This is a genomic window from Magnetospirillum molischianum DSM 120, assembly GCF_000294655.1.
GTDB lineage: Bacteria > Pseudomonadota > Alphaproteobacteria > Rhodospirillales > Magnetospirillaceae > Phaeospirillum > Phaeospirillum molischianum.
Map to the genome: position 1 here is coordinate 1 of NZ_CAHP01000034.1, position 111,955 is coordinate 111,955.

Here is a 111,955-nt window from a genome sequence, read left to right on the forward strand (position 1 = left end):
GTTCCGGCCTTACGTTTCGCGGCTTTGCCTTTGCCCCGCTTCATGGCGTGTTCCCGGCCTCGGGCGGCTCGGTGGGAGCCGGAGCGGCGGGGGTCAGCTTGCCGCGCAGGCTGGCAGATGATTTCTCGATCGCGGTCAGGCCGGAAACGGTGGCGTCGCGCAGGCCGCTCTTGGCCTGATCCAGGCCATGGCGGGTCTTGCCGCTAAGAGACTCCAGGGCGTCCTTACCCTTGCCGCTATTTTTCAAGGCGCGGACGCCGACAATTCCAGTCACCAGTCCGGTGGCGAAGAGCAAAACAGGATGCATGTCCGTGGGATCCTTTCGGGCCAGGGTTAAGCGGGATGACGGTCGGTTCCGACCAATCGGTGCGTCAGAGCCAGGGCTTCGGCCGAGCGGGTTCCGTCGATCAGATCTGTCCAGGCGGCCGGAGCGATTTGCTTCGGGTCGTATTCGACCAGGCAGGACCGGGCCAGGAGGTTAAGGGAAACGGCGCGGATGCCGGGTGCGGTCGAGGCGGTGGCGACGAAGCGCTTCACATCGGCCAGGACGTCGTTCAGACTACCCTGGCCTTCGGCCGCCAGTTTGAGCCGAATGCGACCGGGGATGTGGTGGGCGATCCGCAGCCAGCCAGCATAGCGGGCCAAATCCCACGATTCGTCGATCCCGTCGGTGGCGAGGGGGGCAGTGGCAGGCATCAAGGGTTACCTTAGCATCTTCTGGCGGTTGTAGATGAGGTGGACCGCGAGAAGAGCCAGATTGACCCCTCCGGCGGCGGCGTGCAGCCGCTTGCTGAAGCCCAGACTGAGCAGCATCACGGCGGTGCTGGCCAGCAATCCGATCTTGGCGGTACGGTTAGCCTGACGGGTGGCGAGACTGTCCAGAAACTCGTCGCTTGCCCACCCGGCACGTTGGCGGGACGCGGGACGTGCCGATTTGGTGGCGATGTCAAAGCGTTCGATCAACTGGGCCTCGATCTTGGCAGGCGTAAGACGCGCCGGATCGTAACGGATCAGAAGGCTGCCGCCGCGCGGATTTCCTTCGACTGTATCCACGCCATCCCAACCTGCTAATTCAGACCGGATTGCCTCGTTCCGGGCCGGAGACCGCCACACCGCGTCGCGCAGTCTCAGTCGTCCAGGAAGGGCCGAGGCAATTGCCACCATGTCGTTACTTCCTTTTAACAGAGAGCGCGATAATGAATTGCAAACGCATTCGCAGTGAACGATAGCGGTGGCCATGAGGGTGGTCAACCCCATCTGTGACGCTTATTTGTAATATGTGACGAGAAGGACAAACAGCAAATAAGGTTAAAATGGGGGGCTGGGGGCGTCACTTCAACCACCGCGATGAATGGATGAAAACACCATCCGCCTGAAACGATCATCGACGATCCGGTCGCGCGCCTTCACAAATCGGGCCAGATGAGCTATGATAAAGCCTTGTATTTTTAGTGTGGCGTATCATGTCTCCCGTTCGGTCTCTTCTTGCTTTGACGTTTCTCGCGATGGCTTTGCCCGCCGCCGCGTTGGAGACCGGCAACCGTCTAGTCCCTGGTGGAGCCCCGAATGTTCGCGCTGCGGAATCGTTCCTCGGCGCGACGGGTGAAGCCCGTCTTCCCTTGCAGAGTTCCGGCGGCTATTCGGTTGGAATCGTCGCCGAGCCATCCCGCCCTGCTGGTGCGCTTCCCGTCTCTGGCGCGCGCGGATCGCTGGCGGTCGGCGGTTACGTTGCCTATAGCCTCAGCACCGAAGCCAGCTTGTCCTCGTCGCTTCGGAGCGATGGTGCGCTGGCGTCTGCCGACATCTCCGCCGCTTATCGGGGGGGACTGATCGGACCGGACGCCACGGCGGCGGTCAGCCTGGGCGCGCGCTGGAGAAATCAGCTGTCCGGCTTCAGTCCCAATCCGTCCCAGTCCTTGGGGTTGACCTCGTTGACCCCATCCGGGTCGCGGGAATCGGACCTGAATCTCAGCATCAGTCTGCGCCATCAGCTCACCTCGACCCTGAGCCTCGGTGGCGTCGCCGAAGCCTACAGCCCGACCGGCGGCGAGGCGGGAGCCTATCCCGGTGTGATGTTCGGGGCCGGGATGGGCTATCGCTTCTAATATCGGCCAGCCCTGCGAGGGGCACGGTTAATTCATTGGCTTGGTATAAGACCTGAGCTTCGTTTACGTGATTTGATCGATCTGCGGATAGGTCAGGCTGCCCGGAATGATCGTGACCGGCACCCGTAATCGTCCGACATAGCGCCCGGTCAATGCGGTAACCAGCGGCCCTGGTCCTCCCGGCCCCGGATCTGCGGCCAGCACCAGTTGTGAGATCGAGGGTTCATCGGCGATCAGCCGGATGACTTCGTCGCGTGGATCGCCCTCGCGGACATACAGGGCGGGGATATCCCCCGATAGTGCCTCAATCTCGGCGGCAAGCCGGGTCAGCAGAATCTCCGCTTCGGCGCGGGCTTCGTCACGCATCAGCGCGCCGATCGCGGCGAATTGCTAGAACTCTGTCGGTTCGATTACCCGCAACAGCGCTACCCGCCCCCCGGTCGAGCGGGCGCGGCGGCTGGCGTAGCGTAAGGCGGCGGGTTGTTCCGGCGTGTCGTCAACCACGACGAGGAAGACTCGGCAATTCGACATTCGATCCCCCCTTGAACGGTTAAGGTATTCGTGTTGATCCGAAGCCGTTTACTTAGGTCGGTATTGAGTGGGCGATCAAGTAAACCGGAGGTTTACGCCCGACGAGGGGCATAAAACCCTTTAGCCTTTGCGGAACAGCCACGCGGCCAACCACCCGGTACAGGCGGCTAGAACCACGGCGGCCAGACCGTACAGCCCTGATTGGCGATAGGCGAAATCGTGAATGGCGGCCCCCAGCCCCACCCGGTCAACTGCTAGCGGGGTTTCCTGGGTTCCGATCAACCGCCCTTGGTTGATAAGATGAATTTCGACTTTATAAATCCCGACCGGCACGGTCGCGGGAAAGTGGATTTCTGTGCGGAACAGTCGTCGTCCTGGACGGGCGATGGTGGCGATTCTGTCATCATATTGACCGCGTGCGCGCATCAGTCGCATCAGCGCGGCGCGATAGGCGACGGCGTCACTGCCGTCATCTTCGACCCGGATATCGAGGTTTCGTTGATCCAACCCGATTCCCAGCCGTTGCAACAAGGCGGACGACGCCACTTGTTCGAGCGGACGGGTTGAGGCAACCCGGAAAAAGGCGGGTGCCCCCTCAATCCGGGCCGAGCCGGAATTAATCCACAGACCGGCGACCGAATCCTTGCGCCGGATCGTTTGCGCCTCCGCCGGGCCGCTGACCACCACCACGACATCGGCGGATTCGGTACCGCCCCCCGGATCGGTGGCTCCGAACAGCAGCAGGTCGGTTCCTGAAAATCCAGTGGTGATCTCGACCAAGTGGCGCGAAAGATCGACGACCAGCGGTTCCTCGGCGGTGGCTCGGGCCGAGGATGGAAGCGGCGTCAGCGCTACCAGCCCGGCAAAGACCAGCAAGGCTAGGCGGGAGCATCTCATCGCGCTGCTCCGATTGTCGCGGCCAACGAGAACGGCTCGGTTGGCGGCACCAGCAGATCGATCAGCAGTTTGACCGCCACCGCCAACACCAGCAGCCCCAGCAATACGCGCAGATGCTCACCCTTGAGGCGGGCGCCGACTCGCACCCCGAACTGAGCACCGATTGCTCCGCCCAACACCAGAACCAGCGCCAGCACCACATCGACGGTGTGGTTGACGGTGGCGTGGAGAAACGTGGCGTTCGCCGTGACGAAGACAATCTGGAACAGCGAGGTTCCCATCACCACCGCCGTCGGCATTCCCAGCAGATAGATCATCGCGGGGACCAGGACGAAGCCGCCGCCGACCCCCATGATCGCCGAGATCACTCCGACCGCAATCCCGACCAGGGCGGGCAACAGGGCGCTGATATACAGGTGCGAGCGGCGGAAACGGACCTTCAGCGGCAGCCGGTCGATCCACCCCCGCGCATGGCGGCGGGCGATTGGTTCGGTCCCTCCTCCGGCGCGACGGCGCAGCAATTCCCGCACACTTTCCGTGACCATCAATCCGCCGATGCCTCCCAGCAGGACGACATAGCTGGCCGAAATCACCAGATCGATATGACCGAGACGGCGGAGCCAGTGGAAGAGCAGCACCCCCAGCCCCGACCCCACCAATCCGCCCAGGATCAGGATCAGTCCCATCCGCAGATCGACATTGCCGCGCCGCCACTGTGCCAAAGCTCCCGACACCGACGAGGCGACGATCTGGTTGGTTCCGGTACCGACCGCCACGGCGGGGGGGACCCCCAGGAAGATCAGCAGAGGAGTCAGCAGAAAGCCGCCTCCGGCCCCGAACAGGCCGGACAGAAACCCGATGCCGCCACCGACGGCCAGGATGACGAAGACGTTGACCGACATCTCGGCGATGGGAAGGTAGATCTGCACCCGCGCCCTCCTCCGCGTGCGGTTGGACGTCCCGCCTCTAGGGCTAGGGCTGCTGTGATTCGCGGCTTTTCAGACTGGCGAGGATGCTGGCCGCGATCTGTCGGGCCTGGAGCGTCGGATAGCCCTGAGCGATCAGATGGTTGGGCAACATCGAAGAATCCGGTCTCGCTCCCCACACCACCGAAGGTCTGGGCCGGGCCGCGATCGCCAGATATTCAACCATCCGAATCCAGCTTTCGGTCAGGTTGCGTTGCGCCAGAACCGTTTCGAAATCACGACCAATTTCTCTCATAACAATTGAGTTGGCGTAAAGACGACCCTTGTTGCGATAGAATACCTTGGTGATGGAAAAATCGAGTGTGATCGAAAGATCTTTTTCCATGTGGGAGTTGATCGCCTGGGCGGTGTCGTCCAGATCGCCGATCAGCGCCTCGACCACCAGGGCCAAAGCCTGAGGGCTGCGCTCGAAGCTGGCTGTCCCGGTTGCAAGCTTGGTGTTGTAAGCATCGATCGATCTTTGGGCGTTGCGATACTGCTTTTCCGCCGAAGCGGTCGGCATCCACGATTTGCGGGTGTCGAATTTCCACACCGTACCGGGGTATTTCAACAATCCGGCGGCGTGCTCAAGGTTGACGTCGCCGCCCGAAGAGGTCCAGCCCACGCCATTTTCCGCTGCCAAGGCCCCGGTGCTGTGAGCCAGGGCGGTGACCATCCCGATCTGGAACGCAGGCATCGCCCGCAGCCAGCCGCCGGGGATGAAGAACGGGTCGTTGGCCCGCCACTTGTTGACTTCAAGCTCGCGGGTGATCAGCGCGGCCGTCACCTCAAGTGCGTGGGATCGCCCCAGCGCTTGGTTTGGTGCCGTGAAATCGGGGTTGTCGTCGATCCGGCTGATGAAGACCATCGTCACCGGAAAGATGACGGTCAGGATCAGCGCGAGTACGCCCGCGGCGATAAGCGGCCAGCGTTGACGCGGTATACCGCGCACCTGGGTGCCGAGCGCGACGGCGCGGCGACCCAGGGTAGAGATCAGAGCGGACAGGACAGGTGGAATCGTCACGGTCGCAGGAATCCCACGATGTCATAGACGTCCTTCAGGATCGGCTCGGCGATGGCGTTGGCGCGTTCGGCACCCCGGTGCAGCACTGCGTCGATATGGGAGGGATCGGCCATCAGCCGCTTCATTTCCGAATTGATCGGCCCCAGGACCGAGACGGCCAGATCGGTCAGATCCTGCTTGAATTCCGAGAACGGCTTGCCAGCGAAGCGTTCCAGCACGGCGGCCTTCTCCAGGTCGGACAGAGCTGCGAAAATCCCGACCAGATTGTCGGCCTCGGGACGCTCGGTCAATCCCTCAATGGTCTCGGGCAGGGGGAGGGGATCGGTCTTGGCCTTGCGGATCTTCAACGCGATGGTGTCGGCATCGTCGGTCATGTTGATGCGCGAGTAATCGGATTCGTCCGATTTCGACATCTTCTTGGTGCCGTCGCGGAAGCTCATCACCCGCCGTGCCGCGCCGAAAATCAGCGGTTCGGGCAGGGGGAAGAAATCGACGCCGTAATCGCTGTTGAACTTCTGCGCGGTATCGCGGGCCAGTTCCAGGTGCTGCTTCTGATCCTCGCCAACCGGAACGTGGGTCGCCTTGTAGATCAGGATGTCGGCACTCATCAAATTCGGATAAGCGTACAGCCCAACCGAAGCGTTTTCTTTGTGCTTGCCAGCTTTGTCCTTGAATTGGGTCATCCGGTTCAGCCAACCGATGCGGGCGACGCAGTTGAACACCCAGGCCAGCTGGGCATGCGCGGGGACCATCGACTGGTTGAACAGAATTTGCTTCTCGGCATCGATCCCGGCGGCGATCATTCCGGCCGCGACTTCGCGGGTGTTGTGGAGCAGATCCTTGGGATCCTGCCACAGGGTGATCGCGTGCATGTCGACCATGCAGAAGATGCATTCGTAATCATGTTGGAGGTGGACCCAGTTGCGGATCGCGCCAAGATAATTGCCGAGATGAAGGTTTCCGGTCGGCTGAACGCCGGAAAAAATGCGCTGCATGGCCCCTGTCACTCCGGGTAGGATAACGAGGGTTTCACCTATACCCTGCCGTGTCGCGGCGTCAAGAACGCTGCCGTCGGATCATCCCCTTGATATCGGAGCGATTCGCTCCGCCGAACAGCAGTACCGCGATGGCATAGACCAGTCCGCCCGCTGCGATTGTCGTCGCCAACGCTCCCAGCGCCGCCAGCGGGCCGCCCTCGGACAGCGGAGCCAGCACTGTCCGCATCCCCCACAGCGTCGCCGCCATCGCCAGGACGGCGGCCAGGATGCGCGGCGCGCGGCGCTTTAGCCGTGCGTCGAGCATCAGGAAGCCGCGCCGCCACAGCACCCAGCCCAGCAGGACGACATTGGCCCAGGCGGCCAGAGCGGTGGCCAGGGCCATGCCGACATGCGCCAACGTCCCCACCAGGGATAGATTGAGCACGATGTTCAACGCCATGCACAGTCCGGCGATCTTGACCGGGGTGGCGGTGTCCTCGCGGGCAAAGAAACCGGGGGCGAGCACCTTGACCAGGACATAGGCGGGCAGTCCCAGGGCAAAGGCGACCAGAGCGGCGGCGGTGGCGGCGGTCTCGGCGGGGCCGAAACTGCCACGCTCGAACAACACCTGAACCACCGGCTGGGCAATCACCATCAGAGCCGCCGCTGCCGGCAGGGTCAGCAGAAGACCGAGTTCCATCGCCCGGTTCTGACTGTCCTGAGCCTGGGCGATGTCGCCATCGCGCAATTGCCGCGACAGCAGGGGCAACAGCGCGGTCCCGATCGCGATCCCGACCACGCCAAGGGGAAGCTGATTGATTCGGTCTGCGTAGTTCAGATAGCTGACAGCACCGTCAGCCACGGTCGAAGCGATCATCGTGTTGATGACCAGATTGATCTGATACACCCCGGCACCGACCGCGCCAGGAACGATGCGGCGGAAGAGCAGCCGGACCTCGGCTGTCATCCGGGGCCAGGCCGGGCGGAGTATCATTCCGATCCGTTTCAGGCTGACCACCAGCCATAGGAACTGGACGATTCCGGCGGCAAACGTGCCCCAGGCCATCGCATGCCCGGCGGTGGGGGTATAGGGCACCAGCGCCCACAGCCCGACCATCGATGTCAGGTTGAGCAGGACCGGAGTCCCCGCGGCGGCGGCAAAACGGCCCAGAGCGTTCAGGACTCCGGCCTGAAGCGACACCAGCGAGATGAACAGGAGATAGGGGAAGCAGATGCGCGAGAATGCGACTGCCATCTCCATTTTTTCCGGGGTGGCGTCGAAACCGGGGGCCAGCCCGCGCATTGCCCAGGGCATCGCCAGTTCCATCGCGACGACGAACAGGGTCAGCGCCAGGGCCAGCACAGCGAACGCCCGTTCGGCGAACAGCCGGGCTTCGGCATGTCCTTCCTTCGACAGCTTGCTGGCGAATAACGGCACGAAAGCGGCGTTGAAGGCTCCCTCGGCGAACAGCGAGCGGAACAGATTGGGAAAGCGGAAGGCGACGAAAAAGGCGTCGGCCACCGCTCCCGCTCCCAGAAAGTGGGCGATCATCATCTCGCGCATCAGGCCGGTGATGCGGGAGAGAAGGGTCAGGCCACCAACCGTGGCGACGGAGCGCAGGAGAGACATAGGGGTCTTTGTAAACGAGATGCGTGTCCGTCACCAGAACGCCCAGCGCAGCACCGTTACGGATTTTTTTAAAAAAATGCGACAGCAGCCTTGATTTAATTTTCCAACGCGGTTATTCAGTCGCCCTCGCCTCGAGCCGTCCCCATCGTCTAGAGGCCTAGGACACCGCCCTTTCACGGCGGTAACAGGGGTTCGAATCCCCTTGGGGACGCCATCTCTCTTCCCGCCGAATCACCGGCTGTGATAGCACAGCCGAGATGGCGATCGCAAGATTACGCTTGCCGAGGAGAGGCGTGGAAGACCAATGACATAAGCAAAAAGGCCGCCAATCCAGAGGATTAACGGCCTGTTGTCGTGCTTTGAAAGCGTGTGTCGCAACTCCTTTCTTAGCGCGAGGCAGGTTGTAGTGTCAACGGAAAACCATGTGTTTTCCGAACGGGTCGGCTCGTCCTTTTTTATACTGTCGTGATCCACGCCCTCCGCAGGAGGGGCGATGACCAGCGATTCCCCAATGCGGGCGGCCTTGGCGGCTGCTATGGCGCAAAAGCGTGCCGCATGCGCAGCCCGAGCGGCCGAACTGACCCCGGCCGAGGCCGAGGCGTTTGAGCAAACATGGCGGGCGCGGGCCGACCGCGCCGCACGGGCGAAAGTTGCCCGGAATGAAATGCGGTGGACCCGGCGGTCCCGCGACGACAATCCACCGCCACCGCCCTCCCGGCTGTGGGCGAAGGCGGTGTCGTGCGATGCCGCCCGCGACCGGCGGCTGACGATGGGGGCGCGCACCGCGCTGCTGATCATCCGGGCTCTGACCGCGAAGGGCTCCCGGATCAGCCGTAACGGCCTTGCTGTCGCGCTCGGAGTCTGCGTCCGCACCATCCAGCGCTATCTCGCCGAGTTGCGGAAGCACGGCTACATCCGGACCCGGCTGATCTGTAACCGGATCGGTTGGGTGATCGCCCAGGCGATCGAGATCACCGAACGGGTGCTCCCCCATCACTTCCGGCCTCGCTTCGCCGCCAGCCTTGCCGACGGTCTGGCCCGTTGCCTAGGGGCCTCTGAAAGCCGCAGAACTCCGGGGGCGACAGTTTTGTCCTCCAGTCAATCCAGAGTCTTTTCTGACCCAGACTGGATCCGCTCGGGGGTGACGTCATGAGCGCCCGGCTGTGGATCGTGCTTCTCGTCCTGATCGGGGTCGGGAGCGAGTTTGCTTGGGCCGAGAGTGCCTCTGTCGGTCGGGTGCTGTGGGTGATCGATGGCGACACAGTCCAGATCAGCCATGCCGGAGCCCCCGAGGGCGAGCCGGTGCGGGCACGGCACTTCGATACCCCTGAGAAAGGCGAGCGCGCTCACTGCGAAGCCGAGCGGATCAAGGCCGGTCAGGCGACCACGTTGGCCCGGTCGCTGCTGCCGCGCGGAAGCCGGGTGGGCTTGGCCGATTTCGGTCGGGACCGCTATGGCCGCTTGCTGGCGAGAGTGACCCTCGCCGACGGACGCGACCTTGCCGCCGTGATGATCGAGGCGGGACTGGCACAGCCCTACACGGGCGGCCGCAAACCAGACTGGTGCGCCGAAAGATGGGGCTTGCGCCCCACGCCAGGTCAATGGGCCAGCGCCGGGCTGTCGCCCGGCGGCGGCGGGAGCATCCCCCGAAAATCCGCTGCGCGGATCGCTGCCGCGCCCTCCGGGTTTCGGGAGGTACCCCCTGCTTCCGCCGCCCCATGACCAGGCTTCCCCCCTTTCCACGACGAGGAAAGGTGCGCGACCCCTTCTCCCAGATCAGGAGACTTCCCATGACCAAGGTCTTCGAAATGAGCGTTCTTGAGCAGATCGAACTGGCCGTTCAGAGCCACTACCGCTTTGACGACACGATCTATGAGGCCCTGGCGGTGATGATTTTCAACGGCAGGAGATACACCACTGTCACCAAAACCGATGGTCCGGCCCATACCCGCGTGGCGGTTGACCGGACGGCCGTGCTTGAGGCGCTGGACTATCTCGCCCGCGATGTCGAGCGGGCCAAAGCGGCTCTGACTGTTGGCCCTGTGGGCGAACGGCCTCAGGCCCCGGCGGTGCCGAGCAAGCCGTCTCGTGCCGCCGACCCACTGACCGAACGCGCGATGGTCTATGCCACGCGCCATCTTGCCGAAGAACTGCTGCATCGACTGTCCGACGTCGATTTCTTTCAGGATGAGGCGGGCCGGGACTATCGGGCGGAGCGGGTTACGGAGACCGTCCGTGATCTCCTCGATATCGCCGCCCGGATCGAGCGTTTCGTCGTCGCCGATTGCCTGCGCGTCGCCGCGATCGGTCATCGCCACGCCTCTTTCCTCGATCAGGCGCTCGCCCTTGTCGCGGAAGCCGAGACGGCGGAACGCAACGAAGCGGCTGTCACGAAAAGGCGGAAGAAGGGGCGGCCTGCCCGGCACAGCCCCGCCGAGGCCTTTCTGGGGAGGGCTGCGGAATGATCACGAGACAACCCGTATTCGATTGCCCCGCCGCCCCATGACCAGGCTCCCCCTCTTTCCACGACGAGGAAAGGCGCGCGACCTCTTCTCCCAGATCAGGAGACATCCTATGACGATTTCTTCCCATCTTGATTCTGTCCTGTCCGACCGCTGCCTTGACCTCTCCGGCTTCGTTCCGTCCGGTTCCGGCTTTCGTGGACTCCAGCGTTACCAGATTGCCGAACAGGGCTGGGATCTGAGCGATGGCGGCGACGAACTGAAATTGGTTCTCGGCGAGAAAGGTCGGTGGATTTGGATCATTCTGCGCCGGAGCGACCAGGACGCGAGTCGTATCGCCTGGGACTGGTGCAAAATGCTGGGCGAGGATCTCTACGCCTACCATTACGGCAGCGCCGCGACGATCGAGGAGGCCGCCACCGCCGCGCTGGCCTATGCCCCCAAGGCGATCGAGATCGCCGGAACGCCCTGGCTTCAACTCAGCGACACCAACTGGTTCGGGGTGATCGACGGAGAGAAAGCAACGATCCGGCTGAAACGCGATCCTGACGGACGCTTCCGCTATGTCTGGGAGCGCAACATCAAGGCCGCTGCTCCGATGCGGGCTGTTTTGAACGCCGGTCATATCGGCGACCATGCCCCCACTCTCGACCAGGCTGTCCAGGCGGTGCTGGAGGCACCCGGTATCCTGGCCCACGCCGCGCTCGCCGTCATTGCCGGAATTGGGGAAACGGCAGGGATCGATGAAGCCTTCGCCCGGGGCTGGCAGTTGGGCCGGGCCGATCTGAAAGCCGCCATGCTTGCGGTCGATGATGCTCTGGTGGGGAGGGCTGCGGAATGACGACGACAGCCCGCATTCGTCTCCCGCACCGCCGCCCGGTGGTGACCGAGAAGATCGACGCCTTCGGCAAGGCCCTGTTCATTTCGGCTGGACTCGATCCCGCCACCGGCCAGGTCAAGGAGGTGTTCTTCGCGGGCGGCAAGGAAGGCTCGGCGATGGATGCGATCATGGCCGATGTCGGCGTGGTGATCTCGGTCGCCCTGCAACATGGCGTGCCCGCCGAGGCCCTGGCCCGCTCGATCGCCCGAATCCCGCTGTCACCGCTGCGGCCCGAGGAGTTGGACGGCCGCCCGGTCGCCACCGTCCCGGCCTCTCCGGTCGGGGCGACGCTCGACTGGATTATGGAGATCGGAGCTACAGAAAAGGAGACAGTCCATGGTTGACCGTCCGATTATCTTTTCGTCGCCTATGGTCCGCGCCCTGCTGTCCAAGCGGAAAACCCAGACCCGCCGCCTTGCTTCCAGCCCGCTGGCGAAGTGCCGCCCAGGTGACCGGCTGTGGGTGCGCGAGACGTGGGCTCCGACCTGCCGCATTCAAGACGACCGACTGCGCCGCACGGTGATGGATGACGGAGATCAAGTGATTTATCCCGATATGGTTGCCGGTCACTTGATCCGTTGGCGCCCCTCGATCCACATGCCCCGCTGGGCATCTCGCCTGACCTTGGTGGTGTCAGATGTGCGGTTCCAGCGATTACAGGAGATTAGCGAGGATGATGCATGGGCCGAAGGCGTAATCGTTCCTGACGATATCGCCGACCATCCTGGGCTTGGCGATAAATTCACGATGGCTTACGTCCGCTTCTGGAATTCCCTCTACGGTAATGACGCCTGGGCAGTAAATCCGCCTGTCGTCGCCCTAACCTTCGCCGTTCATTACGCCAACATTGATGGAGGAGCGGTATGAGTGCCGCGTTTCCTGCGGTCGAGGCGTTGGCGGTGATGCGGACGCTCCGCCTCGATCTGCGCCAGCGCCGGATCACGGCCGGGATCAGTCAGGCCGAACTGGCCCGGCGGTTGGGGATCACCCGCGAGACCCTGGTCCGGCGCGAAACCACCGCTCTGCTCGATATCCGACTGGTCGATTTGCTGGTTTGGGTCGCGGCGCTGGGCGGAAACGCCGGTGTGACGTGGCACGTCACACCGGCCGAGGGCTCAACCAACGAAGCGGAGGGGACGAGAGATGAAGACGATCCGTATTCCCATGATTTTGGCGGCGGCATTTATCTTGGGAACCATGGAGGCCTGTACAACACCGCTCACTGTCGAGGTGGAACCGGGCCAACTTTCCCTGGCCGACACCGCCGAGCCCATCGCCCAGGACACCACCATTTTCACCGTCATCGAACATATCGACGACGACAGGTTGACCTTGCGCATGCTGCACTCGGTCATGAGCGCGCATGCGGACACCATTCTGTTCGTTGGCGACGAAATCCATGTCGCGCTGGAACCGCTTCTCCCCAAAAACAGCCGCCGGGGCGGCTGCGCCACTGCAATCCTCGGCCGCCAGGGTCAGGGGATGGGAAGGATCGTCCCCGGTACCAACAGCGGCAGGCATCCCGCCTGCCTTGCCCGGCTACAGGATTTCAGGGGAGCCGAAGGCCTCCCGGTCCACGACATTCATCTCAACCAGGTGGCACGGGTCATGTTGACCGGCGATCTCGTTTTTGACGGGCAAGGCGTGACAGCCCAAATAAGGCGCTGTGATGAATTTCAGGCGTGGAGTGCAGATTTTCTGAAAAAGACGTGGCAGCCGTACAAGCCTGTCGATGGACAAACCCGCAATACTTGCGATTTCGATGGCGATCCCCGGCCGATGGAACAGAGGGCTTGCCGGTCAGGCAACACGCAGGGGGCTCACTGGGGCTTCACTGATCCATCGGGACGGTGGGTCCAGGTCAGCGCCTGTGTCCCAGAGATGACGGCACAATAAGATGAGTTCCCGAAATGGGAATTATGTTTGTTCCCATATTGGGAATCTGATAGGGTCTTTCCATGCAAATCATCGCCCTCCGCACCCTTCGCCAATTCTGGGAGAAGCACCCGCAGGCCGAAACACCGATCCGATTATGGTATTCCTCGGTTGGCAAGGCATCGTGGAAGGGGCCCGCCGACATCAAAACACAGTTTGGTGCATCGGTGGATTTCGTAGGTGATAACCGAGTTATTTTTGACATTGGCGGTAATAAATACCGCCTGATCGTTCATGTGTCCTACACATTCAAGCGTCTTTTGGTGAAGTTCATCGGCACTCATGCTGAATATGACAAGATCGACGCGGAGACTTTATGATGGACATTCGTCCCCTGCGTAGCGAAGCGGACTACGAAAAAGCTCTGACCGAGATTGAGCGCTTCTTTGAAAATGAGCCAGAGCCCGGAACGCCGGAAGCCGATGAGTTCGATCTTCTGGCTCTGGTGATCTCTGACTATGAGGCCAAAAATTGGCCGATTGATCCTCCCGATCCGGTGGACGCCATTAAATATCGGATGGAGCAGAAAGGTTATAGCCAGCGAGACCTTGGCATACTCTTCGGATCGCAGTCGCGGGCATCTGAAATTTTATCCCGCAAGCGGTCACTAACCATGCAAATGGCCTGGAAGCTCAACCGGGAATGGGGAGTTCCCGCCGAAAGCCTGATCTTCCCAAGCGGCGGTACAAGGTGAAGGCGCGAGTCCTCCTGCACCGTCTGAATTGGCGGTGAATGGCGACATTGGGCCGAAGAACGAACCCGCTGCGCGGGATTGGTGCTCGTTCTTGATGGGCCTATCGAGCCTGAAGTGTAGCGCTTTGGTTGAGTTACGCCCGGCATTGGCCGAGCATTTTGGCTCCTTCCTTCGATGTGAGGAGCCGTCCGATGCCCACGCCTATTCCGTCCACCCCGATCAGCCCATTGCGTCAGCGCATGATCGAAGACATGAACATGCGCCGGTTTTCGCAAGACACCCAGCGCGACTACATCCGCGATGTTGGACGCTTTGCCACGTTTCTGGGGCGCTCGCCCGACACGGCCACGGCGGAGGATATCCGCCAGTTCCAGGTGGACCAGCAAGAGTCCGGCGTGCCGGTGCCGACGATGAACAGCATCGTTTCGGCGCTCCGGTTCTTGTTTACGCACACGCTCGACCGGCCGGATCTGGCGCGCAGACTGGTGCACATCCCCTTCCGGCAAGCGCTCCATCTTGAAGCTTTTTGATTCGACGTTTGTACGTATCAAGTCCGCAAGCGCTTCCAGACGTTTTTCGCCGGTCACAGCAACTTCGGCTACTTCCAATTCTGCCAGGCTTTCTTGCAAGAGCTTTGCGCCCGTGCCGTCGCCGGACAAATTACATCTTATCTCTTGTCCGTCCAGCGTGAGGTCAAGCAATGCGGGAGGCATACCGAGTTCGTTATAGATGGCAAAGCGAAGCCTTGGTTTGGAGGTAAGCTGGCTGACAGTGGGGGGAGGATTTTGAGGTTTTTCGGTTTGGTCTGTCATTTTGACCGGATGGTGCCTTCTGCTAAGCCTGCGATTGTAGATATCCTGACAGTTGACTTCTAGCGAAAAGGGCGTATCCGCCAAAAGCGGACCCTCGCGAAATACTCATTTTGGGCGTTCGCGCCTCGTTCCTCTCCGTCCGCTTCGGAGAAGATGCTCAGGTAGGCTGAACGGTCACCATGGAGGCGCGAAGCCGTCGTTCCTTGCGGGCCACGTTGGAGCAAAGACCACTCACGAATCGGGAGCGTGCATCCCGATCCCGGCCCTCGCGACCGACGCGGCGATATCGGCAATCGACCGGAACAGGATCAGCGGATCGTCCTTGGACGGCAGAAATCCACGCCGCTGCCAGAACAAAGCGGCCTCGGGATCGATGGCATTGACCATCAGGGCGCGACCACCAATCAATTGGGCTCCCTGAACACAGCGGATCAAGGCGTGGCGGAGAAGACCGGTTCCGATGCCATGGCCCGCCCAGTCGAGATCGGTCGCCAACTGCCCCAGCAGCAGACACGGAACCGGATTGGGCGGCTGCCCGGTTTTGATCGACCGAGGTAACATCGTCGGAACGACTGCCGTGGGGGCGAGGCCGTAATACCCGACCACCCGAGCGGCATCGTGAACGACCATCACCACGGTAAACCCTTTTTCCTGATTGGATAGGGCGCGGGTGCGTAGCCAGTGATCGAGCGCTGGCTTGCCGCAGGAGAACGTCGAAACGTCGTGGGTCTTATTCAGTGGCTCCGGCGCGGACAGCGGCATGGTGCGATCAGCCTTGCCCGCTGTCCGTTTCCCATGGTGATGGGCGCTGAAGGATCTCGACCATCGACGGCACCGGCGCGGCTGGCGCGGACAATGCCGCCATGAACGCGGCAAATCCGTCCTCGCTCATTCGCACCAGTCCGGTTTCCATCAGCGCATCTTCGGCCGCTCGCACGGCAGCGTCGCGGACGAAATCTGTCCGCGAGCGTCCCCGTAACCGGGCCGCCCGATCAATGATCGCCAGATCGGCATCGGGCAGGCGCATCGACAACGGATGGTCTTTGCGAGGAGCAGTGACGGCCATGGTCGAAATCTCCTTTGAACCAGACCGATACGATGCCCGGATGTATCGCATTTTGCAATACATCGTTGCGTCGAGGCCGGGTTGCCGCCGTCACGGTAACGCTATCTCGGGTGACGTGGAACGTAAGCCAGTCCGTCCATTACCATCCGCCAGAACTCCGACCACCCCTCTTCCCGCAAGGTGATGTCGCAGGTTTCGCCCCGCGAACTCCCCGGGATCGGGGTCAGCACGATTTCCGCAAGCAGGCACTGAAACATCAACCGTGTGCGCCTGACATCATTGCCGACCTCGATTACCTGGAGGGCGCGAACCAAGGTGCTCCGAATCGTCGCTTCATCCGGCAATTCGGCCGGAAGGTCGCACTGGATATCCTGGCGGACTGTTTTTAACTGGTTCTGCAGGACGAGGATGCGCTGGGTCGCACTCTCGGTATCGACGCCACGCTCGACGGCGTCCAGCAGGCGTTCAATCCGGGCCAGAAGATCGGCTTCCTTCTTGCGGAGCTTCTCTCCGTGTCGGGCCTCGCGAGCGAACGCTCTGACGAGTTGGGGGCGCAACGCCTGCCCGCCCCTCAGTCGTTCGTAGAGGGCTTCGAATACCGCCGTCATCAGCACCGGCTCCCGCGTTCCCCGCGAGTTGCGGCACTTCTTGGCATAGCGGTGGGTCGAGCAGAGATAACGCGAATTGTTGGCCAGCGACTTTGAACCGCCACACCAGCCGCATTTGACCCAGCCGGTCAGGGCGTGCTGGTTGTGGACGGTCAGGATTCGGGGTTCCTCCGGCTCCTGCTTTTTCTGACCAGGCGGCTTGCGGCGATCGATCTCGCGCACGGCGGCCCACATCTCATCGGAAACGATCCGCAAATGGGGGACGTCCACCTTGGTCCATTCGGATTCCGGATTCAGGATGAACCGCTTCCGGTTGGTGACCGGGTCGCGCACCACATGGGACCGATTGAAGATCAGCTTTCCCAGGTAGATTTCGTTGCGCAGGATGCCTTCCTGCTTTTTGGCCCCGCCCATCAGGGCGTTACGCTTCCACAGCCCGCCATTGGGAGCCGGAATGCCATCGCGGTTCAATCCCTCGACAATTTGCAAGACCGTCTGACCGCCGATGAATTCCTCATAGACCCGGCGGATCACCACTGCCGCCGCCGCGTCGATCTCGCGCACGCCATTGACGTTGCGCCCCTTCGCATCAACCACACCCCGCACGACCTTGTAGCCATAGGCACAGGACGAGGCGGCGAACCCCGCCGCGATCCGGGCCCGGTGTCCGCGTTTGACCTTGGACTTCATGTCGCGCAGGAACAGGGCGTTCATCGTCCCCTTCAGCCCGATATGCAGTTCGGTGATCCGGCCCTCATGAGCGGTCCAGATACCCACCCCATGATAGCTCAAAGTCTCATAGACGCTCGCGATGTCCTTTAGGGAGCGGGACAGGCGGTCGAGTCCCTCGGCGACGACGAGGTCGATCCGACCGGCCTTTGCCGCCGCCAGAAGCCGATTGAATCCCGGGCGCTCCATCGTTGCACCAGAGATCGCCGCATCGGAGAAAACCAAAGCCTGATCCGGGTCGCCTTGCAGTTGGTCCGCAACGAGCCGACAACACAGGTCGATCTGGTCATCAACTGAAGATGGGTTTTGAAGGTCACTCGAATAGCGAGCATAGATCGCAATTCGAAGAGGGATATCTGGCTTCATAAAAATGGTTATCGCAACGCCAATTCAGTCGTGCAATATGATTACCAGCAGACTATGACCTATTTTTGTCATTCCCCATCTTTCCCCATCTTTCCCCATCTTTCCCTAAGTTTTCCGTAGTTTCCCTTACTTGAGCCGAACATTCTCCTGTCGTGCTTGGGCAGGATAGGCGTGGTGGGCCCACCACGCGCGCCCCTTGGGGGCTCTGGGCTTATTCGCCCCCTTCGGGTGCTCAACGCGATGACGGCGGGCCTTGCGGCCCGATCGGGTTGGCCGTCGGCTGGAGCCTGGTCCAGTTATTTATGGCAACTCTATAGCTTTCGACGGGTTGGCTACCCGGAGCCAGCACCGAATGAAACGACGAAGAAGGGGTGAGCGTGCGCCAAGGTACCGGCTTTCGTTCGATTTAACGATATCCCTTGCCGTTTGCCTCCGTCAGTTCGTCTGCCGCCATCGACACCAGATCGGCGGCGAGGCTGTGACCGGCGGCACGGATGTCACGGGCGATGAAGCCGAGCGCCCAGGCCAGGGCCATGGTGGATGGATCCGCCGCGTCGTCCGCCTCGGCGTGGATTCGTCTGGTGTTGAGATTGATGATTTCAGCCATCGGGGATCCTCCGATGGTCAAGATTGCAGAGGCGGATGACAGTTCCGGTCATATGGTCCGGTCGTCGAGCAGACGGGTGAGGCTGGGGTCACGCTAGATCGCCGCGAGCCAAGCTCATTGCTCGCCGCCCAGGGGAGCCACCAGTCGGCGGATCGGCGTTGGAATCAGTGAGAAGTAGGCGGCGATCGCGGCACGGGAGGCGTACCAGTTGTCGTCAGGTGTCCCGACCGGTTCCACCCACACGCCGCGCTGGTCGAGGACGGGACGATCGAGGGTGATGGCGAGAGACGTCCACCGACAATCGACCAGCAACCGAACGCACTGTCCCAGCGGCCGTAGAGCCGGGATCCCTCGGGTGTCCTTTCGACCAGCATGGCGTGACCCAACCGCCAGACGGCGGGTCTGGTGAGACCGGGGGACAAGGGAGGGGGTGATTTTGTTCATGTTTCGATCCTGCCGACAGCAGGTGCCAGAAGCGGGCACGGTCCCTTCCGGGAACCCTCGATGGTGGTCTAGTATATCGTGTCAACCGGAAACGCCGCCACGATAGAGCGATGACGCGACCAAAAATTGATCTTCCGACTTCATCCGATAGCGGTTCGATGTCAGGATCGGTCACACCAGATCGGACTGAGGTTGGACGTAAGAATGGTGCGTTACGAGAAGGCCGACACACTGTTGCAGTTGGCGATGGATATGCAGGCGGCCCGGGGCGGGTTGTCGCTTGGCGATATCGAGGACCGGTATGGGGTCGGTCGCCGCACCGCGATGCGAATGCGCGACGCCGTACTGCGCAGCTTCCCCCAGGCCGAAGAGGTTGCCACCGACGAACGGATCAAGCGCTGGCGTCTCCCCGCCGGAACGCTCAACAGGTTGGTTGGCTTTACCGCCGAGGAACTGGCGTCGCTTGAAGCCGCCGTCCAATTGCTCGATCGCGATAACCGCGAAGACGAGGCGGACACTCTTGCCGCGCTGTCGGCCAAACTGAAGGCTCTGATGCGGCCCGAGGTTGCCCGCCGGGTCGAGCCCGATTTAGAGGTTTTGCTGGAGGCCGAGGGGCTGGCGATGCGCCCCGGCCCACGTCCACGCATTAAGGTGATGGTGCTCGAGGATCTGCGCGAGGCAATCAAGGGCAGCCGTAAGGTGCGGCTCCGCTATAGGAAAAGGGGGATGCACCAAGTCAAAGAGCGTCTGGTTCATCCCTACGGCTTCCTCTACGGCCATCGCAACTATCTGGTCGGCTTGCATGAGAACCCCAAGGCTAACAAGGTGGTTCTGTTCAGCCGGCTCAATATCGAGGCGGTCGAGGTGTTGTCTGACGGTTTTGTCCGTGATCCAGATTTCGACCTCTCCGCCTACGCCGCGCAATCGTTTGGCCTGTTCCAGGACGAACCATTCGCGCTGGTGTGGCGCTTTGCTCCCGAGGCGGCCGACGACGACGCCGATTTCGTCTTCCACCCCAGCCAGGAGATCGAGCTTCAGAATGACGGCTCGCTTCTGGTCCGCTTCACCGCTTGCAGCGACCTCGAGATGGCTTGGCACCTGTACGCCTGGGGCAACAAAGTCGAGGTGCTGGAACCGGCGCGGTTGGCCGCGATGGTCAACGGCAACCGCATGGCGTGGCCCGCGCTGCCCTGATGTGACCGCTTTGGTCACATGGCCGTGAGAGGGTTCTGGCATGATGGAGGGGGTGATGGATCGCAACGATAATTCGAGTCCGGATTATTTGTCTTGGAAGGGTAAAGCCCGGCCTGATGCAAAGGCGATGTTTCCTTGGCATCCTGCCGCCTATCACTGCCTCGATGTTGCCGCGGTTGGTGGCGCTATACTTGGGGCAACATCCGTCGCGCGCCGCCGTTGGGCGACCCTGTTGGGAGGGCCTGAGGACGAGTGCATTCCGCTGATTCTGCTCACTCTGGCTTTGCATGATTTAGGAAAGTTCACCGGTGCCTTCCAGGCCAAGCTGGCCAACGGTTCCGAGCTGCCGGGTGGGGTGGTCTTTGGCCGAGATCCTGGTCATGACGTTGCTGGGGGTATTCTCTACGACCAGGCACCTGCGATCGACAATTGGCGCGCAGCCCGGTTCGGCCCCCCCAGGCGGGTCCTGACCAAGTCCAGGCCGTCACTTGCGGACGAACGGTTTCGCCGCCTCCTTTGGGCCGCTTTTGGTCACCATGGCAGCCCAAGAAGCATGATCGGCGAGGAATTAGGGCGGTTGGCGACCCCGGTCGACCAAGCTGCGGCGGCCGGATTTCTGAACGACCTTGAGTCTCTGGACGGGTTTGCCGTCCTTGGCCCGTCCTCGCTCTCCTGGCTGGACGAATCGCGGATCGCCGCCGCCTCGTGGGCTTTGGCCGGGCTGACGGTATTGTGTGATTGGATCGGCTCGAACTCCCGTTGGTTCCCGTACCACGCCCCCACCCTGCCTCTCGACATCTACTGGAAGACCGTCACCCGTCCACAGGCTGACCACGCGATCCGTGAAGCCGGATTGATACCCGCTCGTCCCGCTGGACGGTTCTCCCTGGCCGAGGCACTGCCTGGTATAGCGGCCCCAACACCCTCTCCCATGCAGCATTGGGCGCAGACGATGGCTCTGCCCGAAGGCCCGGTCCTGGCGATCCTCGAGGATCTGACCGGAGCGGGAAAGACCGAGGCGGCACTTTTGCTTGCGGCTCGGATCATGCGCGAGAAAGGGGCGCAGGGGCTGTATCTGGCGTTGCCGACGATGGCAACGGCGAACGCGCTGTATGACCGGTTGGGACCGGTGGTCCGTGCTCTGTTCGTAGGGGAAGACCAGCCCTCATTGGTCCTGGCCCATTCCGCTCGTGATCTCCATCCCGGTTTTCGCGTGGTCGATCTGGCGGGGCCGACCCCGGCGGAGGGCGGCCGGGTCGGCGACCAGCGAGACGAATCGGCTGAGGTGACCTGTCCGGCGTGGATCGCCGACGACCGCCGCCGCACTTTTCTGGCCGATATCGGGGTGGGGACGATCGATCAGGCGCTGTTGGCGGTGCTGCAAACCAAGTTCCAGTCCTTGCGGCTGGACGGCCTGTCGCGGTCGGTTCTGGTGGTGGACGAGGTCCACGCCTACGACGCTTATATGACCGAGGCCATCGAGGCGTTGCTGCTGGCCCAGGCATCTCTCGGTGGGTCGGCGATCCTGCTGTCGGCGACGTTGCCCGAGGCGACGCGGCGGCGGTTCGAAGCGGCCTTCACCGGACGCCCCGCCGGAGGAGACGACGGTTCGGCTTATCCGCTGGCCACGTTGGCTTCGGCGACGGGAGCGGTTCACGCCCCGATCGCCGCCGGACGGGGAAGTCGGCGCCGATTGCCGGTGCGTTTTCTCGCCGATGCCGATGCTGCCCAGACCCTTTGCCGCGAGGCTGTCGCGCGGGGAGCGGCGGTCGCCTGGATTCGCAACAGTGTTGATGACGCCCTTGATGCGGTCGAGGCCCTGCATGATCTCGGCCCGACGTGCTCGCTTGATCTATTCCACGCCCGATTCTGCCTCGGGCATCGGTTGGCGATCGAGCAACGGGTGGTTCGGCGTTATGGCCGAACCGGCGAGCAGGACCGGCAGGGGATCGTCATCGCCACCCAGGTGATCGAGCAGTCGCTGGATCTCGATTTCGACGTTCTGATCAGCGATCTCGCTCCGATCGACCTGCTGATCCAGCGGGCCGGGCGGCTGGGCAGACATCAGCGTGGACCGCGTCCATTCGATCTGTGCCTGCATGTCGTCGGCCCGTCGGCGATCGACGATCCTGGGCCGGGCTGGTTTTCCGCACCGTTTCCCCGCGCCGCCTATGTCTATCGCGACCATGGGGCTCTCTGGCTGACCCGCCGTCTACTGGAGGAAAGGGGCGCGATCGATCTTCCCGCCGACGCCCGCTTTCTGATCGAGGCGGTCCACGGTCCGGCAGCCGAGGATCGGATCCCGAAAGCCTTGCGACCGATGCATGACCGGATCGTCGGTGAGGCGGGGGCTCATCGCGCCTATGCCCAGATGGCTCTGATCGACCTCAAGAACGGATATGCCCCCACCGGCCATGGCTGGGAAGACGATGCCCGGATTTCGACCCGGTTGGGCGAGGCGTCGATGGCGGTGCGGCTAGCGGTGTGGGATGGCCAGACCCTGGCCCCGATGGTGACGGATATCGATCAGCAACGGGCTTGGCGGTTGTCGGAGGTCTCGGTCCCGCTGCGCCGCCTCGATCTCGAGCGCGAACCGGGCTCTGACTTGGCGGCGGCTGAACGCGATTTGGCCGGACGGCTTCACTGGCCGGATTGGGCCCCGCCGATCGTCGCCTTCCGGCGTGACGGCGATGGTTTCAAGAGCTGTGACCGATCTGGACACATCAGGGTGGCACCCTGGACCTATGACTTCTCGACCGGCCTTCGCTATCCCCGATGAAGGAGAGACGCCGTTGATCCCGCCTGTTCCGTTCAACCTGATTGCGCATTCCTGGTTGCCATTCCGTCGGGCTTCGGGGGCGCGGTTCGTCGGTCGTCCCGCCGACATCGTCGCGGGCTATGGCGACGATCCGGTGGTGGCGCTGGACTTTCCCCGCCCCGACTTCACCCTGGCGCTGACCGAATGGCTGATCGGCCTGATCGCCGCCCGGATGGCGCCAGAAAGCACCGAATCATGGCTCGACCTGATGCAGACGCCCCCTTCGGTCGCTGAGTTGGAGGCGGCTTTGCGCCCGCTGGAGCCTGCGTTTTGGTTCGATGGCGACGGCCCCCGCTGCTATCAAGACTTCGACACCAAGATGAGCGGGACCGAATTTCCGGTGGCCGCCCTGCTGATCGACTCTCCGGGCGATTCAACGAAGGCCAAGAATGCCGACCTTTTCGTCAAGCGGGGCCGTACCCCAAATCTGGGACGGCGTGCGGCGGCGGCGGCCCTGATCACCCTCCAGACCTATGCCCCACCGGGAGGGGCAGGCCACCGTGTCGGGGTTCGCGGCGGCGGTCCGCTCTCCACTCTGGTCGAAATCGATCTGGCCGAGGTGCAGGGTCAGCCGGTGCCGGTGCTGTGGACCACCGTTTACGGCAATGTTCCGGCGGGAGGTGACTGGCGGATCGAGGCGGCCGAAGGTCGCGCTGATGTCTTTCCCTGGCTGGGGCCGACCCGGACCTCCAGTCCCGACCGCCCCACCAATCCTTCGGATGCTCATCCGTTGCAGGCGTTCTTCGGCATGCCGCGGCGGATAAGACTCGGTTTCACCGCCGCCGCCGAGGTGGAGTGCGCCCTGCTCGGTGACCGCGATCCGGTGATGGTCGCAACCTACCAAACCGCGCCATGGGGGGTGCAATACCAAGGATGGACCCATCCCTTGTCGCCGACATACCTGGGGAAAGGGGAGGAGCCGGTGTGGCTTGCCGTCCATCCCCAACCCGGCGGTTTGCCCTATCGCGATTGGCTGGGGCTCCTGGTTCAGGGCGGCGATGACGCCAAGCAGCGGCCTGCTCCGATGGTTAAGGCGTTCCGAAAGCGGGTGGGGGAGACCAACCACCCGGTGCGGGTGATAGCCGCAGGCTACGACATGGACAACATGAAGGCCCGCTGCTGGTATCAGAGCCGGATGCCGCTGCGGCCGTTCCTTGATCGCGATACCGCCGAAACGATGATGGTGCGGGCGGTGAAGCTGGTCGATGGAGCGAAGAAGGCCCTCGATAGCCTGCGCGTGGCCGTCAAGATCGGTCGGCACGGCCAGCGCGAAGCGAACAAAAACCATTCCGGCCACTGGTCTTACAAGGCCAAGGACAAGGACAAGGACAAGATCGATACGGCCACGCTGGATGAACGCTTCTGGCGCGAGACCGAGTCCACGTTCATCGACATTCTGGGGCGGATCGGCGCCGCCGACCTGGAGTTGGACGAAGCGCTCCGCCGCGACTGGCTGGCCCGGTTGCGCACCCAGGTTTTTCGCCAGTTCGACGACGAAATTCCGATCGAGGGGATCGGCGAGGATGGTGCCCGCCGTGCCGCCTATGCCCGCGCCACTCTGCATCGCGCCACGAATGGAGCGCTGAAGAAGGCCCTCGGTCTGGCCGATCCGCCGCCCAAGTCCGGCCAACGCCCCTCTACCCGAGAGAAGGAGACCCACGAATGAGTTTCCCCGAAACCGCCGTGCAATGGTGGCAGAGCCTGGAGCACAGCCCAGGCGACCGCGCCGCGTTGCGCCGCGCCGATGATCTGGTCGCGGCGGTACCGATCCGGGCGTGCCGCGACTTCCTGGTCCGCACCGGCGGTATCGCCGCCGACGACCGGTCAATCGAGGCCAGGGTGGCGGTGACTCTGGTGCTGGCCCATGTCCGCCGTGACGAAGGAAGCGGTTCCTTTGCCCGTCGTCTCGGCCTGCCTCCCAACGCCGAGACACCGGTGCTGACCGAAACCCGGTTTCGCCGCCTGCTCAAAATCGAGTCTCCGCTGGAGCTCGTCCTGCCGCTGCGCCGTGCCTTGCGGTTCACCGACCATGCTGCCCCGGTGGCCGACCTTTCCCTCTCGATCCTGTCATGGGGCGAGCGGACCCGTCGCCGCTGGCTGTTCGAGTATTTCAATGAATCCGCCGCCGCTCCGGCGTCCAATCCTGCTGCCTGAAAGGGGTTTACCGATGCCTCAGTTCCTGCAACTGCATTTCCTGACCGCGTTCCCTCCCGCCAACCTTAACCGCGACGATACCGGTCGGCCCAAGACCGCGATGGTCGGCGGCTCTGAACGGCTGCGCATCTCGTCGCAAGCCCTGAAACGGGCGTGGCGGACCTCGGATGTTTTCCATCAGATCGTTGGCCCGGCGATCGGGATTCGCAGCCAGCGGTTTGTCTGGCGCATGGTCGAGGCCCTGGTGAGCAAACACGGCTTTGCCCCCGAAGAGGCGACGTTGCGGGTCCGTCTTGCGCTCCAGAACAAGGCAGCTAAAGCCGGTGCCGACGACGATGCGCCGGAAAGTGACGAGGCGCCGGTCGAGGACGGCAAGAAAGCCAAGGTCAAAGCCAAGGGAAAGGACAAGGGGGGATTACCCGCCAAAGTCGCCTTCGGGTCGATCCAGACCAAGGAGGGACGCGACAATCTGACCAACGAACTGGTCCATCTCGGCCCGGACGAGATTGTGGCTCTGGACGACCTCGTCGAGCGGTTGGCCCGGGGGGAGACGATTGATCCGAGCCAACTCGCTCTGCTGGAGGAGCGTCCGCACGCTGCCGACATTGCGATGTTCGGCCGCATGCTGGCCGACGCGCCGAAGTTCAACGTCGAGGCGGCGGTGCAGGTGGCGCACGCGATCACCACCCACCGCGCCAGCGTCGAAGACGATTACTTCACCGCCGTCGAGGATCTGAAGGAACACGCCGACGACCGGGGTGCCGGTCACGTCAATGTCCAGGAATTCGGTGCCGGGCTATTTTATACCTATGTCTGCGTCGATCTCGGCCTTCTCCTCAAGAATTTGCAGGGTGACCGCGATCTGACGCGGCGGGCGGTCGAAGGATTGATCTGCGCCGCCGCCACCGTGCCACCCAAGGGCAAGCAGAACAGCTTCGCCAGCCGGGCCTATACCCATTATTTGCTGGCAGAGCGGGGAACCACCCAGCCGCGGGCGCTGAGCGCGGCCTTCCTCAAGCCGGTGTCTGCGAATGGGATCGACCCGTCGATCAAGGCGTTGGTCGATCTGCGCGACAAATTCGATCAGGCTTACGGTTCGTTGGCCGAGGCGCGGGCGGAGATGAATGTCGAGGCCGGGTCCGGCACGCTGGCCGACATCCTGACGCTGGCCGCCGCCGCGATCGAGGCGGAGGCCAACACCGCGCGGGAGGCTGTCGATGCATGACGTTCTGCTGTTCCGACTGGCCGGTCTGATGGCGGCGTGGGGCGAGATCGCGGTGGACGAGCGGCGCTCGACCTGGTCCCAGCCCTCAAAATCGGCGGTGCTGGGCTTGGTTGCCGGAGCGATGGGGATCGACCGGGCCGACGAGGCGGCCCACCTGACGCTTCATCGCACCCTGGGCTTCGCGGTTCGGGTCGATTCCGAAGGTCGTCCCTTGCGCGACTATCATACCGTGCAGAGCCCGAGGTCGGGCAGGACCAGCGCATGGGCGACGCGGGCCGAGGAAGTGTCCGGCCCCGCCTCTGCCCTCAACACCAAATTGACCGACCGTTATTATTTCGTCGGTCAGGTCGCCACCATCGGCTTGTGGCAGCGAGAGGAGGGCGGTCCGTCCCTGGCAGCCATCGCCCAGGCCCTACTCCATCCGCGCTTCGTCCCCTATCTCGGGCGGAAATCCTGCCCGACGGTAGCACCGTTCGCACCGGATATCGTTGTCGGCGACAGCCTGGAGGCGGCGTTCGCCGCCTATGCGCCGCCCCCCTTGCCCGAGGGGTTCGCCGTCCCCGCCGGTCGGACCCGTTTGTATGCCGATGCGGGGGCACCGCTCGCCGGGCTGCCGGACGAAGTGCGCGAGCGGCGTGACGATGCCCCCTCGCGGCGGCATTGGACTTTCGCGCCTCGAACAGAATGGATGATCGTGCAGGAGACACCGTCATGACCGTCGATCATTCCGACCTGTCGCCTCGCTGGTTCAGCCGGTTACGGCTGCGGCGCGATTCCCCGATCCAGGCAGCCCGAGCGGCAATGCTGGGAGCCAGCACCACGCGCGACCGGGGCCATGCCCTGGTTTGGTTGGCCTTTGCCGATGATCCCGATGCAAGGCGCGATTTCCTGTTCCGCGAGACTACGGACTGGGTCTATTGCGTCTCGGCTCGTCCGCCGGTCGATGACGGTGCCGTGTGGGAGATCGAGACCAAGGCCTATGATCCTGCGCCGCCGGTCGGAATGACGATTGGCTTTTCCCTGCGTGCCGCGCCAATGGTGTCGATCAAGACTGGACGACGTTTGTCAGCCAAGGTCAACATGGTCGCTCGTGCCCGCGAGGCGTTGCGGGCCGAGGACCCCGCCGCAGCGTTTGGACCCGACCGTGTTCGCGCCGCCGCGCTGCCCTGGTTGCTGGATCGGGCTGCCGGGATCGGGTTGGCGATCGACGAGGCGACGCTCCGGGTCGATGGATATCGGCACGACCGGCTTCCCCGGCAGGATGGGCCGCCGATTCGCTTTGCCAGTATCGATTATGAAGGAACCGCTCTGGTCTCCGACACCGATGCCGTGCGCCGCGCCCTTCTGCTTGGGGTCGGCCGGGGCAAGGCCTATGGCTGCGGCTTGCTGCTGATCCGGCCTTTGGGGCGCGAGGCGGAGTAATGGGGGAGACGATACCCGGTCTGGCCCCGCCCAGCCCGATCCCGATTAAGGATCGGGCTTCGATTCTGTTCATCGAGAGAGGCCAACTCGATGTGATCGACGGAGCCTTCGTGGTCGTCGATGCCACCGGGCTCCGCACGGTGATCCCTGTCGGTGGTCTGGTCTGCCTGATGCTGGAACCTGGGTCCCGGGTCAGCCATGCCGCCGCAACTCTGGCCGCCCGGGCCGGAACTCTTTTGATCTGGGTCGGCGAGGCCGGGGTTCGGGTCTATTCCGCTGGCCAGCCGGGTGGGGCACGTTCGGATCGGCTGCTTTTTCAAGCCCGCCTTGCCCTGGACGAAACCGCGCGCTTGCGGGTGGTCCGCAAAATGTACGCGCTTCGCTTCGCCGAGGATCCGCCCGAACGCCGCTCGATCGATCAGTTGCGAGGGATCGAGGGCATTCGTGTCAGAACACTGTACAAAGACTTGGCGCATAAGTTCGGCGTGTCCTGGGATGGACGCCTTTACGATCCCGAAGACTGGTCGGCCGGAGACGTCCCCAACCGTTGCCTCAGTGCGGCCACCGCCTGCCTGCACGGCCTATCTGAGGCGGCAATTTTAGCCGCTGGTTATGCTCCAGCGATCGGGTTCCTTCATTCCGGCAAGGCCCGCTCTTTCGCCTACGATATCGCCGACATCTTCAAATTCGACACTGTGGTGCCAATCGCCTTTCGCGTCGCCGGGGCGGTGCAGAACAATCGGCCGTTGGAGCGTGAACGGGTGGTTGATCCTGTGCGCACTGTTCGCCTGCTGTGTCGAGATTCGTTTCGGCGCACCAATCTGCTTGCCCGCCTGATTCCGATGATCGAGGAGGTCCTGGCCGCCGGTGGATTGGAGGTTCCACCCCCCGCGCCCGAGGCCCAGCCGATCGCTATCCCCGAGGAGCCGTCCGGCGATGCTGGTCATCGTGGTTGAGAACGTTCCGCCCCGCCTGCGCGGCCGCTTGGCTGTGTGGCTGTTGGAAGTCCGAGCCGGTGTTTATGTCGGCGATTACGGAGCCAAGGTGCGCGACATGATCTGGCGACAGGTCCAGGAGAATATCGGCTCCGGCAATGGCGTGATCGCCTGGACCGCGCCGACTGAAGCCGGGTTTGTCTTCGATACCTGCGGTACCAACCGACGCGATCCCGTCGATTATGATGGCTTCCCCCTGGTCGCGTTTAAGCCCCCTCTCACCGATAAGACGCGATAAGAACATACAGAAAACCTCGGTGTGCTGTTTGACATCGTGAATCTGTTGGCTAAACAATGGTCTCCAGCCAGACCGTTCCCCGCGCCTGCGGGGATGAACCGTGGTTTGGGGCGGTCGGCAATGGCGTTACAAACCGTTCCCCGCGCCTGCGGGGATGAACCGCACTGCTTGGAGCGTGCTTATGCTCTGCCGTGCCGTTCCCCGCGCCTGCGGGGATGAACCGTCCACGCCAGCGCGGGCCAGCGGGTCAAACGCCCGTTCCCCGCGCCTGCGGGGATGAACCGCGTCGCGATGCGTTGAGCATGGTCCGCGCTGTCCGTTCCCCGCGCCTGCGGGGATGAACCGGAGGGATCGTGATCATGAACCCGGAAGGCGGACCGTTCCCCGCGCCTGCGGGGATGAACCGTGCGGGGGCAACATCCATAGACCCATCGCCACCCGTTCCCCGCGCCTGCGGGGATGAACCGGCAGAAGGAGCTGGAACTTGATGCTAAAGGCTCCGTTCCCCGCGCCTGCGGGGATGAACCGCATCCAGGGTGCCATTCCACTTGCTGCCTGTCCCGTTCCCCGCGCCTGCGGGGATGAACCGGCTCAGTTGGACCTTTGGGAGAGCGCTGCTCGCCGTTCCCCGCGCCTGCGGGGATGAACCGTCGCTCGGGGTGTTGGTGCCGTTCAGGCGCGACCGTTCCCCGCGCCTGCGGGGATGAACCGCCTTTTTGACACGGGAGACGGCTATGGCACGTCCGTTCCCCGCGCCTGCGGGGATGAACCGGACACGCTCGACCGGCTCGACAGTCAGCGAGACCGTTCCCCGCGCCTGCGGGGATGAACCGGCCGGAGCTATCGCGCTGGAGCATGCCGACGCCCGTTCCCCGCGCCTGCGGGGATGAACCGTCACATCGCCAGCGCTTTCGATCCACACGCCCCCGTTCCCCGCGCCTGCGGGGATGAACCGCCGACGATGAACACGCCGCCGATGATCGAGGCCCGTTCCCCGCGCCTGCGGGGATGAACCGGCCCACCGCGCCGAATATGGGTCTACGTCGCTCCGTTCCCCGCGCCTGCGGGGATGAACCGACCACGACTTCATTCGCATTACCACCATCGACCCGTTCCCCGCGCCTGCGGGGATGAACCGGGTGATGACTCCTGTCGGGTGGAGGTGGCCGGCCGTTCCCCGCGCCTGCGGGGATGAACCGACTTGCCGAGTATGACGCAGCCGCGTCAAAAACCGTTCCCCGCGCCTACGGGGATGAACCGCGCGCTGACGCCATCGTCAAAGTGGCCGACCACCGTTCCCCGCGCCTGCGGGGATGAACCACGGGCATTAATTTCGTTCTCGCCACCGTCGGCCCGTTCCCCGCGCCTGCGGAGATAAACTGCGTTCAGTTAGCGGACATGGGCCTTCTCCATGCGGGGGGCTAACGGGATCGGCCGGGGCCGGGGGGGGGGTGGTTTCGCCTGATCGGGCGTGAGGGCGGTTTCGACGAAGGCCCCCATCGCGTGGGCGAGGTCGGGATCGATCGCGACGGTCTGGCGCTCAGAGAGCTGGCGGGCGACACGGTTGGCCAGGATCTGAAATCGGTCGCAGCGGACGACCCGGCCGCCGACGGCACGCGCAGCGGCTTCGGCCTCGGGGCTGGCGGTTGGGGTTAAGATCTCGATCGCGGCCTGGGGGTGGCGGTCCTTCAGCGCCGTCGCGGTGTGGGGCAAATCGGCGTCGCGGCCAACCAGTAAAGCGGGCTGATCGGTGCCGGTGCGGGCCAGACTGGCGGCAATAGCGTCGGTCGAAAGTAGGATCGGCCCCGCATGGGGTTCGGGGGCATCGAGCCGCCCGGCGGGATCGAGGACATGGCGCAGCCCGGGGCGGGTAGCATCGCCGATCGTGCAGCTTCGTCCGGACTCGTCGATGGCGTGGATCGCCCAGACATGGCCGTCGTCATCGCGCAGCGGAAACAACGCCCGCCCCTTGGTGTCACCCTTGAGTCCGAGGGTGGCAAGATCGTCTTTTCCTATTCCGGTGATCGCCGGGTGCCGCCAGGGCGCGGCGGCGAGCCAGCCTTCCAGCGCCGGTCGGATCGAGCGCGGCACCTCCCGGCGTGGGGCGGGATCGTCACCGATCAGCAGATGGAGGAATTCCCGGTGAGTGACGCTAATCGCCAGCGCCAGCGCGTCCTTATGGGCATCGGCCATCAGGTAATCGCGCCAACTGCGGATATTGAACAGATGGCGGCGGAGAAAGCCCGACTGCTTCTCCTGCCGCCAGGTCCGCCACAGCTTTGATGTGGCGGGGTGACAGGTCATCGGCTTGGCGAGATAGGGTTTCCGGGGAGTCCGCGGCTGTGGCTTCTGTTCTAACCCAGGCGGCTCATATGGCCCGAGTCGCTGTTCGAGGTTTTTCAGCGAGCAGGAGCGATCGAGCGCGCTGGCCTTGATCGCTCCTGCCCCGTCGATGCGGCGGATCACCAGCCCGGCCCCGCGTTTGCGGATCTCGGCATCATACTCGGCCAGGCCCTGGTGTAGCTCCGCCCACGAGCTGGCTGTGCCGATTATCGCCAGGATCTCGACTTTGTGCTCGATCAGATGGCGCTCGAACGATTGCTGCCAGGTCCGCGCCTCGTAATCGCGGGCCTTGGCCGAAACCGGGTTGGGCTCCGCCCCGATCCCTCGATCGACCTTGAGGCCATATTTCTGTTCCATTGCCCGCGCCACTTTGGACAGTGTGAAGAAATCGCGGTGTGGGGTGTGGCAACGGTGGGTCGTGGGGTGGATCTTGTTGTAGGCAACGTGGAGGTGGAAATTGTCGGTGTTGATGTGGGTGCCCGCGACCCGCTGATGCTCGGCAAAGCCCAGCGCCTCGGCAAACGCCCGCTCGATATCCTGAAGGTCGGCGAGCGACAGCTTTTCCTGTTCACCGGCATTGAACGACACCACCAGATGATAGGTGCGGTCGGTCAGCTTGCTGTTGAAGGCGCGGGTCGCCTCGATCTCGATCAAGGCGGTGTCGAGATCGGCCAGATCGGTCCCGGCATCGCAGCCGACGATCCAGAAGCGGTCGAGCTTTTCGCCCTTTTCCCGCGCCGCCGCGACGTAACGGCCAAGATGGCTGTAATCGTCGCGGGTCTCCGGTTTCTTGGCGATCTTCTTCGCGATCATTCCGGCTGCTTGGCGCGAGGGTGGTGCTGATAATGGATCGCGTGGACCGTGGCCTTCAGCGCCGCCTGAACCGTCGCGATCTCGACCAGCAGTCCCTCGATCCGGGCCAGATGGGCGGGCGACAGATCATCCGCACCGACGTCGAGCGCCAGCTTCAGCAGATTGCCGAGCCGGGCCTGATCGGCGTTGATCTTCAGCAGGTCACGGATCGCCTGGGCAGCGACGAAATCGGTCGGATCGGGCAAGCGGGTGCCCAGCGCCAGACGGCGCAGCAGTTCGGACACCGATAGCTTCAACTGGTCGGCCAGAGCATCGACCTGGGCCCGCTCATCGGCGGTGAAGGAGACTTTGACCCGGTTGCGTTCGGTACTCATCGTGTAGTCCTTTATTCTTTTCAGGAATTGCGGGGCTGCGCGCCCCGGACCCTCGCCAGGAGCCAGCGGCTCCTGGACCAGCATTGGTTGGACCGGGCGGCGTTTCGGTGGGGAGATCGGATGGCGCGGGCAAAGCCCGCGCGAAAATGCCCCCCCCGAATCACCATTTGCCCCAGACTCTGATTAACGCTGGTCCAGGGGGCGGGGCCCCCTGGCGGGTGTGGGCAGCGCCCACAGGGTTGATCAACCCACCGACCGTTTACGCGATGCTGCGGGACGGCTCCCTCAGACGGGCGAGAGCGCTATCGATCGCTTGACGCACCGCTCCGGGGCCGCGTGACTGGGCCAGATCGTTGAAGTCGGTGAGGCCTTTAAGCTTTTCCTCCGCCGTGAAGCGGGGCGAGACGACGAAGCCGCCGACCGCCTGGGCGGCTTCGGTGGCCTTCTCCAGCCCGACATTGCCATGCCGGTTGGCGTGGTCGTCATCGGCGGCAATGACGATGGTGCGGTCGGGATAGCGGGCGCGGACGGTTGCGGCGACCGGGGCAAGGTTACCGGAATCGAAGGCGGCGATCACCGGCTGCCCGGTCGCCTCGAAGATCGAGGCGGCGGTGGCATAGCCTTCGGCGATCAGCACCGGGCCGGGATTAGCGAACAGGGTGTCGAGCGTGCCGGTGCCGGTCGGCTCGATCACATGGAAGGTGCCTGCCTTGTGGCTCTGTTTGAGGAAGCGCTTGCCGTCGGCACCGACGACCTGAAGCGTCCACAATTTGCCCTCACCGTCGCGGGCGGGGATCATCAGCTTGCCCTCGCCATCGACGCGGACGCCGTGGCCCTGGACCCCCTTGGCTGCGAGATAAGGCGAGCGTTCGGGTGTGGCTGCGCCCGCCAAATTCTCCCACACCCCGTAGGCGACGCGGGCGGCCTTCTCCGCCGCCGCGAGGCGGAGGCTCTCGCGTTCGGCCCGGATCGCGGCCGCTTCGGCCTGGACCTGAGCGCGGGCCTCGTCGGTTAGGGCCTGTCCGGTTGCGACCCATTTGACGGTGCCGCCCGCTTTGTAATTGGTGATCTGGCCCGAGGGGCGACCGTCGAGGAAGCCGCGATAGGAACCGCTGATCTGGCCCTTGCGGTCGCCCTGGACCGGAACGCGGTGCCAGGTGCCGTCCATTACCGGGGCCGATTTCAGCATCAGTCCGTGCGATTTACAGGCTTCGGCGAATTCCTCGACCGGAGACAGGCTGGCGGCGGGAGCAGCCGGTTTGCCCGACCAGCGGGCGAAGGCAGCTAGGTCGATCCCGTCCGGGACGTACCATGATTTGGCCTTGCGGTCCCATTTGGCTCCGGCGGCTTTGGCCTGATCCTTCTCCGCATACGGAACAGCAAGATAAGTGCGCGTCTCTGCTTGTCGTTCGGTCACGGTATCGGGGCGCGAGTCCGGCGTCGAGGCCATGCCCTGCTCCTTTGCTGCGGCGTGGGCCTGAGCGGCGCGTTCGAGCTCGGGACGGCGCTCCGGCTCCATGACCCAGGTCTTGATCGTTTCGGCGTCCCGGGCGGCGCGGAAGATCTCGTTCTTGTCGTCCCGTAGCGCCTTCAGCCAGGATTCGACATAAGCGGCGTGGTTGGCAGGATCGTGAGAGATGCCGAGATCTCGGGCCAGCATGGTGCTGGCGATTTCGGCCCTCAGTTCCTCGCGGGCATAGAGTTCAGAGCCGAACGGGCCGAAATTGCGGACAAGCCGGGAGGGATGGCCGGTGGCGTGGCCGAGCTCGTGCAGCAAGGTGGCGTAATAGGCTTCCTGGCCGACGAACGCGCCCCTGGGCGGCAGATGGATTTCATCGCGGCCGGGGGTGTAGAAGGCGCGGTTGGCCTGATCGTGATGGACCGGGATTCCTGCGCCGTCGATCAGGCTTTCAGCCTGAGCCACCGGGTCGAACGACGGTGCCGGTGAGCCCCAGGGGGCCAGCCCGTCGATCTGGTCGGCGTTGAACACCTTGGCGAGGAAAACGCGGGGCCGGTCGAGCTTTGTCTCGACCATTTTGGGCTTGCCGTCCTCGCCCAGCACCGGCTTGCCATCGGTATCGATCAGCGCCTCGCGGGTGCTCCATTGCCAATATTCGACGGTAGTCGATCGCTCGCCCTTCCTCACCTGGGCCCCGATTTCGAGGGCTTGGCGATAGGTCATCCAGCGCGGATCGGCCCGACCCATCATCGACAGCCACAGATCGTTGATGCCGCGATAGGGCTTGTTGCTGACCGGGTTGAACGGGGCCGCGCCGATCTCTCCGGCCTTCCAGGGCTTTTGCCAGGGCGCGGTGCCGTCCTCGATGCGGCGGATGATTTCGCCCGCGATTTCGTCGCGATAGCTGATCTTCGGTTCGGCCATCATTCCGCCTCCTCGTCAAAACGGCTGTCGAGCGCGGCCTCAAGATCGAGGGCCTCGTCCTCGAACGCGGCCATCGCGTCGGCATCGTCGGGATCGACCGTCACCACCAGGCCGGTGGTGATCTGAACCGCGATCTGGTCGAGCGGGATTTGGGGATCAGGGGACATCGGGAGACTCCTTTCAGATGGACGAGGATCGGGCGGCGGCGCGGATGCGATCCGCGAAGCCAGAGGGATCGGTGACGGGCACCGAGGGATCGGAATCAGGTTCGCTGTTCCCGTCGTTGCGATCGGTACCGACCGGGGCGAGCTGCGAGCGTTCCAGCAGGGTGCGGTTGAGGAAATAGAGCGGCTGACGGCCGAGGATCGGCGGATAGCCCGCCGCAAACACCAGCATCTCGCCGGGGCGGACGATCCGGGCGGGATCGCGCCGCGATTTGACCGCCGCTTTGAGCCGCATGCATTCGTCGGGCGTCAGCAGCGGCCGGGCCACTTCGGCGACGCTGTCGGTGACGGTGCCCGACAGCGCCAGCGGTTGGCGCGAGCGGGTGCTGCGGGTCTGAACGATCGTGGTTTTGCCGCACAGATCGGACAGCACCTTGGCGGTGGCGACCTCGTTCGGCGCATAGGCGACCCGGATATGACAATTGCCGACGATCGAATTCTCGCGGCCATAGGCCCCTTGCAACTGAGTCAGATCCTGGATGATCAGGAAGGCCTTCAGCCCGTATCCGGCCATGAAGGCCAGGGCGCGTTCGAAAATCTCCAGCTTGCCGACGCTGGTGAACTCGTCGAGCATCAGCAGCAGGCGGTGGCGGTATTTGGGGGCGTCGCCGCTCTGCATCAGGCGGCGCAGCACCAGGTTCAGGATCACGCGGAGCAGCGGACGGAGCCGGTCGATGTCGGACGGCGGCACCACCAGATACAGGCTGGCCGGGCTCTCGCCGTTCATCAGATCGGAAAGGCGGAAATCCGACGCGGCGATGTTTTGCGCTACGATCGGATCGCGGTAGAGCGACAGATCGACCTTCGACGAGGACTGAACGCCGGAGCGTTCTTGCGCGGCGCGGTCCTGCATTTCCTGCCCGGCCGAGCGGATCAGCCGGGTGGTCGCCTCCGCTCCGGTCTCGAAGCGGATCATGTCGGCCAGCAGATGGTCGAGGCCACCTTCGCCCGAGGCGGTCAGGATAGTATCGACATCGGTCAGGGTGGCGACCCGGCCCTGGTCCGCACGCACCTTATATAAGGTGTAGAGGATCGCGGCGGTCAGCCAGGAGAAGCCGGACTTGGCCCAGAAATCGGCCAGCCCCTTGCCGTCGGGATCGATGATCATCGCCGCGATGTTCTGGGCATCGGCGATGGCGTGGTTGCTGTCGAGGCGGATTTCGGCCAGCGGGTTGAAGCGCAGCCCGCCGGACTCCGCCGTCGGATCGAACTTCAGGATGCGCTGGCCCTGCGCCGCGCGCCAGCCCGAGGTCAGCCGCCAGTTCTCGCCCTTGATGTCGAGCACCAGCACCGAGCCCGGCCAGGACAGCAGGGTCGGCAACACCAGCCCGACGCCCTTACCCGAGCGGGTCGGCGCAAATGCCAGCACATGCTCCGGCCCGTCATGGCGCAGCGTCCTGATTTTGCCCATCAGGCCGGGCCAGCCCCCGACGACAACGCCGGTCTTGCCCATCAGACCGGCTTTTCTGACATCGGCCTTGGTCGCCCAGCGGGCCGAGCCGTGCAAGGTGGTGTCGTCGTGGCCGCCATGGGTGGTCCGCCCGCCGATCCGCGACGCCAGCGCCTGAAGCAACACGATCAGAACGATCAGCGCCGCCGCGACGCCGAACAGGCTGGCCGTCAGAAACAGCGGAAGCTGGTGGTAGGCGCGCAGGTAATCCTGCACCCAGACCCACGACGCGGCTTCGAGCGGATAGAAGCCGAATCCCACTTGCCACACCAAGCCGGTGATGAACACGACCAGAAGGATCGCAACGGGGAGCAGAAGCAGCCTCATCGCCCGGCCCTCCGGAGAGGGTTATGGGCTCTGCCCATTCCAGCCAGGGGCACGGCCCCTGGACCCCGATCCAATTGATGCCGGTCCAGGGGGCGCGGCCCCCTGGTGGGTGTGGGCAACGCCCACATCTTGCCGGTCGCGCTCATGCTGCGGTCCTTTCGGAGAGGGTGCCGTCCTTCATCACCCAGCGCCCGGCGCGGGGTTCATAGATGTCGGTGATGCGGCGATAGCCGTCGCGGTCGCGCTTGATCTGGACGATCACATCGACCAGTTCGGCGAGGAATTCCGAGATGCGGGGCATCGACTGCCCGGCCCAGGCGATGTTCTGCTCGAACTTGCGGTTCAGCACCTGATGGGGGCTTTCGGCGTGGATCGAGCACATGAATCCGGTGATGCCGGAATTCAGTGCGCCGAGCGCCGCGAAGGCATTCTGGGTGCTGATCTCGCCGAAAATGACGTGATCGGGGGTGGCGCGCATCTGGTGGTCATAGAGCTGCCGCCAGTCGATCATCCCGGCCGATCCCCCGGCCTCGCGGGCGGCGAGCAACCCGACCCCGTCCCAGAAGCGGTCGATTGCGAGTTCGGGAGCGTCTTCGGCGACGACGACGCGGCGATGATCGGGCAGGAAGCCGAGCAGCTTGTTGAGCAGCGTCGTCTTGCCGGTGTTGGTGGCCCCCGAGACGATGATGTTGGCTTCGGCCAGCATCGCGGCCTCAAGATAGGCGACGACGGCGGGGCTGGCCCCGATCTGCTCCCAACTGGGGGTGAAGGGATGTTTGCAGCGGATCGCCAGCGACACCCCGGTCTGGACCGACGCGCCGAGCAGGGCCTCGAAGCGGTGGCGGGCTTCGGGGATGATGCAGGACAGTTTGGGCGCGGTCTCGGGATCGAAGCGCAGCTCGGCATGATTGGCGAGCGAGCGACAGATATCCTCGATCCGGGCCAGGGTAAGGTCTGGCGCGGGCAAGATTGACTTGCCCACGCCGCGCCGGTCGAGGATCACCTGGGCGGGCCGGGTGATCCTCATCTCGATGGTGGCCGGGTCGTCGTAGAACGAGGCCAGCGGCCGCAGGATGGTCGAAATCGCCGAGATCATGGCGATCAGAACGGGCACGGGGGAACGAAGAGAGTCTGCTTGCGCTCGGTGAGCGAGATCGCGGTGCCGCCAATCGAGTGAATATACGGCTCGGCAGCGGGGAACGGCTGCCTGCTGGTCACTTTCGCGGCCTCGCACCACCCAATCCAGGCATTGCCGGGAAACTTGCAGGTGGTAGAGATTTTCTCTCCTGTATCCGTATTGATCCGCTCGATCTTGTGGACGTTCTGCATCGCGGTGCAGAAGTTGAACACCGTCGTCGTCGGGCTATTGGCCCCGTCGTTCCCCCATGTCGTCTCCGAATTCTCTCTGGTAAGTCCATACCACCCCGTCGCCATCGGCCTTGTTTCGACGACGTGCTCGATGCAGACATTGACGGGTCCAACCGGCGTACCCGCGCCGATTGGCTTGGTGTATTCGGTATCGTCGGGTCGCTTCCAATGTTCGCTGCGGGCGGTCTGCCGCCAGGCATTGCAGCCTTCATAGGTCGAGCTGCCGGTAGGAAAATCGGTTGTACCCTGGGGGAGATAGGCCAATTGCGCCGCGCCGGGCAGCACCTGCGAGGCAACAATGGTGTAGGGTTTCCCGGCGTAATCGATCGTCACCGTCGAGAGCGGATAGGCCCAGAGCTGGTCGTCATGATTCTGGTAGCCGGTGATCGTCTGCTGCTGGCGATAGGTGGTCGCCGAGGTCTGGCAGGCGGTGACATACTCGCGGCTGCCGTTGGGGCGGGTGTAATAGAACCGCTCCTGGCCGTAGCTCTGCCCGGCCTCGATGTCGTGGGTCCATTTGGTCGGGTCGGTGCAGCCCTCGGTGGTCGAGATGATCGCCTGCGCCGCGCTGTCCGGGCTGCATTCGGTGATGTAGCGGACGCCCCCGTCGATGGTGATTTGCTTGCGCGATTGCAGGGTGACGGCGCGGCGGTCGAGATCGGTCACCGTGGGGCAGACGTAATTGCCCGAGGCATCGGCATAGACGGTTTCATGGGAGAAGGTGCGGCCGGTATCGGCGCAGGGCGCGGCCTGATAGGTGACGCCGTCCCGGATATAGGTCCACATCGACAGTTCGGCGCTCTTGTTCGCAGCAAAGTCATGGCGCAGCGGGCAGGCCTCGACGCTTTCGGTCATCGGCAAAGCGGCTGATTTGGTGGACGGCGCGCAGCCCCTGGCCTGGACCGAGGCGTTGTTGCGGTTGAGGTAGACCAGCGCCGCCTGCGGCACTGCCTTTGCCGTGGTGAAGTCGAGGAATACCGCGCACTGGCTCTCGTCCTCGCTGATTGCGTAAGGCGTTTCCTCGTCCTTGGCGCATTCACTGGCGGTGTGGGTCTCGCCCGCGTCGTCGGTATAGATCAGACTGTATTGCGGCCAGGCCTTGAGCGCGGTCAGATCGACGATATCGGTCGTGCAGGAGGCATAGGATTTCTTCAACGGGAAGCTGACCTCGGAATCGCGGCACTGGCTTTCGCCGGACAGCACGCCGTCGGTGAAGGTCTGTTCCTTTGACTGACGGATCGCCTTGCCCTGGGCGAGATCGACCCGGATGCGGCATCCCTCGGTGCTGGTGCGAGTCTCGGTGGTGGTTCGCTTGTCCGGGGTGCATTCGCTGATGTAGCGGGCAACGCCGTCGATGGTGATCCGCTGGCGCGATTGCAGGGTGACGGTGCGGCGGTTGGGATCGGTTATCGTCGGGCAGATGTAACTGCCGCTGCTGTCGGTATGGACGGTTTCATGGGGGAAGGTGCGGCCGGTATCGGCGCAGGGCGCGGCCTGATGGGTGATTCCGCCCAGGACATAAGTCCACATCGACCGTTCGGTGCTCTTGCCCGCGGCAAAGTCATGGCGCAGCGGGCAGGCATCGACGCTTTCTGTCATCTTTACGGCGGCCGACTTGGTGGACGGCGCGCAGCCCCTGGCCTGGACCGGGGCGTTGTTGCGGTTGAGGTAAACCAGTGCCGCCTGCGGCACCGCCCTTGCCGTGGTGAAGTCGAGGGACACCGCGCACTGGCTCTCGTCCTCGGTCAGGACGTAAGGCGATTCCGTGTCCTTGGTGCATTCGCTGACGGCGTGGGTCTCGCCCGCCTCGTCGGTATAGATCAGGCTGTATTGCGGCCAGGCTTTAAGCGCGTTCAGATCGACGATGTCGGTCGGGCACGAGGCATAGGATTTCTTCAACGGGAAGCTGACTTCGGAATCGCTGCACTGGCTTTCGCCCGACAGCACGCCGTCGGTGAAGGTCTGTTCCTTTGACTGACGGATTGCCTTGCCCTGGGCGAGATTGACCCGGACGTGGCAGCCCTCGGTGCTGGTGCGGATTTCGGTAGTGGTTTGCTTGTCCGAGGTGGGTGTCGAGGCAATCGTGGTCGGGGTGCGGTATTGCGAGGCAAGATCGTTGGAACGCGACCCGCTGCTGCCCTGACGAACCGTGCTCTCGCTCTGTGATTTCTTTGTCTCCTCCTCCTTCTTTTCATTCTTCTCCTTCTTCGCCAGTCGCTCCAAGGCCGCGACCAAGGCCGATTTCGAGCCCTTCACCTCCAGCGTCTTTTCCGGGAACAGCTCGTTGGCTCCCTTGGCGTCGAACTGTGCCGTCAGGCCCTCGGCCGAGATCGTTTCCTCGCGATCGCCCTTGGTGACGCTGGTCACCAGCACCTGGCCGACGGTCTGGGGACCGGCCTCGACCTTACGGGCGTAGCCCTTGGCGGTGACCCCGGACAGCAGCGCCGGGTTGATCCCCTCGACCGTGCCCAGCGAGAACGAGGCCGGAGTGGGCTGATTGACCGGCAGCGTCACCGCCGCCTTCGGCCAGACCGGCACCGCGACGGTGTCGCTGACGGCGGTAAGCGGAGCCGGAGCGGTCGCGGGCTGGGCCGGATTCTTCTGCGACGCGGCGGCCGGGGTTTTGGCCGCACCTGGATTCTTGGTTGGGACTGAGGCGGTCGAGGCTCTAGCCGTATCTGGATTCTGGGGCTGGACCGGAGCGGCTCCGGCCGGAAGCGGGATCAGAAGAGCGGCGCACAATGCCGCCGCGATGCTGTCGTTACGCATGGCGTCACTCCACGTTTGAAGCAAATTTTGTCCTTGCCATTGTGTTCGCTAATTGCGAACATCGGCTCACGGCAGTAGGACGGACAATGCGGATCACCTGGAAAAAGACGGCGCTGAAGACCTTGCTGAAGATCCAGCCCGCCAAAGCCGCCGACATCCGCGAGAAGCTCGCCGCGTTTGCCGCCGCTCCGGACCAGCCCAACAACAACCTCAAATCGTTGGAGGGGGTCGAAAACGGATACCGGCTGCGGGTTGGCGACTGGCGGGTGTCCTTCACCCTTGATGAAGATGCCGACGAGATCGATGTGTTCGAGGTTGCGCCCAGAGGAGGGGCATACCGATGGTGAACAGAGTGCAGACCCGTCGCATGACCGACCTCGAATACGAGGCCGAAATCGCTCGGTTGACTGCCGAGCGCGACGAACTGGCCTGCTCGGTCGAGCGGTTGGAAAGCGCGTTGGCCGAGGCTGCGCACGCCGCGACGGAGGACGAGGAAAGCTTCCCCGACGCGGTCGTTGAGCGGTTGGTGGCGGGGGAAAACCCGATCCGGGTGTTTCGTGAGCATCGCGGCCTGTCGATCCGCAAGCTGGCCGAGGCGGCGGGGCTGAGTGCGGGCTATCTGTCCGACATCGAGACCGGCAAGCGCACCGGCACCACCGCGACCATCAAGGCGCTGGCCGAGGTGTTGGCGGTCGATCTCGACATGCTGGTGTGACGGCTTATTCGACATTGGCGATATACCAGTCGGTGTCGGGTCGGATCTGGATGCGGGTGCCCTGAGCGACCTTGAGGATCGGGGTCAGGTTGATGGTCTGCTCCAGCGCCGAGGCGGTGATCTCGCCCAAGCGCTGCGACAATTCGGCACTGCCCTGGGACAACGCGCCGCCATCGGAATAGGTGGACGAGGAGCCCAACGCCGAGGACGACGACGAGGAAGACGGAGAGCCGATCCCGGCGGTCGAAGCTCGCACCGCCGCCGAGATACCGGCAAGCAGGAAGGCGGTGCCGTAGCGCTCGAAGAAGCGGTTATCGACCTCGCCCGAAACGCCAAGCGCGCCCTGGACGTCGGTGACGTTGGCCTTGGCTCCGAAGATTTCAGCACGGTGACCGCCGAGCAGAACGCGGGAGCAGCGCAACGGCGCGCGGGTCGAGCCGATCTTGTCGAGACTCTTGAAGGCGCAGACCAGACGCGATCCCTTGGGGATCAGGATGTTGCGGCCGTGATAGCCGAACACGTCGCGGGTGGTCTGGATCACCACCGGGCCGCCGGTCGCGCCATCCAACTGGGTGTTGATGCCAGTTTCGAAGATGCCGCTGATATAGCGGTCGGTGGTGACGATCCGGCTGTTATCGACCGGCTTGGTCGAGGTGATCGAGGCTTCCTTATAGGTCGGGTCCTTGGCGGCGATTCCGAGATCGAGCGGGGCCGGACGCAACGACGGCGTTGCATTGACCGACACCGGCAATGGTACCGGGTCGGTCCAGGCGGCGGCTCCCAGCGCCCGGCTGCGGTAGGCCGATTGCACCGACAGTTCGACCGGCCCCAGGGTTTTGGGCGTGGGTGCCGGTGCAGGCGGGGGAGCCTGGACCGGGGCCGGGATCGCCACCTCGCGGACCACTTCGCGCTCGATCACCACCGGGGGAAACGCCGGGGCTGGCGGCGGCGGAGCCGGTGGCGGCGCGGGCGGCTTATAGGCCCAGACGGCGGGATCGTCGGCGGGCAATGGATCAGACGCCGGAATCGCCGCAGGACAACTGCCCGACAGGGTCATTCCGGCGACCAGGGCCAGATCGCACAGCCAGGACATCAGGAGTTCCCGTTGTACTGGATGCAGAGGAATTTCTTGCCGTTCTTCAGCGTGATCAGCGGGTTGACGCTTTCTACGATGAAGGTGCTGCCCTGGACCCTGGAATTGACCAGTTCGTCGATGCCGTCGATGGTGACGTAGGCGGTGGACAGCTCCATCCCGTCCCACTTGTCGCCATAGCGGATGTAGGTGAAGACATCGTCGCGATAGACGATTTCCGGCTTCAGATCGTCGTCGCCCCACAGGCGGTAGTCTTTCCAACCCCGGAGCTTGGCCGGGTCGAAAGCAATGGTGCGGACGAAATCGCCGCCCTCCGGCTTGGGATGAACGAGGTCGTGAACCGCTTTACCCGCCGGGTCACCCGGCTTGGCCGGGACTGCCGAGGCCAGTGTGAGCGCGACCGGCCTGATCTCCTCGGGGGATTCGCGTCCGAGGATGCGGACGATCAGATCGGGGACATGGACCGAGTTGAAGCCCTCGGAGCGGAGATAGAACGGATAGACCGCGCCGGACTTCGTATAGATATTGAGGTTGGTATCAAGGCCATAGGCGGCCGGGCGCACCGCGACCATGTTGGCGGCGCGGACATGGACCTTGAAGCCGGTGGCATCGCCGAGATCGATCTGAGTGATCTCGGCATCCTCGGGCAGCACCAGGGTGGTGGACATGAATTCCCGAGTGCGGACCTTGTAGACACAATCCTCGCACACCCTCGTCGCATAGACTCCGTTGCGCGGTTCGGAGTTGTTCCAGGCGTTTTGAATCTGCCCCCCGGCTCCGACCCGATCCATCTCGGGGAAGTTGCCTTCGGCCTGTCCGACCGCCTGCTGGTAAGCCGAGTCCGGCAACGGCGCGGGCGGAATCGCCGCGACCTGGGGCTGCGGTTGCGGAGCCAACACCGGAGTCTGATAGGACGAAGCCGATGTCATCGGGAGAGAAGACGGCACCTTGCCGGGCGCGGGTGGTGTCGTCGGCACCGGGGGCTGGGCCAGCGACTTGACCGGGGTCTGAGCCAAAGCGGGCGCGGCCGACAGCAGCAGCGCCACCGCCAGAGCAGAGCGAGAGATCATGAATTTCCTCTTTCCTTGAGGGTGAGGTCGAGCACCCGCAGACCGAGGGGGTTCTCGTACTTCTCGTGGTCGCGCACGGTGTGGGGGCGCGAGGTCACCGCGACATAAGCGCGCAGCCGCCTTGTCTCGACCGACTTGCCGTCGCGGGCATCGGTCTGGACAAAATCGACGGCATAGCGGCCGATGCCGTCTCTCAGACTGATCCGGTCGGCGCTCTCGACCACGATCGAGCGGTTGAGTCCGGTCTCGACCGCGCGCTCGATCTCCTTGTGGCGGGCGGCAAATTGTTTCCACCACCCTCCGTCGGAATGAAGGTTGGCCTCGCGCATCCGGTCGCCCTGGGTAACGCGGTCGATCTCCAGCAACAGCCGGACATAACGGCGGACGAAGCTCTCCATCAGCAGATCGAAGCCGGGGGTGTCGCGGGTGATTGGCAGCACCCGGACCAGCGAAGCGGGATCGACCGGGACGGTGCGCTCGCCCGCCGGTTCGACCCGCACCAGCCCGAGCTGGACCTTTTGCACCGGCACCAGCGCCGAGATCGCCGCCGCTTCGACGATAACCACCGCGACCAGACCGGCATTGGTCATCGCGCTCAGTCTGAACATCCAGGCCAGACGGCGGTGCGCCGTTTCAAAGGCATAGGGATCAACGCCACGCAGCCGGTCATGATCGACCGGAGCCGGTCCCACCGGACGGCGACGAAACAGCGTCCTCATCCCCGACCCCAGACGAAGGACGGTCCCTCATAGGGTACCGGCAGGCAGGCGCAGGGCGATTTCAGCATCTCGTCGGTGCCGCTGCCGTCCTTCTGCAACTCGGTCGAGCCAGTGCAGGCCCCCAGCAGCAGCGCCAACCCAATCAGCAGACCCTTCATAATCGCTCTCCTGTCGTAACCATCGGACGGCAAGGCTCAGGCCTTGCTGTCCGGCTTGTTGATGTTCTGGAATTTCTCGACCAGGGAGGCGGCAGTGGCCGCGACGGGGGCCGACATCGCGGCCATGCCCTTGATTGGCAACAGGCCGAGCGGCCCCCACCCCAGCCTCCGGCGGCATCCTTGCCTGCCACCGCGCCTCGCTTGGCCAGAGACCCGGCGGCGGCGGCGCTGCCGCTGATCCCGGCGGTCATGATGCCGCTCGCGGTGTTGGTCAGCATCGTCCCGGCGATCGAATTGGCGATCGACGTGCCCTCGGTCAGCAAGGCGGTGCCCATCCAACCCAGGAACATCACCACCAGGAATTCCGGGTTGGTGATCGAGGCGAATTGGTTGATCCGGTCGCCGGTCAGGTCAGAGGGTTCAAGTATGGAATTGTTGACCCCGAACACGGTCAGGGACAAAGCGGCGGTGCTGGCGAACAGCACCAGGATCGAGGCCAGCAGGGTCTTGGCCCCCGACTGCGCCATGCCGCGTCCCCAGCCAAAAGCGAAGGCCATGAACAGGAACGGCGCGAACACCCCGACCATCGTGGCGCGGAAGATCGCGACGACGACCTGACTGGAATAGGCCACCACCAGCAGCAGGTAGGGCAGCACCAGGATCGCGGCGTAGAGATAGTTCAGGATGTTCATCGCCGACCCGGCGCTGGCGATCGCCGATGCCGCCTGGATCACGCGGGCCGCCGCCATTTCGCCTTGAGCGGCAAGGTCCAGCAGACCGCTCTGGCCAGAGTTCTGGCTGTCTGCTGCCAGCTTGAACACGACGGCGCTTGATTCTCCCATAATGGAGATAGCAGAGCTATAGACGTATGAAATAAGCCCCGCGCCTTGACTGCCTAAAATGAGGCCAGTTATACTTATGAATACAAAGTCTTCGAATATTTTATTAAACGTCGTCATCTGGAAGTGCAATTTCGTCCCAGACAGGACGATCCACAGCCCTGACAAGGAGGTAAACAGAATGAGCATCGGATCGTGCAGCACATCGCCGAGCCGCCCGACAAAGTCCTCGGTCAGGCCGACGTACTTTTCCAGAGGCGCACAGGTGAAGCAGGTATCAACGAGGTCTAGAATTTCTGAATTTTTATCCCCAGGCATTTTTTTGTACTTTCTGTTATTTGCGATGACAGCAAATGCAGGTGTATTAAACTGGGGATACAATCCCGTCGGACCCGAGCAATTCTTTGATTGGAAGTACGCCCAGAAGGTCTGGTTCGACCTGAACACGGCCGAGAGCTATGACGCGGAATGGGCGAAGTATCAGGGTGACTTCAAGCCGTGGCTGGCGCTCTACAAGGCGGATAAGCGCAAGGCGCTCGCCGAACTGAAGAGCTATCCAGAGGCCAAACGGCGCAATATCGAGCGTGGCTACGATATGCAGCTCGCCTACGATGATTGGCGAGATCTGCTCTATATGCGCTGGTACAAAGGTTACGCACACGAGGCATACCGGGCCACCCTCACCAAAAAGAAGGCGCAGACTTTCGACGATTCCTTGGCGATTTGGGTGACGTTCAAACCCTGTGTTCCGGTTCGCTTCCTGAACCAGTGTGGCCCGATCCCCGATTGGCGGGATGACGAAGACAAAGCCAAAGAACAGGCGATGATGCGTAAGGTCGTGGACGATCTCGCGGCGAGAGCCGCGAAGAAATAGCCTTTGCGCGGGCGCTGCCCGCACCCGCTGGGGTCGCCAGGCCCCGGATCCCGTGCCCTGCGTTGACATCCGGGGAGGTCCGGAGGCGCACGCCTCCGGGTGGGGCCGGGGCAACAGCCCCGCGTATCCTCTGTCGGAACCAACGCCCGACAGCCCCGCATACCTTCTGCTCACCGCACCGTTCATTCCTTGGCCTCCGTCACGTCCTTGACGCTGTCGGGAGCGATCCCGGCCTTGATCGCGGCGGCGGAGTGGAGCTTCAGCATCTGGGCGAGGATCTGGGTTTGCGCCGCGAGGGCTCGGGTTTGGGCGATCTCGGTCTGGGCCAGGACGTGGAGGCGGTCCTGGACGGTCGAGGCGTTGCCCAACGCGGATTGCAGGCTGTCGGCGGTGGCGTTCAGCTCTTCGGCCTGTTTCATCTGGACGTCGGCCTGGGCCAGGGCGCGGGTGCTGGTATCGGCCAGCAGCGCGGTGCGGCGGGTATCGATCCGGTTGCGGGCGGCGGCCTGCTCGGTGAAGGGTTTGTCCTTCATCTGCTTGTCGTCGAGGAACAGCGCGTCGAGATATTTGGTCGAGGTGTCGCAGATCGAGCCGAAATTGAGGTCGGTGAACTTGATTCCCCAGCCCGCGCCGTCGGGCATCAGGCAGCGGGCATCGCTTTTGATCTGGCCCTTGATCTTGTCGAGGTTGGGGATCGGCAGGGTGATGTGGGTGATCGAGCCGATTGCGTTCGACACCTCGTCCATCAGGCCGGAAATCTCGTTGAGAAAGCCGACCTGCTGCTTCAACTCGGACAGTTGGGCGAGCTGATTCTTGATCTGCTCCTGCATCGCCTTGATCTGTTCGATCGCCTTGCCGACCATCGAGCCGTCGAACACCGCCATCGCGCCCTGCGCCGCCGGAGCGGCCAGGACCAGGGCGGCGGAAACCAGCAGGGCCGCCTTTACAGATGCGCGCGCCATTGCTCTCCCCATCTGTCCTGGAGTGCCTTGAGCTCGCGCACCGCGTCGGGGCCGGAGCGATAGAACCGCAGCGCCCGGCCGAACGGGGCGAGGTCGATATCGAGCACGGTGGATTCCTCGAAGCCGGTGGCGGCATCGCGTTTGACCAGCAGCACCTTGCGACCCTCAGGCGCTCCGAAGATGAAGCTCTTTTGCTCGTCGTTGAGGTTGAACGGCTCGTAGGCCGAGCGGTTGCCTTGGGGGTTGGGATAGAAGAAGAAGGTCGCGGTGTTCTCGATCACCGCATCGGCGATGCCGGATTTGTGCAGCGCGCCGGGGTCCTGGAACGCCATGCCGACCGATCCGCCGAACTTGCGGTATTCGCGGTACATCACTGCGGCCAGATCGCGGAAGGCGGGGTTGCGCAGCAGGTTGGCGGCTTCGTCGATGAAGACGGTGAAGCCCTTGACCTTACCCTCGCGCGCCATCCGCTCGATTGCCGTGCTGATATGGGCGACGACGGGTGCACCCAGCGCCGGGTCTTCCAGCGCTTCGTTCATGTTGATGCCGGTGAGGAAGGCGCGGTCGAGGAAGCCGGACAGGCTGTCGCGCGGCGCGTTGAAGGTATTGGCGTACAGCCCGGCGCGGCCCTTGGCATCGACCACCCAGCGGGCGAAGCTCTTGCGCGCCTCGCTATGGGCGGGGAAGGTCAGCGGGAAGATCTGGTCGAAGCTCCGCGCTTCGACCGGCAATTGGAAAGCGGTTTCGGTGACATGGGCGAGGATCTCTTCGATCCCGGCGGTCTCGCTCATTTCGCCCAACATCAGCCGGATCAGCAGAGCGAGGCGCTGGCGGTTGATCGGGGTGTCGTCGCAATCGAGCGGGTTTAGCTCCAGGCAGTCGAATGGCTGATAGAGACCGCCCATCGCCTCGACCATGAAGCGGGCACCCTCTTTACTGTCGAAGATGGTCGAGCGGACGCCATCGAACTTCGCCAGTCCGCCGAGCAGATGCATCACCAAGGTCGATTTGCCCGAGTTCGAGGGCGCGAAGACGACGAAATGGCCCAGCGCCTTGGGTGCGACCGAGCATTGGAACTGAAAGCGATAGGCCTGTCCGCTGCCGGTCATGAAGGAGCGCACCGGACCCTTGCCGTATTGGGATTCGGCCAAGCCGGTCGGCGCGTTCTCGAACGGCCACAGGGCCGCGACGTTCTCGACGAATAGCTTCAGCGGCCGCAGCAGGTGGTCACGGTCAGGCAGCCGGTTGAACCACGCCACCGCCGCTCCCTTGGTCTCGACCGAGGCGACAACGCGGCGATCGGCCAGGATGCGGGCGACCTGAGCGGTGAGGTCGTTCAGCTCTGCCTCATCGGTGGCGCGCAGCACGATTGCCAGTTGGGTCACAACCAGGGCGGTGCGGCCCTGGGCCAGCAACTCGATCGCGGCGGCGCATTCTCCGGCGGCCTGGGCCGAACCGAAGGCGCTGTTGGCCCCGCGCTTCAACAGCAGCAGGGTTTTGTCGCGGCCAGTCGGCAAGGCGATCTGGGACAGCTCGATCTCGCCCGGCACCGCCATCAGTTCGTGGAGCAGATGGCCCGAGACCATGTCGGGCCATTCCCGCACCGCGATGATTCGGTGGAGCAGCGGAGTCGGCAGATGGGCCGAGATCGTGCCGTCAGGGGTGAAGACCAGATCGGCGGCGGGCAGATTGGCCGAGATGTTGACCGAAACCGCCCGCAGATCGGCGCGGTAATCACCGCAGATCAGACCGTTGAGGAACCCGGTCAGCGGGCAATCGGCCTCCGGGTCGGTCGGTCGGGACAGACGGCGAGGCCGATAGGCCGCAAGCAAAGCGTGCAGTTTGTCGTCGGCTTCCTCCATCTGGTGCGGAGCCGGGCTTTGCAGAGTCAGATACCAGGAGAACGCAAAGGCCGAGCGGTACAGCGCTTCTTCGGCCGCGCCGATCTCGCTCAACGCCTGCGACGGCCAGGTCGCGGGATAGATCGAGTCCTGGCGGCGCTTGACCCCATACAGGCGCACCGTGACGTCCCGCGCCGCGCAGGCCTGGAGAAAATCGGCGCGTCCCTGATGCAGTGCCGCCTGCTCGATTTCGGGCCTTGTGTCGTAGGCGATCCCGTCAAGGCGAAAGGCGCGCAGCACGCTGCCGGATTTGAGCCGGACGGTGAAGTGATCCGGCTCGATCCGGTCGAGCTCAAGCTCGTGGCCGAGCCAGTTGAACCCGACCGAGCCGAAAGCGATCCGCCGGGCCGCCGGAACCGCAAGGGCTCCGACGGCCACGGCGGCGCTTCCCACGCCGATCGCGAGCGGCCACAGGCTCATACCGACGTCCCCCAGGAACGCGCGGCGGGGGACGCCCCGGCCAGCAGCCATCGACGCGGGGAGACTCCCCAGAAGCCCGCAGAGGCCAGGGCGACCGAATCGACATGGCGGTCACGCCGGGCCAGTCGGTAGGCGAAAGCCAGCCCGACCGCCAGCACCACGGCAAACGCGATCATCGACAGAGCGACGCCGCCCAGCAGGATCGTCAGTCCATAGACCAAAGCCGCCGGGCTGATCGCCAGGACCATCAGCCGAGGCGGCAGGCCGAACACGGTAAACGGCCATTGGACGTGAGTGAACACCACCGAGCGGGCCTTCATCGCCTTAGCTCTGCTTCATCAGATCGATGAACCACAGGATCGCGGTGGGACCGACCGTCACCAGCAGCCCGGCGACGAAGAAGATCCAGATCCGCGACCAATCGAGCCGCTGGGTCATCGCCGCCCACAGGCCGTAACCGACCAGCGAGAGGCCGATCAGAGCCCCGCCGATGGTGACGAGACTGGTGATCAGCGACTTGACCCCTTCCTCTGCCGGCTTGATCCAGTCGGCATCGGCGGCAAAAGCGGGCGCGGCGGCGAGGAGCGCAACCGCGAACAGCGAACGGGCAATCAGTTTGGTCATGGCAAGGGTCCTATCGAACGATGGAAAACAGGATCGTCAGAGCCAGGGCGCACCCGGCCAGACTGAGGGCGGTCAGCACGACCAAGACGCGGCGATGGCTTCGCAAGGCGCGGCGCAGGTCGTCCATCGCCAAAGCCTGCCGCTCGACCAGGGCGAAGGCCTGATCGAGCGAGGCTTTGACCGTCTTGTCCTTGAGGCTGGTGAGCACGGTCTCGACCGCATCGGCGCAGGTCGAGCCGGTGGTGGTGAGGATCGCGGCGATAGCGGCATCGTGACGGCGCAACACCGTCTCGTAATCGCGAAGGAACCCCTGATGCAGCGTCACCAGCATCAACAGCGGATCGTCGCTGCCGATCGCGACACCGTGCTCGCGCACCAGCATCGCCCGCGCGTTGTCGAGACTCATCGCCGCAACCGGCGGCGGGGTGTCCCCCGCCTCCAGCACCTCGCCCGTCTCGGGATCGAAGATCGGGGCGTCGCTCATAGCCGGGCCCGATCCATCTGGGCATCGAGCTTGCGCCACATCATCTTGAGGCGCTGGCGCTCCATGATCGTGGTGTCGGGGCTGGCGTCGATCTCGGCGAAGGTGAGATGCCGCTTCAGCATCTGCTCCATGTCGCGGCCGAACGTCTCCGGCTTGACCGCCGGGATCGTCACCAGGGCATGGACCCGGCCCTGGTGGGTTTTGTAGGCGTTGCTCTCTTCGAAAGTTTTGCCGTTACGAACCGGGCGGCCGAAATACTCGTTGATCCACACCACCACCGGCACATCGGGGATGTTGCGGCACAGGCTGATGAAGCCCTCGGTGGTGTCGGGCAGCGCCTGACCACCAGTGATCACGGTGTGGAAGCGGACCCCGTGCCCGGCCTCGGCCAGCAGAGGGACCACCTCGTTTTGCAGCAGGTAGGAGCAAAGCGGTACGAAGGTGCTGGCCCCGTTATCGACCACCATTACCGGCGCGGACTCATCGCCGTCACCCTCCGCCATGATCCGCTCGACCAACTGGTCGAAGGCACGGGGGTTGATGTCGTCGCCGTCCATGATCGACAGCGCTTCGGCCTTGAACGCCTTGTAGCCGGAAAAGGTGGCGTTGACCGGGTCGGTATCGACGCAGATCGGGGCCAGCCCGTGGACCGAGTAATACTGAGCCAGCAGCGAGGCGATCAGCGACTTGCCGACACCTCCCTTGCCCTGAAGGATGAAATCAACTTGCATGGGTGCGCGCTCCCGTCACCAGTTCTCGTCCAGGTCTGGACGATTGTTGTGGTCGAACTTGGCGAAGTGCGGATCATCAGCTCGGGTGATGTCCGTCCCTGCCGGTTGAACCGGAGCGATCAGCGATGTAGATCGGGGAAGGATCGGTGCGCGACCAGAGCGGCCCGCAGGCTCAGGAGTCAGTAACCTTTTAACCTGAGCGTAGAACTTGCTGAGAGCTACGGAGACTTTTCCTTCGGCTTTCAGCTCAAGCCAGACTTGCCGGGTCGTCACACCGCTTTCAAGCCTCTCAACTATCAAAGGCTTAAGCGCTATGACTTCGCGTTTAGCTTGACCCCAGCGATTGGCTCGCACAATATCCCCGCATCGTGATCGTTTCGGTCACGACTCGGCGGGTGTCCTAGAAACCGCGTACTTTTGGGGACGCCAATCTTCCGAGTGCGTTGATTTCACTATCATTGCGAGCATTGCGAAACGCGACCTTTGCGTCGTTGTTCTTCGCCATAATTTGTCCGCTTTTTCAGCGCTTTCTATAAAACAGCGGAATTGGTAACGATTGAGTCCTATACTCATTCGTTAATGCTGAGACTGCCTCTAGATTCTGGGAAGGCCGGTCATGAAGGTGAAGTTCGTAGTTTGCGCCCTTGCCGCCGCGATGACGGTCGCTATGCCGGTTGATTCGGCTCAGGCTGGCGACAGACACGGCCGCGATCTTGCCCTGGGCCTGTTGCTGGGGGCCGCTGCTGTCGGTACCACGGCGGCGATCATGTCCGCTCCGTCTGGGCCCGTGTATGCCGCGCCACCGCCGGTTTATTATGCGCCACCTCCGCCGGTGTATTACGCCCCACCCCCGCCGGTCGGCTATTATGCCGCTCCACCGCCGGTGTATTACGCCCCACCTCCTCCGCCCGTCGTGTATTACGCGCCGCCACCGCCCCGCTATTATTACCGAGGATACTAGATTTCTCGATCCATCGCGGTCATGTCCAGCGGTCGCTAAGTCGTTGACGCGTTGATGGTATCGAGTTCCGCCCCCCTGCCGACGATTGCCACTATCGTCGGCAGTTTTGTGTGCGGCGGTTTTCATCGGATTCGGTTCAGGCGGCGGCGGATGGTTCCTTATCCTTCAGATCGGCCGCGACTTTCTTGCCGAGGCGGAATTGCTTCGAGAAGTAGTCTTTTACCCTGGTGGTATCGAGGTCGAAGATGCTTCCTCCGGCCTCGTAATGGCGCACGAACACCTTGTTGACGGCATACGTTGCCGCTCCGGCCAGAATCGGCAGTGCCACCGCTCCGGTGGTCTGGCCGACGATGGGGATGAACTTCAACAGGCTGATGACGGTTCCCCCGACCGCGACGGGAAACAATCCGCCCAGCAGCGAAGTTAGAATCGCCTTGCCGCGATCCTGTTCGAATGGGACGCCGTATTCCTTGGACAGCGATTTGATCAGGTCGAGATTGACCGCCAGAACCCCCACGATGTCGGCGATAGGGATCGGGACGAGACCAACGCCGAGCGAGGCGAGGATGTGATTGCGGGCGATGTGTTCAACCCGTTGCTTGCGAGCGCTATGTTCGTCTTCTCCCTCGTTCGCAACGTCTGACGGGGCTGAGGATTCGCTGACTTTTTCCGACATGGCGCAGCTCCTGGGAAGATGCCTCGCGAACGGTTCAGGCGAGGAACGACTTCATTTTATCGTCAAATCGTCGTCCCGTCATCGTGAGTGACGATATTGGCGTGGCCGTTTCCTCTATTCAGACTTCATTGTTAGACATTTAAGCCTAAAAATTGTTAATGTCGCCGCATCCGCTATCATAAAAATAGGGTCGCAAATACGCACCCAAAAGGTGCGGCGGGTTGCGAGAGGGGGCCGATGAGCGGGATGGCGAAGACGGGTATCTTCAGCTTTTTGCAAGGAGAAACCCATGCCCTGAACAAGCGTTTGATTATCCTGACCGCGACGTCTGGCATTGCCAATGCGCTTAATTTGGCTGTGATCAATGCGGGGGTAGAAACGCTGTCGCATGGCGGGCCGCCCTGGCAATATTTTGTGTGGTTTGGCCTGTCGCTCGCTTTATTTGTCTATTCCCTACGTTACGTTTTGTACGCTTCGACCCGGATCGCCGAATCCGCTATTTGCAGCGTGCGAATCCGGCTGGCCGACAAGATCCGCCGATGCGATCTGTTGGCGTTGGAGCAAATCGGCGAGGCCGACATTCATTCCCGGATCAGCCGCGACACCGCCGCGATTGCCCAGGCGGCGCGGCCTCTGTTCGCCGCCGCGCAATCGGCGGTGATGATCCTGTTCACGATGATCTATATCGCGACCGTTTCACCAGTGGCGGTTCTGCTGTGCCTTGCCCTGATCGGCGGCGGGGCCAGCATCTATCTGAAGGATCGCAAGGGCTACGAGGAGGGGCTGGAAAGCGCATCGCGGCAGGAGGACGAACTTTTCAATACGTTGAACGGGCTGCTGAGAGGGTTCAAGGAGATACGGCTGAACGTCCTGAAAAGCGACGACGTATTCACGGATTTCAGCGAGAACGCCCGGCGTGTTCGCGATGTCCGCACCGATGTCATGATCCTGTTCTCGGACAATTACGTCTTCGTCGAGATGTTTTTTGTTTTGTTGCTGGGAGCGATTGTCTTTGTGCTTCCGATCCTGTCGGACTCATTCGGGAGTTCGGTAACTAAGATCGTCTCGGCGGTCCTGTTCTTCTTCGGGCCGCTCGGCAACGTGGTGATGATGGTTCCGCTGTTGTCGCAGGTGAATGTGACGGTGGAAAATCTCCAGCGGCTAGAGGCGTCTCTGGACGACGTTCTGGCGAAGTCGAACGAGCGCATCCCCGTTCCTCCGGTCGATCTCAGTCCGTTCACCACGATCCGATTTGATGGGGTTGGCTTCACGTATGTCGATCCAGACGGCAAGGTCACCTTTACGGTTGGACCGATCGATGGCGAGGTTCGGCGCGGTGAGATCCTGTTCCTGGTCGGCGGCAACGGTAGCGGCAAGACGACCTTTCTCAAGCTGTTCACGGCCTTGTACCCGCCAACGCAAGGTGCGATCCGTGTCGATGGAATCGAAATCGGCCCAGCCAATATTCAATCATATCGCGCTTTGTTTTCGGCTATTTTCTCGGATTTTCATCTATTCGACAAACTGTATGGGCTGCACGCGGCGGCACCCGAACGGGTCAATGCGATGCTGCGGCTGATGGACATCTCGCACAAAACGGCGTTCGCCGATGGGCGGTTCACCAACACCCACCTGTCCACCGGCCAGCGTAAACGGCTGGCCCTGGTGGTGTCTTACCTGGAAGACAAGGAGATCTACATTTTTGACGAAGTGGCGGCCGATCAGGACCCGCACTTCCGTCATTATTTCTACGAGACCTTGCTGCCCGATTTGAAGAAATCAGGCAAGACGGTGGTGGTGGTGTCCCACGACGACCGTTACTTCCACATCGCCGACCGTGTTTTGAGGATGGATTACGGCAGACTGAGAGACGATCTCGCCGACATCGCCACGTTCCGGGAGCCTGGACCATGAAGACGCTTCTTCGCTGGCTCGCCGCCCGAATCCTGGACGTTGACCGTTATCTGCGGCGGAACGCGCCCTATGTGGTGCTGCTGCTTTTTCTATCCGCCTTCTTGTTCGTCGCGATGTTCGATCTGATCGTTATCACGATTCGGCCCGGCGAGTTGGGGGTGCTGTGGCGACGTCTGGGCGCGGGCACTGTCATCGATACCGTTTACCGGGAAGGATTGCATCTGATCCTGCCGGTGAACCGGATGTACGTCTACAACGCCCGGAAGCAGCAGTTCGAAGACACGATCGACACCTTGACCGTCGATGGGCTGAACGTCCGGGTTCAATATTCTGTCCGCTATTTTCTTTCCGCCGACACGCTTCCGCTGCTGCATCAACGGATCGGGCCGGATTACGTCGATGTCGTGGTGCGACCAGAAATCCGTTCGGTGGTTAGAACGGTGTTCGGCCAATTCAAGCCCGAGGAGATCTACACCTCGCAGCGGGCGATCCAGGAGCGGGTCAGCGAGCAATCGCGGCAGCGGTTGGAAGCCCGCTTCATCGCGCTGGATGACGTGCCGATCGAAAGCATCACTCTGCCGCCCCGGATCTCCGAGGCGATCGAGGCCAAGATGGCCTATCAGCAGGTCGAGGGCGAATACGTCTATCGTCTGGCGATTGCCCAGAAGGAGGCCGAGCGGCTGCGGATCGAGTCGAATGGTCTGAAGGTCTTCAATAACACTCTGGCTCAGAGTCTCGACCCGTCGCTGCTGCATTGGTATGGCATCCGTGCGACTCAGGAATTGGCCAAGTCGCCTAACAGCAAGACCATCGTCATCGGCGCGGGGAACAGTGGCCTGCCGATCATCCTCGGGAAGGATTGAGCTTGATGGCGGTGCGGTTCCGATGGGGGCTGGCAACGACGGCGGCTTTGGCTCTTGTCGCTATCCTGACTCTGGCTCCGCAATGGCGCTCGCTCGAAGGGATGGGGGCGCGGCGGGCGGTGGTGCTCGCTCGTCCGCCTGCGGAGATTTTGGTCGGGGTGAGCTGGCCGTTTTCGATCCGACGCGACGGTATGGCCGAGGGTCTGCGACTGGCTCAGGACGAGATCAATCAGGGCGGTCTGGCGGGTGGGATTCCGGTTCGTCTGGTTTTGCGCGACGATCAAGGCGTGTGGGCCGAGGCGCGGCGGATTGCTCTCGACTTTGCCGATACGCCGGCGATGTCCGCGGTGATCGGCTATGACGACATCCGCCTTGCCCTTCGGGCCGCGCCGATCTTCGAGAAAAGCCGCCTGCTCTATCTCCTCCCTGCCGTGGGTAATCCCGATCCGGGCGAAGCCAGCAGCCGCTATGCCATCCGCACCGCGCCCTCGCTCTCTTCGTTCGCGCGTGCCCTTGCTGTTGCCGCCGGGCGACCGGGGGAGTCTCTCCGCTTTGCCTTGATCTGGGACGAAGACGGTCCAGGGAAGGAACTGGCCACTCAGTTCCTGATCGCCCAAAGTGGAATGGGAGGAAACCGAGTCTTTCAGTGGCCCTATCTGACCGGCCGGGCTGATTTTCGTGCGTCGGCCTATCGCTTGCGAGAGATTGAGGCCGATTTAATCGTGATCGCCGGGCCATCGCCCGACCTTGTCGATTTCTTGCGCAAGGCTGACGGTGCCGGACTGATCGCGCCGATCCTGGTTATCGCCGAACCGTCGGACGCGCTTTGGGCGCAGATGGGGACGGCGGCATGGAGGCGGGCGATTTTTCCCCAAATCTATGACGTTGCCGCGATGACGAGCGAGAACCGGGCCTTTGTCGATAAATTCCGCGCCCGCTTCGGCAAAGACCCTGACGCAGCCGCCGCCCAGGGCTATGACACGCTTCGTCTTCTGGCTGAAGCGGTTCGCACGACCGGATCGGCCGAGCCGCTCGATCTCATCTTCGCGCTCCGCCAAAGTCCCGCATGGGCTGGAGCTGTCGGGGAGTATCGCTTCGACCGCCAGGGCGAAGTGCGGGACAGGATTGTAAGGCTTGTTCCCGGCGAGGTCAGCGTGACGAGTTCTCGTCTTGCGCCTGCTCCTGCATCTCCCTGAGAGCGATCAGTTCCTCAAGCAGCAGATGGCGGTCGTTCTCCTGGACGTCTGGAGAATCTTTAGTGTTGGGGATGTGCAGCAGCGCGCCGAGGGCGTGACGCGCCGCCAGCCGTAGCGTCGTGTTTCCCTGCTGCGCCATCCGGTCGATCGTCGCTATTTCCTGCTCGGGATGGCTTTGGAAGGTGGTTTGCAGATAGCTCGACATCAGCAAGCCGTCCCGGTGGAAATAACGGAACAGTTCTTCGTCGCGTGCCGCGATGTCGATCAGCAGCGTATCAATGAACCAGCCCAGCGAGAACTGAGAGACGTTTTGTCCGGCTTCGGTCTGGCGGATGAATTCCGAGACGCTGGTGATGTCGAACACGACCTCAAGCCCGTCCTCATCGGAGTCTTGATGGGAAAACGTGTTAATGCAGCCCGAAGCCGACAGGCACAGGAACGCGGCCAGGACGATCCCGATTGGAGTGGCGACCAGAGCACGCGCCAGCGAGGTGGCTGCGGGTCGTGCCGAAGCGAGTTTCATGAAAAGACCGGTCCACGGAGGAGAGATGTCTATTGTCAGCATACTCTCGAACAGCCGGTCGGAGAAAGCCGTCATCCCCGCGATTTAAAACAAATGGTTGGATCAGCGCGACGAATCATACCAACCGGCCAATGGGGCAAAGCGATATTAGGCCCAGGGCATCCCCTTTTGTCGGAACACCGTGGCGCGAAAGGTCTTGGCCGCCAGCAGGTCGGCCAGACTCCAGGATTTGGAACGGCCCAGGGCTGTCTCGGTCCACACGTCGAACGAATGGCGGGGGGTCAGCGGCCCGGCTCCATCGTTGGCAGCGGTCTTGACCGGGTTTCCGGCCCAGCGGACGAGGCGGGGCAGTTCGCGGCGGAACCAGAAGACGCGCAGATCGGCGTTCAGTCCCTGCCGCAATGGGACTCGAAGGGCGATCATCCCACTGGCGCGGGCCTGCATGGCGGCGGCGGGGGGGAACAGCGACGACAGGCAGGCGGTCGAAACGAAGCCGCGGGGATGGGCCGTCAGAAACCATCGGTCGATTTCGGTTATGTCGGCGGCGGTGGGGCTGTCACCGATCAGCTCGATTCTGTCGCCCACCATTATCGCCGCAGAGTCCGCCGCTACCAATCTCAGGAAATCGGGCGTTCTGGCTCGCAGCCGTTCAATCGTGTTTCCGGGGGCCGCCGGGCCAAGGGGGCCGAGCAGGGCAACGATGGCGCGGTCGATGCCATCGACAAAGCGCAAATGCTCGCCCGCGACAAAGGCGAGATAACCGATGGCGAAGTCGCGTGCGACCCGCACCACCTGATCGCGCACTGCTGGCGGCAGCGAGATCGGGGCGGGATGGTGGCAGGCGATCATGCCCCACAATTTTCCTTTGACGATGACCGGGGCGGAAAAAGACGACCGTATTTTCATGTTGCGGAGGTATTGGAGATGCAGCGGCGAAACACTGCGCAGCATTCCCGATCCCTGATCGAGCGGTGGCGCGGTAGGGTCGAGACCGATTACGTCGATGGGAGCCGTCTCGGTATCGGAGATGAACCGCTGGCGGGTCCGGGCGTAAAGCGCACGGGCATTGGCGGGAATATCGCTGGCGGGAAAGCGCAGCCCGAGATAGCTGTCGAGTGGCAGATCCAGCACTTCGGCGACCACCTCGCCGCTCCAATCGTCGTCGAAGCGATAAAGCAGAACCCGGCCGAAGCCGGTCAGATGGCTGACGATTTCGGCCAGACGGCGGAAATTGGTGTCGGGCTGGCCGGGGCCGGTGGGAGTGCGGATTAGGCGCAGCGTCTCATGCATCCACGGTGTGACGCAGGGCGGCGGCGGGCCGCTCGGTTCGAATTCGAACAGGCATCCCTCGCCTGTCCGCGACACGACCAGATCCCACTGTTTGCCCTCAATGGTTGCTGCATTGGTAAAGAGGATGGGAAGGCCACCCGGAACAGCGGCGGCTCGAATTTCGGACAAGGGGGACCAGATCAACGCGGCGGGAACTGGTTGTCCCAGGATCGATTCGGGCGGAACATCCAGCAGAGGGGCGGCATTCCGGCTGACATGGGTAACGATGTCGTCGGCGTCGCGCACCGCCAGCAGGATACCGCAAGGTTGAATTTGACCGGAGAGGTGCAAAAGCTCGCTTTCGCACGACCGTAGGGCTTGGTCCAGGTTCAGTTCATCACTGGCCATGTCACTCTCCTGGGATGCTACCGGGAGGAGTATGCCTCTTCGTTCTATTCCAATAGCATGAAGCTCTTACCGACAAGAACCGAAAAGGAGAGCCCGCCCGCTGCCGTCGCGGGTAATCGGCCATGAGGGGGCATATCGTTTGGCTCAACCCCTCCGTCTCCTCTGGAAATAGCTGGCAAACCCCGCTAGAAGTAGGCTCATGCACCGCTACGCCAATCCCGCCCGCTTCTTGCGTCTGGCCAAGGCTATCCTGCCGTATTCGTCGGGACTCGCCGTTCTGCTTCTCGGTTCCGGCCTATGGTTCGCCCTGGTCGGATCGCCCGCCGATTATCAGCAAGGCGACAGCATGAGGATCATGTACGTCCATGTGCCATCGGCCTGGATGGGCATGGTCTGTTATGTCGCGATGGCGGTGCTCAGTGCGATGGCGCTGATCTGGAAGCATCCACTGGCCGATCTGCTGGCCCGCGCCACCGCTCCGGTCGGCGCAGCCTTCACTCTGCTCTGTCTCATCACCGGCTCGCTGTGGGGCAAGCCGATGTGGGGGACGTGGTGGGTGTGGGATGCCCGGTTGACCAGCATGCTGATTCTGCTGTTCCTGTATCTGGGCTATATGGCCCTGATCGACGCCTTCGATGACCCCGAGCGCGGTTCGAAGGCCGGGGCGATCCTTGCTCTGGTCGGCGCGGTTAACATCCCCGTCATCAAATTCTCGGTCGATTGGTGGAACACCCTGCACCAGCCCGCCAGCGTGGTGAAGATGGGCGGTCCCGCGATCGATCCCAGCATGCTGCTGCCGTTGCTGCTGATGGCGTTCGGTTTCAAGGCCTATTGGGTGACCGTCCTGCTGCTGCGTGGCCGCGCCGAGATCGCGGCCCAGAAAATCCGCGTCCTGCGCCTTGCTCAGGTTCACGCTTCATCCCGAGGGGAGTGACCGACATATGGAGTCCTTGCACGCTCTCTTCGCCATGGGGGGCTATGCCGGTTATGTCTGGCCGGCCTATGGCATTTCGGTGGTGGTTCTGATTGGCGTTCTGGTGGTCTCGGTGCGTCAGGTGCGCTGCCGCGAAGCCGAGTTGGAGCGACTCCAGGGGCCGCGGCGGGAGCGTCGTGGCAGTCCAGCGGGAGCCGGATCATGACCCGCAAGCAGCGCCGCCTTTATTTTGTTTTGCTCGGTCTGGTGGCGCTGGGTGCCGCCTCTGCTTTGATTCTTACCGCGATTTCCGATTCCCTGGTTTATTTCTATACGCCGAGCGATCTGGTTGGAAAGCCGCAGCCCGAGGGGCGGCGGATGCGGATCGGCGGCTTGGTCCAGGATCACAGCGTCATTCGTGACGGCAAAAGCGTGACTTTCGTCGTTACCGATCTGACCCATGGCTTGCCGGTGACCTATGCCGGGATTCTGCCCGATCTGTTCCGCGAGGGGCAGGGCGTGGTAGTCGAGGGGAAGATGGGAACGGACGGAACATTCCTGGCCGCCGAGGTTCTCGCCAAACACGACGAGAAATACATGCCGAAGGACGTCGCCGATGCCCTGAAAAAGTCAGGGCAGTGGAAGGAACCGAAGGCGAACTGAGCGGCGGGTTTCCAAAGCCGCTCCCGATGCGACGTCTCCGACGAAAGGACTAACGCCCGATGATAGCCGAAACCGGCCATTTCGCCCTGGTGCTGGCTCTGGCCGTCGCCATCGTCCAGGCGTCGGTGCCGCTGGCCGGTGCCCGGCGCGGAAAGATGGCCTGGATGGCCGTGGCCGGACCGGCCACAATCCTGCAATTCCTGTTCATCGCCATTTCGTTCGCGGCGCTGACTCACGGCTATATCACCAGCGATTTCTCGCTGATGAATGTCGCCAGCAACAGCCACACCGAAAAGCCGCTGCTCTACAAAATCGCGGGGGTGTGGGGCAACCATGAAGGATCGCTGCTGCTCTGGGTCACCATCCTGGCTTTGTTCGGGATGGCGGTCACCATGTTCGGTCGCAATCTGCCGCCGGGGCTGAAAGCCCGCGCGCTGGCGGTCCAGGCGATGATCTCGATTGGTTTCCTGCTGTTCCTGCTGCTGACCTCGAATCCGTTCGTGCGGGTCGATCCGCCGCCGTTCGATGGCAACGGTCTCAATCCGATGTTGCAGGATCCTGGTTTGGCTCTGCACCCGCCGATGCTTTATCTCGGCTATGTCGGGTTCTCGATGGCCTTTTCTTTCGCCATCGCCGCCTTGCTTGAAGGTCGGGTCGATGCCGCCTGGGCCCGCTGGGTACGGCCGTGGACCCTGGCCGCCTGGGTGCTGCTGACCGGCGGTATCGTGCTGGGGTCGTGGTGGGCCTATTACACCTTGGGCTGGGGCGGCTGGTGGTATTGGGATCCAGTCGAGAATGCCTCGTTCATGCCCTGGCTGGTTGGAACGGCCCTGCTTCACTCGGCGATCGTGGTCGAGAAGCGCGACGCGCTGAAAAGCTGGACCATTCTGCTGGCGATCATCACCTTCGGCTTCTCGCTGCTGGGGACTTTTCTGGTCCGTTCCGGCGTGTTGACCTCGGTTCACGCCTTTGCCACCGATCCCGCCCGTGGCGTCTTCATCCTGCTGCTGCTGGTGGTGGCTGTCGGCGGTTCTTTGGCGCTGTACGCGGCTCGCGCTCCCTCGATGAAGCTGGGAGGACTGTTCTCTCCGCTCTCACGCGAGGGATCGCTGCTGTTCAACAACGTGCTGATGTCAACCGGCGCGGCGACAGTGCTTCTGGGAACCCTCTATCCGCTGATCTCCGATGCCTTCGATCTGGGCAAGATCTCGGTCGGTCCGCCCTTCTTCAATTCGGTGTTCCTGCCGCTGATGGTGCCGATGGTGCTGGTGATGGCGCTGGCTCCGATGATGTCGTGGAAGCGGGGCGATCTGGGCGGGGTTCTGGGGCGGCTGAAGATCGTCGCGGTGATCTCGGTGCTGGTCGCGGCGGCGACGTGGCAATTGCAAGGTGGCTCGGCCGGTCCGTGGTGGAGCGCCGCCGGGCTGGGGTTGGCCGCGTGGCTGGGGCTGGGGACGTTGGCTGATCTCGCCGATCGTATTCGCCTGTTCCAAGCCCCGGTTCAGGCACCGTTCCGCGCTTTTGCCCTGCCGCGTTCGACCTGGGGCATGATGGTCGCCCATTTCGGTTTGGCGGTGTTTATCGTCGGTCTGACCGCCTCGTCGGCCTGGACCACTGAAAAGGTTCAGACCCAAAAGATCGGGGAAACTATCTCCATCGCCGGTTATCAGGTCACCCTGAAAGGGATCGAGCAGGTTCCCGGCCCGAATTATATCGCCCGGCGCGGAACGTTCGAGATCGCCCGCAACGGCACGGTGATCGCCGAGATGTACCCGGAGAAGCGGGCCTATCGCAATCCGCCCCGTCCGATCACCACGGCGGCGATCCGCTCTGGCATCACCGGCGATCTGTACGTTGTCATCGGCGATCCCGACGGCAAGGAAGGCGGTGAGGCCGGCTATGTCACTCGGCTTTACTTCAATCCCTGCATTCCGTGGTTGTGGGCCGGTGGCCTGCTGCTGATGCTGGGGGGACTGATCAGCCTCGCCGACCGGCGTCACCGGATCGGGGCTCCGGCGCGGGCCAGCCGTTCGTCCGCCGCGTAACGAAAGGGGGCCGCCGATGCGTCGTATTCTGTACTTGCTGCCGGTTCTGATTTTTGTCGGCCTGACCGTGCTGTTCCTCAAGGGTCTGACGATGGACCCGCGCCAGATCCCCTCGGTTCTGATCGACCGCGCGGTGCCTGAAATGGTGCTGGCTCCGCTGCCCGGCCGGGGCGAGGATACCGGCCTGTCCACCGCCGACCTCAAAGGTCGGGTGTCGGTGGTCAACATCTATGGTTCGTGGTGCGTCGCCTGCGTCCAGGAGCATCCGACTCTGATGGCGCTGAAAAAGCAGGGCGATGTGCCGATCCACGGTATCGACTGGCGCGACGATCCCGAACAGGGGGCGGCGTGGCTGAAGAAGCACGGCGATCCCTACCAGCGGGTGGGTGCCGATCCCGCCCCCGGACGGACGGCGGTCGATTTCGGCGTCACAGGTGCCCCGGAAAGCTTCATCGTCGATCGGAACGGGATCATCCGTTACAAGCATACTGGCCCGATTACCCCCGAAAACTGGCGCAAGACCTTGCTGCCGATCATCCGGGAGTTGGAGAAATGAGGCTCCTTGCCCTGTGCGCTCTCCTTCTTGGGCTGAATGCGGCGACGCCAGCCTTGGCGGTCAATCCTGACGAGATGCTGAAAGACCCGGCCCAGGAGGCCCGCGCCCGCGAATTGGGGCGCGAATTGCGTTGCGTGGTCTGTCAGAACCAGTCGATCGACGATTCCGACGCCGATCTGGCCCGTGATCTGCGTCTGATCGTGCGCGAACGGATTGACAAGGGGGATACGGACAACGATGTTCGCCGCTTCCTGGTTGAACGCTATGGCGATTATGTCCTGCTGAAGCCGCCGTTTAAACAGACCACCCTGGCGCTATGGCTGGGACCGCCGGTTCTGTTGCTGGTGGGGGCCGGGATGGTGGCGCTGTTCTATCGCCGTCGTCGCCGGACCAGCGTTCCGCCTGCGGTCGAAGTGCCGCTCACGCCCGAGGAACAGCGCCGTCTCGACCGGCTGATGAAGGAGACCGGCCAATGATTTGGGTTCTGTTCGGCGGACTGACCGCTTTGGCGATGCTGGGGTTGCTGATGCCGCTGTTGCGCCCCGCCGTTGCCGCAGTATCGCGTTCGGCCTACGACATGGTGGTTTATCGCGATCAGCTCGACGAAATCAGCCGGGATATCGAACGCGGTTTGCTGTCGCCCGATCAGGCCGAGGCCGCCCGTACCGAGATCAAGCGGCGGATGCTGATCGCCGGAGAAACCGGAGCCGCCGCGACTCCGGCCGGGACCGAGCGTTCCGGCGGCTGGCCGTCCTGGTTAATTGCGCTGGGGTTGCCGCTGCTGGCCTTCGGTCTCTATGCGCTGCTGGGTTCGCCCAACCTGCCCGACCAGCCCTATGCCGAGCGCGCCGCCGAGATCTCCGAGATCCGCAGTCAGGTAGCGCTGATCGAATCGACGGTGAAACGGCTGGAAGAGAAGTTGAAGGCCGATCCCTCCGATGGCAAGAACTGGGCGATGCTGGCCCGGTCGCAGCGGGCGATCGGTCGGACCGAGGCCGCCAAGGATTCCTATCGCAAGGCGATTCCGCTGATGCCCAGTGCGATCGAGCCGCGGATCGAGCTGGCCGGGGTGCTGATCGAGGAAGGACAGGGGCCGGTGCCCGAGGCGGTCGATTTGCTGCGTCAGGTTCTGGCTCTTGAACCCGATCAGCCCGATGCCCTGTACTTTGTCGCTCAGGCCGAACTGGCCGCCGGGCGTTCACAACAGGCGTTGGCGATGCTGTCCCATCTGGTTACGTTGCTGCCGGCCGGATCGTCGGATCGGGTCGAGGTCGAAAAGCAGATCGAACGATTGAAGTAAGTTTGCATTGATCTCCGGTGGGGGAGGCGAATGCGTATGAATCATGGGGGGGGAGTTTTATGTTGCAAAGCCTCGTCGGCCTTGCTGGGCTTTTTCTTATTACGATTCTCTTATCGGAAAAGCGGCGGCAGGCACCGATCCGTTTGATGGCGGTGGGATTGGCCGCACAGTTCGGGCTTGCCCTGCTGCTGCTGAAGGTTCCTGCGGCGAAGGGGCTGTTTCTGGCCCTGGACGATGCGGTCGAGGCGCTGCAATCCGCGACCCTGGCCGGAACTGCGTTCGTATTCGGCTACATCGGTGGTGGTCCGGCGCCGTGGAGCGTCACCGACCCTAGCGCTGGTTTCGTGTTGGCCTTCCAGGCTCTGCCAATGGTGCTGGTCATGAGCGCGCTGTCGGCGCTGCTGTATCACTGGCGCATTCTGCCGCTGGTGGTGCGGACGGCCTCGCGGTTGCTGCAACGTGTCCTGGGGGTTGGCGGTGCCGTTGGGGTCTCGGCTTCCGCCACTGCGTTCCTGGGGATGATCGAAGCGCCGTTGCTGATCCGTCCTTATATCGCGTCTCTGTCGCGGGGCGAGTTATTCCTGGTGATGACAACCGGGATGTCAACGATCGCCGGGACGGTGATGGTGCTGTACGCCACTTTTCTGAAGGGGGTGATTCCCGATCCGATCGGTCATCTTCTCACCGCTTCGTTGATTTCGATTCCGGCGGCAATCATGGTCGGCAAGATCATGATCCCCGACGACACCCGTACCGGCGCGGCGCGGCTCAGTGACGCCCATTCGTATGGCGGGTCGATGGATGCGGTGGTGCAGGGAACCCTGGACGGGGTGCGGCTGCTGGTTGGCATCTGCTCGATGTTGGTGGTTCTGGTCGCGCTGGTCAGCCTCGCCAATGGTGTCTTGGCTCATTTGCCGCCGGTATGGGGTGAACCGCTCTCGCTTCAGCGGGCGATGGGATGGGTGATGGCTCCGGTGGTGTGGATGATGGGAATTCCCTCGTCCGAGGTCATTACCGCCGGGAGTCTGATGGGGACCAAGACGGTTCTGAACGAACTGCTGGCCTATCTTCAGTTGGCGCATCTGCCTGAAGGTGCCCTGTCCGAACGGTCGCGGCTGATCATGACTTACGGGCTGTGCGGCTTTGCCAATCTGGGATCACTCGGCATTCTGATCGCGGGTTTGACGGTGATGGCACCGAGTCGGCGGGCCGAGATCGTCAGCCTGGGGACGCGGTCGATCGTGTCTGGAACCCTTGCTAGTTGTATCACGGGGGCGGTGGTCGGTCTGCTTCTCTGACACAGTTTATATGCCAGACGTTTACAAGACCGGCTGAATCCTGCATCGTTCCCAAACCATGAGCCAAGGCACGGACTCGACTCAACTGCTTATCATCGAAGATAACCCCGGTGACCGGCGTTTGATCGAAATTGCCTTGGCTGATGCGATGCCGGATTGGTCGGTCAGCAGTTGTTCCTGTCTGGCCCAGGCATTGACCCTGGCACCGTTTAATCGTTTTGATTGTTTATTGTCGGATCTTGGCCTGCCTGACGCCCAGGGGATCGAATCGGTTCTTGCCCTTCGCGCTCATGCCCCCAGCAAGGCGCTGGTGGTGCTGACCGGGTTGGATGACGAGCGGGTCGCGCAGGAGGCGATTCGCGCCGGTGCCCAGGATTATATCGTTAAATCCGACGCCGGTTTGACCATGCTGCCCCGCGTGATCCGCCACGCAATCGAACGCCAGCAATCGCAAAGCGCACTTGAGGCGTCGCACCGGACCTCGCAGGCGTTGCTGGATGCCAGCCACGATGTGGCGATGCTGCTCGACAGCGAGGGGCGGATACTGACCCTGAACGCAGTGGCGGAGAGCTATCTTGGCCGTTCGCTCGACCAACTGATCGGGGTTTCTCTGTTCGATCTGTTGCCCGACAGTCTGGTGGCGCACCGCCTCGGTTATCTGGCCGAGGCGCTGCATAGCTGCGAGACGGTCGAATTCGAGGATACCGACGGTCTGCATTGGTTCGCCAATCGTCTGCGTGCCGTCGCCGGAGAGACGCCGGGGCAGCATCGTTGCGCCCTATTCTCCCACGACAGTACCGCCGAGCGTGCCGCCGCCGCCAAGCTGGCCGAGGCCAAGGACGAGGCCGATGTCGCCAACCGGGCCAAGACCGAATTCATGGGGCGAATGAGTCGCGACATCCGCACTCCCTTGAATGACGTGATCGGTTTTGCCGAGATGATCGCGACCGAGATGCTGGGGCCGTTGGATCAGCCCGGTTACCGCGATTACGCCGAGACGATTTATCGCTCTGGCAGCCAGATTCTAAAGCTGATCGACCGCATCACCGACGTGTCGATGCTGGAAACCGCGTTACTGAAAGATCAGGCGTCCTACCGCGATCTGGTGGAACTGTCGCCCGACCTGATTTGCGTCTGCGTCGATGGGATCATCCGCCGAATCAACGCCGCCGGTCTGGGGATGCTGCGCGCTCCGGCTCCCTCCTCGTGCGAGGGACGGCGCTTTGTCGAATTCGTCCATGTCGATTATCGGGCGATGTTCGAATCCGGGCTGGATGTGCTCTGCGAGGAAGGCCACCCGATGCCGGTCAAGGTGGTGACCTTCGCCGGGCGGGTTCGCGATGTCGAACTGTCGGCGGTGCCGTTGCGGCGCGAGGGTCATACAGCCGTCTTGTTGGTGGGCCGCGACACGACCGAAGTGACGGCGGCGATGCGGGCGGTGGCGGCGCGCGAACATCGTATCCGCGCCATCATGGACACGGTGATGGACGGCATCGTCACCATTGACGAAGAAGGCACCCTGCTTAACGCCAATCTGTCGGTCGAGCGTATCTTTGGCTATTCGCTGACCGAAGTGGTTGGGTCGCATGTCTCGTTGCTGCTGCCCGAACTGGATTCAAGCCGCCTGACGGTGGCCATCCACGATTATCTGTCGCGCAGCTTCGGCGCGGTGGTGGGAGCCGAGGCGGTGGGGCGGCGCAAGGACGGTACCGCGTTCCCGGTTCATATGTCGGTGTCGGAATTGCGGGTCGAAAACCGTCGTTTGTTCACCGGAACACTCCGCGATCTGTCCGAAAACAAACAGCTTGCCCAGAGGGTCGATTATCTAGCCAATCACGACCCGTTGACCGACCTGCCCAACCGCACCGGCTTGGCTGAACGTCTGGGCGTCGCGGTGGTCCGCGCTCGCGACAGTTCACGGATGGTGGCGGTGGTGACGGTCGATCTCGACGGCTTTACCACCATTAACGATTCGCTGGGGCACGAATCCGGGAATCTGGTGCTGCGCGAGACGGCGCGGCGGCTGGCTCAGAATACTGGCCCGGATGGCACTGCCGCCCGCTTGGCCGGGGACGAATTCGCGGTGGTCTTGCCGCAGTTGCGCGATGCGGCCGAAGTGTCGGCCGGGGTTGAACGGCTCCGCGAGGCTCTGAACCGGCCCTATATCATTCAAGGTACCGAATTGACGATTGGTGCCGATATCGGCGTCTCGGTCTATCCGCGCGACGGTGACGACGCGTTCGACCTGCTGCGTAACGCCGAGGTGGCGTTGCACTCGGTCAAGCGGCTGGATGATTCGCGGCTGGGTTTCTTCGACGCGGCGATGTCGTTCGCGGTGACCGAGCGGTTGACGCTTGAACGTTCGATCAAAGCGGCGTTGAAAGCCGAGCAGTTCGAGCTGTTCTTCCAGCCCCAGGTCCGGCTGATCGATTTCCGGTTGGTGGGGGCCGAGGCGCTGATCCGCTGGCGTCATCCCGAACTGGGCATCATCACCCCGGACAAGTTCATCCCGGTTGCCGAGGAAACCGGGCTGATCGTCCCGATGGGAACCTGGGTGCTGCAAAGCGCCTGCCGCCAGTTGCGTCATTGGGATGATCTTGGCCTGACCGGCTTGCGGATGGGAGTCAACATCTCGGGTCGTCAGTTCCGCGAGCAAGATCTGGCCGATCTTGTCGCCGAAGCGATCGCGGAGACCGGGGTTAACCCGGCCCAACTCGATCTTGAATTGACCGAAAGCATGCTGATGGCCGACGGCGAGGCGACGCTGAAGATTCTGCGCGCCCTGGCTCGGCTGGGGGTCACGTTATCGATCGACGATTTCGGTACGGGGTATTCGTCGCTGGCTTATCTGAAGCGTTTTCCTGTCAATACCGTCAAGATCGACCGGACTTTCGTCAGCGATCTGGATCAGGACAAGGACGGAAGGGCTATCGCCAACGCCATCATTTCCCTGGCCCATTCCCTGGGGATGAAGACGATCGCGGAAGGCGTCGAAACCGAGGCTCAGGCGGCGATGCTGGCCAGCCACGGTTGCAATGAAATCCAGGGCTATCTGATTGAACGGCCTCTTCCGGCCGCTGAATTCACCGCTTTCGTCGCCCGCTATGGCGCCAATGGCGGACGAGGGTTGGTCGGGTCGCGGCTGTCCCTGGTGCAAGAGGGAGGGTGACCATGCCCGGTACCATCGTCATCGTCGAAGATAATGCGATGAATATGAAGCTGTTGGAGCAGGCGCTTGGCATCGCAGGCTTTCGCACGGTCAAATCATTGGATGGCGATGGGCTGGTTGATCTCGCATCGGAATTCAACGCCAACCTGATTCTGATGGATATTCAATTGCCGAAGCATTCTGGCGTCGATTTGCTGAAGCAATTGCGCGCCGACGAACGCACGTCTCAGGTGCCGGTGGTCGCGGTGACGGCTTTTGCCGACCCGGATTCGATCGCGGGCTTCCTTGACGAGGGCTTCGATCAGGTCATCACCAAGCCGATCTCGATCCGCAAGCTGCTGGACGAGGTTGCTCGTTATTGCGGTGGCGAATCTGCGGTTTAGGGCCGGCTCCGACCGGGCAAACAGCCCGGTCGTGCCCGCAAGGATCAAGGATTAGATCCAGCGTTTGTCCGCGGTGAAATCGACCGTCAGCCAGTGACCAGGGACGGCTCCGCCAAGTTCGTCGGCGATTTCCTGACGGATCTCGTCGAGTTCGGCAAAACTGCGCGTCATCTCCCCCGAGGGAGCCACCAGACCGATTTCGATGAAATTAACCCGTCCCGCCTTCATGACATGGCTTTCGAACGCGGCAAAGCCATGACGCTCAGAGACGATGCGGGCGGCTTCGCGCGCGGTGCGGTCAAGCTCTGGCGGAGCGATTAACAGGATTTCGCGGGTGGCTCGCCAGACCGTTTGTAGCGGGAGGGGCAGCAGGCTGCCCGCCAGCAACATCAGGACGAACGGATCGACATAAGGGGCCAGATAAGCGTATTCAGCCTCGACCAGCAGGTTGCAGGTGATGAAGCTGATGCAAACGCCCAGGCTGATGACGCCGCCCAGCAACCAGGCGCGGGCGTCGATTCGCAACAATTCTGACTGGATATTGGTTGAACGGATGTGGATGAATGCCGCCATCGTCAGGCAGATCACGCCGCCGATGCCGGTGAAGATGGCTCCCGGTCCGAAATCGACGACCCGTCCACCCGACAAAATTCCATTCAGTCCTTCCAGCACGGCATAAACGCAGGCTGTGACGAGGACCAGCCCGTTGACCAGAGCCACCAGCGGTTCAAGGTGCCAGTAGCCGTATTGGAACAGACGGTCGTCTCCGCGCGCGATCAGGCGCGAGACACCCAGAGCGACCAGGGTCATGACCGAGTCGATCAGGGTGTAGAATGCATCGAAGATGACGGTTCTCGACTGAATCATGAGGCCGAACACAACGCCAGCGATGGCGGTGAGAACGGTGACAGCGATCGAGATGGCAAGAAGCTTCTGTTCCTGCTGCGTAGAGGTTTTGGACATGATGGATGCTTTTTTGCTTTGACGAATCTCGGCGTTGGATCGCTCCCGGATTATGGGAACGAAGCTTTTCCCCTTCGTCGGCATCGGCCACCGGCCCCAACAAAGGTTGAAGCATGATAGCAGATGGCGACAAAGGGTCAAAGATTCACAACCTAGGTTGCATCCATCAAGGAACCTAGGACGATCGTGTTGCCGCCGATCAGGCGGCGCGTGAGGCCGGAGACTCGGTCAGCAGGGCGTAAAGAGCATCGGCATTGTCGGTGCCGCGCAGCTTTTCGCAAACGGCACGGTCACGCAATAGGCGCGAGACGCGGGCCAAAGCCTTCAGGTGATCGGCACCCGCCGATTCCGGGGCCAGTAGCAGAAAAATCAGATCGACCGGTTGCTCGTCGATTGAATCGAACTGGATCGGGCGTTCCAACCGGGCGAACAAGCCATAGAGTCGTTCGAGGTTGGGCAGCTTGCCATGTGGAATAGCAATGCCGTTGCCGACACCAGTGGTGCCAAGCCGTTCCCGTTCCAGCAGGACGTCGAAGATCGCCCGTTCATGCAGTCCGGTGATCTCGGCCGCCCGCCGCGCCAAATCCTGTAGCGCCTGTTTTTTCGACGTGGCGCGAAGGTTTGAAATGACGGCGGACGGAGTGATCAGGTCGGTGATTTCCATGAATCCACCTATTCAGCGGGACTCGAATCCCAGCGGGCACCCCAGGCTAGGCCGGACGCGGGACTATCCCAACGATCAGCACACAGCCCCGCCCCCACGAGTTCCCTGGGGAGGGGCGGAAAATAGTTCCCCCTTGCGTCCGAGTCAAGCGGACTGCCACCCGGTCACATCCCCAGCGATTTTTCGCGCCGACGCTGGACCGAGGAGGCAATGTTCATTGCCTCCCGATACTTTGCCACCGTTCGACGGGCAATGTCGATGCTTTCCGCTTTCAGGATTTCGACGATCCGCTCGTCGGACAGCACGTCTTTGCCTTCGGCATCGATTAACCCCTTGATTCGGTGGCGCACCGCTTCGGCGGAATGGGCGTCGCCGCCATCGGCGGAATTGATCGACTGGGTGAAAAAGTATTTCATTTCGAAGATGCCGCGCGGTGTTGCGATATATTTGTTCGAAGTGACGCGGCTGACGGTGCTTTCGTGCATCGAGATCGCGGTGGCGATGTCGCGCAGCACCAGCGGGCGAAGGTGGCTGACCCCCAGGCGGAAAAAGGCGTCTTGCTGCCGCACGAGTTCGGTCGCGACCTTGAGGATGGTGGTGGCGCGCTGGTGCAGCGACTTGACCAGCCAGTTCGCCGACTGGAAGCGTTCGCTGATATAGGTCTTGTCGTCCTTGGTGCGGGCGCTGGCGGCGATCTTGGTGTAGTAGCGGGTGTTGACCAGCACGCGGGGCAGGGTGTCCGAGTTCAGTTCGACCAGCCAGCCGCCATCCTGGGCGCGGCGCATCAGGACGTCGGGGATCACCAGTGGCGCGACGATGTGGTCGAAGCGCAGCGCGGGCTTTGGGTCCAGCACCTTAATCTCGGCAATCATCTCGGCCAGATCCTCGGCATCGACGCCGCAGACTTTCATCAGGCCGGACAGGTCTCGTCGTGCCAGCAGGTCAAGATGATCGAGCATCGCCGCCATCGCCGGGTCGAGCCGGTTGCGCTCGGCCAGTTGCAGGGCCAGGCACTCCTTCAGGCTGCGGGCGAACACGCCAACCGGGTCTAATCCCTGAACACGGGTCAGCACGGCCTCGATCCGGGCCGGAGCGCAGCCCAGCCGTATCGCCAGATCGTCGAGGTCGCCAATCAAATACCCCGCCCCGTCCAGCATCTCGATCAGATGAAACGCGATCAGGCGGTCGCCCGGCAGGGTAATATCGACGTTGATCTGGGCGACAAGGTGGTCGCGCAGGCTGATCTCACCTGCCGATACCTGATCCAGACTGGATTCGCCATCTTCGAAATCGTGACGGCCGCCGCTGCCGTTGCCGCTCCATTGACCATAGCCCTCCATTCCGACCGAATCGGCGGCGCTATCGTTGTTGAAGACGTTATCGACATCGATATCCATTCCCTCGGTGGCGGTCGCGGCGGTCATGCCGTCGAGGATCGGCGGTTCAGGCGGGGCGGCATCCAGTACCGGCAGGTCATTGGCATCGGCGCGGGGTTCCGCCGCGACTGTTTCGATCGGCCGGTCGGCGTCCTCGCGCTCCAGCAGCGGGTTGCGTTCCAGTTCCTGGTCGATGAAAGAACTCAGCTCAAGGCTGGACAATTGCAGCAGCTTGATCGCCTGCTGCAATTGGGGGGTCATTACCAGCGACTGGCTTTGACGGAGATCGAGGCGGGGACCGAGAGCCATCGGGTCTGTCCCTTTTACAAGCTGAAATGCTCGCCCAGATAGACCCGCCGCACACCTTCGTGAGCGACGATCTCGGCGGGGTTGCCCTCCATCATCACCGAACCGTCGTGCAGGATGTAGGCACGGTCGATGATGTCCAGTGTCTCTCGTACATTGTGGTCGGTGATCAAGACTCCGATATCGCGGTCCTTCAGGTGAGAAACGAGGTCGCGGATGTCGGCCACGGCAATCGGATCGATACCGGCCAGCGGCTCGTCGAGCAGAATGAAGTGCGGCCGCCCCGCTAGGGCACGGGCGATTTCGACCCGGCGCCGCTCGCCGCCCGACAGCGCCATTGCCTGGGCGTGGCGCAGATGGGCGACCGAGAATTCCGACAGCAGGCTTTCCAGATCGTGCTCGCGCCGTTCGCGGTCGGCTTCGACCACTTCCAACACCGCCATGATGTTGCCCTCGACTGTCAGGCCACGGAAGATCGATGCTTCCTGCGGCAGATAGCCGATGCCAAGCCGGGCGCGGCGATACATCGGCAGGGCGGTGATGTCGTTGCCGTCCAGCAGGATCGACCCTTCGTCCGGGGCGATCAGGCCGGTGATACAGTAGAAACAGGTGGTCTTGCCCGCGCCGTTGGGGCCGAGCAGGCCGACCGCCTCGCCCCGCTGCACGCTGATCGAGACGCCGCGCAGGACCGAGCGGCGTTTGAATCGCTTGCCGATGTCACGTGCGACCAGACCACCCGGCCCAAGCCGATGAGCGGGGGGCGTGCTGGGCGACGAATCGACCGGACCCTCGATTTCAGGATCGGCCGGAACCTCGATTTCGGGATCGGAGTCGGGTACGGTCTGCATCAGTGGTTGCTAAAGTCCTCGTTGGAGGGAACCCGGCCGGAAAAGCCCGACCGGCCCTGTTCGTCCTGCTTCTTCGGAGTGAACACGCCCTGAACCCGCGGACTGGCGCCGTTTGTGCCGGGCGGAGCGGGGAACAGCTTACTGATCCCAGTCTTCAGATTGACATAGGCCCAGCCGCCTTCCAACTGGTTGCCGCCCTCGCGGGTGATCTTGACCGAGCCGGTGACGGTGGCGATCTCGGTGGTGGCGTCGTAATCGCCCCGGTCGCCCGTGACGGTTTCGGTGGCGGTGGTCAGGCGGACATGACCATAGGCGTCTGCGCGCTGGAGATCCAGGCTGTCGCTGCTGCCTTTGGCCGTCCCGCTCGCGCTTTTCTGCGCGGTACGGGTCGCCTTGTCCTGGAAATGCGCGGTGATGACATCGGCCCGCAATGTCCGATTGTCGCGGGTGGCGACGGCATCGCCACGCAGCACCGCCATCTTCTTCGCCTCCCAATATTCCAGGCTTTCGCTGGCCTGGAACTGATCGGTGGCGGTGACCAGCCGGGCGGGCGCGCCCTTCAGCACGAATACCGCCTTGTCGAGGTCATAGATCGCCTTGGTCCCGGTGGCGGTATCGTTGGGCGAACGGATCGTTACGGTGCCGTCGGCGTCCAACCGCCATATCTCGTCGCCCTTGCCGCCGGTCTGACGGTAATAGGCGGTCAGTTTGTCGGCATCGACCGACATGGTGCCGCGCGTTGCCTTCGCATTGCCGGTCGCGATGACGCGCAGATCCTCGGAATGCCATTCGATGCCGTTGTCGGCAAAGACCTGAAGCTGCTGGTCGCCGCCGCCCTGGGACATGCCGAAGCCCTGAGCGGCGGCAGGAGCGGCGGCCGACAGCAGGGTCACGGCCAGGATGGGGACGAAGCGGAGCGCGGGACTCATCGCGGGGCTCCCTGGGTCTGGGTCTTGCCTGATTTTTTCGCGGGGGAACCGACTCCGCGCAGCGACATCTGGCTTTTGCCGGTGAAGGTCAGGGTGCGCCCCTTGTTGGTAATGTCAAAGCCAGCCGCGTCGATCCGGCCTTGGGGGCCGTTGCCGGTGATCGGGTCGTTGCCGTGCGCGGTGGAATGGGCAAGATCGATCGTGGCCGAGTTGGTGTGCATCTCGGTACCGGAATCGTGGTAGAGGTTGACGTTGCCGGTCAGGAGAAGGGTATTGGTCGCCTTCTGATATAGACCGGAATCAGCTTCGATCACGACATTGGCACCGCTTGACGTGGTGAAGTCGGCCTTTGGATTGTCAAGGTGGATGGTCTCGCTGCGGCCGTTTTCCTGGGTGGCCAGGTCGGCGCTGACGGAATAAGGTCGATTGCCTTCGTTGATACCGAAATAACGCGGGTTGTGCATGGCCAGGGTTTCGACCTCTTTCGACGGCAGCCGGGCAAACCCGATCTGGAAGCCGTTTTGCTCCATGGTCAGCTTGGGCCACGCTACCAGCAGCGCCAGAAGCACCACGGTCAGCGACGGCAACACGATCTTCATGATCCCGACGAAGTGGGAATAACGGGCGAACGGGCCGGTACGCTGCGGGTGCAGTCGCCGGCGGAGACGTCGGGCGGCCTCGCCCGCGTCGATCACGCCAAACCCGCGCGCAGACAGTCGTGAACGTGCAGAACGCCCACCGGGTGCCCGGTTTCGTTAACGGCGAACAGGCTGGTGATGGTCTTGGCGTTCATGATCCCCAGGGCTTCGGCGGCCAACAGGGTCGGCGGCACCGTCTTCGGGGTGGCATTCATCACCTCGGCCGCGGACAGCGACAGCAGGTCGCCCCGCATGTGGCGGCGCAGATCGCCATCGGTGATGATCCCGATCAGCCGTCCATCCGGATCGACGATACCGGCGCAGCCCAGGCTCTTTTTCGTCATGACCAGCAGCACCTCGGTCATTGGGGCGGCGGGCGGCGCCAACGGCAAGTCAGCGCCGCCATGCATCAGGTCCGAGACCCGCAGCAGGCGGCGGCCCAACTGGCCACCGGGATGGAACAAGCGGAAATCGGCGGCGGTGAAGCCCTTGCGCTCCAGCAGGGTGACCGCCAGGGCGTCGCCCAGCGCCAGCATCATCGTTGTCGAGGTGGTTGGAGCCAAGCGGTTGGGGCAGGCTTCGGGGTGGTTGGGCAGCACCAGCGCTACGGTGGCGGCGGCGGCCAAAGTGCTGGCCGCACCCGAAGTGATGCCGATCAGGGGGATATCGAAGCGGCGGCAATAGGCGATGATGTCGCCCAGTTCCGGCGTTTCTCCTGAATTCGACAGCGCCACCACCGCATCGTCGCGTGTGACCATGCCGAGATCGCCATGGCTGGCTTCGGCGGGGTGGACGAAAAAGGACGGACAGCCGGTCGAGGCCAGGGTCGCCGAGATCTTGCGGGCGACATGGCCGCTTTTGCCCATGCCGGTGACGACCACGCGACCCGACACCCGTTCCAGCGCTTCGATCGCGGCGTCGAAGGGGTGGCCGAGGCTTTCGGCCAGAACGCCCAAAGCCTGGGCCTCGGTGGTCAGCACGCGGCGGGCAATGGTGATGGAGTCGGTGACGGCGGCGGTCATGTCAGGGTCCGATAGGCTGGGGCCGGGCCACGCCGGACGGGCGGCCCAAGGCCCCCCTACTATACGAATCCACCGGGGTACGGAAAGGCAAAACGCTATTCTGGTCCGTTTCCTGCATTCCCCGACGGGGACGGATGAAGCGCGGGATCGCCATGTCTCTTCCGTCCCGCACCATTTATCAATGCGCGAAAATGTCTTCCTCAGGCCAGCCGGAAAGATCAAGGTCGGCCCGGTCGGGCAGGAAGTCGAAACAGGCGCGCGCCAGTTCGGTCCGGCCTTCGCGCGCCAGCAATTCGTCAAGACGGGCCCACAACTGGTGCAGATAGAGCACGTCCGAGGCGGCATAGGCGATCTGCTCTTCCGACAGGGTGGCGGCACCCCAGTCCGAGCATTGCTGTTGCTTCGACATTTCGACCCCGGCCAACTCGCGGCACAGATCCTTGAGGCCGTGGCGGTCGGTGTTGGTGCGGGTCAGGCGCGATGCGATCTTGGTGCAATAGACCGGCTGGCAGCGGACGCCGAAATGCCGACGGATCATCGCCAGATCGAAACGGGCAAAGTGAAACAGCTTGGTGACGCCCGGATCGGCGAACAGCCGGGTCAGGTTGGGTGAATTCCAGCGCGGTTCGGGAAAGTGGACGATGTGGGCATTGCCGTCACCCGACGAAAGCTGCACTACGCACAATCGGTCGCGATGCAGGTTCAGGCCCATCGTCTCGGTATCGATGGCGACCACCGGGCCGAGATCGAGGTCGGCGGGAAGATCGTCACGGTAATAAAAAAAGGACACGGGCTGCTCCTGTGATAATCAGGGAGGAGCGGCACCGCGTCCATTTTTAGCCATCCAGCCTTAACCCGAAGGTCAAGGTGATGGTGCCCAGGAGAAGACTCGAACTTCCACGACCTTTCGGCCACTAGAACCTGAATCTAGCGCGTCTACCAATTCCGCCACCTGGGCAGGTAGCCTGCGAACGGCCGCGCCGTCCGAGGCCCAGAGAAATATTCGAGGGCGCTCTCTCTGTCAACGCTGTTTTTTACCTTTCGATAAAATCTTTTTTCCCGCCCTTGAATCTTACCGGTCGCGAACAAGCCGCAGACCAATGAACGGACATTTGACGTCGCTGTCGCTTCGCCTTGTGGTGACGCGGATCTGAGCCGGATAATTCCCCCACGATCCGCCGCGTAGAACCCGCGACAGGCATTCTCCGCCAGTGCGGGCGCTGGAATCGGCGGCGGCTCCCGCATGGCTGTCGTGCCAGCAATCCTCGACCCATTCGTACAGATTGCCGCTCATGTCGAAGAGGCCGAACCGATTGGCGGCCTTGGTCGCTACCGGCATCGTTGCCATTTTCGAGTTGGCGTTGAACCAGGCCACCGCGTCGGGCGTAGCGCCGCCACAATAGGGATCGGCGGGGTTGCCGGCGCGGCAGGCATATTCCCACTCGGCTTCGCTAGGCAGGCGGAAGGTGCCGTTGCCGTGTTTGTTCATCTTGGCGATCAAGGCGTGGGCGTCCTCCCATGTCACCTGATCGACCGGGTAATCGTTGCCTTTATGGAATTTCGACGGGTTGTCCTCCATCAGGCGGCCCCACTGCCCCTGAGTGATCTCGGTTCGTGACAGCCAGAATCCATCGATGCGGCGGGAATGGGCGGGTGTTTCACTTTCCGGGCAGCCGGAACCCGAGCATCCCATCTCGAACGAGCCGCCTGGAACCCATACGAACACAATGCCGGTGGCGGGATCGGTCCACAATGCGCCTGCCGCCGGTTCTGCCTGCGCCTGGGGAGCTGCCGTCAGCCATCCGGCCAGCAGCAGCGCGATCAAAACGGTTCGGATTGCCATGGAATCCTCCCAAATTGGCGAAGGGAGGATCTAACGGCTCTCGCTCCCTTCGCCGCCATGACAATTCTCCATCGCCGCCAGGGCGCGACGGCGGGCGACATCGTGATCGACGATCGGATGGGGATAGGACCGGCCCAGGCTTACCCCGGCTTGGCGTAATATTATGTCCGAGGCTCGCCCCGGCTGATGCAGCCAGCGGTCGGGCAATCCGGCCAACTCCGGGCACCACCGGCGGACATAGCGTCCGTCTGGATCGAATTTCTCGCCCTGAAGCGTCGGGTTGAAGATGCGGAAGAACGGCGCGGCGTCGGCTCCGCACCCGGCGACCCACTGCCAGCTTGCAACATTGCTGGCCAGATCGGCATCGACCAGGGTGTCGCGGAACCAGTCGGCTCCCAGCCGCCACGATAGCAGCAGATCCTTGACCAGAAACGAGGCGACGACCATCCGCACCCGGTTGTGCATCCAGCCGGTTGTCCATAATTCGCGCATTCCGGCATCGACCAGGGGAAAGCCGGTGCGTCCTCGTTGCCATGCCACCAGCAACTCGGGATCGTCGCGCCAGGGAAAGGCGGCGAACTCGCCGCGCAGCGGCTGCTCGGGCAGATCGGGCACGGTGAACAGCAGATGGGCGCAGAATTCGCGCCACCCCAGTTCGGCCAGAAAGCGGTCCAGCCCGTTTCCGCTTCCTGCGGCATCGCGGGCGGCGTGAAAGGCGCGACGGGGCGAAATCTCACCAAAAGCCAGATGAGGCGACAGGCGCGAGGTTCCCGCCTGTCCGGGCAGGTCGCGGGCGACGGCATAGGCTTTCAGCCGTTGATCGAGAAAGATCTGTAAGCGTGCTTCGGCTCCGGCCTCGCCCGGCTGCCAGTCCGCGTTCAGTCCTCCGGCCCAGTCCGGCGCGGTCGGCAGCAACCGCCACGATCCGAGATCGTCGCCGGGCGGGACCGACTCGCAGGGCCGCAAGGCGGCTGGCGGCGGCAGCGGCCGGTCTGGAGGCGGAGCGGCGAGGCAGCTTCGCCAGAACGGGGTGAAGACTCGGAATGGGGTGCCGGAGCGGGTGGCGATTTCCCACGGTTCGAATAGCAATCCGGCCTTGAACGAGCGGACCTCGATCCCATGCCGGGTCAGGGCGGCCTTGATCGTGGTGTCCTGCACTACACCGCGTGGCGTGTAACGGCGGTTCCACAGCACACGTGTCGCGCCGGTCGCGGCGACCAGCGCCTCCAGAACGGCCAGAGGCTCGCCTCGGCGCAGCAGCAACGGCACCCCCCGCGCGGCCAGATCGCGACCCAACGATAGCAATGAGTGGTGCAGCCACCACCGGGTCGCGCCGCCATCGGCTTCGCCTTCCGGTACGCCGGTCTCGTCGATGAACAACGGAATGAGGGGCTGTCCGCTTGCTGCCGCTTCGACCAGGGCTGGGTTGTCGGCCAGCCTAAGGTCGCGGCGGAACCAGACGATCGCCGGTCTTGTCATCGCATGTCTCCTTCGCCACAGTGTCGCGTCCCGTCCGGACCTCGAAGGAGGACTTTAATCATGCCCGTCGCTTCCAGATCAATTTTGCCGCTGACGGCCGTTTTCGCCGTTCTGGCCGTGCCGGCGCTGGCCTCTGACGTCGCCGACGTCGCCCGCGAGGCCAAGCTGCCGGTGGCGGTGGTCGAAACCACTTTCGCCAATATCGATGCTTTTTATGCCGCTCCCAACGGTCCGGCCAACCGGCTGACCAGTGGTCTGGCCAAGGATCTGTCGCTGAAGGCGATCCGCAACCGCGTCTCCAACCTGGAAGACAGCGTGCCGGGGAAGGTCTCGGAGGCATCCGCCGAAGAAAAGCATTCGACTCACCGCGTTGCCGTCCGTACCACGCGGCACGAAACCACCGAGTCCCAGGATTGCGTCGATAACCGGGTCACCGTCATCGTTTCCGAGGAATTGCCCGCGATCAAAGACGGCGCATTTACCTTCGATAGCGTTCATCCGAAGATCAGTACCCAGGTGTGGGACATCGGCTTCTGCCGCTCTCCGCTTGCTGGCGGCGGTTGGTCCGACTGGACGCCTGTGAAGTAGCGCTTTACCGCGCCACCAGTTCTGCGTCGAAGCCCCCGGCGGCGCGCACCGCTTGCAACACTGCGATCCGATCCAGTGCCGACATTCCGGCCTTGGTCAGGGCGTTGAGCAGGTCACCCACGGTGCCGCCCGCCGGCATCGCCACCATTCGGCCGGTTTCGTCGATTTCGACAGAACTGCGCGGGACAATTACCGTCTTGCCGCCAGACGAGAACGGTGCTGGCTGCGAGACTTGTGGGGTTTCCTGCACCCGGATGGTCATGTCGCCATGGCTGATCGCCACCGGAGCCAGCGGGATGTCGAGTCCGGCCACGATGGCTCCGGTGCGGCTGTCGATCACGACGCTCCGGCCCGAGCGGTCGGGGGTCAGCACCGCGTTTTCGGCGGTGGCGATCAGCCCCGCCGCGCCGTCGGGATAATCGGGCGGGACCGCGACCGACACCGCCGCATTGTCGAGCGGCCGGGCCAGTTTGCGTCCCAGCGAGGCGTTGATTGCCTCGGCCAGTCGCCGCGCGGTGGTGAAATCGGGACGGCGGAGCAGGAAGCGAACCTCGCCTTCGGCTCCCAGAGCCAGGGGAAGATCACGTTCGATTGTCGCGCCGCCGGAGATGGTGCCTGTGGTCGGACTGCCCCGCGTCACCGAGGCGGCGATTCCTCCCGCCCACGATCCGGCGGCCGCGACCGGGCCTTCGGCCACGGCATAGATGCGACGATCGCCTCCTTCCAGCGCGGTAGGGACCAGGGTTCCACCCGCCAGCGAGCGGGCATCGCCGGTCGCGGCGACAGTGACATCGACCCGGCTGCCGACGCGCAGACCCGGTGCCAGCCGCGCCGTGACCATCACCACCGCCGAATCGCGGCCGGAGGGAAATGCCGCTCCCGGACCGGGTGGGCGCGAATCGCCGGTGCCGCTTAATCCGACCACCATGCCAAAGCCGGTGAAGCCCGCCTCGGCCATGCCGCCGACGCTGGCGATGTCCTTGACCCGGACCTGTTGGGCGAGAGTGGGCGTGAAAGAGGTGGCAAGCAGCAGGGCTGCCAGCAGGCCCGTCGTCGGTCCAAATCGCATGGTGCTTCCCCTTAAAACTGTCGCCGATATCCTCATCATGCCTTGCCCCGACCGATTCGGGCTAGGATATCCGTATCAGGGTAACGTCGTAGGTCATAGGACCACGGAATTCTTCTCTCGCGATAGGCGAGTGAGTACGATAGTCGTGACCTTTAAAAATAGGTGGGGTGCCAATGCCCATTGGAAAAGCCGACTGTCTGCCGGAGCGTGTGCGGGCAATGATGTTGGCCTTGTGTCAAGGGGCCGATCACGATGTTCCCGCCTTGGCCGAAGATGGGTGTCAGTGTGCCAGCCGTCGCCTGTGCGACCTGTGGTTTGCCTGCGAGGGCATCCACCGTGCCTTTACCCCATCCTCTCGGGGTTGACGGCATCGTCGCCTTCGCCGACAGTGAGCGGATGTCCCTTCCCCTCGATACGATCCTGGAGGGCGATTGCATCGCCGGAATGAATCGGTTGCCTGCCGGTTCTGTCGATCTGGTTTTTGCCGATCCGCCCTATAATCTTCAACTTGGTGGCGATTTGATTCGCCCCAACGCGACCCGCGTCGATGGTGTGGACGAGGATTGGGATCGCTTCGCCAATTTTGCGGCTTACGATGCCTTCACCCGCGATTGGGTCGCGGCGGCGCGGCGGGTGTTGAAACCCGACGGCGCGCTGTGGGTGATCGGCTCGTACCACAATATCCATCGGGTCGGCACGATCCTTCAGGATCAGGGCTTTTGGCTGCTGAACGACATCGTTTGGCGCAAGACCAATCCGATGCCGAATTTCATGGGCACGCGCTTTACCAACGCGCACGAGACCCTGCTGTGGTGTGCCCGTTCGGCCGAGGCGCGGCCGACCTTCAATTACGCGACGATGAAGGCGCTGAACGACGATCTTCAGATGCGCAGCGACTGGATGCTGCCGCTGTGTGTCGGACAGGAACGGCTGAAGACCGATGGGCGCAAAACTCATCCGACCCAAAAGCCGGAATCCCTGCTCTACCGGATCATCCTTGCCACCACTCGGCCGGGAGACGTGGTGCTCGACCCGTTCTTCGGCACCGGCACGACCGGAGCGGCGGCGCTGAAGTTGGGGCGGCATTATATCGGTTGCGAGCGCGATCCCGATTACATCAAGGCCGCTCGCGCCCGGTTGGCCGAGGTTGGTCCCGCCCCCGATCCCGCGTTGCTGGTTACGCCGTCGCGCCGGACGGAACCCCGTATTCCGTTCGGGGCGCTGATCGAGGCCGGGATGTTAAAACCCGGTCAGACGTTGTTTGGTGGAGCGCGGCGGGCGCATGCCGCGATCATCGCCGCCGATGGCACGGTGTGCTGCGGGTCTGTGCGTGGCTCAATCCACAAGGTCGGCGCGCAGGTGCAAGAGGCCCTGGCCTGTAACGGCTGGACCTTTTGGCATTACGAGGACGAGACGGGGGCTTTGCTGCCGATCGATCGTCTACGCGAGCGGATCAGGGCCGAGATATAACTCGCCGCAACCCTTATTTTAAAATTCGGCGATAGGCGCGGGCCAGATCGTCCGCGTTCAAGGCTCCGTGAACCGGCAGCAGCAGAACCGTGTTGCGCAGGGTCATTGCGCCGTCGGCGTGGTTGGGATCGGCGACAACGCGGGGCGGTAGGTCAGGCCAGGATTCGACCGGCAGATGGGCTTGGCGCAAGGCAGCGAATCGCGCCGCCGCCACCTGGGGATTGTCTGCCCGTAGCGCCAATCGATAGGGCACGGCCTTCGATTTGGGGAACAGCAGCCGGACGTCTTTTAATCGGCTGACCACCTTCGACAACGCTTCGGCATTGTCGCGGCGGCGGCGCGTCTCCTCGGCGATATCGGCGGCGGCCAGCAAGCGGCGGGCCATGTCGGACGGGGCCACCGGCGAGGGCGGATCGGACAATGGCGGATCGGCCTCAAACCGCGACAATCCGCTTTGGGGAACGAACCGGCGCAACGAGTCCGGCACGGCGTCCTGGAACAGTCGGTGGTTCAGCCAGGCGCGGTCGTCTCCGGCCATCGGTGGACGGCCCAGCGCGCGGTCGAGATCCGCAGCCCATCCGCTTGCCGCGGAAGACAGGCTGAGTACCGCGCCCTCGGGCAGGGGGAACAGTTTATGCGGGCTGAACAGCACCGCGTCTCCCGCATCGGCGATTCCGGCGGCGGGAGCCAGGGCATGGGCACAATCCTCGACCAGAAAGCAGTCGTGGCGGGCGCACAAGGCGCGGGCGGGGTCCATCTCGACTGGCTCGCCAAACGTATGCACCACCACCAGGATATCGAAGGGGCCGGATCTTTCGGCGGCGTCCCAGTCGATCTGGCCGGTTCGCAGCGAGACCGGCAGGTAGGTTAATCCCGCGCCGGTCTGGCGCAGCGGCTCCAGGGCCTGACTGCAAATCCAGCCGGGCAGGGCGACTCGNGGCGACCGACCCAACCGCTCTGCAATCGCGCGGGCCAGCGCCGCCAGCCCGTGGGCGGAACGGTCGATCAGGCGGGCCTCGTCATCCGGCCGTCGCCACGGCTGGATCAGCGTGGAATCGCTCATGGCGGGGAGCCGGGCGCGTGCCAGCATTCCCTGATCCAGCAACGGCACCTGAGAGATCATCGGTGGATTCCTTCGTACCAACGGCAATCGGGGACCAGAGGCATCGTCTATAGTGCCTCAATGGTCAGGGTTCCGGTCCAGGGAAGCTGGGGGAACAGCGAAAGAACAAGTCCGGTTGCCGGTGCGGATTCGCCATAGGCTAGCCAGCGGCGACACGGACTCGGTAATAGCGGAGCATCGCCCGCCGAGAGATGGAAACGACGACCGCTGGCGGTGGTGAGGATCACCCCCCGTTCGGCTCGTTCGACCGCGCACGGCGTATATAGCCGCCGGATCACGGTGTGTCGGTCGCGGCCATCGATACGGTCGCGGATCTCGACCCGATCGCCCGAAAACACCCAGCGCCGTTCGGCCATCCCAACATGGCGCAAGCGACGAAAGCCGTGGTGGGCCAACGCCACGCCCGCTTCGTCCAGGGCCAGCACCGCCGGCCCGGCGATTTTGTCGCGGAAGGCCGGGGCATAGAAGGGGCGGTTGGGCGGATAGGGATCGGCCCCGTCGATTGTCACAGCGTTATGCGCCGGGGCGGTGGCGTCAGAACCGACTTCAGGGCCGCTGCCGAGATCGATCAGGAGCGCCTCGGAATCGTGATGCAGCTCGAACCCGCCGCAATCCTGATGGCCGTTGCCGGAAAGTGAACACCATCCCTCGGGTGTGGCATGCCATAGCCCGGACCAGAGGCCGAAGCGGGCGGACAGCCAGCCATCGGCGATCGGGCTGGGGCCGGGGAAAAGACTGTCGAGCAGGGCGCCGAGGCGGTCGCGTTCCGGCCGGGGCAGGGTCGCCATCCAGCCGGAATTACGGTCACCGCCGGGCCGCAGGCAGGCCAGATGCGATGGCGGCGCGTCGGGAGCAATCCGTCCGATCAACGGCAGACCACCCGGCAGATAGAGATGGGCCACCTGTCCAGCGGCGGCGCGCAGTCGTGTTTCCAGTGGTGCCGCCTCGGGCCGTCCGTGCGCCGTTGCCGCCAGCCAGACATCGGCCAGCGCACGGGTTAACAGCAGGTGGTAATGGCTGGACCCTTCGTTCAGCAATCCCGACGGACGAAAAATCCGTTCGGCTTCGGACAGGATCAGCCGGGCTCCGGCATCAGTCGCGGTGGGAAGCCCCAGTTCCAGCCCCAGCCGATACAGGCCGCGTCCGTTATTGAACAGGCGGCTGGTGGTGCGACGCTGGCCGAAATAATCGAGCCGCGTGGCGATTGCCGGGCCATGCGCCGCCAATACCTCCAGCGTATCGGCGGCGGGGCCGGGCATTCCGTGAACGCGGGCGAAGGTCAGCAGGGTTGCTGCCCGGTCGGCGGCGGCGTCCGCGCACCATGCCGGTGAGGAATCGGGGGTGCCAAAGCGGCGGCACCACGCCGTCCAGATCGTGCCAACCCAGCGCGGATCGTCGCCGGACTCCATCAGCGGCACCCAGCCGAAATGGTGCAGGCAGCGCCCGATCTCGGGATCGGCGAAGCTGCGGTCGAACAATGTCGCCGCGTCCTCTGGAGCCAACCCGATTTCGGTTCCGGGCAAGTGCAGCCGAATCGGACGGTCGGGTAGACCGGGGGGAAGCGGGGGAAACGATGATTGTGGTGGTTCGGGCGGCAGTCCGGCCCAGGATTCGCCCAGAATCGGCGGGCGGTGAGCGGCAAAGGCCGGTTCTCCCGGTGTCCGACGCAACAGACGCGCCCCCACCCATCGCCGCAGTATGGGATCGGCGCTAAAAGGGCGGGTCTTGCGAAGAAGCGCGGGAAGCATTGTCCTACTTTTTAGCCGAGACCGAAGCCGGAGACCAGTAGGGATCGGGAGACCTGCCGTTCGCCAGGAGGTTCCCCCCTTCGGGCCGGGGCCAAACGGCCCCGGATATCCGAGTCGGGAGGAACCTTTCATCCTGAACGAAAGAGAAAGATCGCTCGTCAGCCGAAGCGGACGTCAACGATCTCATAGGATTTCGACCCGCCGGGAGTGGTGACTTCGACGGCGTCGCCGACATGTTTGCCGATCAGGGCGCGGGCCAGTGGAGACTGGACCGACATTCTGCCGGATTTGATGTCAGCTTCGTGGGCGCCGACGATGGTGTAAGCCACTTCGTCGTCCGAATCCTCGTCGGCCAGGGTGACGGTGGCGCCGAAGCGCACCTGATCCCCGGTTAGAGTCGAGACGTCGATCACCTGAGCACGGGAAATCACGTCCTCTAGCTCGGCAACACGCCCTTCGATAAAGCTCTGGCGTTCACGCGCGGCATGATACTCGGCGTTTTCCGACAGGTCACCATGCTCGCGCGCTTCTGCGATGGCGCGAATCACCGCCGGACGCTCAATAGTCTTGAGCGTCCGCAGTTCATCCTCCAGCTGGGCCAGCCCGGCGGGAGTCATAGGGATTTTTTCCATTAACAAACCCCGGTCAGACGGGACCGTATGGCGGTGCCCCCTGGCTGCCGCATCCTAGCCGCTCCCTAGAACGAAGACCCAAAATACGACTGCAACGGCGCTACATCAAGTGTGCCGCACCGAAGCGCTTCGATCGCCTCGACTGCGGCGCGTGCGCCCGCCACGGTGGTATAGTGTGGAATATTGTGTGTCAGCGCGGTATGGCGGATCGAGAAGCTGTCCTTAACCGCCTGACTTCCCTCGGTGGTGTTGACCACCAGATGGATCTGTCCGTTCATCATCGCATCGACGCAATGCGGCCGCCCCTCCAGCACCTTGTTGAGGATGCCGATGTTGCGAATGCCGTGTTCACGCAGATAGCGGGCGGTGCCATCGGTTGCCATCACGGTGAAGCCCATGCCCAGCAACCGACGAGCGATATCGACCATGGATGGCTTGTCGCCTTCCTTGACCGACAGGAACACACCGCCTTCGATCGGCAGATTGGTTCCGGCCCCCAGCTGACTTTTGGCGAAAGCGCGGGCGAAATCCGAATCGATGCCCATCACTTCGCCGGTCGATTTCATTTCCGGCCCAAGCAGAATATCGACGCCGGGGAAGCGAGCGAAGGGGAACACCGCTTCCTTGACCGCGACATGCTTCATCACCGGGCGGGTGGTCAGGCCGAACGAGGCCAGGGTTTCACCCGCCATCACCCGCGCCGCGATCTTGGCGATCGGAACGCCAGTGGCCTTGGCGACGAAGGGCACGGTGCGGCTGGCGCGCGGATTGACTTCCAGGATGTAGACCGTACCGTCCTTGATCGCGTACTGGATGTTCATCAATCCGATGACACCCAGCGCCTTAGCCAGGGCGACGGTCTGACGCTCCAATTCCTCGATGGTGGCATGATCGATCGAGTAGGGCGGCAGCGAGCAGGCGGAATCGCCGGAATGGATGCCCGCTTCCTCGATGTGCTGCATGATCCCGGCGACATAGACCTGAGTGCCATCCGACAGCGCATCGACATCGATCTCGATCGCGTCCTTCAGGTACAGGTCGATCAGCACCGGATTGTCGCCCGAGACCACCACCGCCTCACGCATGTAGCGTTCCAGGGCTTCGTAGTCATAGACGATCTGCATCGCGCGACCGCCCAGAACGAAGCTGGGACGGATCACCACCGGATAACCGATGCGGTCGGCGATCGCTTTTGCTTCTTCAAGCGAGCGGGCGGTGCCGTTGGCGGGCTGCTTCAGGTTCAATTCCTGCAACAGATGCTGGAAGCGTTCGCGATCCTCGGCCAGATCGATCGAATCCGGGCTGGTGCCCAAGATCGGGATTCCGGCCTGTTCCAGGGCATGGGCCAACTTCAGCGGAGTCTGGCCGCCGAACTGAACGATGCACCCCAGAACCCGTCCGTTGCGCTGCTCGACCTTGACCAGATCGATAACGGTTTCGGCGGTCAGCGGTTCGAAATACAGCCGGTCCGAGGTGTCGTAATCGGTCGATACGGTTTCCGGGTTGCAATTGACCATGATGGTCTCTTTGCCAGCCTCTTCGAGAGCATAGGCGGCATGGACGCAGCAATAGTCGAATTCGATGCCCTGGCCGATCCGGTTCGGCCCGCCGCCCAGAATCACCACCTTGTCACGGTTGGTTGGCTCGGATTCGCATTCCGGCGGGTTGGTGCCGTCGCCCTCGTAGCAGGAATACATATAGGCGGTCGAAGAGGGGAACTCGGCGGCGCAGGTGTCGATCCGTTTGTAAACCGGCTTGACGTTAAAGACCTCGCGGCGGAACGCGGTCTCGGTCAATGTCTTGCCCGACAAGGCCGACAGGCGCTGATCGGAGAAGCCCATCTTTTTCAGACGCAGCAGGCCGGGGGCGTCGATCGGCAGACCGTTGGCCCGAACCTCTTCCTCGGCCTCGATGATACCCTTGATCTGGCCCAGGAACCATTTGTCGTAGAAACAAGCGGAATGAACTTCGTCGATGGTGAGGCCAAGCCGGAACGCCTGGGCGATCACCAGGATGCGGTCGTGGCGCGGCTGGGCCAGCGCCTTTTTCACCGCGTCCTTCATGTCGCCCGCGTTCGAGCCGGGAATCTCGATGTCGTCCAGGCCGGTCAGGCCGGTTTCCATCGAGCGCAACCCCTTCTGGAGGCTTTCCTGGAAGGTACGACCGATTGCCATTGCCTCGCCGACCGACTTCATCGAGGTGGTCAGGTTGGTGTCGGCACCGGGGAACTTCTCAAAGGTGAAGCGCGGGATCTTGGTGACGACGTAATCGATGGTCGGCTCGAACGACGCCGGGGTGACGCCGGTGATGTCGTTGGCCAACTCGTCCAGGGTGTAGCCGACCGCCAACTTGGCCGCGACCTTGGCGATGGGGAAGCCGGTGGCCTTCGACGCCAACGCCGACGAACGCGACACGCGCGGGTTCATCTCGATGACGGTCATGCGGCCGTCCTTGGGATTGACCGCGAACTGGACGTTCGATCCGCCGGTATCGACCCCGATCTCGCGCAGCACCGCGATCGAGGCATTGCGCATGATCTGGTATTCTTTGTCGGTCAGCGTCAGCGCCGGAGCGACGGTGATCGAATCGCCGGTATGCACGCCCATCGGATCGACATTCTCGATCGAGCAGATGATGATGCAATTGTCCTTGCGGTCGCGGACGACCTCCATCTCGTACTCTTTCCAGCCGAGGACGGATTCCTCGACCAGAACCTCGTGCACCGGGCTGGCGGCCAAGCCGCCCGCGACGATCTGTTCGTACTCGGCGACGTTATAGGCGATCCCGCCGCCGGTTCCGGCCAGGGTGAAGCTGGGACGGATGATGGCGGGCAGGCCGATGATGGGCATCGCTTCGCGCGCTTCGGCCAGGGTGCGGACCAGACGCGAACGCGGGCTGTCCAGCCCGATCTTGTCCATCGCATCGCGGAAGAGCAGCCGGTCTTCGGCCTTGGCGATCACGTCGCGCTTGGCCGCGATCATTTCGACGCCGTACTTTTCCAGAACCCCCATGTCGGCCAGCTTCATCGCGGTGTTCAGCGCGGTCTGGCCACCCATCGTCGGCAGCAGGGCGTCGGGGCGCTCTTTCTCGATGATCCGGGTGACGAAATCAGGAGTGATCGGCTCGACATAGGTCGCGTCGGCCAATCCGGGATCGGTCATGATCGTCGCCGGATTGGAATTGACCAGGATGACCCGGTATCCCTCTTCCTTTAACGCCTTGCACGCCTGAACTCCGGAATAATCGAACTCGCAGGCCTGGCCGATGACGATCGGTCCGGCGCCGATGATGAGAATGGACTTGATGTCTGTACGTTTGGGCATGGCTGCGGGTTCCCGGAAATTCTTAATTCAGACACAGACACTATTTCGACGCGGCGATCTTCTCAATGAAGCGATCGAACAGGTAATGAGCATCCTGCGGGCCGGGGCTGGCCTCGGGATGGTACTGGACCGAGAAGATCGGCTTGCCTTCGACCGCGATGCCTTCGACCGAGCCGTCGAACAGCGAGCGGTGGGTAACGACGGTTCCGGCCGGCAGCGACGCCTCATCGACGACGAAGCCATGATTTTGGCTGGTGATCTCGACCTTGCCGGTTGCCAGATCCTTGACCGGATGGTTGGCACCGCGATGGCCGGTATCCATTTTGAAGGTCTTGGCCCCCAGCGCCAGCGCCAGCATCTGATGGCCGAGGCAAATTCCGAACAGCGGCGTTCCGCTGTTCAACACGCCCTGGATCATCGGCACGGCATAGCGGCCGGTCGCGGTAGGGTCGCCGGGGCCGTTGGAGAGGAATACGCCATCGGGCTGGTGGCGCAGCACGTCCTCGGCGGTGGATTCGGCGGGAAGCACCGTCACCTTGCAGCCCGACGCGGCCAGACAGCGCAGGATGTTGCGCTTGGCACCGAAATCGACGGCGACGACATGGTATTTCGGTTCGGTCTGCTGGCCATAGCCGCTGCGCAGATCCCACTCGGTTTCGGTCCAGACATGCGATTGTGCACAGGTCACCTCGCGGGCCAGATCCATGCCCTTCAGGCCGGGCCATTCGGCGGCGATCTTCGCGAGAGCGGGCAGGTCGAACTTGCCGTCGGGGGCGTGGGCGACGACCCCGCTGGGGGCGCCCTTCGACCGGATGCGCCGGGTCAACGCCCGCGTGTCGATGCCGCACAGGCCGCTGATCCCGTGCGAGACCAGCCAGTCGTTCAGCGGCTTGGCCGAACGCCAGTTGGCGGGCTGGGTGATATCGGCGCGCAGGATCAGGCCACGGGCGGCGGGGGTCAGCGTCTCGAGATCCTCGGGATTGGTGCCGACATTGCCGATATGCGGAAAGGTGAAGGTGATGATCTGACCGGCGTAGGACGGATCGGTCAGCGTCTCCTGATAGCCGGTCATCGCGGTGTTGAACACCACTTCGCCGACCTGGCTACCGGCGGCGCCGATACCTTTGCCCCACAGTACTGTGCCATCGGCCAGTACCAGAACCCCGGTGGCGCCCGGCGGGCGCGTCGCATCGATACCCGGCCCCTCGCCGGTGGGGCTGAGTGCGGTGGCGTCAAGGTTCGGCATGTTGGTCCCTTCGTCTGGCGCGGCCGCAGACAAGCGCCGGATCATCTCGCAACGCGCGGGATGCCCGGGGAACAGTTGGGCAGGGTGCGCCCGGTCGGCGGCAGGTGGTTGCGGGGCTTATAAAGAGGGCCAGGGGGGAAGTCAAGTCTTCCCGTGCCCAGGCAAAATACACGGGATTTCAACTGTTTGGCCCAGGGGTGCGGGGCTTTCCTTCGGTGCGGTTTTGCGCTAGCTTGTTTCCTTTCCCGCGAATGAGGGGATTGGAACGGCTGATAGGGGAATACGATGCTGCGGCAGGAGTTGAGTGATGCGCTAAAGACGGCGATGCTAGGCAAGGATGCCCGCACGGTGTCGACGGTGCGGCTGATCCTGGCGGCGCTGAAGGATCGGGACATCGCGGCGCGGCCGAACGGGCTGGCCGACGGCATCCCCGACACGGAGATTCTCCAGATGCTCCAGTCGATGATCAAGCAGCGGCGTGAGAGCATTACCATCTATGAGCAAGGTGGACGGTTGGAGCTGGCGGAACGGGAAGCCGAGGAAATCGTCATTATCGAACGTTTTCTTCCCCGTCAGATGACTGCCGAAGAAGTAAGCGAGGCGATTCGTGCGGTGATCGCCGATATCGGCGCCACCGGCATCAAGGATATGGGGAGAGTCATGGCCGCGCTCAAGGAGCGTCACGCTGGTCTGATGGATTTTTCCCGTGCCAGCGCGGTCGTGAAGGTCGAACTGGGCGGCTGAACAGGCGGAATCCGCCGCGTCCTCCCAGATTTTCGGCGGCGGTAACAGCAGGATCTCGGCCCGATGGCCTTTCCTCCGTCTTTTCTCGAAGAATTGCGGACCCGCCTGTCCCTGGTCTCGGTGATCGGACGGCGGGTCAAGCTGACTCGCAAAGGCCGCGAGCATACTGGCCTGTGCCCCTTTCATAACGAGAAGAGTCCGTCCTTTACCGTCAACGAGGACAAGGGCTTCTTTCACTGTTTCGGCTGTGGGGCGCACGGCGACGTCATCGGTTTCGAGATGCGGGTTGCCAACCTCCCCTTTACCGAGGCGGTGGAACGGTTGGCGGCGGAAGCCGGGCTGGATGTTCCGCGTGCCAATCCCGAGGAACGCGCCCGCGAATCGCGCCGCGCCGGTCTGCACGAAGCGTTGGAAAGCGCTTGTGCTTGGTTCGAGGCGCAATTGCGCAAACCCGGTGGCCGCGAGGCGCTGGCCTATCTGCGTGGGCGCGGACTGACCGACGAGACGATTGCCCGCTTCCGTCTTGGCTGGGCACCCGATTCGCGCGAGGCGTTGCGGTCGTCGCTGATGTGCGCCGAGCTTCCCGAAAGCCTGCTGATCGAGGCCGGGCTATTACGGCGGCCGGAGGGCGGGGGGGCCGCTTTTGATTATTTTCGCGGCCGTGTGATCTTTCCGATCACGGACCGTCGCGGTCGAGTGATCGGCTTTGGTGCCCGCACTCTGGGCGACGGGCAGCCCAAATACCTCAACTCGCCCGAGACGCCGGTGTTCCACAAGGGACACGTCCTGTTCGGGTTGGCCCTGGCCCGCCAGTCAGCGCGCGATCTCGGCGCGGTGGTGGTGGTCGAGGGCTATATGGATGTGATCGCCCTTAGTCAGGCGGGGTTCACCCATGCCGTTGCCCCATTGGGAACGGCGGTTACCGAGGCGCAGATCGAGGAATTGTGGCGTCTTGCCCCGGAACCGACCCTGTGCCTGGACGGCGACAGCGCTGGTCAGCGGGCGATGGCGCGGGCGCTGGAGCGGGCTTTCCCGCTGTTGACGCCGGGGCATAGCCTGCGTTTCGCGATTCTGCCTGGCGGCGACGACCCGGATTCTCTGCTGCGTGACCGTGGCGTGGCGGCGATGGCTCTGGTGCTGGAGCAGGCTCGTCCGCTGGTCGAGGCGGTGTGGCGGCTGGAATCCGAAGGCCGCGCCATTGACACGCCGGAACGTCGCGCCGCGCTGGAGAAGGCATTGACGGAACGTGCAATGTCCATCGGCGATGAAACGGTACGGTGGCAGTATGTCAGGGCCTTTCGCGACCGATTGTGGCAGGCCTTTCGCCCGCCGCGCCCTGTCCCCGCGCCCTGGACCGGCAAAGGCGGTCGTGTCCAGCCGGGACGGCTGCGCGGGCAGGATGGACGGTTGGTTGGCGTCGGTGCGCCGGGGGGGATACGACCGCCCTATGAACGGCAGGAACGGGTGATGTTGGCCCTTGCCTTGGCGAATCCGGGGCTGGTCGAGCCAATTCATGAAGAGCTGGGGCGATGCTTGTTTTCAAATGAGTCGCTTGACAACCTTCGACGCGGGATTCTAAAGCACCTTGGGACCGGGCGCGGGCTTGACGCGGACGAGCTTGCCGCCCATCTACGGGCGGATGGATTATCCCCGGTTCTGGAGTCCTTGCTGGATGCGAGCGAACGGCGAATGCACTCGGTCCGTGGCTACGACAGGATCGAGGACGCACGGGCTCTCTGGAACGATGTATATCACCGCTATACCCGCAAGGATTTGCAGGCAGACGTGAGCGAGGCTAACGCGCGGCTGGCTGAAGAGGCATCGCCGGCTGCCTGGACCCGTTTCCAGGCGGTCAAGCGGCAAGAACGTTCGGCCTCGGCCCGCGACGACGAGGCGGCGGGGACCGAGGCCCCACCGTCCCGGACGGAATAATTAGAAGGTCAGGGGCTGTCGCCCCGGCCGGTTCGGCTCCGTCGGGGGATGGAGCCGGAGACTTCAGGAGTAATGGTTTTCATGGCGACCAAATCGACGAATACGGCGGAAGTCTCGGAGAACCAGGACGAGTCGATGGATGGGCCTTTGCTCGACACCCTGGGGGTCGCCGTCAAAAAGATGGTGGCGCGCGGCAAGGAACGCGGCTACGTCACCTACGACGAACTGAACGCAGCCATGCCGCCCGAGGAAGTGTCGTCGGAGCAGATCGAAGACACGATGGCGATGCTCTCTGAATTGGGCATCAATGTCGTCGAGAGCGAGGACGGCGAAGAAGCGCAGCCCGAAGGCGAAGAGGAAGCCACCGAGACCGAGGGCTATTCCGGTGCGGGCAATGTCGATGAAGAGGATCTGGGTCGTACCGACGATCCGGTTCGAATGTATCTGCGCGAGATGGGCTCGGTCGAACTGCTGAGTCGCGAAGGCGAAATCGCCATCGCCAAGCGGATCGAAGCCGGTCGCGACATGATGATCGGCGGCATCTGCGAAAGTCCCCTGACGCTGCGCGCCGTCGTCGAGTGGCACGATGCCCTGGTCGAGGGCAAGATGCTGCTGCGCGACATCATCGACCTTGACGCGACCTATGGCGCCGGTCCCGGCGGAGAATTGTCCGAAGAGGAACTGGAGCGCGGTCCGGTCGAGCCGATCGATCCCGACGCCCCCACCGTTCCCGGTGCGCCCGCCGCCGAAGGTGAGCCGCGCGATCCCGACCTGCCCGAGGTCGAGGGCGAAGTCGAGGCCGAGGACGGCGAAGAGAACTCGATCTCTCTCGCCGCGATGGAACTCCAGTTGCTGCCCCAGGTTCTGGAGACCTTCCAGGCCATTGCGGCTACCCACCAGAAAATGGAAAAGGTGCAGGAACAGCGCCTTGCCGCTCTGTCGAAGGGCGAGGCAGCCACGCCCGCCATCGAGAAGAAATACGACAAGCTGAAGACCGAGCTGATCAAGCTGATGCAGGGCATTCACCTCAACAATGCCCGCATTGAACATCTGGTCGAGCAATTGAACGGCATCAACCGCCGTCTGATGACCCAGGAAGGCCGCCTGCTGCGTCTGGCCGAATCGTGCCGGATTAAGCGTCCCGACTTCCTCGATGCCTATTACGGGTCCGAACTTTCCCCCAATTGGGTTGAGCATGTCGCGATGCGCGGCAAGCATTGGAAAGAATTCTCGGCCCGTTACGCGACCGAGATTGCCGATATCCGCACCACGATCTCGCGGATTTCCGGCGAATCCGGGCTGCCGATCAACGAATACCGCCGTATCGTTCAGACCGTGCAGAAGGGCGAGCGCGAGGCCAGCAAGGCCAAGAAGGAAATGATCGAGGCCAACCTGCGCCTCGTCATTTCGATCGCGAAAAAATATACCAATCGCGGTCTGCAATTCCTCGATTTGATCCAGGAAGGCAATATCGGTCTGATGAAAGCGGTCGATAAGTTCGAATATCGGCGCGGTTATAAATTCTCGACCTATGCAACTTGGTGGATCCGTCAGGCGATCACCCGCTCGATTGCCGATCAGGCCCGCACCATCCGCATTCCGGTCCACATGATCGAAACGATTAACAAGCTGGTCCGCACCTCGCGCCAGATGCTGCACGAGATCGGCCGTGAGCCGACCCCGGAAGAACTGGCCGAAAAACTCAGCATGCCGCTGGAGAAAGTCCGCAAGGTGCTGAAGATCGCCAAGGAGCCGATCTCGCTCGAAACCCCGATCGGTGACGAAGAGGATTCCCACCTCGGCGACTTCATCGAGGACAAAAACGCCGTTCTGCCGCTCGATGCCGCGATCCAGGCTAATCTGCGCGAGACCACGACCCGTGTTCTCGCCAGCCTGACGCCGCGCGAAGAGCGGGTGCTGCGGATGCGTTTTGGCATCGGCATGAACACCGATCACACCCTTGAGGAAGTCGGTCAGCAATTCAGCGTTACTCGTGAACGTATCCGTCAGATCGAGGCCAAGGCGTTACGCAAGCTGAAGCACCCGTCGCGGTCGCGCAAGCTGCGTAGTTTCCTCGATACCTAGGTTCTTACGGCAGCCTGAATAAGGCTCGGCGACAAAAGGCGAAGGAAAGTATTTTCCTTCGCCTTTTTTGTGCCCCGAACGTCATCGGGATAATTGTGTCATTCGCGCGACATCGGGCGGCATGCCCCAGCATCTTCTTCCCACTCTTCAGGACGTGGCCTAGTATGGGGATCAATGCCTGAAACGGGAGAGCGACGCACATGAAAGTCGGCATCGTCGGAGCGGGCGCGGTGGGCAGTACCGCCGCCTACGCCCTGGTTCTTCAGGGAACCGCCAGCGACATCGTTCTGGTCGATCTCAATGCTAAGTTGGCCGAAGCTCAGGCCCAGGATATCCAGCACGCGACTCCCTTTGCCTGGGCATCGCGGGTTCGCGCTGGCGGCTATGCCGATTTGGCAGGCTCCCAAGTTGTGGTCCTCGCCGCCGGGGCCGCGCAACGGCCCGGTGACACCCGCCTCGACTTGCTGGACCGTAACGCAGCCGTGTTCCGCCAGATCGTGCCCGCCGTGCTCGACAACGCTCCCGATGCCGTTCTGTTGGTCGCATCCAATCCGGTCGATGTCGTCACTGACATTGTTGCGCGCTTATCGCGCCTACCGCCAGGGCGGGTTTTTGGTTCGGGCACCATCCTCGACAGTGCCCGGTTCCGCGCTTTGCTGGCCGAGCATCTGGGGATCGCGCCGACTTCGGTCCACGCCTATGTCCTGGGCGAACACGGCGATTCCGAGGTGCTGTGGTGGTCCGGGGCGACGGCGGGCGGTATTCCGGTTGCCGAGGTTGCGGATCAACTGGGCCGTCCGCTCGATGAAGCCGCTCGTTCCACCATCGACGAATCAGTGCGTCGCGCCGCCTATCGCATCATCGATGGCAAGGGCGCGACTTGGTTCGGCATCGGTGCGGGTCTCAGCCGGATCGTCCGCGCCATCAACAAGGACGAACGGCTGTTGCTGTCAGTCTCGGCGCAGACTCCCGATATCGAAGGCATTCACGACGTTACCCTGTCGTTGCCGCGCATCGTTGGGGCTGGAGGGGTTCTTGAAACTCTCAAGCCCGATTTCTCGGACGAGGAACATGCGGCGTTGCGCCGCTCTGCCCTGTTGCTGCGCGAGGCAGCCGACAGCATCAAACTGTAATTCGGGATGGGCGAAGTTGGGGCGCCGCCCCAACTCCAGACTACTCGGCAACAGCCGGGTTAGGCCGCGCCGGTCAACAGCGGGTCGAGCTTGCCCTCGCTGTCCAGCTTGTAAAGATCGTCGCAGCCGCCAACGTGGCTGCCGTTGATGAAGATCTGCGGTACGCTGCGGCGGCCTCCGGCGCGTTCGACCATCGCGTTGCGCAAGGTGTCGTCGTTGCTGACGTCAATCTCGGTGAAGGCGACGCCTTTGCGCTTGAACAACTGCTTGGCGCGGACGCAATAGGGGCAGACTTTGGTGGTGTAGATGTCGATCTGAGTCATGATCCTCTTTCCCGATTGAGGGCCGCTAAGGGGTGATTGGTCGATATATGAGGGCGGCAGGCCGCTTTGACCAGGAACTCTATCGCACGACCCGGCCTAAGGTCAGCACATCGACCGAAGCGGCCCCGCCACGCAACAGCACGCGGGCGCATTCATTGACGGTCGCGCCGGTGGTCATGACATCATCGATCAGCACGATTCGGCGGCCTTCGGTACGGGGAAGGCTGCGGGGCGGCAAAAGGAAGGCTCCGGTGACGTTGCGGCGTCGGGCATCGGGGCCAAGGTGACCCTGCGACACGGTTCTGCGGCGGCGCACCAGGAGATCGGGCACGGTTTCGACCCCGACCAGCGGGGTCAGGGCCTGCGCCAGGACCGCCGCCTGATTATAGCGCCGCATCGCCAGCCGCCAGCGATGCAGCGGGACCGGCACCAACAGGTCGGCGTTATCGAGCAATTCGGCTCCGGCGCGAGCCAGCCAGCGAGCGAAGGCTGGAGCGCCTTCCAGACGGTCGCCATGCTTAAAGCGCAGGATCAGCGGCCGGGTTTCGTCGTCATAGCGCAGCACGGCGCGGGCGCGACCGAAGCGGGGCGGTGACTTCAGGCACTCGCCGCAGACCATCTGCCCACCGGGATCGATCTCGAACGGTCGTCCGCACACGGCACACAGCGGAGCCGACAGAAAGGCAACCCGCGACCAGCAGGCGGGGCACAGCGTGCCGGGATCGGCCACCAGGGTCTGGCACCGCAGGCAGACCGGCGGCAGGATCGCGTCAATGATAACGCGAAGTCCCTGCCGCAGCGGTCCAATCAGGCTCATCGCCGCCCGAACCGGGCCAGAGCTTCGGCGCGGTCGCGCACGCCGAGTTCAAGTAGCAACGGTGTCTCCAATCCGGCTTGCGCCATGGCGACGCGATCGGCCAGAACCTCGGCCGCCGGACCCTGGCGGAGAGTCCGTCCGTTCGAGAACAGCGCCACCTCGTCGGCGAAGGCATAGGCCAGATCGACGTCGTGAGTGGTCAGCACCAGGGTTGTTCCGGCTGCGGCCAATGCGCCCAGAACCCCTTGCAGCAACACCCCGCCGCGATGATCGAGTCCAGCCAGCGGTTCATCAAGCAGCAGCACCTCGGGTCGCATCGCGACGGCTCCGGCGATTGCCACCCGCTTCTTCTGCCCGAATGACAGTTGGTGGGTGGCGCGTTCGGCCAGATCGGCGATGCCGAGCGCGGCCAGGGCCTCGTCCACCCGTGTCGCGGCCTCTGCCTCGGACAGGCCGAGATTGAGCGGTCCAAACGACACGTCTTCGGCGACAGTGGCGGCGAACAATTGATCGTCGGGATCCTGCATCACGAGTCCGACCCGACGTCGCCATCCCGCCAGGGCGGCGCGGCCGTGGCCCAGTACCACGCCATCGACCAGCACTTCGCCCGCCTCCGGGCGCAGTGTACCGTTGAGATGTAGCAGCAAGGTACTCTTGCCCGCGCCGTTTGGCCCCAGCACCGCCAGCCGCCGCCCGCGACGGACGACCAGATCGAGACCGTCCAGCGCCCGTCCGCCGCCGGTCCAGGAATAGACCAGCCCGCGCGCTTCCAGACTCAACTCCACCATAGACTAACCCCCAGCACCGCCGCCTGGAGTCCCAGCGTGGCGGCGATAAAGCGCAATGAAACCGGCTGCCGGGGCGATAGCATCGGCAGCGAGCCGTCGAAGCCGCGTGCCGCCAACCCGCATTCCAATCGCTGAGCGCGATCCAATGCCCGAGGCAGCAGCAGTGCGACCAGCAGCCCCAGAGACCGGATCGAACGGCGAAAGCCATGCCAGCCCAGCCGTGCGTCCTGGGCGTGGCGGATCGCGGTGGCGGATTCGAGCAGCATGAAGAGGAACCGCCAGATCAGCAGGGCCATCTCGGCGATTTCGGGCGAAAGACCTAACCGTCGTGCCCCCCGGACCAGATCGGGGGCAGGAGTGGTGACGGCCAGCAGCAGCAGGCAGGACAGAGCCGCCGCCGCCCGGATCACCACGGCCGCGGCGGCAGCCCCGCCATCGCGGGCGAGGGCCAGTCCGTCCGGGCCGATCTCGATCGCCAGGGCGAAGGCTCCGGTCAGGGCGAACCCAAGCGGGGCCGCGACCAGCCTAAGCCAGTCGCGCCACGTCACGCGTGCCCCGGCCAGGGCGGCGGTCCAGGCGATGACAAGCACCGCCACCGCTCCCGGCCAGGGCGGCACGGCAAGAACCAGGACCAGCAGGCCCAGGGCCAGCACCGNTTTTTCCGTTGTCGATCGCCGCCGCCACCGGCTGGATTGCGCCAACCGGTCGATGGCGAGGCTCACCGCTCGCCGCGACCGTGACGACGCCCGATGGCATAGCCGACTAGCCCGGCTCCGATCGCGGCCTGCAATGCGAACAGCAGGCTTTCAACCTCTTTCCCCGGCGGTTCCCACACCGGTTCGGCCCAAGGGACATAGGATGGATTGGCAGCGGTGACGGCATTGCGGGCGGCATCGTCGGTGCCGCTGAATTCAGCGTTGGGAGTCAGCGCCAGCGGTGCGGCGACGATCAGTGCGGCCAGACCGAGCAGAACAAGATTGAGACGCGCGTTCATGCCTTCACCCCTTCGGCCTTGAAGAAACCGCGCCCGACCAGGGCGTTCATCACCACCACCGTGACCAGACCTTCGGCAATCGCCAGCGGCACCTGGGTCAGGGCGAAAATGCCGGCGAATTTGGCAAAGGCTCCCATGAATCCCGAAGCCGGATCGGGGAAGGCCAGGGCCAATTGGGCCGAGGTGACGATATAGGTCGCAAGGTCGCCCAGGATCGCGGCGAGGGCGATGCCGACCGCCGCTGGCAGTCCGAGGGCGGACGAGGCTCGCCACAAACCGTAGGCGACCCAGGGGCCGACCACCGCCATCGAAATGATGTTGGCGCCCAGGGTGGTGAGGCCGCCATGGGCCAGCAACAGTGCCTGGAACAGCAGCACGATCGAGCCGAGCAGCGCCATTACCGATGGGCCGAACAGAACCGCGCCAAGACCCGTTCCGGTGGGGTGCGAGCAGGAACCAGTGACGCTTGGCAGCTTCAAGGCCGACAGGACAAAGGCGAATCCGCCAGCGGCCGCCAGTTGCAGCCGCGCCTCGGGGCGCTCGGTGACGATCTTTTTCAGCTTCCACGCGCCCGCCGCCACGAAGGGAACAGCGGCGCAACTCCATGCCACGGCGTGTGTAGCGGGTAAAAAACCTTCCATAATATGCATATCGGGCAGACTCCGTTCGTCGAGAGATCGCGTGTCGTCGCGAAACGGACTCTGGTCAAACCTCCCGGCACACCCCGTCCGGCAGGCTCGCGACGACTCTCGTGATGGCAGGTCTCCTGACTTGCGGGTCAACGGATTCGACCCGGCCTTCCCAACCGGATGAGCGGTCAGTGGCTGTGGGGGTCGGACCCTCTCCGCCTACAGTTGCGGGGGCAGTCCCGGATTTGGCCCCGAATCGGAGCCTTGACCGTGTTCCCATTTTCACCCCGCCGGGATCTTGACCGGCAGGGAACCATCGCCGGTCACTATAATTTCGCCATGATCCCGATGCAAACCCTGACCATGCCTTCTTCCGGTGAATCGGGAGCGAGGCGCAAAACAAGTGAGAGACTCAAGCGCCAGCGACAGAGGCCATATAACGAAACCTGGGCAATCGGCTTATCTGATAGCCCGAGTGCTGCTATTCTGGTGGCCGGACGCCCGACGGAGGTACCCCTTTTGACCCATACCATCGCGATGGTTGATGACGACCGCAATATCCTGACCTCGGTCTCGATGGCCCTGGAAGCCGAGGGGTTCAAGGTGCGGACCTATACCGATGGAGCCGAGGCGTTGCGCGGCCTGACCGCCCAGCCGCCCGATCTGGCGCTTCTCGACATCAAGATGCCCCGGATGGATGGGATGGAATTGTTGCAGCGGTTGCGGCGGCAATCCTCGATCCCGGTGATCTTCCTGACGTCGAAGGACGATGAAATCGACGAGCTTCTCGGCTTGCGCATGGGGGCGGACGATTACATCAAGAAGCCGTTCTCACAGAAGCTGCTGATCGAGCGTATCCGTGCCCTGATCCGTCGTCTGGAGGCCAACGCGGCCGATCCCGACGAGCCGCCGGGCGAAGTGGTGACGCGGGGGCCGTTGGTGCTCGATCCCGCCCGCCATGTTTGCACCTGGAACGGTCGAAGCGTCGATCTGACCGTTACCGAGTTCCTGTTGTTGAAATCGCTGGCCATCCGTCCCGGCCACGTTAAAAGCCGCGACCAGTTGATCGACGCTGCCTATGGCGAATCGATCTATGTCGATGACCGCACCATCGATAGCCACATCAAGCGGTTGCGCAAGAAATTCCGCGAAGTCGATGACGATTTCGCCCAGATCGAGACTCTTTACGGCGTCGGATACCGCTATCGTGAAGAGTGATGACGGTGCCGGGGGACCGGCTCCGCATGTCGAACCCCGCCGTCGCTGGTCGCGGTGGCGCCTGTTGGCTTCACCGCTGACTCGCCGGATTCTGGCGGTCAATCTCCTTGCTCCGGTGGTGTTGGTCGGTGGCCTGCTTTATCTCGACCGTTACAAGCAAGGGTTGATCCGTTCCGAACTGGAGGGGCTGGCGACCCAGGCGGAAATGGTCGCCGCCGCCGTCGGCGAAGGCGCTTTGATCGAAGGCGAGTTCGAGGGGTTGGAATTCAACGCCGAAACGGCTCGCCAAATGGTGCGCCGTCTGGCGGAACCGGCCAAGCTCAGGGTTCGATTGTTCGGTTCCGATGGGGAATTGGTGGCGGATTCGCGCTTCCGCCTCGGTGCCAATGGGGTGGTGCATGTCGAGATGTTGCCGCCGCCCCGTATCCCCAGTTGGTCCGACGAGGTTCGGCAATGGTGGGAGCGAACCGCGCATTGGCTGCGGTTCGATCGCGCCTTGCCGCTATATCGGGACCGGCCACGGGCGCGGGCCAGCGACTTTGCCGAAGTCGCCACCGCCTTGGACGGCCACAGCGGAGCCCAGGTTCGGACCCGTTCGGGCGGCGGGCTGGTTCTGTCGGTCGCGGTGCCGGTCCAACGGTATAAGCAGGTTGGCGGCGCGGTTTTGATCACCGCCGATGGTACGAACGTCGCCCGTGCCTTGTTCCAGGTCCGTCTTGCGATCTTCCAGGTCTTTGCCGTCGCCCTCGGCATTACCATCGCCCTGTCGCTTTATATGGCGGGAACCATCGCCCGGCCGATCCGGCGGTTGGCTCTGGCGGCGGAACGGGTTCGTCACGGCCAAGGTCGCGCGCTTCTGATCCCCGATCTGTCGCGGCGTGGCGACGAGATCGGCGAATTGTCGCTGGCATTGAAAGAAATGACCGAAGCGTTGTGGCGGCGGATGGATGCGATTGAGGCCTTTGCCGCCGATGTCGCCCACGAGATCAAGAATCCGCTGACGTCGTTGCGGTCGGCGGTCGAAACCGCTGCCCGGATCGATAATCCCGACCAACGTCGTCGCCTGATGGCGATCGTGCTCGACGATGTTGGACGGCTTGACCGATTGATCAGCGATATCTCTGACGCTTCGCGCATCGATGCCGAATTGTCGCGGGCCGAAAGCGCGCCGGTCGCGGTGGCGTCGATGCTCGACGCTCTGGCCGACGTCTATCGGATCACGGGTGGCGAATCCGGGCCGTCCTTTACCTTGGAGCGGCCCAAGGACGATCCGCTGATTGTGGTGGGGATCGAGTCCCGACTGGTCCAGGTGTTGCGCAACCTGATCGCCAATGCGATGTCGTTCAGCCCGCCCGGCGGTTCGATCCGCTTGATCGCCGAACGGAGCGATGGGCGCATCCGCATCGTGGTCGAGGATGACGGCCCCGGTATTCCCGACAACAAGCTGGAAGCGATTTTCGACCGCTTTTACTCCGAGCGGCCCGAGGGCGAGAAGTTCGGCACCCATTCCGGGTTGGGTCTGTCGATCTCACGCCAGATTGTTGAGGCACATAATGGTCGCATCCGCGCCGAAAACCGCGATGGGGGTGGTGCCCGCTTTATCGTCGAGTTGCCCGATCGTGGCGCGGTGTAGTCGCGTGGCGTTAAGGGCCGTTCCATTCGCGAGGCAACGGCCCTAATATCCGCGTGAACCACCACCCGCAGGGAGATTCTCGGTGAAGACGCTCGTCCGCCTGTTCGCCGTTGCCACTGTTGTCGTGCTGTCCGCCGTTCCGATGGCCTGGGCCGCCGAGGAGACCTATCCAATCGATCAGGTGCTGGGGCGTCCCGATGCGCCGCTGACCATTATCGAATACGCCTCGACCACGTGTGGGCATTGCGCCACGTCACATAAGACCGTGCTGCCCCGATTGAAGGCGGAATGGATCGATACTGGTCGGGCGAAGCTGATTTACCGCGATTATCCGACTGGCCCGCGCGCTTTGTCGCTGGGGGCGTCGATGATTCCGCATTGCGCTGGGCCGGATCGCTATTTTGGTCTGCTGGGGCTGATCATGGATCAGCAAGAGCGCTGGATGGGGTCGGCCAATCCGCTGGCGGAATTGAAGAAGCTGTCCAAGCTGGCCGGAATGGGCGAGGACAAGGTTGACGAATGCCTGCGTCGCCAGGATCTCGCCAACGCTCTTGAGGCTCGTGCTCACGACGCCTTCGAGAAGCGCGGCATCGACGGCACCCCCGCCTTCATCGTCGATGGCAAGGTTCTGCCCGGTGCCCGGTCGTTCGAGGAACTCGACAAGGCGCTGAAGGCGGCGTCGAAGTAAAGCCCGCTTGGGGGCGGCGGTGCTCCAGTTTTCCCGGTTACGCCTTTCGGGGTTCAAATCTTTCGTCGATCCCGCTGAATTGCGGATTGAGCCGGGAATGACTGGGGTCGTCGGTCCCAATGGGTGCGGCAAGTCGAATCTGATCGAGGCGTTGCGCTGGGTGATGGGGGAAACCTCGGCCCGTCAGATGCGCGGCGGCGAGATGGATGACGTTATCTTCGGCGGCAGCGCCGGTCGGCCCGCCCGGAATATTGCCGAGGTCGGGGTCACTCTCGACAACACCGCCCGCACCGGCCCGCCGCAATACGATCATGACGAAATCGAGGTGTCGCGCCGGATCGAACGAGGCAATGGGTCGGTTTATCGCGTCAACAGCCGCGAAACCCGTGCCCGCGATGTCCAATTGCTGTTCTCCGATGCCGCTACCGGCGCCCGTTCGTCGGGTCTGGTCAGCCAGGGCCGGGTCGGAGCCTTGATCAATGCCCGCCCTGCCGACCGACGTCTGTTGCTGGAGGAAGCCGCCGGGATCGCCGGACTGCATTCCCGCCGCCATGAAGCCGAAAGCCGTCTGAAAGGCGCGGAAGCCAATCTGGAACGGCTTGACGACGTTCTTGCCACCCTGTCCGAGCAATTGCGCTCGCTCCAGCGTCAGGCCAAGCAAGCGGCGCGCTATCGCACCCTGTCCGAGCAGATCCGAGCCTTGGAGGCGCGGCTGCTCTATCTTGGCTGGCTGGAGGCCTTGGCGGCGATCGATGCCGCCCGCATGGCGCTGCGTCAGGTCGAAACCAGTGTCGAGGATGCGACCGCCGCCGCTGCCGCCGCCGTTGCCCGCGCCACGGCTCTGGCCGCCGATCTGCCGCCGCTGCGCGTTGTCGAGGACGACGCCCGGCAGGTGGTGCGGACATTGCTGGCCGAGCGTGAGCAATTGGACGCCGAGGCGGGTCGGATCGCCGAGATGCGGCGCGACCTCGATTCCAGGTTGGCTCAGGTCGGATCGGATCTTCAGCGCGAGCATGCCCGCGCCGTCGATGCCGAACAGACCGTCGCCCGGCTGGAGGCCGAGCGCGATGCTCTGGCCGCTGAAGCCGCCGGAGAGGGCGAAGCTCGCGCCGAAGCTGAATTGCGGGTCGTCGCCGCCGCGACCGCTGTTGCGACGGCAGATCAGCACCTGACGGCCCGGATGGAAGAGGTTGCCGCCGCCGATGCCGAGCGCGCGGCCGCACTGCGCCGGTTGCAGGACGCCGAGGGGCGTCGTGACCGCCTGCGTGACCGGGCTACCCTGGCCGATTCCCAGCGTGCTCAGGTCGAGGCCGAGGCGATCGACCGTGCCGACCTCACCGCGTTGGAAATGGAGTTGGAGGGAGCCGAGGAATTCCTCGAAGAGGCCCGCGCGCACGCCGAATCAACCGATATCGAACGCGAGACGGCTCAGACCGTCCGCGACCGTGCCCGCGATACTCACGCCACCGCGATCGCTGCCCGCGACCGCTTGTATGCCGAGGCCGACGCATTGCGTCAGGTGCTGGCTCAGGGGCGCGCCGCCGGGTTCCGTCCGGTGCTGGACGAGGTTGGTGCAACCGCCGGGTTCGAACCGGCGCTGGCGGCGGGGTTGGGCGAGGATCTTGCCGTTCCCACCGACCCGGCGGCCCCGGTGCGTTGGGATGATCTTGGCCCACCCGAATCCGGTCCGGCCCTGCCTGCTGGTACCCGTTCGTTGGCGTCGTTCGTTACCGCGCCGCCGGTTCTGGCTCGCCGCCTGGCTCAGATCGCGGTGGTCGAGGATGTGGCCGAGGGAGAGCGCTGCCGCCATACTCTGGCGGTGGGGCAGCGGCTGGTGACGGCTCAGGGAGATCTGTGGCGCTGGGATGGGTATACCGCGCGGGCGGGTGCGCCCAGTCCGATGGCGCTGTGTCTGGCCCAACGCAATCGGTTGCGCGAACTCGACGCCCGTTTGGAAGATGCCGATATCGGGGTCGAAACCGCCGAAGAGGAGGCCGGTGCGGCGATCATGGCCGCCGAGCGTGCCGTCGATGCCGAGCGCGCCGCCCGCGATTCCGTGCGTCGGGCCGAAACAGAGGCCGTTCGCGCCCGCGATGCGCATGGCCGTCTGGCCCAGCGCGTCGCCGCCCATGAAACCCGACTGGCCGCGATTGCCGAGCAATGCGCAGCGGCGGCGGATGATCTGGCCGAGGCCGAGGCCGAACTGACCGAAGCGCGGGAGGCCGCCGAATCCTTTCCCGAGTCCGACGATGGGCGCGGCCAGATCGTGGTTTTGCGTGCGACCCTGGCCGAATTGCGCAGCGCTCTGATCGAAGCCCGCGCCAATTTCGACCATCTGACCCGCGAGGCGGCCGACCGGGCGCGCCGCCGCGATACGGTCGAAGCCGATCTGCTTTCGTGGCGGGGGCGGACCGATGCCGTCCGCCAGCATGTCGAGGAATTGGAGGAACGACGCGAGACGGTGCTGTTCGAGATCGAACGGCTGGCCAGTCTACCCGATACCTTCGTGCGTCGTCGTGCCGACCTGCTTGACCGTGCCGATGCCGCCGATGCCGTCGCCCGTGCCGCGACCGACCGGGTTCAGGTGGCGGAAGGGGAGATGGTCCAGGCCGACGCCGCCGCCCGTGCCGCCGAACAGGCGGTCGCCACCGCTCGCGAGGAACGCATCCGTCGCGAAGCCGCCGTTTCCGCCGCAGATCAGACCTGCCGTGCCGTCGCCGCCCGGATCGCCGAACGGCTGGATGTCAGCCCCGAACAATTGCGCGATCTGGCTGCGACCGTTGAGGACGACCGGCCCGACCCGCCCGATCTGCACCGCCGTCTTGATAGGCTGACCCGCGAGCGCGATCAGATGGGGCCGGTTAACCTGCGTGCCGAGCAGGAAGCCGCCGAACTGGAGGCTCGCATCACCACGATGCAGGCGGAAAAAGACGACCTTGTGGCCGCCATCGCCCGGTTACGCCACGGCATCGCCGAACTGAACCGCGAGGCCCGTGACAAGCTGCTGGCTTCGTTTCAGGCGGTGGACCGCGATTTCCGTCAATTATTCGCCCGGTTGTTCGGTGGGGGCCGGGCACACCTTGCTTTGACCGAATCCGCCGACCCGCTCGATGCCGGGTTGGAGATCATGGCCAGTCCGCCGGGTAAGCGGATGCAGCAATTATCATTGCTGTCGGGCGGTGAACAGGCGTTGACCGCTCTGGCTCTGTTGTTCGCGGTATTCATGACCAATCCGGCCCCGATCTGCGTCCTCGACGAGGTTGACGCTCCGCTCGACGATGCCAATGTCGATCGCTTTTGCACGTTGGTCGATGGGATTGCCGCCACCACCCGCACTCGCTTTCTGATCGTCACCCATCACCGGATGACGATGGCCCGGATGGACCGCCTGTATGGCGTTACCATGGCCGAACGTGGCGTGTCGCAACTGGTTTCGGTCGATCTGGCCCAGGCCGAGGCGCTGCGCGATAAAAGCATGGTGGGGGTCGGGTAGGTCTTTCCTGGCGGAGAGATCCCCCCGTCCCAGCAAGGAAGGGGGGATCTCGCGATTCGCTATCGAATCAGCCAGCGGCCGAGATAATTGCGGATCAGCTGTTCCATCTGCCGATCGATATCGCGGGCCAGCCCATCGGTGATTTCGTACTGAATGCGATCGCGTTCGTTGACGGTCAATCCCTCGGGAATGGTCCGCGACCGCTGGGCGGTGGCAACAACGTCGGCGACGGTCATATGACGGGCGTCGAGGATTTCGACCGCAACCTGAAGGGTGGCGTCGTAGCGCAGTTCCTGTTCTTTCTTGAACGCGCCGGAAAGGCTGGTGTCGGTCCTGAGCGGAACTTCGACAACGCGGGCATCACGGATCACCACTCGTGCCGAGCCGCTGCCGCGCTGCCCCATCGGCCGCAGCCGATCCTGAGCCCAGCGTTCGATCGCCGAGCCGGGCGATACCGGCATCAGGTGTTCGATATTGGGCAGCCGTCCGGGTGGCTGGTAATCGGACAGGATTTCCAGTTCAGCGACGTCAAGGCGGAAAGGTTGACGGTCGGCGAAGCTGATCGGCGGCAGTTTTTGTACCGGCGGAGCGTTCTGGCAGGCGGTAGCTGCCAGGGCGGCGGCAAGAGCCACCGCCAGACGAAGGTGCCTTGCGCGCATCGCGAGGGTTCCCTTAGGCTGGAGGACGTCCGAAGGACATTGTCGGCGGCTGGCTCGCCCGCGTCAAGGCGAGACGGCGGGGACCAATTCTGTCAGCGGAATAACGTGATCAGTGCGACAGAATTCGCAGGTCACCGTTACCCGGCCTTCGGCATCGGCCAGGGACGGCAGTTCGTCGGCGGGCAGCGAAGCCAGCGTCTCGACCACCCGCTCGCGTGAACAGCGGCATCCGGCAACCAGACTGCGCGGATCGAACAGACACAGCGATTCGGCATGGTAGAGCCGGTACAGCAGATGCTCGGGCATCAGCGTGGGGTCTTGCAGTTCGGCCACCGTCAGGCTGCCGAGCAGAATTTCGGCGCGACGCCAGCTTTCCTCGGCCTCTTCGGCCAGCAAGATCGGTGCCCGCCCCGATCCGGGCGGCAGGCGCTGGATCATCACCGCCTGAGCGCCCCAGCCAAGACCATCGGCGGGCGGGCGGACTGCGGTGGAGAAGGCGGTATCGAGCTGTTCGGACTGGCGGAAATAGGTGCCGACCGCATCGGCCAGGGTCTCGCCTTCCAACGCGACGATCCCTTGATAGCGTTCGGTTCCCGCTCCCTGATCGACGGTGAAGGCCAGATGACCTTTGCCCAGCAAGGCCCGTACCGGGGCGGTGCCGTCACTGTTCGTCAGCCGGGCGGCGTCGAACCGGGCCATTGCGCGGAGCCGACCTTCGCTGGTGACGTCGGCGACCACGAGCGGAACCGGGCCATCGCCCTGAACCTGAAGGGTGAACACGCCTTCGTATTTCAGCATCGCCGCCAGAGCAGCGGCCAGTGCGCAGACCTCGGCTAGCAGAGTCGCGACCGCTGGCGGGTAATTGTGACGCGGATCAAGAATCGAGTCGAGCGCTGTTCCCAGCCGGACCAGCCGACCACGCACCAGACCGTCCTCGATCGTGAACGGCAGAACCATATCGGCGGTCGCCGTCGATGCGGCGGCCGAGCCGGTCATGCCAGACACCACGTCAGAATAGCCTTCTGAACGTGCATGCGGTTTTCGGCCTCGTCCCAGACCACCGAACGGGGGCCATCCATCACCGCATCGGTGACTTCCTCGCCGCGATGGGCGGGCAGGCAATGCATGAACAGGGCGTCGGGCGCGGCGCGGTCCATCAGCGCCTCATTGACCTGATAGGGGGCGAGGATCTTGGAACGGTCGTCGTCGCGGCATCCCATCGACAGCCAGGTATCGGTCACGATCAGATCGGCACCAGCCGCCGCCTGGGCGGGGTCGGTCATCAGATCGACCCGGCCGCCGCGTTCGCGCGCCCACGATACCGCCTTGTCGGCAGGCATCAGCGAGTCGGGGCAGGCGAGGCGGATGGTCGCGCCGAAATGTGCACTGGCGTGAATCCAACTGGCGGCGACGTTGTTGCCGTCGCCGATCCAGGCAACCACTTTTCCGGCCAGACTGCCGCGATGCTCTTCATAGGTCATCACGTCGGCCATCACCTGACAGGGATGGGACTCGTCGGTCAGGCCGTTGATGACCGGCACGGTGGCGTAGCTGACCAGATCGTCCAGCTTGGCCGGACTGTCGGTGCGGATCATGATCGCATCGACGAAGCGCGACAGCACCCGTGCGGTATCGGCAACGGTTTCGCCGCGCCCCAATTGGGTATCGCCCCGAGTCAGCACGATGACATCGCCGCCCAACTGCTTCATTCCGGCCTCGAACGAAACACGGGTGCGGGTCGAGGGCTTCTCGAAGATCATCGCCAGCAGTTTTCCTGCCAGCGGGCGGTTAATCGTGCGTCCGGCCTTGTACGCCTTGCCGAGATCGACGAGCTGACGCAAGGTTTGGGAATCGAAACGATCAAGGTCGAGAAAATGGCGGGGGCCGCCAGCCGTGGTCTGGGACGTCATGAGGGGGCCACCACCTCGCTCAGAGTGCGGGAGAGGATGTCGGCCGCCAAAGCGACTTCGGCCTCACGGATAATCAGCGGCGGCACCAGCCGCACCACGTTGTCGCCAGCACCGACGGCCAGCATGCCGTTGTCGCGCAACCGCGCAATCAGTTCGGTATTGGGGAAGCGGGGTTTGATCCCCAGCATCAGCCCCAGGCCACGCACGTCTTCGATCAGGGTCGGGAAGCGGGCGGCAACCGTCTCGATCTCGCGGCGCAACACCTGGGCGATCCGCTCGACCTCGGTCAGGAAACCGGGCTCCAGCACCATGTCCAACACCGTTTCGGCCACCGACATCGCCAGCGGATTGCCGCCGAAGGTCGAGCCGTGGGTGCCGGGGGTCATGCCGCGCGCCGCCTGTTCGGTGACCAGACAGGCTCCGACCGGGAACCCGCCGCCCAGACCCTTGGCGATTCCCATGATGTCGGGTGTGATCCCGGACCATTCATGGGCGAACAGCTTGCCCGAGCGGCCGATGCCGGTCTGAACCTCATCGAAAATCAGCAGGAGTCCGAATTCGTCAGCGGTCTCGCGCAGGCGGCGGAGATAGTCCGGTTCCGCCGGAATAATGCCACCTTCGCCCAGGACCGGCTCGACCAGGATCGCCGCTGTTTCAGCGGTGATGGCGGCCCGTAACGCATTGAGATTGCCAAAGGGAACGTGGTCAAATCCATCCACGATCGGAGCAAAGCCGTCCAGATGCTTTTTCTGGCCGCCCGCGGCGATGGTGGCCAGGGTGCGGCCGTGAAAGGCCCCCTCGGCACAGATGATCCGATAGCGTTCGGGATGGCCGCCGACATGGTGATAACGCCGTGCCGTCTTGATACAGCATTCCATCGCCTCGGCGCCGGAATTGCAGAAAAAGACGGTGTCGGCGAAGCTCGCCTCGATCAGTCGGGTGGCAACCTGTTCCTGTCCCGGCACGCGGTATAGGTTCGAGCAATGCCACAGCTTTCCCGCCTGCGCGGTCAGCGCCGCGACCAGTCGCGGATGACAGTGCCCGAGTGCGTTAACCGCGACTCCGGCTGCGAAGTCGAGATAACGACGTCCATCGGTGGAATACAAATAGGCCCCTTCGCCCCGGTCAAAGGCGAGATCGGCCCGCGCATAGGTCGGCAGAACGACAGCAACCATGGCAGCTCTCCGGAACGCTCCTTCCGCAATGCCGGTATCACCGCTGCGAGAGCGGAATATCCGGCGCGCTCATGGAAAGCGGCAGACTATCGACGCGAATTGGCGTTCTGTCAATCATTGTGACTAGGATGGCGCCGTTTACCTGTCGATTTTCTGTGTTGCTAACTCCGCAGCTTGTAACCGCTGTCGAGCATCTTCCAGGTGACGAGGCCGAGTACCAGATCGGTCAGCGTCACCACTGCGATCCCCACGGCCAGCGATCCGTCGGAATGGCCGATGAAACCGGCGCGGAAGCCGTCAATCATATAGAAGAACGGATTGGCGAGGGCGAAGGCGTGAAAATGCTCAGGTAGCCGTTCGATCGAGTAGAACGTGCCGGACAGGAACGACAGCGGTGTCACGACGAAGTTGGTTACCGCCGCCATGTGGTCGAATTTGTCGGCCCAGATGCCGCCGATCATCCCCAGCAACGACAGCATCAGCGAACCCATCACCGCGTGGAAGACGATCAGCCCAGGCGAATGGATGTGCATTGGCACGAACAAGGCCATCGTCAGGGCGACGACCAGCCCGACCGCCAATCCGCGAGCAACGCCGCCTGCCGCGATTGCCACGGTCATCTCGGCCCCGGTCAGCGGCGGCATCAGCATATCGACGATGTTGCCCTGAACCTTGGCGATGATCAGCGAGGACGAGGTGTTGGCGAAGGAATTTTGCACCATCGCCATCATCACCAGGCCGGGGGCGAGGAATTCGGTAAAATCGACTCCGCCGACCCGAGCCGCCACCGGTCCCAGGGCCAGGGTGAACACGGCGAGGAACAGCAGGGTCGTCACCACCGGCGCGGTGATCGTCTGGAAATGGACCTTGAGGAAGCGGCGAACCTCCTTCATGAACAGGGTCCAGGTGCC

At 63.4% G+C, this 111,955-nt stretch carries 110 protein-coding genes, 2 tRNA genes, 1 pseudogene, 1 CRISPR repeat array and 1 riboswitch (1 of these 115 cut by a window edge); of the genes and pseudogenes, 49 read left to right on the top strand and 64 right to left on the bottom strand.

Going from position 1 to position 111,955, the window contains the following annotated elements; all coding sequences use genetic code 11:
• Positions 1-40 precede the first annotated feature (40 nt).
• The 3 genes from PHAMO_RS13610 to PHAMO_RS13620 are packed head-to-tail and all read right to left on the bottom strand — an operon-like array spanning position 41 to position 1,164.
• Positions 41-307, bottom strand: coding sequence for a hypothetical protein (locus tag PHAMO_RS13610; RefSeq protein WP_002730124.1), 267 nt, complete (start codon positions 305-307; stop codon positions 41-43).
• 26 nt (positions 308-333) lie between these two features.
• Positions 334-696, bottom strand: coding sequence for an HMA2 domain-containing protein (locus PHAMO_RS13615; RefSeq protein ID WP_002730126.1), 363 nt, complete (start codon positions 694-696; stop codon positions 334-336).
• A 6-nt stretch (positions 697-702) separates the two neighbouring features.
• Entirely contained in the window at positions 703-1,164 is a 462-nt protein-coding gene (locus PHAMO_RS13620) for an HMA2 domain-containing protein (RefSeq protein ID WP_002730127.1), read from the bottom strand.
• Between the two features lie 299 nt (positions 1,165-1,463).
• On the opposite strand from PHAMO_RS13620, the gene PHAMO_RS13625 reads away from it, so the two are divergent.
• Positions 1,464-2,105, top strand: a complete 642-nt coding sequence (locus PHAMO_RS13625; protein WP_002730128.1) for a hypothetical protein — start codon at positions 1,464-1,466, stop codon at positions 2,103-2,105.
• A 63-nt stretch (positions 2,106-2,168) separates the two neighbouring features.
• On the opposite strand, the gene PHAMO_RS20310 is transcribed toward PHAMO_RS13625, so the two are convergent.
• From PHAMO_RS20310 to murJ, 7 genes are all read right to left on the bottom strand, one after another.
• Positions 2,169-2,471: a hypothetical protein gene (locus PHAMO_RS20310; protein WP_002730129.1), complete on the bottom strand. Its 303-nt coding sequence runs from the start codon at positions 2,469-2,471 to the stop codon at positions 2,169-2,171.
• 24 nt (positions 2,472-2,495) lie between these two features.
• Positions 2,496-2,636, bottom strand: coding sequence for a universal stress protein (locus PHAMO_RS20315; RefSeq protein WP_002730130.1), 141 nt, complete (start codon positions 2,634-2,636; stop codon positions 2,496-2,498).
• A 120-nt stretch (positions 2,637-2,756) separates the two neighbouring features.
• Complete coding sequence (locus tag PHAMO_RS13635; RefSeq protein WP_002730132.1) at positions 2,757-3,533, bottom strand: TIGR02186 family protein; 777 nt, start codon at positions 3,531-3,533, stop codon at positions 2,757-2,759.
• Positions 3,530-4,462 (bottom strand): sulfite exporter TauE/SafE family protein, encoded by a 933-nt coding sequence (locus tag PHAMO_RS13640; RefSeq protein ID WP_002730133.1) that lies wholly within the window; start codon positions 4,460-4,462, stop codon positions 3,530-3,532. The genes PHAMO_RS13635 and PHAMO_RS13640 overlap by 4 nt, the downstream gene beginning before the upstream one ends.
• A 43-nt stretch (positions 4,463-4,505) precedes the next feature.
• The gene (locus PHAMO_RS13645) at positions 4,506-5,522 is read right to left on the bottom strand and encodes a DUF2333 family protein (RefSeq protein ID WP_002730134.1); all 1,017 of its coding nucleotides are present in this window, start codon (positions 5,520-5,522) and stop codon (positions 4,506-4,508) included.
• Positions 5,519-6,517 carry a tryptophan--tRNA ligase gene (gene trpS, locus PHAMO_RS13650; RefSeq protein ID WP_002730135.1) on the bottom strand — a complete coding sequence of 333 codons (999 nt, stop codon included), beginning with the start codon at positions 6,515-6,517 and terminating at the stop codon, positions 5,519-5,521. Before trpS ends, PHAMO_RS13645 begins: the two co-directional genes overlap by 4 nt.
• 61 nt (positions 6,518-6,578) lie before the next feature.
• Entirely contained in the window at positions 6,579-8,129 is a 1,551-nt protein-coding gene (murJ, locus tag PHAMO_RS13655; protein WP_002730136.1) for a murein biosynthesis integral membrane protein MurJ, read from the bottom strand.
• A gap of 138 nt (positions 8,130-8,267) precedes the next feature.
• Here murJ and PHAMO_RS13660 point away from each other — a divergent pair.
• The 12 genes and pseudogenes from PHAMO_RS13660 to PHAMO_RS13710 all read left to right on the top strand — a co-directional run bounded on the left by PHAMO_RS13660 (position 8,268) and on the right by PHAMO_RS13710 (position 14,630).
• Positions 8,268-8,343, top strand: a tRNA-Glu gene (locus tag PHAMO_RS13660).
• A 279-nt stretch (positions 8,344-8,622) separates the two neighbouring features.
• Complete coding sequence (locus PHAMO_RS13665; RefSeq protein WP_002730138.1) at positions 8,623-9,282, top strand: helix-turn-helix domain-containing protein; 660 nt, start codon at positions 8,623-8,625, stop codon at positions 9,280-9,282.
• Positions 9,279-9,851: a thermonuclease family protein gene (locus tag PHAMO_RS18630; protein WP_002730139.1), complete on the top strand. Its 573-nt coding sequence runs from the start codon at positions 9,279-9,281 to the stop codon at positions 9,849-9,851. The genes PHAMO_RS13665 and PHAMO_RS18630 overlap by 4 nt, the downstream gene beginning before the upstream one ends.
• Before the next feature lie 68 nt (positions 9,852-9,919).
• Positions 9,920-10,594 (top strand): hypothetical protein, encoded by a 675-nt coding sequence (locus tag PHAMO_RS13675; protein ID WP_002730140.1) that lies wholly within the window; start codon positions 9,920-9,922, stop codon positions 10,592-10,594.
• Between the two features lie 109 nt (positions 10,595-10,703).
• Positions 10,704-11,432 carry a hypothetical protein gene (locus PHAMO_RS13680; protein ID WP_002730142.1) on the top strand — a complete coding sequence of 243 codons (729 nt, stop codon included), beginning with the start codon at positions 10,704-10,706 and terminating at the stop codon, positions 11,430-11,432.
• On the top strand, positions 11,429-11,815 hold the full coding sequence (locus tag PHAMO_RS13685) for a TSCPD domain-containing protein (protein WP_002730144.1): 387 nt from the start codon (positions 11,429-11,431) through the stop codon (positions 11,813-11,815). The genes PHAMO_RS13680 and PHAMO_RS13685 overlap by 4 nt, the downstream gene beginning before the upstream one ends.
• Positions 11,808-12,338, top strand: a complete 531-nt coding sequence (locus tag PHAMO_RS13690) for a hypothetical protein (protein ID WP_002730145.1) — start codon at positions 11,808-11,810, stop codon at positions 12,336-12,338. The genes PHAMO_RS13685 and PHAMO_RS13690 overlap by 8 nt, the downstream gene beginning before the upstream one ends.
• A gap of 35 nt (positions 12,339-12,373) precedes the next feature.
• Positions 12,374-12,442, top strand: a pseudogene (locus PHAMO_RS20420) (hypothetical protein); the annotation flags it as partial.
• A gap of 172 nt (positions 12,443-12,614) precedes the next feature.
• Positions 12,615-13,367 (top strand): hypothetical protein, encoded by a 753-nt coding sequence (locus tag PHAMO_RS20090; RefSeq protein ID WP_002730146.1) that lies wholly within the window; start codon positions 12,615-12,617, stop codon positions 13,365-13,367.
• 62 nt (positions 13,368-13,429) lie between these two features.
• Entirely contained in the window at positions 13,430-13,726 is a 297-nt protein-coding gene (locus PHAMO_RS13700) for a type II toxin-antitoxin system HigB family toxin (protein WP_002730147.1), read from the top strand.
• On the top strand, positions 13,723-14,100 hold the full coding sequence (locus PHAMO_RS13705) for a helix-turn-helix domain-containing protein (RefSeq protein ID WP_002730149.1): 378 nt from the start codon (positions 13,723-13,725) through the stop codon (positions 14,098-14,100). Before PHAMO_RS13700 ends, PHAMO_RS13705 begins: the two co-directional genes overlap by 4 nt.
• A gap of 191 nt (positions 14,101-14,291) precedes the next feature.
• A complete protein-coding gene (locus PHAMO_RS13710) occupies positions 14,292-14,630 on the top strand; it encodes a site-specific integrase (RefSeq protein ID WP_002730151.1) in 339 nt (112 codons plus the stop codon).
• 513 nt (positions 14,631-15,143) lie between these two features.
• Here PHAMO_RS13710 and PHAMO_RS13715 read toward each other — a convergent pair.
• From PHAMO_RS13715 to PHAMO_RS13735, 5 genes are all read right to left on the bottom strand, one after another.
• Complete coding sequence (locus PHAMO_RS13715; protein ID WP_002730154.1) at positions 15,144-15,674, bottom strand: GNAT family N-acetyltransferase; 531 nt, start codon at positions 15,672-15,674, stop codon at positions 15,144-15,146.
• A 7-nt stretch (positions 15,675-15,681) separates the two neighbouring features.
• Entirely contained in the window at positions 15,682-15,978 is a 297-nt protein-coding gene (locus tag PHAMO_RS13720; protein WP_002730156.1) for a type II toxin-antitoxin system TacA family antitoxin, read from the bottom strand.
• Positions 15,979-16,079: 101 nt separating this feature from the next.
• Positions 16,080-17,681 (bottom strand): recombinase family protein, encoded by a 1,602-nt coding sequence (locus PHAMO_RS13725; protein WP_051002436.1) that lies wholly within the window; start codon positions 17,679-17,681, stop codon positions 16,080-16,082.
• A gap of 406 nt (positions 17,682-18,087) precedes the next feature.
• The gene (locus PHAMO_RS13730; protein WP_002730159.1) at positions 18,088-18,288 is read right to left on the bottom strand and encodes a hypothetical protein; all 201 of its coding nucleotides are present in this window, start codon (positions 18,286-18,288) and stop codon (positions 18,088-18,090) included.
• 114 nt (positions 18,289-18,402) lie between these two features.
• Positions 18,403-18,732: a hypothetical protein gene (locus PHAMO_RS13735; RefSeq protein WP_002730160.1), complete on the bottom strand. Its 330-nt coding sequence runs from the start codon at positions 18,730-18,732 to the stop codon at positions 18,403-18,405.
• 204 nt (positions 18,733-18,936) lie between these two features.
• Here PHAMO_RS13735 and PHAMO_RS13740 point away from each other — a divergent pair, with 204 nt between their 5' ends.
• Genes PHAMO_RS13740 through cas2e form a run of 9 tightly spaced genes read left to right on the top strand, consistent with a single transcriptional unit; the run spans position 18,937 to position 28,778 of the window.
• Complete coding sequence (locus PHAMO_RS13740) at positions 18,937-19,926, top strand: helix-turn-helix transcriptional regulator (protein ID WP_002730161.1); 990 nt, start codon at positions 18,937-18,939, stop codon at positions 19,924-19,926.
• 55 nt (positions 19,927-19,981) lie between these two features.
• Positions 19,982-22,705, top strand: coding sequence for a CRISPR-associated helicase/endonuclease Cas3 (locus PHAMO_RS13745; protein WP_051002437.1), 2,724 nt, complete (start codon positions 19,982-19,984; stop codon positions 22,703-22,705).
• A gap of 13 nt (positions 22,706-22,718) precedes the next feature.
• Positions 22,719-24,410 carry a type I-E CRISPR-associated protein Cse1/CasA gene (gene casA, locus PHAMO_RS13750; RefSeq protein WP_051002438.1) on the top strand — a complete coding sequence of 564 codons (1,692 nt, stop codon included), beginning with the start codon at positions 22,719-22,721 and terminating at the stop codon, positions 24,408-24,410.
• Positions 24,407-24,898: a type I-E CRISPR-associated protein Cse2/CasB gene (casB, locus tag PHAMO_RS13755; protein WP_002730164.1), complete on the top strand. Its 492-nt coding sequence runs from the start codon at positions 24,407-24,409 to the stop codon at positions 24,896-24,898. Before casA ends, casB begins: the two co-directional genes overlap by 4 nt.
• A gap of 13 nt (positions 24,899-24,911) precedes the next feature.
• Positions 24,912-26,123 (top strand): type I-E CRISPR-associated protein Cas7/Cse4/CasC, encoded by a 1,212-nt coding sequence (gene cas7e / locus PHAMO_RS13760; RefSeq protein WP_002730165.1) that lies wholly within the window; start codon positions 24,912-24,914, stop codon positions 26,121-26,123.
• Entirely contained in the window at positions 26,116-26,838 is a 723-nt protein-coding gene (cas5e, locus tag PHAMO_RS13765; RefSeq protein ID WP_002730166.1) for a type I-E CRISPR-associated protein Cas5/CasD, read from the top strand. The genes cas7e and cas5e overlap by 8 nt, the downstream gene beginning before the upstream one ends.
• Complete coding sequence (gene cas6e, locus PHAMO_RS13770) at positions 26,835-27,545, top strand: type I-E CRISPR-associated protein Cas6/Cse3/CasE (protein ID WP_002730168.1); 711 nt, start codon at positions 26,835-26,837, stop codon at positions 27,543-27,545. Before cas5e ends, cas6e begins: the two co-directional genes overlap by 4 nt.
• Positions 27,545-28,501 carry a type I-E CRISPR-associated endonuclease Cas1e gene (cas1e, locus tag PHAMO_RS13775; RefSeq protein ID WP_002730170.1) on the top strand — a complete coding sequence of 319 codons (957 nt, stop codon included), beginning with the start codon at positions 27,545-27,547 and terminating at the stop codon, positions 28,499-28,501. Before cas6e ends, cas1e begins: the two co-directional genes overlap by 1 nt.
• Entirely contained in the window at positions 28,482-28,778 is a 297-nt protein-coding gene (gene cas2e / locus PHAMO_RS13780; RefSeq protein WP_002730173.1) for a type I-E CRISPR-associated endoribonuclease Cas2e, read from the top strand. The genes cas1e and cas2e overlap by 20 nt, the downstream gene beginning before the upstream one ends.
• A 72-nt stretch (positions 28,779-28,850) precedes the next feature.
• A CRISPR array of direct repeats spans positions 28,851-30,160; the repeat unit is 29 nt; unit sequence CCGTTCCCCGCGCCTGCGGGGATGAACCG.
• 7 nt (positions 30,161-30,167) lie between these two features.
• On the opposite strand, the gene traI is transcribed toward cas2e, so the two are convergent.
• The 7 genes from traI to PHAMO_RS13810 form a co-directional block, all read right to left on the bottom strand.
• Positions 30,168-31,934 (bottom strand): TraI/MobA(P) family conjugative relaxase, encoded by a 1,767-nt coding sequence (gene traI / locus PHAMO_RS18635; RefSeq protein ID WP_002730175.1) that lies wholly within the window; start codon positions 31,932-31,934, stop codon positions 30,168-30,170.
• Positions 31,931-32,308 carry a plasmid mobilization protein gene (locus PHAMO_RS13790; protein ID WP_051002439.1) on the bottom strand — a complete coding sequence of 126 codons (378 nt, stop codon included), beginning with the start codon at positions 32,306-32,308 and terminating at the stop codon, positions 31,931-31,933. The genes traI and PHAMO_RS13790 overlap by 4 nt, the downstream gene beginning before the upstream one ends.
• Before the next feature lie 259 nt (positions 32,309-32,567).
• Positions 32,568-34,694, bottom strand: a complete 2,127-nt coding sequence (locus PHAMO_RS13795) for a zincin-like metallopeptidase domain-containing protein (protein ID WP_002730177.1) — start codon at positions 34,692-34,694, stop codon at positions 32,568-32,570.
• Positions 34,691-34,858 carry a hypothetical protein gene (locus PHAMO_RS19555; protein ID WP_002730178.1) on the bottom strand — a complete coding sequence of 56 codons (168 nt, stop codon included), beginning with the start codon at positions 34,856-34,858 and terminating at the stop codon, positions 34,691-34,693. The genes PHAMO_RS13795 and PHAMO_RS19555 overlap by 4 nt, the downstream gene beginning before the upstream one ends.
• A gap of 13 nt (positions 34,859-34,871) precedes the next feature.
• Positions 34,872-36,692, bottom strand: coding sequence for a type IV secretory system conjugative DNA transfer family protein (locus PHAMO_RS13800; RefSeq protein WP_002730179.1), 1,821 nt, complete (start codon positions 36,690-36,692; stop codon positions 34,872-34,874).
• Between the two features lie 142 nt (positions 36,693-36,834).
• Positions 36,835-37,806, bottom strand: a complete 972-nt coding sequence (locus PHAMO_RS13805) for a CpaF/VirB11 family protein (RefSeq protein WP_235720852.1) — start codon at positions 37,804-37,806, stop codon at positions 36,835-36,837.
• Positions 37,794-40,829, bottom strand: coding sequence for a hypothetical protein (locus PHAMO_RS13810; RefSeq protein WP_002730181.1), 3,036 nt, complete (start codon positions 40,827-40,829; stop codon positions 37,794-37,796). The genes PHAMO_RS13805 and PHAMO_RS13810 overlap by 13 nt, the downstream gene beginning before the upstream one ends.
• A gap of 86 nt (positions 40,830-40,915) precedes the next feature.
• Here PHAMO_RS13810 and PHAMO_RS13815 point away from each other — a divergent pair, with 86 nt between their 5' ends.
• Together PHAMO_RS13815 and PHAMO_RS13820 are read left to right on the top strand one after the other, a co-directional pair.
• Positions 40,916-41,176, top strand: coding sequence for a type II toxin-antitoxin system RelE family toxin (locus tag PHAMO_RS13815; RefSeq protein WP_002730182.1), 261 nt, complete (start codon positions 40,916-40,918; stop codon positions 41,174-41,176).
• Complete coding sequence (locus tag PHAMO_RS13820) at positions 41,170-41,544, top strand: helix-turn-helix domain-containing protein (RefSeq protein ID WP_002730183.1); 375 nt, start codon at positions 41,170-41,172, stop codon at positions 41,542-41,544. The genes PHAMO_RS13815 and PHAMO_RS13820 overlap by 7 nt, the downstream gene beginning before the upstream one ends.
• A 4-nt stretch (positions 41,545-41,548) precedes the next feature.
• On the opposite strand, the gene PHAMO_RS13825 is transcribed toward PHAMO_RS13820, so the two are convergent.
• From PHAMO_RS13825 to PHAMO_RS13840, 5 genes are read right to left on the bottom strand one after another with little or no spacing between them, the layout of a single operon-like run.
• Positions 41,549-42,637, bottom strand: coding sequence for a TrbI/VirB10 family protein (locus PHAMO_RS13825; RefSeq protein WP_002730184.1), 1,089 nt, complete (start codon positions 42,635-42,637; stop codon positions 41,549-41,551).
• Positions 42,637-43,707, bottom strand: coding sequence for a TrbG/VirB9 family P-type conjugative transfer protein (locus tag PHAMO_RS13830; protein WP_002730186.1), 1,071 nt, complete (start codon positions 43,705-43,707; stop codon positions 42,637-42,639). Before PHAMO_RS13830 ends, PHAMO_RS13825 begins: the two co-directional genes overlap by 1 nt.
• A complete protein-coding gene (locus tag PHAMO_RS13835; RefSeq protein WP_002730188.1) occupies positions 43,704-44,426 on the bottom strand; it encodes a VirB8/TrbF family protein in 723 nt (240 codons plus the stop codon). Before PHAMO_RS13835 ends, PHAMO_RS13830 begins: the two co-directional genes overlap by 4 nt.
• Positions 44,423-44,584, bottom strand: a complete 162-nt coding sequence (locus tag PHAMO_RS19560; protein ID WP_002730189.1) for a hypothetical protein — start codon at positions 44,582-44,584, stop codon at positions 44,423-44,425. Before PHAMO_RS19560 ends, PHAMO_RS13835 begins: the two co-directional genes overlap by 4 nt.
• Positions 44,581-45,405 carry a hypothetical protein gene (locus PHAMO_RS13840; protein WP_155801816.1) on the bottom strand — a complete coding sequence of 275 codons (825 nt, stop codon included), beginning with the start codon at positions 45,403-45,405 and terminating at the stop codon, positions 44,581-44,583. The genes PHAMO_RS19560 and PHAMO_RS13840 overlap by 4 nt, the downstream gene beginning before the upstream one ends.
• Positions 45,406-45,604: 199 nt before the next feature.
• Between PHAMO_RS13840 and PHAMO_RS13845 the strand changes: the two genes are divergently transcribed.
• On the top strand, positions 45,605-46,297 hold the full coding sequence (locus PHAMO_RS13845) for a hypothetical protein (RefSeq protein ID WP_155801817.1): 693 nt from the start codon (positions 45,605-45,607) through the stop codon (positions 46,295-46,297).
• A 182-nt stretch (positions 46,298-46,479) separates the two neighbouring features.
• Here PHAMO_RS13845 and PHAMO_RS18640 read toward each other — a convergent pair whose 3' ends face one another.
• Genes PHAMO_RS18640 through PHAMO_RS13875 form a run of 6 tightly spaced genes read right to left on the bottom strand, consistent with a single transcriptional unit; the run spans position 46,480 to position 51,419 of the window.
• A complete protein-coding gene (locus tag PHAMO_RS18640; protein WP_051002441.1) occupies positions 46,480-47,259 on the bottom strand; it encodes a hypothetical protein in 780 nt (259 codons plus the stop codon).
• Entirely contained in the window at positions 47,241-49,580 is a 2,340-nt protein-coding gene (locus PHAMO_RS13855; protein WP_051002442.1) for a VirB4 family type IV secretion system protein, read from the bottom strand. The genes PHAMO_RS18640 and PHAMO_RS13855 overlap by 19 nt, the downstream gene beginning before the upstream one ends.
• The gene (locus tag PHAMO_RS13860) at positions 49,577-49,900 is read right to left on the bottom strand and encodes a hypothetical protein (protein WP_002730197.1); all 324 of its coding nucleotides are present in this window, start codon (positions 49,898-49,900) and stop codon (positions 49,577-49,579) included. The genes PHAMO_RS13855 and PHAMO_RS13860 overlap by 4 nt, the downstream gene beginning before the upstream one ends.
• A gap of 4 nt (positions 49,901-49,904) precedes the next feature.
• Positions 49,905-50,204, bottom strand: a complete 300-nt coding sequence (locus tag PHAMO_RS13865) for a TrbC/VirB2 family protein (protein ID WP_002730198.1) — start codon at positions 50,202-50,204, stop codon at positions 49,905-49,907.
• A gap of 10 nt (positions 50,205-50,214) precedes the next feature.
• A complete protein-coding gene (locus PHAMO_RS13870; protein ID WP_002730200.1) occupies positions 50,215-50,688 on the bottom strand; it encodes a hypothetical protein in 474 nt (157 codons plus the stop codon).
• A complete protein-coding gene (locus PHAMO_RS13875) occupies positions 50,685-51,419 on the bottom strand; it encodes a nucleotide-binding protein (RefSeq protein ID WP_002730201.1) in 735 nt (244 codons plus the stop codon). Before PHAMO_RS13875 ends, PHAMO_RS13870 begins: the two co-directional genes overlap by 4 nt.
• 616 nt (positions 51,420-52,035) lie before the next feature.
• Between PHAMO_RS13875 and PHAMO_RS13880 the strand changes: the two genes are divergently transcribed.
• On the top strand, positions 52,036-52,380 hold the full coding sequence (locus PHAMO_RS13880) for a hypothetical protein (protein WP_002730203.1): 345 nt from the start codon (positions 52,036-52,038) through the stop codon (positions 52,378-52,380).
• Positions 52,381-52,516: 136 nt separating this feature from the next.
• On the opposite strand, the gene PHAMO_RS13885 is transcribed toward PHAMO_RS13880, so the two are convergent.
• Entirely contained in the window at positions 52,517-53,056 is a 540-nt protein-coding gene (locus tag PHAMO_RS13885) for a YcjF family protein (RefSeq protein WP_002730205.1), read from the bottom strand.
• Between the two features lie 246 nt (positions 53,057-53,302).
• Here PHAMO_RS13885 and PHAMO_RS13890 point away from each other — a divergent pair, with 246 nt between their 5' ends.
• Genes PHAMO_RS13890 through PHAMO_RS13900 form a run of 3 tightly spaced genes read left to right on the top strand, consistent with a single transcriptional unit; the run spans position 53,303 to position 57,029 of the window.
• A complete protein-coding gene (locus PHAMO_RS13890; RefSeq protein WP_162136965.1) occupies positions 53,303-54,970 on the top strand; it encodes a cyclic peptide export ABC transporter in 1,668 nt (555 codons plus the stop codon).
• A complete protein-coding gene (locus PHAMO_RS13895) occupies positions 54,967-55,833 on the top strand; it encodes a prohibitin family protein (RefSeq protein WP_002730209.1) in 867 nt (288 codons plus the stop codon). The genes PHAMO_RS13890 and PHAMO_RS13895 overlap by 4 nt, the downstream gene beginning before the upstream one ends.
• A 5-nt stretch (positions 55,834-55,838) precedes the next feature.
• Positions 55,839-57,029: an ABC transporter substrate-binding protein gene (locus tag PHAMO_RS13900; protein ID WP_040567298.1), complete on the top strand. Its 1,191-nt coding sequence runs from the start codon at positions 55,839-55,841 to the stop codon at positions 57,027-57,029.
• Here PHAMO_RS13900 and PHAMO_RS13905 read toward each other — a convergent pair.
• Positions 56,983-57,552 (bottom strand): hypothetical protein, encoded by a 570-nt coding sequence (locus PHAMO_RS13905; protein ID WP_155801818.1) that lies wholly within the window; start codon positions 57,550-57,552, stop codon positions 56,983-56,985. The genes PHAMO_RS13900 and PHAMO_RS13905 overlap by 47 nt on opposite strands.
• Before the next feature lie 147 nt (positions 57,553-57,699).
• Positions 57,700-59,229 (bottom strand): GAF domain-containing protein, encoded by a 1,530-nt coding sequence (locus tag PHAMO_RS13910; protein WP_002730214.1) that lies wholly within the window; start codon positions 59,227-59,229, stop codon positions 57,700-57,702.
• A 199-nt stretch (positions 59,230-59,428) separates the two neighbouring features.
• On the opposite strand from PHAMO_RS13910, the gene PHAMO_RS13915 reads away from it, so the two are divergent.
• The 10 genes from PHAMO_RS13915 to PHAMO_RS13960 are packed head-to-tail and all read left to right on the top strand — an operon-like array spanning position 59,429 to position 69,556.
• Positions 59,429-60,163 (top strand): heme ABC transporter permease, encoded by a 735-nt coding sequence (locus PHAMO_RS13915; RefSeq protein WP_002730216.1) that lies wholly within the window; start codon positions 59,429-59,431, stop codon positions 60,161-60,163.
• Between the two features lie 7 nt (positions 60,164-60,170).
• On the top strand, positions 60,171-60,368 hold the full coding sequence (ccmD, locus tag PHAMO_RS13920; protein WP_040567301.1) for a heme exporter protein CcmD: 198 nt from the start codon (positions 60,171-60,173) through the stop codon (positions 60,366-60,368).
• The gene (gene ccmE / locus PHAMO_RS13925) at positions 60,365-60,805 is read left to right on the top strand and encodes a cytochrome c maturation protein CcmE (protein WP_002730218.1); all 441 of its coding nucleotides are present in this window, start codon (positions 60,365-60,367) and stop codon (positions 60,803-60,805) included. Before ccmD ends, ccmE begins: the two co-directional genes overlap by 4 nt.
• Before the next feature lie 59 nt (positions 60,806-60,864).
• Positions 60,865-62,850: a heme lyase CcmF/NrfE family subunit gene (locus PHAMO_RS13930; protein ID WP_002730220.1), complete on the top strand. Its 1,986-nt coding sequence runs from the start codon at positions 60,865-60,867 to the stop codon at positions 62,848-62,850.
• A gap of 16 nt (positions 62,851-62,866) precedes the next feature.
• Positions 62,867-63,406 carry a DsbE family thiol:disulfide interchange protein gene (locus PHAMO_RS13935; protein ID WP_002730221.1) on the top strand — a complete coding sequence of 180 codons (540 nt, stop codon included), beginning with the start codon at positions 62,867-62,869 and terminating at the stop codon, positions 63,404-63,406.
• Entirely contained in the window at positions 63,403-63,882 is a 480-nt protein-coding gene (locus tag PHAMO_RS13940; RefSeq protein WP_002730222.1) for a cytochrome c-type biogenesis protein, read from the top strand. The genes PHAMO_RS13935 and PHAMO_RS13940 overlap by 4 nt, the downstream gene beginning before the upstream one ends.
• Entirely contained in the window at positions 63,879-64,706 is an 828-nt protein-coding gene (gene ccmI, locus PHAMO_RS13945; RefSeq protein ID WP_002730223.1) for a c-type cytochrome biogenesis protein CcmI, read from the top strand. The genes PHAMO_RS13940 and ccmI overlap by 4 nt, the downstream gene beginning before the upstream one ends.
• Before the next feature lie 59 nt (positions 64,707-64,765).
• Entirely contained in the window at positions 64,766-66,004 is a 1,239-nt protein-coding gene (locus PHAMO_RS13950) for a NupC/NupG family nucleoside CNT transporter (protein WP_002730224.1), read from the top strand.
• 58 nt (positions 66,005-66,062) lie between these two features.
• Complete coding sequence (locus tag PHAMO_RS13955; protein WP_002730226.1) at positions 66,063-69,173, top strand: EAL domain-containing protein; 3,111 nt, start codon at positions 66,063-66,065, stop codon at positions 69,171-69,173.
• Between the two features lie 2 nt (positions 69,174-69,175).
• Positions 69,176-69,556 (top strand): response regulator, encoded by a 381-nt coding sequence (locus PHAMO_RS13960; protein WP_040567303.1) that lies wholly within the window; start codon positions 69,176-69,178, stop codon positions 69,554-69,556.
• 51 nt (positions 69,557-69,607) lie between these two features.
• Here PHAMO_RS13960 and PHAMO_RS13965 read toward each other — a convergent pair whose 3' ends face one another.
• From PHAMO_RS13965 to PHAMO_RS14015, 11 genes are all read right to left on the bottom strand, one after another.
• Positions 69,608-70,519 (bottom strand): cation diffusion facilitator family transporter, encoded by a 912-nt coding sequence (locus PHAMO_RS13965; protein ID WP_040567360.1) that lies wholly within the window; start codon positions 70,517-70,519, stop codon positions 69,608-69,610.
• Positions 70,520-70,718: 199 nt separating this feature from the next.
• Positions 70,719-71,183, bottom strand: a complete 465-nt coding sequence (ptsN, locus tag PHAMO_RS13970; protein WP_002730231.1) for a PTS IIA-like nitrogen regulatory protein PtsN — start codon at positions 71,181-71,183, stop codon at positions 70,719-70,721.
• 164 nt (positions 71,184-71,347) lie between these two features.
• Positions 71,348-72,868 carry an RNA polymerase factor sigma-54 gene (gene rpoN, locus PHAMO_RS13975; protein WP_002730232.1) on the bottom strand — a complete coding sequence of 507 codons (1,521 nt, stop codon included), beginning with the start codon at positions 72,866-72,868 and terminating at the stop codon, positions 71,348-71,350.
• A 14-nt stretch (positions 72,869-72,882) separates the two neighbouring features.
• Positions 72,883-73,713, bottom strand: a complete 831-nt coding sequence (gene lptB / locus PHAMO_RS13980) for an LPS export ABC transporter ATP-binding protein (RefSeq protein ID WP_002730234.1) — start codon at positions 73,711-73,713, stop codon at positions 72,883-72,885.
• Positions 73,713-74,642, bottom strand: a complete 930-nt coding sequence (locus PHAMO_RS13985; RefSeq protein WP_002730236.1) for an LptA/OstA family protein — start codon at positions 74,640-74,642, stop codon at positions 73,713-73,715. Before PHAMO_RS13985 ends, lptB begins: the two co-directional genes overlap by 1 nt.
• Positions 74,639-75,337: an LPS export ABC transporter periplasmic protein LptC gene (gene lptC / locus PHAMO_RS13990; protein ID WP_002730237.1), complete on the bottom strand. Its 699-nt coding sequence runs from the start codon at positions 75,335-75,337 to the stop codon at positions 74,639-74,641. The genes PHAMO_RS13985 and lptC overlap by 4 nt, the downstream gene beginning before the upstream one ends.
• A complete protein-coding gene (locus tag PHAMO_RS13995) occupies positions 75,334-76,302 on the bottom strand; it encodes a KpsF/GutQ family sugar-phosphate isomerase (RefSeq protein WP_002730238.1) in 969 nt (322 codons plus the stop codon). The genes lptC and PHAMO_RS13995 overlap by 4 nt, the downstream gene beginning before the upstream one ends.
• 178 nt (positions 76,303-76,480) lie before the next feature.
• Complete coding sequence (locus PHAMO_RS14000; RefSeq protein ID WP_002730240.1) at positions 76,481-77,092, bottom strand: ribonuclease D; 612 nt, start codon at positions 77,090-77,092, stop codon at positions 76,481-76,483.
• An 81-nt stretch (positions 77,093-77,173) separates the two neighbouring features.
• Positions 77,174-77,260, bottom strand: a tRNA-Leu gene (locus tag PHAMO_RS14005).
• A gap of 114 nt (positions 77,261-77,374) precedes the next feature.
• Positions 77,375-78,145, bottom strand: coding sequence for a formylglycine-generating enzyme family protein (locus PHAMO_RS14010; protein ID WP_002730242.1), 771 nt, complete (start codon positions 78,143-78,145; stop codon positions 77,375-77,377).
• Between the two features lie 30 nt (positions 78,146-78,175).
• A complete protein-coding gene (locus tag PHAMO_RS14015) occupies positions 78,176-79,624 on the bottom strand; it encodes a cryptochrome/photolyase family protein (RefSeq protein ID WP_002730244.1) in 1,449 nt (482 codons plus the stop codon).
• Between the two features lie 60 nt (positions 79,625-79,684).
• Here PHAMO_RS14015 and PHAMO_RS14020 point away from each other — a divergent pair, with 60 nt between their 5' ends.
• Positions 79,685-80,212 carry a hypothetical protein gene (locus PHAMO_RS14020; RefSeq protein WP_002730246.1) on the top strand — a complete coding sequence of 176 codons (528 nt, stop codon included), beginning with the start codon at positions 79,685-79,687 and terminating at the stop codon, positions 80,210-80,212.
• 4 nt (positions 80,213-80,216) lie between these two features.
• Here the strand turns inward: PHAMO_RS14020 and PHAMO_RS14025 are convergent, their stop codons facing one another.
• A complete protein-coding gene (locus PHAMO_RS14025; protein ID WP_002730248.1) occupies positions 80,217-81,281 on the bottom strand; it encodes a flagellar basal body P-ring protein FlgI in 1,065 nt (354 codons plus the stop codon).
• Between the two features lie 396 nt (positions 81,282-81,677).
• On the opposite strand from PHAMO_RS14025, the gene PHAMO_RS14030 reads away from it, so the two are divergent.
• Positions 81,678-82,751, top strand: a complete 1,074-nt coding sequence (locus PHAMO_RS14030; RefSeq protein ID WP_040567364.1) for a site-specific DNA-methyltransferase — start codon at positions 81,678-81,680, stop codon at positions 82,749-82,751.
• A gap of 13 nt (positions 82,752-82,764) precedes the next feature.
• Here the strand turns inward: PHAMO_RS14030 and PHAMO_RS14035 are convergent, their stop codons facing one another.
• The 5 genes from PHAMO_RS14035 to carA form a co-directional block, all read right to left on the bottom strand.
• Complete coding sequence (locus tag PHAMO_RS14035) at positions 82,765-83,874, bottom strand: DegT/DnrJ/EryC1/StrS family aminotransferase (protein ID WP_002730253.1); 1,110 nt, start codon at positions 83,872-83,874, stop codon at positions 82,765-82,767.
• Between the two features lie 47 nt (positions 83,875-83,921).
• The gene (locus tag PHAMO_RS14040; RefSeq protein ID WP_002730254.1) at positions 83,922-85,622 is read right to left on the bottom strand and encodes a heparinase II/III domain-containing protein; all 1,701 of its coding nucleotides are present in this window, start codon (positions 85,620-85,622) and stop codon (positions 83,922-83,924) included.
• Positions 85,623-85,780: 158 nt separating this feature from the next.
• Positions 85,781-86,254, bottom strand: coding sequence for a transcription elongation factor GreA (gene greA, locus PHAMO_RS14045; RefSeq protein WP_040567305.1), 474 nt, complete (start codon positions 86,252-86,254; stop codon positions 85,781-85,783).
• Positions 86,255-86,319: 65 nt separating this feature from the next.
• The gene (gene carB, locus PHAMO_RS14050; RefSeq protein WP_002730256.1) at positions 86,320-89,577 is read right to left on the bottom strand and encodes a carbamoyl-phosphate synthase large subunit; all 3,258 of its coding nucleotides are present in this window, start codon (positions 89,575-89,577) and stop codon (positions 86,320-86,322) included.
• Between the two features lie 40 nt (positions 89,578-89,617).
• The gene (gene carA / locus PHAMO_RS14055; protein WP_002730257.1) at positions 89,618-90,823 is read right to left on the bottom strand and encodes a glutamine-hydrolyzing carbamoyl-phosphate synthase small subunit; all 1,206 of its coding nucleotides are present in this window, start codon (positions 90,821-90,823) and stop codon (positions 89,618-89,620) included.
• A 285-nt stretch (positions 90,824-91,108) separates the two neighbouring features.
• On the opposite strand from carA, the gene PHAMO_RS14060 reads away from it, so the two are divergent.
• From PHAMO_RS14060 to PHAMO_RS14075, 4 genes are all read left to right on the top strand, one after another.
• Entirely contained in the window at positions 91,109-91,567 is a 459-nt protein-coding gene (locus tag PHAMO_RS14060) for a GatB/YqeY domain-containing protein (protein WP_002730258.1), read from the top strand.
• Positions 91,568-91,630: 63 nt separating this feature from the next.
• Positions 91,631-93,499, top strand: a complete 1,869-nt coding sequence (gene dnaG / locus PHAMO_RS14065) for a DNA primase (protein ID WP_002730259.1) — start codon at positions 91,631-91,633, stop codon at positions 93,497-93,499.
• A gap of 81 nt (positions 93,500-93,580) precedes the next feature.
• Complete coding sequence (rpoD, locus tag PHAMO_RS14070) at positions 93,581-95,584, top strand: RNA polymerase sigma factor RpoD (protein ID WP_002730260.1); 2,004 nt, start codon at positions 93,581-93,583, stop codon at positions 95,582-95,584.
• A gap of 200 nt (positions 95,585-95,784) precedes the next feature.
• Entirely contained in the window at positions 95,785-96,717 is a 933-nt protein-coding gene (locus PHAMO_RS14075; protein ID WP_002730262.1) for an L-lactate dehydrogenase, read from the top strand.
• Between the two features lie 59 nt (positions 96,718-96,776).
• Here the strand turns inward: PHAMO_RS14075 and grxC are convergent, their stop codons facing one another.
• From grxC to PHAMO_RS14105, 6 genes are all read right to left on the bottom strand, one after another.
• Complete coding sequence (gene grxC / locus PHAMO_RS14080; RefSeq protein ID WP_002730263.1) at positions 96,777-97,040, bottom strand: glutaredoxin 3; 264 nt, start codon at positions 97,038-97,040, stop codon at positions 96,777-96,779.
• 79 nt (positions 97,041-97,119) lie between these two features.
• Positions 97,120-97,857, bottom strand: coding sequence for a ComF family protein (locus tag PHAMO_RS14085; protein WP_002730265.1), 738 nt, complete (start codon positions 97,855-97,857; stop codon positions 97,120-97,122).
• Complete coding sequence (locus PHAMO_RS14090; RefSeq protein ID WP_002730266.1) at positions 97,854-98,645, bottom strand: energy-coupling factor ABC transporter ATP-binding protein; 792 nt, start codon at positions 98,643-98,645, stop codon at positions 97,854-97,856. The genes PHAMO_RS14085 and PHAMO_RS14090 overlap by 4 nt, the downstream gene beginning before the upstream one ends.
• Positions 98,633-99,367 carry a cobalt ECF transporter T component CbiQ gene (gene cbiQ, locus PHAMO_RS14095; protein WP_040567308.1) on the bottom strand — a complete coding sequence of 245 codons (735 nt, stop codon included), beginning with the start codon at positions 99,365-99,367 and terminating at the stop codon, positions 98,633-98,635. The genes PHAMO_RS14090 and cbiQ overlap by 13 nt, the downstream gene beginning before the upstream one ends.
• Complete coding sequence (locus tag PHAMO_RS14100; RefSeq protein WP_002730268.1) at positions 99,364-99,639, bottom strand: energy-coupling factor ABC transporter substrate-binding protein; 276 nt, start codon at positions 99,637-99,639, stop codon at positions 99,364-99,366. Before PHAMO_RS14100 ends, cbiQ begins: the two co-directional genes overlap by 4 nt.
• Entirely contained in the window at positions 99,636-100,289 is a 654-nt protein-coding gene (locus tag PHAMO_RS14105; protein ID WP_002730269.1) for an energy-coupling factor ABC transporter permease, read from the bottom strand. The genes PHAMO_RS14100 and PHAMO_RS14105 overlap by 4 nt, the downstream gene beginning before the upstream one ends.
• Before the next feature lie 89 nt (positions 100,290-100,378).
• Positions 100,379-100,601, bottom strand: a riboswitch (cobalamin riboswitch).
• A 186-nt stretch (positions 100,602-100,787) separates the two neighbouring features.
• Between PHAMO_RS14105 and PHAMO_RS14110 the strand changes: the two genes are divergently transcribed.
• The 4 genes from PHAMO_RS14110 to smc all read left to right on the top strand — a co-directional run bounded on the left by PHAMO_RS14110 (position 100,788) and on the right by smc (position 107,300).
• Complete coding sequence (locus PHAMO_RS14110; RefSeq protein ID WP_002730270.1) at positions 100,788-101,486, top strand: response regulator transcription factor; 699 nt, start codon at positions 100,788-100,790, stop codon at positions 101,484-101,486.
• On the top strand, positions 101,476-103,119 hold the full coding sequence (locus tag PHAMO_RS14115) for a stimulus-sensing domain-containing protein (RefSeq protein WP_002730272.1): 1,644 nt from the start codon (positions 101,476-101,478) through the stop codon (positions 103,117-103,119). Before PHAMO_RS14110 ends, PHAMO_RS14115 begins: the two co-directional genes overlap by 11 nt.
• An 82-nt stretch (positions 103,120-103,201) precedes the next feature.
• Positions 103,202-103,807, top strand: coding sequence for a DsbA family protein (locus PHAMO_RS14120; protein ID WP_002730274.1), 606 nt, complete (start codon positions 103,202-103,204; stop codon positions 103,805-103,807).
• 19 nt (positions 103,808-103,826) lie between these two features.
• Complete coding sequence (gene smc / locus PHAMO_RS14125) at positions 103,827-107,300, top strand: chromosome segregation protein SMC (protein ID WP_040567368.1); 3,474 nt, start codon at positions 103,827-103,829, stop codon at positions 107,298-107,300.
• A gap of 59 nt (positions 107,301-107,359) precedes the next feature.
• Here smc and PHAMO_RS14130 read toward each other — a convergent pair whose 3' ends face one another.
• The 5 genes from PHAMO_RS14130 to PHAMO_RS14150 form a co-directional block, all read right to left on the bottom strand.
• Positions 107,360-107,959, bottom strand: coding sequence for a hypothetical protein (locus tag PHAMO_RS14130; RefSeq protein WP_002730277.1), 600 nt, complete (start codon positions 107,957-107,959; stop codon positions 107,360-107,362).
• A 63-nt stretch (positions 107,960-108,022) separates the two neighbouring features.
• Entirely contained in the window at positions 108,023-108,955 is a 933-nt protein-coding gene (gene hslO / locus PHAMO_RS14135) for an Hsp33 family molecular chaperone HslO (RefSeq protein ID WP_002730279.1), read from the bottom strand.
• On the bottom strand, positions 108,952-109,869 hold the full coding sequence (gene argF / locus PHAMO_RS14140; protein WP_002730280.1) for an ornithine carbamoyltransferase: 918 nt from the start codon (positions 109,867-109,869) through the stop codon (positions 108,952-108,954). Before argF ends, hslO begins: the two co-directional genes overlap by 4 nt.
• Positions 109,866-111,044: an aspartate aminotransferase family protein gene (locus PHAMO_RS14145; protein ID WP_002730281.1), complete on the bottom strand. Its 1,179-nt coding sequence runs from the start codon at positions 111,042-111,044 to the stop codon at positions 109,866-109,868. Before PHAMO_RS14145 ends, argF begins: the two co-directional genes overlap by 4 nt.
• 161 nt (positions 111,045-111,205) lie before the next feature.
• A protein-coding gene (locus tag PHAMO_RS14150; protein WP_002730283.1) for an ABC transporter permease crosses the window boundary here: on the bottom strand, positions 111,206-111,955 show its 3' portion. 66 nt of this gene lie beyond the right edge of the window; the window shows 750 of its 816 coding nt (coding positions 67-816); its start codon lies beyond the right edge, outside the window — the gene reads right to left on this strand; the stop codon is at positions 111,206-111,208.

Excerpts from the sequence above, each read along its gene's own strand:
- greA (WP_040567305.1), bottom strand. The coding sequence starts at position 86,254 with ATGGAAAAAATCCCTATGACTCCCGCCGGGCTGGCCCAGCTGGAGGAT.
- PHAMO_RS13825 (WP_002730184.1), bottom strand. The coding sequence starts at position 42,637 with ATGTCCTGGCTGTGCGATCTGGCCCTGGTCGCCGGAATGACCCTGTCG.
- PHAMO_RS13725 (WP_051002436.1), bottom strand. The coding sequence starts at position 17,681 with ATGAAGCCAGATATCCCTCTTCGAATTGCGATCTATGCTCGCTATTCG.
- PHAMO_RS13845 (WP_155801817.1), top strand. The coding sequence starts at position 45,605 with ATGAGCATCGGATCGTGCAGCACATCGCCGAGCCGCCCGACAAAGTCC.
- trpS (WP_002730135.1), bottom strand. The coding sequence starts at position 6,517 with ATGCAGCGCATTTTTTCCGGCGTTCAGCCGACCGGAAACCTTCATCTC.
- hslO (WP_002730279.1), bottom strand. The coding sequence starts at position 108,955 with ATGACCGGCTCGGCCGCCGCATCGACGGCGACCGCCGATATGGTTCTG.
- PHAMO_RS13855 (WP_051002442.1), bottom strand. The coding sequence starts at position 49,580 with ATGAGCCTGTGGCCGCTCGCGATCGGCGTGGGAAGCGCCGCCGTGGCC.
- PHAMO_RS13685 (WP_002730144.1), top strand. The coding sequence starts at position 11,429 with ATGACGACGACAGCCCGCATTCGTCTCCCGCACCGCCGCCCGGTGGTG.
- PHAMO_RS13875 (WP_002730201.1), bottom strand. The coding sequence starts at position 51,419 with ATGCAAGTTGATTTCATCCTTCAGGGCAAGGGAGGTGTCGGCAAGTCG.
- cas6e (WP_002730168.1), top strand. The coding sequence starts at position 26,835 with ATGACCGTCGATCATTCCGACCTGTCGCCTCGCTGGTTCAGCCGGTTA.
- PHAMO_RS13700 (WP_002730147.1), top strand. The coding sequence starts at position 13,430 with ATGCAAATCATCGCCCTCCGCACCCTTCGCCAATTCTGGGAGAAGCAC.
- PHAMO_RS13895 (WP_002730209.1), top strand. The coding sequence starts at position 54,967 with ATGAAGACGCTTCTTCGCTGGCTCGCCGCCCGAATCCTGGACGTTGAC.
- cas7e (WP_002730165.1), top strand. The coding sequence starts at position 24,912 with ATGCCTCAGTTCCTGCAACTGCATTTCCTGACCGCGTTCCCTCCCGCC.
- PHAMO_RS13900 (WP_040567298.1), top strand. The coding sequence starts at position 55,839 with ATGGCGGTGCGGTTCCGATGGGGGCTGGCAACGACGGCGGCTTTGGCT.
- PHAMO_RS14015 (WP_002730244.1), bottom strand. The coding sequence starts at position 79,624 with ATGACAAGACCGGCGATCGTCTGGTTCCGCCGCGACCTTAGGCTGGCC.
- ptsN (WP_002730231.1), bottom strand. The coding sequence starts at position 71,183 with ATGGAAATCACCGACCTGATCACTCCGTCCGCCGTCATTTCAAACCTT.
- PHAMO_RS13995 (WP_002730238.1), bottom strand. The coding sequence starts at position 76,302 with ATGACCGCCGCCGTCACCGACTCCATCACCATTGCCCGCCGCGTGCTG.
- PHAMO_RS14145 (WP_002730281.1), bottom strand. The coding sequence starts at position 111,044 with ATGGTTGCTGTCGTTCTGCCGACCTATGCGCGGGCCGATCTCGCCTTT.
- PHAMO_RS13715 (WP_002730154.1), bottom strand. The coding sequence starts at position 15,674 with ATGCCGCTGTCCGCGCCGGAGCCACTGAATAAGACCCACGACGTTTCG.
- PHAMO_RS13985 (WP_002730236.1), bottom strand. The coding sequence starts at position 74,642 with ATGAGTCCCGCGCTCCGCTTCGTCCCCATCCTGGCCGTGACCCTGCTG.
- PHAMO_RS13960 (WP_040567303.1), top strand. The coding sequence starts at position 69,176 with ATGCCCGGTACCATCGTCATCGTCGAAGATAATGCGATGAATATGAAG.
- PHAMO_RS13705 (WP_002730149.1), top strand. The coding sequence starts at position 13,723 with ATGATGGACATTCGTCCCCTGCGTAGCGAAGCGGACTACGAAAAAGCT.
- PHAMO_RS13815 (WP_002730182.1), top strand. The coding sequence starts at position 40,916 with ATGCGGATCACCTGGAAAAAGACGGCGCTGAAGACCTTGCTGAAGATC.
- PHAMO_RS20090 (WP_002730146.1), top strand. The coding sequence starts at position 12,615 with ATGAAGACGATCCGTATTCCCATGATTTTGGCGGCGGCATTTATCTTG.
- PHAMO_RS13860 (WP_002730197.1), bottom strand. The coding sequence starts at position 49,900 with ATGAAGGCCCGCTCGGTGGTGTTCACTCACGTCCAATGGCCGTTTACC.
- PHAMO_RS14085 (WP_002730265.1), bottom strand. The coding sequence starts at position 97,857 with ATGAGCCTGATTGGACCGCTGCGGCAGGGACTTCGCGTTATCATTGAC.
- PHAMO_RS13620 (WP_002730127.1), bottom strand. The coding sequence starts at position 1,164 with ATGGTGGCAATTGCCTCGGCCCTTCCTGGACGACTGAGACTGCGCGAC.
- PHAMO_RS20315 (WP_002730130.1), bottom strand. The coding sequence starts at position 2,636 with ATGTCGAATTGCCGAGTCTTCCTCGTCGTGGTTGACGACACGCCGGAA.
- PHAMO_RS13795 (WP_002730177.1), bottom strand. The coding sequence starts at position 34,694 with ATGATGGCCGAACCGAAGATCAGCTATCGCGACGAAATCGCGGGCGAA.
- PHAMO_RS14010 (WP_002730242.1), bottom strand. The coding sequence starts at position 78,145 with ATGGCAATCCGAACCGTTTTGATCGCGCTGCTGCTGGCCGGATGGCTG.
- PHAMO_RS18640 (WP_051002441.1), bottom strand. The coding sequence starts at position 47,259 with ATGGCGCGCGCATCTGTAAAGGCGGCCCTGCTGGTTTCCGCCGCCCTG.
- PHAMO_RS13910 (WP_002730214.1), bottom strand. The coding sequence starts at position 59,229 with ATGGCCAGTGATGAACTGAACCTGGACCAAGCCCTACGGTCGTGCGAA.
- PHAMO_RS19555 (WP_002730178.1), bottom strand. The coding sequence starts at position 34,858 with ATGTCCCCTGATCCCCAAATCCCGCTCGACCAGATCGCGGTTCAGATC.
- PHAMO_RS13710 (WP_002730151.1), top strand. The coding sequence starts at position 14,292 with ATGCCCACGCCTATTCCGTCCACCCCGATCAGCCCATTGCGTCAGCGC.
- cas1e (WP_002730170.1), top strand. The coding sequence starts at position 27,545 with ATGGGGGAGACGATACCCGGTCTGGCCCCGCCCAGCCCGATCCCGATT.
- PHAMO_RS13930 (WP_002730220.1), top strand. The coding sequence starts at position 60,865 with ATGATAGCCGAAACCGGCCATTTCGCCCTGGTGCTGGCTCTGGCCGTC.
- PHAMO_RS13790 (WP_051002439.1), bottom strand. The coding sequence starts at position 32,308 with ATGAGTACCGAACGCAACCGGGTCAAAGTCTCCTTCACCGCCGATGAG.
- PHAMO_RS13865 (WP_002730198.1), bottom strand. The coding sequence starts at position 50,204 with ATGACCAAACTGATTGCCCGTTCGCTGTTCGCGGTTGCGCTCCTCGCC.
- PHAMO_RS13810 (WP_002730181.1), bottom strand. The coding sequence starts at position 40,829 with ATGCGTAACGACAGCATCGCGGCGGCATTGTGCGCCGCTCTTCTGATC.
- PHAMO_RS13890 (WP_162136965.1), top strand. The coding sequence starts at position 53,303 with ATGGCGAAGACGGGTATCTTCAGCTTTTTGCAAGGAGAAACCCATGCC.
- cas5e (WP_002730166.1), top strand. The coding sequence starts at position 26,116 with ATGCATGACGTTCTGCTGTTCCGACTGGCCGGTCTGATGGCGGCGTGG.
- PHAMO_RS13740 (WP_002730161.1), top strand. The coding sequence starts at position 18,937 with ATGGTGCGTTACGAGAAGGCCGACACACTGTTGCAGTTGGCGATGGAT.
- PHAMO_RS13615 (WP_002730126.1), bottom strand. The coding sequence starts at position 696 with ATGCCTGCCACTGCCCCCCTCGCCACCGACGGGATCGACGAATCGTGG.
- casB (WP_002730164.1), top strand. The coding sequence starts at position 24,407 with ATGAGTTTCCCCGAAACCGCCGTGCAATGGTGGCAGAGCCTGGAGCAC.
- PHAMO_RS13610 (WP_002730124.1), bottom strand. The coding sequence starts at position 307 with ATGCATCCTGTTTTGCTCTTCGCCACCGGACTGGTGACTGGAATTGTC.
- PHAMO_RS14130 (WP_002730277.1), bottom strand. The coding sequence starts at position 107,959 with ATGCGCGCAAGGCACCTTCGTCTGGCGGTGGCTCTTGCCGCCGCCCTG.
- cas2e (WP_002730173.1), top strand. The coding sequence starts at position 28,482 with ATGCTGGTCATCGTGGTTGAGAACGTTCCGCCCCGCCTGCGCGGCCGC.
- rpoD (WP_002730260.1), top strand. The coding sequence starts at position 93,581 with ATGGCGACCAAATCGACGAATACGGCGGAAGTCTCGGAGAACCAGGAC.
- PHAMO_RS13800 (WP_002730179.1), bottom strand. The coding sequence starts at position 36,692 with ATGAGGCTGCTTCTGCTCCCCGTTGCGATCCTTCTGGTCGTGTTCATC.
- PHAMO_RS13950 (WP_002730224.1), top strand. The coding sequence starts at position 64,766 with ATGTTGCAAAGCCTCGTCGGCCTTGCTGGGCTTTTTCTTATTACGATT.
- PHAMO_RS13880 (WP_002730203.1), top strand. The coding sequence starts at position 52,036 with ATGAAGGTGAAGTTCGTAGTTTGCGCCCTTGCCGCCGCGATGACGGTC.
- PHAMO_RS14090 (WP_002730266.1), bottom strand. The coding sequence starts at position 98,645 with ATGGTGGAGTTGAGTCTGGAAGCGCGCGGGCTGGTCTATTCCTGGACC.
- PHAMO_RS13735 (WP_002730160.1), bottom strand. The coding sequence starts at position 18,732 with ATGAACAAAATCACCCCCTCCCTTGTCCCCCGGTCTCACCAGACCCGC.
- PHAMO_RS14020 (WP_002730246.1), top strand. The coding sequence starts at position 79,685 with ATGCCCGTCGCTTCCAGATCAATTTTGCCGCTGACGGCCGTTTTCGCC.
- ccmE (WP_002730218.1), top strand. The coding sequence starts at position 60,365 with ATGACCCGCAAGCAGCGCCGCCTTTATTTTGTTTTGCTCGGTCTGGTG.
- PHAMO_RS14105 (WP_002730269.1), bottom strand. The coding sequence starts at position 100,289 with ATGCATATTATGGAAGGTTTTTTACCCGCTACACACGCCGTGGCATGG.
- PHAMO_RS13870 (WP_002730200.1), bottom strand. The coding sequence starts at position 50,688 with ATGAGCGACGCCCCGATCTTCGATCCCGAGACGGGCGAGGTGCTGGAG.
- PHAMO_RS14100 (WP_002730268.1), bottom strand. The coding sequence starts at position 99,639 with ATGAACGCGCGTCTCAATCTTGTTCTGCTCGGTCTGGCCGCACTGATC.
- PHAMO_RS13965 (WP_040567360.1), bottom strand. The coding sequence starts at position 70,519 with ATGTCCAAAACCTCTACGCAGCAGGAACAGAAGCTTCTTGCCATCTCG.
- carB (WP_002730256.1), bottom strand. The coding sequence starts at position 89,577 with ATGCCCAAACGTACAGACATCAAGTCCATTCTCATCATCGGCGCCGGA.
- carA (WP_002730257.1), bottom strand. The coding sequence starts at position 90,823 with ATGCCGAACCTTGACGCCACCGCACTCAGCCCCACCGGCGAGGGGCCG.
- PHAMO_RS13935 (WP_002730221.1), top strand. The coding sequence starts at position 62,867 with ATGCGTCGTATTCTGTACTTGCTGCCGGTTCTGATTTTTGTCGGCCTG.
- dnaG (WP_002730259.1), top strand. The coding sequence starts at position 91,631 with ATGGCCTTTCCTCCGTCTTTTCTCGAAGAATTGCGGACCCGCCTGTCC.
- PHAMO_RS14075 (WP_002730262.1), top strand. The coding sequence starts at position 95,785 with ATGAAAGTCGGCATCGTCGGAGCGGGCGCGGTGGGCAGTACCGCCGCC.
- lptB (WP_002730234.1), bottom strand. The coding sequence starts at position 73,713 with ATGCAGACCGTACCCGACTCCGATCCCGAAATCGAGGTTCCGGCCGAT.
- PHAMO_RS13635 (WP_002730132.1), bottom strand. The coding sequence starts at position 3,533 with ATGAGATGCTCCCGCCTAGCCTTGCTGGTCTTTGCCGGGCTGGTAGCG.
- PHAMO_RS13665 (WP_002730138.1), top strand. The coding sequence starts at position 8,623 with ATGACCAGCGATTCCCCAATGCGGGCGGCCTTGGCGGCTGCTATGGCG.
- PHAMO_RS14060 (WP_002730258.1), top strand. The coding sequence starts at position 91,109 with ATGCTGCGGCAGGAGTTGAGTGATGCGCTAAAGACGGCGATGCTAGGC.
- argF (WP_002730280.1), bottom strand. The coding sequence starts at position 109,869 with ATGACGTCCCAGACCACGGCTGGCGGCCCCCGCCATTTTCTCGACCTT.
- PHAMO_RS13720 (WP_002730156.1), bottom strand. The coding sequence starts at position 15,978 with ATGGCCGTCACTGCTCCTCGCAAAGACCATCCGTTGTCGATGCGCCTG.
- murJ (WP_002730136.1), bottom strand. The coding sequence starts at position 8,129 with ATGTCTCTCCTGCGCTCCGTCGCCACGGTTGGTGGCCTGACCCTTCTC.
- ccmI (WP_002730223.1), top strand. The coding sequence starts at position 63,879 with ATGATTTGGGTTCTGTTCGGCGGACTGACCGCTTTGGCGATGCTGGGG.
- ccmD (WP_040567301.1), top strand. The coding sequence starts at position 60,171 with ATGGAGTCCTTGCACGCTCTCTTCGCCATGGGGGGCTATGCCGGTTAT.
- PHAMO_RS13940 (WP_002730222.1), top strand. The coding sequence starts at position 63,403 with ATGAGGCTCCTTGCCCTGTGCGCTCTCCTTCTTGGGCTGAATGCGGCG.
- PHAMO_RS14030 (WP_040567364.1), top strand. The coding sequence starts at position 81,678 with ATGTCCCTTCCCCTCGATACGATCCTGGAGGGCGATTGCATCGCCGGA.
- grxC (WP_002730263.1), bottom strand. The coding sequence starts at position 97,040 with ATGACTCAGATCGACATCTACACCACCAAAGTCTGCCCCTATTGCGTC.
- PHAMO_RS13905 (WP_155801818.1), bottom strand. The coding sequence starts at position 57,552 with ATGAAACTCGCTTCGGCACGACCCGCAGCCACCTCGCTGGCGCGTGCT.
- PHAMO_RS13915 (WP_002730216.1), top strand. The coding sequence starts at position 59,429 with ATGCACCGCTACGCCAATCCCGCCCGCTTCTTGCGTCTGGCCAAGGCT.
- PHAMO_RS13885 (WP_002730205.1), bottom strand. The coding sequence starts at position 53,056 with ATGTCGGAAAAAGTCAGCGAATCCTCAGCCCCGTCAGACGTTGCGAAC.
- PHAMO_RS18630 (WP_002730139.1), top strand. The coding sequence starts at position 9,279 with ATGAGCGCCCGGCTGTGGATCGTGCTTCTCGTCCTGATCGGGGTCGGG.
- PHAMO_RS13835 (WP_002730188.1), bottom strand. The coding sequence starts at position 44,426 with ATGAGGACGCTGTTTCGTCGCCGTCCGGTGGGACCGGCTCCGGTCGAT.
- PHAMO_RS14025 (WP_002730248.1), bottom strand. The coding sequence starts at position 81,281 with ATGCGATTTGGACCGACGACGGGCCTGCTGGCAGCCCTGCTGCTTGCC.
- PHAMO_RS13680 (WP_002730142.1), top strand. The coding sequence starts at position 10,704 with ATGACGATTTCTTCCCATCTTGATTCTGTCCTGTCCGACCGCTGCCTT.
- PHAMO_RS13625 (WP_002730128.1), top strand. The coding sequence starts at position 1,464 with ATGTCTCCCGTTCGGTCTCTTCTTGCTTTGACGTTTCTCGCGATGGCT.
- PHAMO_RS13690 (WP_002730145.1), top strand. The coding sequence starts at position 11,808 with ATGGTTGACCGTCCGATTATCTTTTCGTCGCCTATGGTCCGCGCCCTG.
- PHAMO_RS13745 (WP_051002437.1), top strand. The coding sequence starts at position 19,982 with ATGGATCGCAACGATAATTCGAGTCCGGATTATTTGTCTTGGAAGGGT.
- PHAMO_RS20310 (WP_002730129.1), bottom strand. The coding sequence starts at position 2,471 with ATGCGTGACGAAGCCCGCGCCGAAGCGGAGATTCTGCTGACCCGGCTT.
- PHAMO_RS19560 (WP_002730189.1), bottom strand. The coding sequence starts at position 44,584 with ATGAAGGGTCTGCTGATTGGGTTGGCGCTGCTGCTGGGGGCCTGCACT.
- traI (WP_002730175.1), bottom strand. The coding sequence starts at position 31,934 with ATGATCGCGAAGAAGATCGCCAAGAAACCGGAGACCCGCGACGATTAC.
- PHAMO_RS13730 (WP_002730159.1), bottom strand. The coding sequence starts at position 18,288 with ATGGCTGAAATCATCAATCTCAACACCAGACGAATCCACGCCGAGGCG.
- PHAMO_RS13820 (WP_002730183.1), top strand. The coding sequence starts at position 41,170 with ATGGTGAACAGAGTGCAGACCCGTCGCATGACCGACCTCGAATACGAG.
- PHAMO_RS14040 (WP_002730254.1), bottom strand. The coding sequence starts at position 85,622 with ATGCTTCCCGCGCTTCTTCGCAAGACCCGCCCTTTTAGCGCCGATCCC.
- PHAMO_RS13955 (WP_002730226.1), top strand. The coding sequence starts at position 66,063 with ATGAGCCAAGGCACGGACTCGACTCAACTGCTTATCATCGAAGATAAC.
- rpoN (WP_002730232.1), bottom strand. The coding sequence starts at position 72,868 with ATGGCTCTCGGTCCCCGCCTCGATCTCCGTCAAAGCCAGTCGCTGGTA.
- PHAMO_RS13830 (WP_002730186.1), bottom strand. The coding sequence starts at position 43,707 with ATGATCTCTCGCTCTGCTCTGGCGGTGGCGCTGCTGCTGTCGGCCGCG.
- PHAMO_RS13675 (WP_002730140.1), top strand. The coding sequence starts at position 9,920 with ATGACCAAGGTCTTCGAAATGAGCGTTCTTGAGCAGATCGAACTGGCC.